General features: G+C 64.6%; 109 protein-coding genes, 1 tRNA gene, 2 pseudogenes and 1 riboswitch (2 of these 113 cut by a window edge). Of the genes and pseudogenes, 37 read left to right on the top strand and 75 right to left on the bottom strand.

Annotated features, from left to right (window positions below; genetic code table 11):
• Together istA and istB are read left to right on the top strand one after the other, a co-directional pair.
• Positions 1-1,372 (top strand): annotated as a pseudogene (gene istA / locus HT578_RS19670) (IS21 family transposase); it begins 119 nt to the left of the window's first position.
• Positions 1,369-2,134, top strand: a pseudogene (istB, locus tag HT578_RS19665) (IS21-like element ISSsp5 family helper ATPase IstB). Before istA ends, istB begins: the two co-directional pseudogenes overlap by 4 nt.
• Positions 2,135-2,177: 43 nt before the next feature.
• Here istB and HT578_RS19660 read toward each other — a convergent pair.
• The 7 genes from HT578_RS19660 to rutB all read right to left on the bottom strand — a co-directional run bounded on the left by HT578_RS19660 (position 2,178) and on the right by rutB (position 8,508).
• Complete coding sequence (locus tag HT578_RS19660) at positions 2,178-3,332, bottom strand: CmpA/NrtA family ABC transporter substrate-binding protein (protein ID WP_239026367.1); 1,155 nt, start codon at positions 3,330-3,332, stop codon at positions 2,178-2,180.
• A gap of 223 nt (positions 3,333-3,555) precedes the next feature.
• Positions 3,556-4,767: a CmpA/NrtA family ABC transporter substrate-binding protein gene (locus HT578_RS19655; RefSeq protein WP_213501150.1), complete on the bottom strand. Its 1,212-nt coding sequence runs from the start codon at positions 4,765-4,767 to the stop codon at positions 3,556-3,558.
• Positions 4,768-4,797: 30 nt separating this feature from the next.
• Complete coding sequence (locus HT578_RS19650) at positions 4,798-5,376, bottom strand: ANTAR domain-containing response regulator (RefSeq protein ID WP_039388009.1); 579 nt, start codon at positions 5,374-5,376, stop codon at positions 4,798-4,800.
• 80 nt (positions 5,377-5,456) lie between these two features.
• On the bottom strand, positions 5,457-6,527 hold the full coding sequence (rutA, locus tag HT578_RS19645) for a pyrimidine utilization protein A (protein WP_213501149.1): 1,071 nt from the start codon (positions 6,525-6,527) through the stop codon (positions 5,457-5,459).
• A gap of 6 nt (positions 6,528-6,533) precedes the next feature.
• The gene (gene rutD, locus HT578_RS19640) at positions 6,534-7,316 is read right to left on the bottom strand and encodes a pyrimidine utilization protein D (RefSeq protein WP_213501148.1); all 783 of its coding nucleotides are present in this window, start codon (positions 7,314-7,316) and stop codon (positions 6,534-6,536) included.
• Entirely contained in the window at positions 7,309-7,692 is a 384-nt protein-coding gene (gene rutC / locus HT578_RS19635) for a pyrimidine utilization protein C (protein WP_213501147.1), read from the bottom strand. The genes rutD and rutC overlap by 8 nt, the downstream gene beginning before the upstream one ends.
• Positions 7,693-7,734: 42 nt before the next feature.
• Positions 7,735-8,508 (bottom strand): pyrimidine utilization protein B, encoded by a 774-nt coding sequence (gene rutB, locus HT578_RS19630; protein WP_213501146.1) that lies wholly within the window; start codon positions 8,506-8,508, stop codon positions 7,735-7,737.
• 214 nt (positions 8,509-8,722) lie between these two features.
• On the opposite strand from rutB, the gene HT578_RS19625 reads away from it, so the two are divergent.
• Entirely contained in the window at positions 8,723-9,067 is a 345-nt protein-coding gene (locus tag HT578_RS19625; protein ID WP_039388016.1) for a glycine zipper 2TM domain-containing protein, read from the top strand.
• A gap of 150 nt (positions 9,068-9,217) precedes the next feature.
• Positions 9,218-9,844 (top strand): glutathione S-transferase family protein, encoded by a 627-nt coding sequence (locus HT578_RS19620; RefSeq protein WP_213501145.1) that lies wholly within the window; start codon positions 9,218-9,220, stop codon positions 9,842-9,844.
• Between the two features lie 9 nt (positions 9,845-9,853).
• Here HT578_RS19620 and HT578_RS19615 read toward each other — a convergent pair whose 3' ends face one another.
• On the bottom strand, positions 9,854-11,767 hold the full coding sequence (locus HT578_RS19615) for a CocE/NonD family hydrolase (protein ID WP_213501144.1): 1,914 nt from the start codon (positions 11,765-11,767) through the stop codon (positions 9,854-9,856).
• Between the two features lie 85 nt (positions 11,768-11,852).
• Positions 11,853-13,595, bottom strand: a complete 1,743-nt coding sequence (locus HT578_RS19610) for a mechanosensitive ion channel family protein (RefSeq protein WP_213501143.1) — start codon at positions 13,593-13,595, stop codon at positions 11,853-11,855.
• 186 nt (positions 13,596-13,781) lie between these two features.
• Between HT578_RS19610 and HT578_RS19605 the strand changes: the two genes are divergently transcribed.
• Together HT578_RS19605 and HT578_RS19600 are read left to right on the top strand one after the other, a co-directional pair.
• Positions 13,782-15,470, top strand: coding sequence for a M28 family metallopeptidase (locus HT578_RS19605; RefSeq protein ID WP_213501142.1), 1,689 nt, complete (start codon positions 13,782-13,784; stop codon positions 15,468-15,470).
• Between the two features lie 8 nt (positions 15,471-15,478).
• On the top strand, positions 15,479-16,045 hold the full coding sequence (locus tag HT578_RS19600; RefSeq protein WP_239026366.1) for a septal ring lytic transglycosylase RlpA family protein: 567 nt from the start codon (positions 15,479-15,481) through the stop codon (positions 16,043-16,045).
• A 97-nt stretch (positions 16,046-16,142) separates the two neighbouring features.
• On the opposite strand, the gene HT578_RS22615 is transcribed toward HT578_RS19600, so the two are convergent.
• Positions 16,143-16,349 carry an FmdB family zinc ribbon protein gene (locus HT578_RS22615; RefSeq protein ID WP_213501141.1) on the bottom strand — a complete coding sequence of 69 codons (207 nt, stop codon included), beginning with the start codon at positions 16,347-16,349 and terminating at the stop codon, positions 16,143-16,145.
• Positions 16,350-16,466: 117 nt separating this feature from the next.
• On the opposite strand from HT578_RS22615, the gene HT578_RS19590 reads away from it, so the two are divergent.
• Positions 16,467-16,622, top strand: coding sequence for a hypothetical protein (locus tag HT578_RS19590; protein WP_213501140.1), 156 nt, complete (start codon positions 16,467-16,469; stop codon positions 16,620-16,622).
• A gap of 354 nt (positions 16,623-16,976) precedes the next feature.
• The gene (locus HT578_RS19585) at positions 16,977-19,127 is read left to right on the top strand and encodes a M3 family metallopeptidase (protein ID WP_213501139.1); all 2,151 of its coding nucleotides are present in this window, start codon (positions 16,977-16,979) and stop codon (positions 19,125-19,127) included.
• 98 nt (positions 19,128-19,225) lie between these two features.
• Here HT578_RS19585 and HT578_RS19580 read toward each other — a convergent pair whose 3' ends face one another.
• From HT578_RS19580 to HT578_RS19565, 4 genes are read right to left on the bottom strand one after another with little or no spacing between them, the layout of a single operon-like run.
• The gene (locus HT578_RS19580; protein WP_213501138.1) at positions 19,226-20,008 is read right to left on the bottom strand and encodes an ABC transporter ATP-binding protein; all 783 of its coding nucleotides are present in this window, start codon (positions 20,006-20,008) and stop codon (positions 19,226-19,228) included.
• Entirely contained in the window at positions 20,005-20,976 is a 972-nt protein-coding gene (locus tag HT578_RS19575) for a FecCD family ABC transporter permease (RefSeq protein ID WP_039388023.1), read from the bottom strand. The genes HT578_RS19580 and HT578_RS19575 overlap by 4 nt, the downstream gene beginning before the upstream one ends.
• Complete coding sequence (locus tag HT578_RS19570; protein ID WP_213501137.1) at positions 20,973-21,944, bottom strand: ABC transporter substrate-binding protein; 972 nt, start codon at positions 21,942-21,944, stop codon at positions 20,973-20,975. Before HT578_RS19570 ends, HT578_RS19575 begins: the two co-directional genes overlap by 4 nt.
• Positions 21,941-23,821: a TonB-dependent receptor plug domain-containing protein gene (locus HT578_RS19565; RefSeq protein ID WP_213501136.1), complete on the bottom strand. Its 1,881-nt coding sequence runs from the start codon at positions 23,819-23,821 to the stop codon at positions 21,941-21,943. Before HT578_RS19565 ends, HT578_RS19570 begins: the two co-directional genes overlap by 4 nt.
• 110 nt (positions 23,822-23,931) lie before the next feature.
• Positions 23,932-24,133, bottom strand: a riboswitch (cobalamin riboswitch).
• Positions 24,134-24,396: 263 nt separating this feature from the next.
• Here HT578_RS19565 and HT578_RS19560 point away from each other — a divergent pair.
• The 10 genes from HT578_RS19560 (at position 24,397) to HT578_RS19515 (ending at position 36,969) form a co-directional block, all read left to right on the top strand.
• On the top strand, positions 24,397-25,548 hold the full coding sequence (locus HT578_RS19560; protein ID WP_213501135.1) for a cell wall hydrolase: 1,152 nt from the start codon (positions 24,397-24,399) through the stop codon (positions 25,546-25,548).
• A gap of 126 nt (positions 25,549-25,674) precedes the next feature.
• Complete coding sequence (locus HT578_RS19555; RefSeq protein ID WP_213501134.1) at positions 25,675-26,049, top strand: hypothetical protein; 375 nt, start codon at positions 25,675-25,677, stop codon at positions 26,047-26,049.
• Positions 26,050-26,505: 456 nt separating this feature from the next.
• Positions 26,506-27,468, top strand: a complete 963-nt coding sequence (gene mdh / locus HT578_RS19550) for a malate dehydrogenase (RefSeq protein ID WP_213501133.1) — start codon at positions 26,506-26,508, stop codon at positions 27,466-27,468.
• 114 nt (positions 27,469-27,582) lie between these two features.
• Complete coding sequence (gene sucD / locus HT578_RS19545; protein WP_039388029.1) at positions 27,583-28,473, top strand: succinate--CoA ligase subunit alpha; 891 nt, start codon at positions 27,583-27,585, stop codon at positions 28,471-28,473.
• A gap of 191 nt (positions 28,474-28,664) precedes the next feature.
• Positions 28,665-31,517 carry a 2-oxoglutarate dehydrogenase E1 component gene (locus tag HT578_RS19540; RefSeq protein ID WP_213501132.1) on the top strand — a complete coding sequence of 951 codons (2,853 nt, stop codon included), beginning with the start codon at positions 28,665-28,667 and terminating at the stop codon, positions 31,515-31,517.
• Between the two features lie 9 nt (positions 31,518-31,526).
• Positions 31,527-32,726, top strand: a complete 1,200-nt coding sequence (odhB, locus tag HT578_RS19535; RefSeq protein ID WP_213501131.1) for a 2-oxoglutarate dehydrogenase complex dihydrolipoyllysine-residue succinyltransferase — start codon at positions 31,527-31,529, stop codon at positions 32,724-32,726.
• A gap of 109 nt (positions 32,727-32,835) precedes the next feature.
• Complete coding sequence (lpdA, locus tag HT578_RS19530; protein ID WP_213501130.1) at positions 32,836-34,233, top strand: dihydrolipoyl dehydrogenase; 1,398 nt, start codon at positions 32,836-32,838, stop codon at positions 34,231-34,233.
• Positions 34,234-34,803: 570 nt separating this feature from the next.
• On the top strand, positions 34,804-35,232 hold the full coding sequence (locus HT578_RS19525) for a hypothetical protein (protein ID WP_213501129.1): 429 nt from the start codon (positions 34,804-34,806) through the stop codon (positions 35,230-35,232).
• 21 nt (positions 35,233-35,253) lie between these two features.
• On the top strand, positions 35,254-36,015 hold the full coding sequence (locus HT578_RS19520) for a TorF family putative porin (protein ID WP_213501128.1): 762 nt from the start codon (positions 35,254-35,256) through the stop codon (positions 36,013-36,015).
• Positions 36,016-36,039: 24 nt separating this feature from the next.
• Positions 36,040-36,969 carry an AEC family transporter gene (locus HT578_RS19515; RefSeq protein WP_213501127.1) on the top strand — a complete coding sequence of 310 codons (930 nt, stop codon included), beginning with the start codon at positions 36,040-36,042 and terminating at the stop codon, positions 36,967-36,969.
• A 46-nt stretch (positions 36,970-37,015) separates the two neighbouring features.
• Here HT578_RS19515 and HT578_RS19510 read toward each other — a convergent pair whose 3' ends face one another.
• Positions 37,016-38,692 carry a dipeptidyl-peptidase 3 family protein gene (locus HT578_RS19510; RefSeq protein WP_213501126.1) on the bottom strand — a complete coding sequence of 559 codons (1,677 nt, stop codon included), beginning with the start codon at positions 38,690-38,692 and terminating at the stop codon, positions 37,016-37,018.
• 164 nt (positions 38,693-38,856) lie between these two features.
• Here HT578_RS19510 and HT578_RS19505 point away from each other — a divergent pair, with 164 nt between their 5' ends.
• Complete coding sequence (locus HT578_RS19505; RefSeq protein ID WP_213501125.1) at positions 38,857-39,504, top strand: trimeric intracellular cation channel family protein; 648 nt, start codon at positions 38,857-38,859, stop codon at positions 39,502-39,504.
• A gap of 20 nt (positions 39,505-39,524) precedes the next feature.
• Here HT578_RS19505 and HT578_RS19500 read toward each other — a convergent pair whose 3' ends face one another.
• The 39 genes from HT578_RS19500 to rpsL all read right to left on the bottom strand — a co-directional run bounded on the left by HT578_RS19500 (position 39,525) and on the right by rpsL (position 67,882).
• Positions 39,525-40,112 (bottom strand): hypothetical protein, encoded by a 588-nt coding sequence (locus HT578_RS19500; protein ID WP_213501124.1) that lies wholly within the window; start codon positions 40,110-40,112, stop codon positions 39,525-39,527.
• A gap of 111 nt (positions 40,113-40,223) precedes the next feature.
• On the bottom strand, positions 40,224-40,745 hold the full coding sequence (locus tag HT578_RS19495) for a hypothetical protein (RefSeq protein ID WP_239026365.1): 522 nt from the start codon (positions 40,743-40,745) through the stop codon (positions 40,224-40,226).
• Positions 40,746-40,878: 133 nt separating this feature from the next.
• Entirely contained in the window at positions 40,879-43,017 is a 2,139-nt protein-coding gene (locus HT578_RS19490; protein WP_213501123.1) for a prolyl oligopeptidase family serine peptidase, read from the bottom strand.
• Between the two features lie 144 nt (positions 43,018-43,161).
• Positions 43,162-43,584, bottom strand: coding sequence for a 50S ribosomal protein L17 (rplQ, locus tag HT578_RS19485; protein WP_039388045.1), 423 nt, complete (start codon positions 43,582-43,584; stop codon positions 43,162-43,164).
• Positions 43,585-43,747: 163 nt separating this feature from the next.
• Positions 43,748-44,095 (bottom strand): VOC family protein, encoded by a 348-nt coding sequence (locus tag HT578_RS19480; protein WP_039388047.1) that lies wholly within the window; start codon positions 44,093-44,095, stop codon positions 43,748-43,750.
• Positions 44,096-44,385: 290 nt separating this feature from the next.
• Positions 44,386-45,300: a reverse transcriptase domain-containing protein gene (locus tag HT578_RS19475; RefSeq protein ID WP_213501122.1), complete on the bottom strand. Its 915-nt coding sequence runs from the start codon at positions 45,298-45,300 to the stop codon at positions 44,386-44,388.
• Complete coding sequence (locus HT578_RS19470) at positions 45,248-45,841, bottom strand: reverse transcriptase family protein (protein WP_213501121.1); 594 nt, start codon at positions 45,839-45,841, stop codon at positions 45,248-45,250. The genes HT578_RS19475 and HT578_RS19470 overlap by 53 nt, the downstream gene beginning before the upstream one ends.
• Positions 45,842-46,314: 473 nt before the next feature.
• Complete coding sequence (locus HT578_RS19465) at positions 46,315-47,382, bottom strand: DNA-directed RNA polymerase subunit alpha (protein WP_039388049.1); 1,068 nt, start codon at positions 47,380-47,382, stop codon at positions 46,315-46,317.
• 113 nt (positions 47,383-47,495) lie between these two features.
• A complete protein-coding gene (gene rpsK / locus HT578_RS19460) occupies positions 47,496-47,885 on the bottom strand; it encodes a 30S ribosomal protein S11 (protein ID WP_007011846.1) in 390 nt (129 codons plus the stop codon).
• 60 nt (positions 47,886-47,945) lie between these two features.
• A complete protein-coding gene (gene rpsM / locus HT578_RS19455; RefSeq protein ID WP_039388051.1) occupies positions 47,946-48,314 on the bottom strand; it encodes a 30S ribosomal protein S13 in 369 nt (122 codons plus the stop codon).
• 307 nt (positions 48,315-48,621) lie between these two features.
• Entirely contained in the window at positions 48,622-49,401 is a 780-nt protein-coding gene (locus HT578_RS19450; RefSeq protein ID WP_239026364.1) for an SRPBCC family protein, read from the bottom strand.
• Between the two features lie 24 nt (positions 49,402-49,425).
• The gene (locus HT578_RS19445) at positions 49,426-50,073 is read right to left on the bottom strand and encodes an adenylate kinase (protein WP_213501120.1); all 648 of its coding nucleotides are present in this window, start codon (positions 50,071-50,073) and stop codon (positions 49,426-49,428) included.
• A gap of 41 nt (positions 50,074-50,114) precedes the next feature.
• Positions 50,115-51,482: a preprotein translocase subunit SecY gene (gene secY, locus HT578_RS19440; protein WP_039388055.1), complete on the bottom strand. Its 1,368-nt coding sequence runs from the start codon at positions 51,480-51,482 to the stop codon at positions 50,115-50,117.
• 239 nt (positions 51,483-51,721) lie between these two features.
• Positions 51,722-52,201: a 50S ribosomal protein L15 gene (gene rplO / locus HT578_RS19435; protein ID WP_039388058.1), complete on the bottom strand. Its 480-nt coding sequence runs from the start codon at positions 52,199-52,201 to the stop codon at positions 51,722-51,724.
• A 97-nt stretch (positions 52,202-52,298) separates the two neighbouring features.
• The gene (locus tag HT578_RS19430) at positions 52,299-53,375 is read right to left on the bottom strand and encodes an ankyrin repeat domain-containing protein (protein ID WP_239026363.1); all 1,077 of its coding nucleotides are present in this window, start codon (positions 53,373-53,375) and stop codon (positions 52,299-52,301) included.
• A 323-nt stretch (positions 53,376-53,698) separates the two neighbouring features.
• Positions 53,699-53,875 (bottom strand): 50S ribosomal protein L30, encoded by a 177-nt coding sequence (gene rpmD / locus HT578_RS19425; protein WP_148627602.1) that lies wholly within the window; start codon positions 53,873-53,875, stop codon positions 53,699-53,701.
• Positions 53,876-53,881: 6 nt separating this feature from the next.
• Complete coding sequence (gene rpsE / locus HT578_RS19420; protein ID WP_039388061.1) at positions 53,882-54,610, bottom strand: 30S ribosomal protein S5; 729 nt, start codon at positions 54,608-54,610, stop codon at positions 53,882-53,884.
• A gap of 2 nt (positions 54,611-54,612) precedes the next feature.
• Positions 54,613-54,951: a 50S ribosomal protein L18 gene (rplR, locus tag HT578_RS19415; RefSeq protein WP_039388062.1), complete on the bottom strand. Its 339-nt coding sequence runs from the start codon at positions 54,949-54,951 to the stop codon at positions 54,613-54,615.
• On the bottom strand, positions 54,951-55,484 hold the full coding sequence (gene rplF / locus HT578_RS19410) for a 50S ribosomal protein L6 (protein WP_039388064.1): 534 nt from the start codon (positions 55,482-55,484) through the stop codon (positions 54,951-54,953). Before rplF ends, rplR begins: the two co-directional genes overlap by 1 nt.
• Complete coding sequence (rpsH, locus tag HT578_RS19405; RefSeq protein ID WP_039388066.1) at positions 55,484-55,879, bottom strand: 30S ribosomal protein S8; 396 nt, start codon at positions 55,877-55,879, stop codon at positions 55,484-55,486. Before rpsH ends, rplF begins: the two co-directional genes overlap by 1 nt.
• Positions 55,880-55,893: 14 nt before the next feature.
• Positions 55,894-56,199, bottom strand: a complete 306-nt coding sequence (gene rpsN / locus HT578_RS19400) for a 30S ribosomal protein S14 (RefSeq protein ID WP_039388068.1) — start codon at positions 56,197-56,199, stop codon at positions 55,894-55,896.
• Between the two features lie 29 nt (positions 56,200-56,228).
• Positions 56,229-56,813, bottom strand: coding sequence for a 50S ribosomal protein L5 (rplE, locus tag HT578_RS19395; RefSeq protein WP_039388070.1), 585 nt, complete (start codon positions 56,811-56,813; stop codon positions 56,229-56,231).
• Positions 56,806-57,120, bottom strand: a complete 315-nt coding sequence (rplX, locus tag HT578_RS19390; protein ID WP_039388072.1) for a 50S ribosomal protein L24 — start codon at positions 57,118-57,120, stop codon at positions 56,806-56,808. The genes rplE and rplX overlap by 8 nt, the downstream gene beginning before the upstream one ends.
• Positions 57,120-57,488, bottom strand: coding sequence for a 50S ribosomal protein L14 (gene rplN, locus HT578_RS19385; RefSeq protein WP_039388073.1), 369 nt, complete (start codon positions 57,486-57,488; stop codon positions 57,120-57,122). The genes rplX and rplN overlap by 1 nt, the downstream gene beginning before the upstream one ends.
• Before the next feature lie 88 nt (positions 57,489-57,576).
• Positions 57,577-57,864, bottom strand: coding sequence for a 30S ribosomal protein S17 (rpsQ, locus tag HT578_RS19380; protein WP_039388075.1), 288 nt, complete (start codon positions 57,862-57,864; stop codon positions 57,577-57,579).
• Positions 57,865-57,876: 12 nt separating this feature from the next.
• A complete protein-coding gene (rpmC, locus tag HT578_RS19375) occupies positions 57,877-58,080 on the bottom strand; it encodes a 50S ribosomal protein L29 (protein WP_039388078.1) in 204 nt (67 codons plus the stop codon).
• Positions 58,081-58,083: 3 nt separating this feature from the next.
• Positions 58,084-58,515 (bottom strand): 50S ribosomal protein L16, encoded by a 432-nt coding sequence (rplP, locus tag HT578_RS19370; RefSeq protein ID WP_039388080.1) that lies wholly within the window; start codon positions 58,513-58,515, stop codon positions 58,084-58,086.
• Between the two features lie 22 nt (positions 58,516-58,537).
• Positions 58,538-59,233 (bottom strand): 30S ribosomal protein S3, encoded by a 696-nt coding sequence (rpsC, locus tag HT578_RS19365; protein ID WP_039388082.1) that lies wholly within the window; start codon positions 59,231-59,233, stop codon positions 58,538-58,540.
• A gap of 3 nt (positions 59,234-59,236) precedes the next feature.
• The gene (rplV, locus tag HT578_RS19360) at positions 59,237-59,614 is read right to left on the bottom strand and encodes a 50S ribosomal protein L22 (protein ID WP_213501118.1); all 378 of its coding nucleotides are present in this window, start codon (positions 59,612-59,614) and stop codon (positions 59,237-59,239) included.
• Complete coding sequence (rpsS, locus tag HT578_RS19355; RefSeq protein WP_039388086.1) at positions 59,614-59,892, bottom strand: 30S ribosomal protein S19; 279 nt, start codon at positions 59,890-59,892, stop codon at positions 59,614-59,616. The genes rplV and rpsS overlap by 1 nt, the downstream gene beginning before the upstream one ends.
• Before the next feature lie 6 nt (positions 59,893-59,898).
• Positions 59,899-60,735, bottom strand: a complete 837-nt coding sequence (rplB, locus tag HT578_RS19350; protein WP_039388087.1) for a 50S ribosomal protein L2 — start codon at positions 60,733-60,735, stop codon at positions 59,899-59,901.
• Positions 60,736-60,739: 4 nt separating this feature from the next.
• A complete protein-coding gene (locus HT578_RS19345; protein ID WP_039388089.1) occupies positions 60,740-61,054 on the bottom strand; it encodes a 50S ribosomal protein L23 in 315 nt (104 codons plus the stop codon).
• Positions 61,047-61,673: a 50S ribosomal protein L4 gene (rplD, locus tag HT578_RS19340; protein WP_039388090.1), complete on the bottom strand. Its 627-nt coding sequence runs from the start codon at positions 61,671-61,673 to the stop codon at positions 61,047-61,049. The genes HT578_RS19345 and rplD overlap by 8 nt, the downstream gene beginning before the upstream one ends.
• Positions 61,674-61,676: 3 nt before the next feature.
• Positions 61,677-62,432 (bottom strand): 50S ribosomal protein L3, encoded by a 756-nt coding sequence (gene rplC, locus HT578_RS19335; protein ID WP_039388091.1) that lies wholly within the window; start codon positions 62,430-62,432, stop codon positions 61,677-61,679.
• Positions 62,433-62,790: 358 nt separating this feature from the next.
• The gene (gene rpsJ, locus HT578_RS19330) at positions 62,791-63,102 is read right to left on the bottom strand and encodes a 30S ribosomal protein S10 (protein ID WP_007011873.1); all 312 of its coding nucleotides are present in this window, start codon (positions 63,100-63,102) and stop codon (positions 62,791-62,793) included.
• Positions 63,103-63,438: 336 nt separating this feature from the next.
• Complete coding sequence (gene tuf, locus HT578_RS19325; RefSeq protein ID WP_039388092.1) at positions 63,439-64,629, bottom strand: elongation factor Tu; 1,191 nt, start codon at positions 64,627-64,629, stop codon at positions 63,439-63,441.
• Between the two features lie 94 nt (positions 64,630-64,723).
• A complete protein-coding gene (gene fusA, locus HT578_RS19320; protein ID WP_039388093.1) occupies positions 64,724-66,817 on the bottom strand; it encodes an elongation factor G in 2,094 nt (697 codons plus the stop codon).
• Between the two features lie 128 nt (positions 66,818-66,945).
• On the bottom strand, positions 66,946-67,416 hold the full coding sequence (gene rpsG / locus HT578_RS19315) for a 30S ribosomal protein S7 (RefSeq protein WP_039388094.1): 471 nt from the start codon (positions 67,414-67,416) through the stop codon (positions 66,946-66,948).
• A 94-nt stretch (positions 67,417-67,510) separates the two neighbouring features.
• Entirely contained in the window at positions 67,511-67,882 is a 372-nt protein-coding gene (rpsL, locus tag HT578_RS19310; RefSeq protein ID WP_007682177.1) for a 30S ribosomal protein S12, read from the bottom strand.
• Positions 67,883-68,587: 705 nt separating this feature from the next.
• Between rpsL and HT578_RS19305 the strand changes: the two genes are divergently transcribed.
• Genes HT578_RS19305 through HT578_RS19295 form a run of 3 tightly spaced genes read left to right on the top strand, consistent with a single transcriptional unit; the run spans position 68,588 to position 71,366 of the window.
• Complete coding sequence (locus tag HT578_RS19305; RefSeq protein ID WP_213501117.1) at positions 68,588-70,108, top strand: TadE/TadG family type IV pilus assembly protein; 1,521 nt, start codon at positions 68,588-68,590, stop codon at positions 70,106-70,108.
• A complete protein-coding gene (locus tag HT578_RS19300; protein WP_213501116.1) occupies positions 70,105-70,734 on the top strand; it encodes a TadE/TadG family type IV pilus assembly protein in 630 nt (209 codons plus the stop codon). The genes HT578_RS19305 and HT578_RS19300 overlap by 4 nt, the downstream gene beginning before the upstream one ends.
• Entirely contained in the window at positions 70,731-71,366 is a 636-nt protein-coding gene (locus HT578_RS19295; protein WP_213501115.1) for a TadE/TadG family type IV pilus assembly protein, read from the top strand. The genes HT578_RS19300 and HT578_RS19295 overlap by 4 nt, the downstream gene beginning before the upstream one ends.
• Before the next feature lie 88 nt (positions 71,367-71,454).
• Here the strand turns inward: HT578_RS19295 and putP are convergent, their stop codons facing one another.
• The gene (gene putP, locus HT578_RS19290; protein WP_039388098.1) at positions 71,455-72,942 is read right to left on the bottom strand and encodes a sodium/proline symporter PutP; all 1,488 of its coding nucleotides are present in this window, start codon (positions 72,940-72,942) and stop codon (positions 71,455-71,457) included.
• Between the two features lie 367 nt (positions 72,943-73,309).
• Between putP and katG the strand changes: the two genes are divergently transcribed.
• The 3 genes from katG (at position 73,310) to HT578_RS19275 (ending at position 80,468) form a co-directional block, all read left to right on the top strand.
• A complete protein-coding gene (gene katG / locus HT578_RS19285; protein ID WP_277884176.1) occupies positions 73,310-75,565 on the top strand; it encodes a catalase/peroxidase HPI in 2,256 nt (751 codons plus the stop codon).
• 274 nt (positions 75,566-75,839) lie between these two features.
• The gene (locus HT578_RS19280; protein WP_213501114.1) at positions 75,840-76,661 is read left to right on the top strand and encodes a hypothetical protein; all 822 of its coding nucleotides are present in this window, start codon (positions 75,840-75,842) and stop codon (positions 76,659-76,661) included.
• 402 nt (positions 76,662-77,063) lie between these two features.
• The gene (locus HT578_RS19275; protein WP_239026362.1) at positions 77,064-80,468 is read left to right on the top strand and encodes an autotransporter domain-containing protein; all 3,405 of its coding nucleotides are present in this window, start codon (positions 77,064-77,066) and stop codon (positions 80,466-80,468) included.
• Between the two features lie 149 nt (positions 80,469-80,617).
• Here the strand turns inward: HT578_RS19275 and HT578_RS19270 are convergent, their stop codons facing one another.
• Positions 80,618-81,334, bottom strand: a complete 717-nt coding sequence (locus HT578_RS19270; protein WP_239026361.1) for a Crp/Fnr family transcriptional regulator — start codon at positions 81,332-81,334, stop codon at positions 80,618-80,620.
• 337 nt (positions 81,335-81,671) lie between these two features.
• On the opposite strand from HT578_RS19270, the gene HT578_RS19265 reads away from it, so the two are divergent.
• From HT578_RS19265 to HT578_RS19255, 3 genes are all read left to right on the top strand, one after another.
• On the top strand, positions 81,672-82,238 hold the full coding sequence (locus HT578_RS19265; protein ID WP_213501112.1) for a biliverdin-producing heme oxygenase: 567 nt from the start codon (positions 81,672-81,674) through the stop codon (positions 82,236-82,238).
• Complete coding sequence (locus tag HT578_RS19260; RefSeq protein WP_213501111.1) at positions 82,231-84,798, top strand: HWE histidine kinase domain-containing protein; 2,568 nt, start codon at positions 82,231-82,233, stop codon at positions 84,796-84,798. Before HT578_RS19265 ends, HT578_RS19260 begins: the two co-directional genes overlap by 8 nt.
• Positions 84,799-84,881: 83 nt before the next feature.
• Positions 84,882-85,364, top strand: coding sequence for a hemerythrin domain-containing protein (locus HT578_RS19255; RefSeq protein WP_213501110.1), 483 nt, complete (start codon positions 84,882-84,884; stop codon positions 85,362-85,364).
• A gap of 282 nt (positions 85,365-85,646) precedes the next feature.
• On the opposite strand, the gene HT578_RS19250 is transcribed toward HT578_RS19255, so the two are convergent.
• Together HT578_RS19250 and HT578_RS19245 are read right to left on the bottom strand one after the other, a co-directional pair.
• Complete coding sequence (locus HT578_RS19250; RefSeq protein ID WP_213501109.1) at positions 85,647-86,066, bottom strand: response regulator; 420 nt, start codon at positions 86,064-86,066, stop codon at positions 85,647-85,649.
• Between the two features lie 63 nt (positions 86,067-86,129).
• Positions 86,130-86,765: a sigma-70 family RNA polymerase sigma factor gene (locus HT578_RS19245; RefSeq protein ID WP_052321915.1), complete on the bottom strand. Its 636-nt coding sequence runs from the start codon at positions 86,763-86,765 to the stop codon at positions 86,130-86,132.
• A 540-nt stretch (positions 86,766-87,305) separates the two neighbouring features.
• On the opposite strand from HT578_RS19245, the gene HT578_RS19240 reads away from it, so the two are divergent.
• The gene (locus HT578_RS19240) at positions 87,306-88,103 is read left to right on the top strand and encodes a response regulator (RefSeq protein ID WP_039388105.1); all 798 of its coding nucleotides are present in this window, start codon (positions 87,306-87,308) and stop codon (positions 88,101-88,103) included.
• Positions 88,104-88,183: 80 nt separating this feature from the next.
• On the opposite strand, the gene HT578_RS19235 is transcribed toward HT578_RS19240, so the two are convergent.
• Entirely contained in the window at positions 88,184-88,576 is a 393-nt protein-coding gene (locus HT578_RS19235; RefSeq protein ID WP_213501108.1) for a hypothetical protein, read from the bottom strand.
• Between the two features lie 199 nt (positions 88,577-88,775).
• Between HT578_RS19235 and HT578_RS19230 the strand changes: the two genes are divergently transcribed.
• The 3 genes from HT578_RS19230 to HT578_RS19220 are packed head-to-tail and all read left to right on the top strand — an operon-like array spanning position 88,776 to position 92,081.
• A complete protein-coding gene (locus tag HT578_RS19230; protein WP_024099411.1) occupies positions 88,776-90,410 on the top strand; it encodes a Mu transposase C-terminal domain-containing protein in 1,635 nt (544 codons plus the stop codon).
• 1 nt (position 90,411) lies between these two features.
• Entirely contained in the window at positions 90,412-91,293 is an 882-nt protein-coding gene (locus HT578_RS19225; RefSeq protein WP_024099410.1) for a TniB family NTP-binding protein, read from the top strand.
• Complete coding sequence (locus HT578_RS19220) at positions 91,290-92,081, top strand: TniQ family protein (RefSeq protein WP_008335465.1); 792 nt, start codon at positions 91,290-91,292, stop codon at positions 92,079-92,081. Before HT578_RS19225 ends, HT578_RS19220 begins: the two co-directional genes overlap by 4 nt.
• Positions 92,082-92,265: 184 nt before the next feature.
• On the opposite strand, the gene HT578_RS19215 is transcribed toward HT578_RS19220, so the two are convergent.
• Positions 92,266-93,921, bottom strand: a complete 1,656-nt coding sequence (locus HT578_RS19215; RefSeq protein WP_213501107.1) for a CHASE domain-containing protein — start codon at positions 93,919-93,921, stop codon at positions 92,266-92,268.
• Between the two features lie 380 nt (positions 93,922-94,301).
• On the opposite strand from HT578_RS19215, the gene HT578_RS19210 reads away from it, so the two are divergent.
• From HT578_RS19210 to HT578_RS19200, 3 genes are all read left to right on the top strand, one after another.
• Complete coding sequence (locus HT578_RS19210) at positions 94,302-94,487, top strand: NepR family anti-sigma factor (RefSeq protein WP_039388108.1); 186 nt, start codon at positions 94,302-94,304, stop codon at positions 94,485-94,487.
• Entirely contained in the window at positions 94,480-95,010 is a 531-nt protein-coding gene (locus HT578_RS19205) for a sigma-70 family RNA polymerase sigma factor (RefSeq protein ID WP_213501106.1), read from the top strand. Before HT578_RS19210 ends, HT578_RS19205 begins: the two co-directional genes overlap by 8 nt.
• Positions 95,011-95,123: 113 nt before the next feature.
• The gene (locus tag HT578_RS19200) at positions 95,124-96,680 is read left to right on the top strand and encodes a DUF1570 domain-containing protein (RefSeq protein WP_213501105.1); all 1,557 of its coding nucleotides are present in this window, start codon (positions 95,124-95,126) and stop codon (positions 96,678-96,680) included.
• Positions 96,681-96,697: 17 nt separating this feature from the next.
• Here the strand turns inward: HT578_RS19200 and HT578_RS19195 are convergent, their stop codons facing one another.
• From HT578_RS19195 to HT578_RS19185, 3 genes are all read right to left on the bottom strand, one after another.
• Positions 96,698-97,546, bottom strand: coding sequence for a hypothetical protein (locus HT578_RS19195; protein WP_213501104.1), 849 nt, complete (start codon positions 97,544-97,546; stop codon positions 96,698-96,700).
• A 317-nt stretch (positions 97,547-97,863) separates the two neighbouring features.
• Positions 97,864-98,466, bottom strand: a complete 603-nt coding sequence (locus HT578_RS19190; protein ID WP_213501103.1) for a superoxide dismutase — start codon at positions 98,464-98,466, stop codon at positions 97,864-97,866.
• A 295-nt stretch (positions 98,467-98,761) separates the two neighbouring features.
• Positions 98,762-99,031, bottom strand: coding sequence for a GlsB/YeaQ/YmgE family stress response membrane protein (locus HT578_RS19185; RefSeq protein ID WP_039388112.1), 270 nt, complete (start codon positions 99,029-99,031; stop codon positions 98,762-98,764).
• Positions 99,032-99,282: 251 nt separating this feature from the next.
• Here HT578_RS19185 and HT578_RS19180 point away from each other — a divergent pair, with 251 nt between their 5' ends.
• Together HT578_RS19180 and fahA are read left to right on the top strand one after the other, a co-directional pair.
• Positions 99,283-99,729, top strand: a complete 447-nt coding sequence (locus tag HT578_RS19180; RefSeq protein ID WP_213501102.1) for an RrF2 family transcriptional regulator — start codon at positions 99,283-99,285, stop codon at positions 99,727-99,729.
• A 77-nt stretch (positions 99,730-99,806) separates the two neighbouring features.
• Positions 99,807-101,132 (top strand): fumarylacetoacetase, encoded by a 1,326-nt coding sequence (gene fahA, locus HT578_RS19175; RefSeq protein WP_213501101.1) that lies wholly within the window; start codon positions 99,807-99,809, stop codon positions 101,130-101,132.
• A gap of 160 nt (positions 101,133-101,292) precedes the next feature.
• Here the strand turns inward: fahA and HT578_RS19170 are convergent, their stop codons facing one another.
• The 12 genes from HT578_RS19170 to ftsZ all read right to left on the bottom strand — a co-directional run.
• Entirely contained in the window at positions 101,293-101,493 is a 201-nt protein-coding gene (locus HT578_RS19170; protein WP_199904325.1) for a hypothetical protein, read from the bottom strand.
• A 74-nt stretch (positions 101,494-101,567) separates the two neighbouring features.
• A complete protein-coding gene (locus HT578_RS19165; RefSeq protein WP_213501100.1) occupies positions 101,568-102,563 on the bottom strand; it encodes a bile acid:sodium symporter family protein in 996 nt (331 codons plus the stop codon).
• Between the two features lie 102 nt (positions 102,564-102,665).
• Positions 102,666-103,589: an NAD-dependent epimerase/dehydratase family protein gene (locus tag HT578_RS19160; protein ID WP_039388114.1), complete on the bottom strand. Its 924-nt coding sequence runs from the start codon at positions 103,587-103,589 to the stop codon at positions 102,666-102,668.
• Positions 103,590-103,629: 40 nt separating this feature from the next.
• Positions 103,630-104,808, bottom strand: a complete 1,179-nt coding sequence (proB, locus tag HT578_RS19155; RefSeq protein ID WP_039388115.1) for a glutamate 5-kinase — start codon at positions 104,806-104,808, stop codon at positions 103,630-103,632.
• A gap of 390 nt (positions 104,809-105,198) precedes the next feature.
• Positions 105,199-106,254 carry a GTPase ObgE gene (gene obgE / locus HT578_RS19150; protein ID WP_213501099.1) on the bottom strand — a complete coding sequence of 352 codons (1,056 nt, stop codon included), beginning with the start codon at positions 106,252-106,254 and terminating at the stop codon, positions 105,199-105,201.
• A gap of 137 nt (positions 106,255-106,391) precedes the next feature.
• A tRNA-Ala gene (locus tag HT578_RS19145) sits at positions 106,392-106,467 on the bottom strand.
• A gap of 146 nt (positions 106,468-106,613) precedes the next feature.
• Positions 106,614-107,312, bottom strand: coding sequence for a hypothetical protein (locus tag HT578_RS19140; RefSeq protein ID WP_039388116.1), 699 nt, complete (start codon positions 107,310-107,312; stop codon positions 106,614-106,616).
• Between the two features lie 188 nt (positions 107,313-107,500).
• A complete protein-coding gene (locus HT578_RS19135) occupies positions 107,501-108,238 on the bottom strand; it encodes a Bax inhibitor-1/YccA family protein (RefSeq protein ID WP_039388118.1) in 738 nt (245 codons plus the stop codon).
• A 144-nt stretch (positions 108,239-108,382) separates the two neighbouring features.
• Positions 108,383-109,195 (bottom strand): pyrroline-5-carboxylate reductase, encoded by an 813-nt coding sequence (gene proC, locus HT578_RS19130; RefSeq protein WP_213501098.1) that lies wholly within the window; start codon positions 109,193-109,195, stop codon positions 108,383-108,385.
• 153 nt (positions 109,196-109,348) lie between these two features.
• On the bottom strand, positions 109,349-109,855 hold the full coding sequence (locus tag HT578_RS19125; protein ID WP_039388121.1) for a type III secretion system chaperone family protein: 507 nt from the start codon (positions 109,853-109,855) through the stop codon (positions 109,349-109,351).
• Between the two features lie 210 nt (positions 109,856-110,065).
• A complete protein-coding gene (locus HT578_RS19120) occupies positions 110,066-111,991 on the bottom strand; it encodes a tetratricopeptide repeat protein (RefSeq protein ID WP_239026360.1) in 1,926 nt (641 codons plus the stop codon).
• Positions 111,992-112,273: 282 nt separating this feature from the next.
• On the bottom strand, positions 112,274-112,511 hold the final stretch of the coding sequence (ftsZ, locus tag HT578_RS19115) for a cell division protein FtsZ (RefSeq protein WP_213501097.1). Its footprint extends 1,328 nt past the window's final position; the window shows 238 of its 1,566 coding nt (coding positions 1,329-1,566); the start codon falls outside the window, past its right edge; it ends in the stop codon at positions 112,274-112,276.

Genomic DNA, 112,511 nt, shown 5'->3' with positions numbered 1-112,511 from the left:
ACCGGGTTACCGGCGTCAATCTGTCCCGCAGCGTCCGAAGCTGGACGGGTTTGTGGCGATCATTGATGGATGGCTTGAAGGGGACCGCTGCGTCCCGCGCAAACAGCGCCATACGGCGAAGCGGGTATTCGACCGCTTGCGCGCCGAGCATGGTTTCACCGGCGGCTATACGATCATCAAGGATTACATCCGCGAGCGTGAGCAACGCAGCCGGGAGATGTTCGTGCCGCTGGCCCACCCGGCGGGGGATGCGCAGGCCGATTTCGGGGAAGCGCTGGTGGAGATCGGCGGGGTGCAGCAGAAGGCCTACTTCTTCGCACTCGATCTGCCGCACAGTGATGCCTGCTATGTGCGGGCCTATCCGGCGGCGGTGGCGGAGGCACGGGTGGACGGACACGTTCATGCCTTCGCGTTCTTCGGCGCGGTGCCGCGCTCGATCGTCTATGACAACGATCGCTGCCTTGTGGCGAAGATCCTGCCAGACGGCACGCGTAAGCGTGCCACGCTGTTCAGCGCTTTCCTGTCGCATTACGTGATCCGCGACCGCTATGCCCGCCCGGGCAAGGGGAACGAGAAAGGCAATGTGGAAGGGCTGGTTGGTTACTGCCGCCGCAATTTCATGGTGCCGATCCCGAAGTTCCCGACCTGGGAGGCCTTCAACCTATGGCTGGAGGAGCAATGCCGCAAGCGCCAGCAGGACAAGGTGCGCGGACAGAGCGAGACGATCGGTGAGCGCTTGCAACGCGATCTGGCAGCCATGCAGCCTCTGCCCGCTACACCCTTCGAGGCCTGCGATCAGACGAGCGGGCGGGTCTCCTCGCAATCCACGGTGCGCTACAGGACCAACGATTATTCGGTTCCGGTGGCACGGGGCCATCAGGAGGTCTGGATCAGGGCCTATGTCGATGAGGTGGTGGTCGGCTGCCGCAGCGAAGTCATCGCCCGTCATCCTCGTTGTTATGCCCGCGAGGAGGTTATCTTCGACCCGCTCCACTATCTCCCGCTGATCGAGCAGAAGATCAACGCATTCGACCGAGCCGCGCCTTTGCAGGGCTGGGATTTGCCAAGCGTTCACGACACTGCAGCGGTTGATGGAAGGCCGCATGCACAAGCATGGCAGGCGTGAATATGTACAGGTGCTGCGCCTGTTGGAAACGTTCACCCTCGCCGATCTCCAGGCGGCGGTGGAACAGGCCATTGATCTTGGCGCCATCGGCTTCGATGCCGTCAAGCACCTCGCCCTGTGCCGGGTCGAACGCGTACCGCCGGGCTGGACACGGACGTCTATCCCTTCCTGCCACGCACAACGGTCGAGAAGACCTTTGCCAGAGCCTATCTGAGCCTGCTCTCCGACCAGCAGGAGGCCGCATGAGCGATCAGACCCCGGAGCTTCTTCTCGCTCACAATCTCAAGGCACTCAAGCTGCCTACGTGCCTGCGAGAGCACCACAAGCTCGCCCGGCAATGTGCCGCTGAAGGCGTCGATCATATCCGCTTCCTCGCCCGCCTTGTCGAGATGGAGATGATCGACGGGAGCGTCGTATGGTCGAGCGGCGCATCAGGCCGCGCGCTTCCCCGCCGTCAAAAGCCTCGACAGCTTCGACTTCACCGTCATCCCGAGGCTCAACAAGATGCAGGTGCTCGAGATGGCGCGCTGCGAGTGGATCGAGCGGCGTGAGAACGCCATCGCTCTGGGGCCATCGGGCACCGGAAAGACGCACGTAGCGTTGGGGCTCGGACTGGCAGCATGCCAGAAAGGGCTGTCGGTGGGCTTCACCACTGCGGCGGCGCTGGTCAGCGAAATGATGGAGGCGCGCGACGAGCGGCGTCTCCTGCGCTTCCAGAAGCAGATGGTCGGATACAAACTGCTCATCATCGACGAACTGGGCTTCGTACCGCTCTCCAAGACCGGCGCCGAACTGCTGTTCGAGCTGATCTCCCAGCGTTACGAACGCGGCTCCACCTTGATCACCAGCAACCTGCCCTTCGACGAATGGACCGAAACCTTCGGATCCGAGCGTCTCACAGGCGCGCTCCTCGATCGCCTGACCCATCACGTCAGCATCCTCGAGATGAACGGCGAAAGCTATCGCCTCGCTCACAGCCGGGCCCGCAAGGCCAAAATCAGACCCTGAAAAGCAAGCCAATGCCGGGGGGAGTGGCCCTCGGGCTACGCCCTCACGCCACTCCCCCCGGCGTGTAACACGATGGCCTGGTTTTACGCCGCCCCATGGCCGACTTTTGCTCCGCCGTTGACAAGCCGGGCGCGTCACGCGTGTCGTCCGCTTCATACGTGAACTTGCCGGTCATCGAAGCCGCGATCACCGCCTCGTCAGCGCCCACGTAGTTGGGCTGCGAAAGGATCTTCACCGCCTCCTTGCGGTTCGCGCCGCCATCGGCGTCGAGCCAGGCTTGCGCCCGGATGATCGCGCGCAGCATGGCCGCCGTCGTGCCCGGGTACTTCTCCGCGAAGTCCTTGCGGATCGAGAAGACCTTCTCCGGGTTGTTGTGCCAGATCTGGTCGTCGGTCACGATCGGCACGCCGATCTTCTTCTGCACCGCAGCCTGGTTCCAGGGCTCGCCCACGCAGTAGCCCTCGATGGTGCCGGCCTCGAGCGTTGCGGGCATCTGCGGGGGCGGCGTCACCGAAAGCTGGACATCGGCCGAGGTGGTCCCCTTGATGTCGCCCGGCGTGTAGAAGCCGGGGTTGAGACCACCGGCCGCAAGCCAGTAACGCAGCTCGTAGTTGTGGGTCGAGACCGGGAAGACCATGCCCATGTTGAAGGGCTTGCCCTGCTGCTTGAAGCTGGTGACGACCGGCTTCAGAACCGAGGCCGAGATCGGGTGGACAGGCTTTCCGTCGGCGCTGCGCTGCAGATCGCCCTTCACCATGTCCCAGACCTTGTTCGAGACGGTGATCGCGTTGCCGTTGAGATCGAGGCTGAGCGGCGCGATCAGGTCGGCCTTGGTCCCGTAACCAATGGTCGCGGCGAGCGGCTGCCCGGCCAGCATATGCGCTCCGTCGAGCTGGCCGCCGATCACGCCGTCGAGCAGGACCTTCCAGTTGGCCTGCGGCTCCAAGGTGACGTTGAGCCCTTCCTCGGCGAAGAAGCCCTTTTCCTTGGCGATCGCGAGCGGTGCCATGTCGGTGAGCTTGATGAAGCCGAGCTTGAGCACGGGCTTTTCCACCGCGCCGCCTGCCGATGCGGCCGTGACCCCCGGTTGCGCGCCCGTCTCGTCCTTGCTGCCGCCGCATCCGGCCAGGGCCACGCTGGCGAGAAGTGCTCCAACCACCATGCGGCGCGAAAAACCGGACTGCCCAAACTTCGTCATCGAACCAACCCCCAATTCCAAAACCCAAACGCAAAAAACCGCCACGACGAAAGTCCCATGAGGACCACGACGAGGCGGCTACGGTGCCACGAATTTAAGAAAGTTCAGACCAGCTATACTAAGCACCCATCCTTGGGAGCCCACCGGACTGTTCGCTTAATTTAGTAAGCGATTCGCACGGCAAGCGGCAAGCTCTTTTTGCACTGCACATCAAAATTGCCTGTCACGGGAGCTGCGCCAGGTACTCTTCGATACGCTGTGGATCAAACACCTTCCCGTCAAAAAAAGCGTTGGACTCCAGAACCATGTTGCCCTGCTGAGTCCCCACGACCGTGGGTGTGACGATGCTGCCTTCGACCTTTGAACTGGCCCCCGGAAGCGGCTCGTTCGTGCCCAACAGTGCGGCGCGATAGATGTCGGGACGGAACACGCGCGCCGCCTTGTCGGCGCTCGCGCGATCGAACGTCAGCCCGTCCCAACGCACCATCTGCGAATAGAGCCACTCGGCTTGGCTGACCCAGGGGAAGTTTGCCGCTTCCCGGTACTGGAACATGAAATCGGGGTAGTGGATCATCGTGCCACCGCGCGCGATCAGGATCTGGTCGGCAATGGCGCGTCGGATCAGCTCAGGCGAACCGTCGAGGTACTCCGGCCGTGCCAGGATCGCCGCGTTGTGCTCCCAGTTGATCGGGTCCACGAAGTGCGCGGCAGCCCGGCACAAGGCGCGGATAAGCCGTAGCACCGCCTCCCGTTTTTCCTCCAGCACCGGTTCACGCAGAGCCAGCACCTTCTCCACTCCGCGCCGCCAGATCTGCGAGGTGGACAGGACGATCTCGCCCACGCCCTTTTCCACCGCGACGCTGTTCCAGGGTTCGCCCACGCAAATCCCGTCGACCTCGCCCAGTTCGAGCGCCTCGGCGCAGAACGGCGGGGCCACGGTGGAAATGTCGACGTCCTTGTCCGGATGGATCCCGCAGGAGGCGAGCCAGTAGCGCAGCATGTAGTTGTGGCTGGAATAGCGATGGACCACGCCGAAGGTCAGCGGCTTGCCCGCCGCCGCGCGCTCCAGCGCGACCTCGCGCAGCGCCGCGCCCACCTTGACCGGATCGCCCAGCCCCGTCTCCCCGCCGCGCACGCGCTGCGCGAGCTTGGGGGCCAGCGTGATCGCATTCCCGTTGAGGCCCAGCACGAAGGGCGCGGCCAGCGGCTGTGCCGGACGCCCGCGCCCCAGCGTGGCCGCAATGGCCAGCGGGGCGATCATGTGCGCGGCATCGCTGTGCCCGTAGAGCAGCCTGTCGAGCACGGTCGCCCAGCTCAGGTCCTTGACCAGGCTGAGCGAAATCCCCTCGTCCTCGGCAAAGCCATGCTCACGCGCCAGGATCGGCAGGCAGGCATCCACCAGCGGCAGGAAGCCGATTGTCAGTTGCGTATTCACCTCAAGACACCTCTTGTCGGTCCCCGCCGATCATGTCCCGCTCATCAGTTCGTGAGCGGTGACGACGGCTTCGGCAATGTTAACGATGCGCTTGCCCTGGTCCATCGCGGCCTTGCGCAGTTCGGCATAGGCCTTGGGTTCGGGCAGGCCCTTGCTCTGCATCAGGATGCGCTTGGCCTTATCGACAAGCTCGCGTTCGGCCAGCTTGCCGCGCGCTTCGGCAAGATCGCTCTGCAGCCGGGCAAACGCGTTGAAGCGCGTGATCGCAAGATCGAGAATGGGCCGGATGCGTCCCGCGGCAAGACCATCGACCACATAGGACGAGACCCCGGCCTCGACCGAGGCGACGATGGCCTCGTCGTCCGCCTCATCCACGAACATCGCGATGGGGCGGGCCAGTGCGCGGCTCACCGCGAAATACTCCTCGAGCATGTCGCGCGAGGGATTTCCAAGGTTCATCAGCACGATATCGGGATCGATCTCAGCCATGCGCGCGAGCATGCCGCGCCGCTCGGTAATCACGACAAGGTCGCAATCGGCAAGCTCGGACAGGCCTTCTTCAATGATGGAGGCGCGCGCCGCGCTCTCATCGACAATCGCGATACGCATGCCACTTTATTGCACTGCACCATGGGCAAGATGCAATGGCTAATTCGGCCGGTTCCGAACCTTTAATCCGCTCCTCGCCCCTACCCCGCGATTCCCACGCGGCTTCTCATAAGCGGTTGAATCCGCGTCCCGAAGTCATCGACACCCGCCAGGAAGTCATCGAAGGTGAGGAGCACCCCGCCCGTTCCGGGCACCTCGCTCATCTCGTCGAGCATGCGCGCCACGCTTTCGTAGCTGCCCACCAGGGTGCCCATGTTGATGTTCACCGCCCCCTCGGGCGCGGCGAGCTGGCGCACGTTGGTATCGGTGTTGACCGTATCCTTCGCGCCCTGGTCCGCGAGCCACGAGATCGCGTCGATATCGACCCCGTCATTATAGAGCTTCCACTTTGCCATGGCCTCCTCGTCGGTCTCGGCCGCGATCACCATGACGAGGACGAACATCGAGACGTCCCGGCCGGTCTCGGCCGTGAACCTGGCAAGGCGCTCGTTGTTGAAGGCAAAGGCCCTGGGCGTGTTCACACCCTTCCCAAGGCAGAAAGCGTAGTCCGCCCATTTCGCCGAAAAGGCGAGGCCGGCATCGGAAGAGCCCGCACAGATGATCTTCATGTCCGCACCCGGCTGCGGGCGCACCAGACAATCGTCCATGGTGTAATAGTCGCCCTTGAAATCGCTACGCCCGGTGTTCCACAGGTCGCGTAGGACGTGGGCGTATTCGTCGAGCACATCGTAGCGGTTACGAAAGTGTTCATCTCCCGGCCACAGGCCCATCTGCGTGTACTCGGGCGGCTGCCAGCCAGTGACGAGGTTCATCCCGAAACGGCCATGGCTGATCGAATCGATCGTGACGCCCATGCGCGCGGCGAAGGCGGGCGGCAGGATCAGCGTGGGCGCCGTCGCGTAGAGCTTGATCTTCTCGGTCACCGAGGCAAGCCCGGCCATGAGCGTGAAGCTCTCCAGCCCATACTCCCAGAACTCGGTCTTGCCGCCAAAGCCGCGCAGCTTGATCATCGAAAGCAGGAAGTCGAGCCCGTGCGCCTCGGCCTTGAGCGCGATCTCCTTGTTGAGATCGAAGGTCGGCTTGTACTGCGGCGCCGTCTCGGAAATCAGCCAGCCGTTGTTGTTGATGGGAATGAAGACACCGACCTGCATGAGGCGCTAACTCCTGAGATAATCGAGCACGTAGCGGTTGAAGAGCGCGGCGTCGGTCACGTTGCAGGCGTGGCCGCCCCAGGCGAAGCTGTCGACCTTGGCGTGCGGTACGAAGCCGGCAAGATCGAGCGCGGTGACGTAGGGCACCAGGAAATCGTCGCGCGTGGCAATGACCAGCAGGCTGGAAAGCGCGGCCAAACCCGCCGGATCGGGGCTATAGGCCTGCACCGCCTCGATCCGCTGGACCATGGCGTCGACACCCGGAAAGCTTGCCGCATGGTGGGCGACCTCCGCACTAAGCTGGGCGTCATGGGAGGCGATCCAGTCCGGCGGATAGAGGAACAGCGGCTGCGCCTCCAGAAACGCCTCCACGCCCGCGCCGTGCAGCAAGGCAAGACGCGCGGCAAAGCAGCGCCGGGTGTGGGGCGACAAGGTCCGCCAGCCGTTGACGACCACCATCCGCTCGATCCGGTTCGTGCGGATGGCGGTCTCGATCCCGATCGCCCCACCCAGCGCGTGGCCGATGAAATGCGCCCTGGGGATATTCAGCGCGTCCATGAGGGCGATCACATCGTCCGCCATGTCTTCGACACTGAGCGATGCAAGCGGCGTGCGGTCGCTGCGCCCCGTGCCGCGGTGGTCGTAGGTGATGACCCGGTGATCCTGCGCCAGCGCGGCGATATTGGGAGCCCAGTAGGAGCCGCTGCCACCAAGACCGCTCGAGAGGATGAGCGGCGCTGCCTCCGAGCTGCCATGCTCCTCGAACCAGATGCCGCCCGTTTCAGGCAAGGTGCGCGACCGAGGCGATCTCGACAAGGAGGTCGGGCTTCACCAGGTCGGCCCGGATGCAGTAGCGCGCCGGCTTGTCGCCCGGAAAGTACTCGGCATAGACCGCGTTGAAGGCGGCGTAATCATCAAGATCCTTGAGGAAGATGTGGTTCATGGCGATGTCCGCCATGGTGCCCCCGGCCGCCTCTACCGTCACCTTGATGACGTCCAGGATGTGCCGGGTCTGCGCCGCGGCATCGCCGATGTGGAGCACCGTGCCCCCTTCCCCCAGCGCCAGCACGCCCGAGACATAGACCATGTTCCCCGCTTTCGCGCCCGCCGAATAGGGGGCGATGGGGGTCGGGAACTGCGGCGGATTGATCGGCTCGAACGGCATCTGTCTTTTTCCCTCTCTGGTCTGTCTGGCAGGTTCTTCGCGTCAGTCTGCAGGCGGCAACTGCCCCACGGCGGTGCGGAAATCGGCGAGCGAGCTTACCCAGCCGAAGAACTTCTCGATGTTGTAGAGGCTGGCCTCGCGGATGAAGTCGGGGCCCAGGTGATGGACTGCATCCTCCAGCACCACGCCGAAGTATTCGAGATGGAAGCCGTCGCGCAGGGTCGATTCCACGCAGACATTGGTGGCGATCCCGGTGAAGATGAGCGTGCGGATGCCGCGCGCGCGCAGGATCGTGTCGAGCTGTGAATTGAAGAAGGCCGAATAGCGCGGCTTGTGGACGCGGATATCGCCCTCTTTCGGCGTCAGCGCCTCGACAAGCTCATAGTCCCAGCCGCCGCGCGCGAGGAACTTACCGGCAAGTTCAGGCCGCGCGCGCATGGTCTTCAAGGCATTCGACTTGTGGTAGTTGGGCGATTGCGGCGTGCCCGCTTCCACATAGTCCGCGTCCCAGCCGTTCTGCAGGAAGATGACCGGCATACCGGCGCTGCGCGCTACGTCGAGCACCTGCGCAATATGACCGATCACACCGGCGGCAGGACCTACATCAAAGCCCGCCTCGTCGACATAGCCCCCTTTCGAGGCGTAGGCGTTCTGCATGTCGATGACGATGACCGCGCTTGTCGAAGCATTGATGCGCAGGGCTTCGGGACGGGCAGGCAGCACGACCGAGGGGCCGGAACGCTGCGGGGCGGGATCTACGATCGGTTCGGTCACCCAAGTCAGTATTGAGCAAAGCCGCCTTGCGATCAAGCACATAGATAGCTGTCCAAAGATGTACGCAAGAACAGGGTGGCGGGGTGGCCTGCTCACCGCTTCATCGGCTCCTTTGAGCGCTCCCCAAAATTCAACGCGGGAACAAAATCTGACTTGGCGCCTTGTTCCGGCACACCCCCAACGTTCCCCCGAAGGTCGCACGAGGGCCACGCCGACAAGGCCAAGCGCCCCCTTCGCATAACAAAGGACTTGTCTCGTGAAATACGCCCCCATCCTCGCCCTCGCGACGCTCTCGATGGCGCTCGGCGCCTGTGCCTCGGACCGCTACGGCCGCGGCGGCTATGGCTACAACGATCGTTACGGCTCCTCGCGCGGCTATCGCCTGGGTGACAGCGACCGCATCTACCGCGCGCGCGACGGGCACTACTATTGCAAGCGCAAGGACGGCACCGAAGGCGCCATCATCGGCGGTCTGGCCGGCGGCGTCCTGGGCAACCTCATCGCGCCTGATGGCTCCAAGACTCTCGGTACGCTGCTGGGCGCGGGCGGCGGCGCGCTGGCCGGCCGCGAGATCAGCCGCGACGACATCCAGTGCCGCTGATCCGCACACACTGGCGATGACATCGGTTCGCTGATGACACGATCAGGGCCGCTCCGGTACGATGCCGGGGCGGCCTTGCTGTAGGGGGCGCCCGTCCATTCCCAAGCGTGGGCGCCACGACACGAAATGCACAAACCGGGAGAGGCCTTGATGATCACCGTCCACCACCTCAACAACTCGCGCTCGCAGCGGGTGATCTGGATGCTGGAGGAACTGGGCCTCCCTTATGAGATCCGCCGCTACGAGCGCAACGCCAGGACGATGCTCGCACCGCCCGAACTGCGCCGCGTGCATCCGCTGGGAAAGTCGCCGGTGATCGAGCACGAGGGCCGCACGCTGATCGAGAGCGCGGCGATCTGCGAATACCTGGTCGACCTTGCCGGAGGGCGCATGGGCGCGCCCACAGGGTTGGAGGACAAGCTGCGCTACCGCCAGTTCCTCCACTACGCCGAAGCCTCGATGATGGTCCCGCTTCTCCTCAAGCTCATCATCGGGCGGATCCCGATCATGGGGAAGATGGCGGCAAAGAAGATCCAGCCGATGATCACGCTGCATCTCGACTTCGTGGAGAGCGAACTGGTCGCACGCCCCTGGTTCGCGGGCGAAGAGCTGACCGCGGCGGACGTGATGATGAGCTTTCCATTGGAAGCCGCCCGCGTGCTGGCGGGCCTTGATGCGCAGAGCCATCCGCACATCAGCCAGTGGCTCGACACTCTTCACGCCCGCCCGGCCTACCAGCGCGCGCTGGAGGCCGGGGGAACGTACGACTACGCCTGAGCGAGAACCTCAGTCCTCCTGGACGACCGGAAGCCAGACCGCGCTCGCGGCTTCGCCGCCGCGCTGCACGGTTTCGGTCGCCTTCCTGTAGTCCTGCGGCTGCGCCTTCATGATCGAAGGCGCCCAGCCTTGCGGGTTGCGGTCATAGAGCGGGAACAGGCTCGACTGGACCTGCACCATGATGCGGTGTCCGGGCAGGAAGACATGGTCGACGTTGGGAAGCGACCATTTGAAGTTGTAGCTCTTGCCCGGCTCCAGTGGCGCAGGGGTCGCAAAACCGTGGACGTAGCGCCCGCGGAAGATCTCGATCCCCATCGGCAACTGGTAGCCCGCCATCTGCGGCTTCTCCGAATATTCCTCGGGGTAGACGTCGATCAGCTTGACCACGAAGTCGCTGTCCTCGCCGCTGGTGAAGGCATGCAGGTCCACCTTGGGCGCGCCCTTGATGTGGACGGGCTGCGCGAGGGCTTGGGTCGAATAGCTCAGCACGTCGGTGCGGCTTTCGGCAAAACGCTGGTCCTGCACCAGCCAGGTGCGCCATTCCTCCCCGCTCATGTGGATCGGGCGCGGGAGCATGGGGACGGGCTTGGCCGGATCGGAGACGTAGCTGTCCTCGCCTGCTTCCGGCTTGCTCCACGAAAGACCGAAGTCCTTGGCAAGATAGAGCGGGGTATAGGCCCCGCCCGGCCATTCCTGCGCGACCTCCCAGCGGTTGGTGCCCGTCGCATAGGTCAGCACCGGCGGGGTGTCGCAGGCGGGCGCATCGGTCTTGAGATGGCAATCAAGAAAGGGCTTCATCCAGCGCGTGCGGAACTGGAGGCCGGTATCGCCCTCCCAGTCCAGCGCGCCAAGTGAACGCGCCTCATAGTTCACCTGCGAATGGCGCCAGGGGCCGATCACCAGGCTCACCATGTCGTTGTTGGTGTCCTTGGGCTCCAGCGCCTTGTAGACGGCGGGCGCGCCATAACTGTCCTCCTGGTCCCACTGCCCGACGACCAGCATCGTGGGGACACTCAGCGGGCGCGCGGCGAGCAGCTTGTCGACCGCCTGCCCCTGCCACCAGGCATCGTAGGAAGGATGCTCCAGGACCTTGCGGATCGCGGGGATATCCAGCAGCCCGTAAGCCTTGGCGTAGTCGTAGGCCGAGCCGGCCTTCAGATAGGCCGCGTAGTCCTCGCCCGAGCCGCGCGGCACCGAGCCACCACCCTTGGCGACCGTCTGCGAGAGGTCGTAGTCATAGCCGAAGGTGCGGAAAGCGCCGTTGTGGAACCAGTCATCGCCCATCCAGCCATCGACCATCGGGCTTTGCGGCACCGAGGCCTTGAGCGCGGGGTGCGGATCGATCAGCGCCATGAGCGAGGTAAAGCCCAGGTACGAGGACCCGATGATCCCGACCTTGCCGTTGCTTTCCTTCACGTTCTTCACCAGCCAGTCGATCGTGTCGTAGGCATCGGTCGCGTGGTCGACCTTGGTGGGATTGAGCGGTCCGCGCAGGGGCCGGTTCATCACATAGTCGCCCTGCGAACCATCCAGCCCGCGCACGTCCTGGTAGACGCGGATGTAGCCATCGTTGACGAACTCCTTGTCCATGACGGGCAGGATTTCCTCGATCTTCTGGCTGCGGTTGCGGCTCGTCGCGCGCCCTGCGTTGTAGGGTGTGCGGCTGAGCAGAATGGGCCCGTCGCTCGTCCCCTTGCGGTAGACGATGACGGTAAAGAGCTTCGTCCCATCGCGCATCGGCACCATGACTTCGCGCCGGACATAGTCGGCCTGCGGACGCACCCAGTCGTATGCGTCCACCTGGTCGTTGGCCATGGTGTCGAGCGTGCCCCGGGCAGGCGCCGCCGAGGTTGCGAGGGTGGGCAGGACAAGGGCGAGGGAAGCCGCGCCAAGGGCGGCGGTGCGAAGCGTGCGAACGATCATGGAGCAGGCGATGGACCGTGGCGCGCCCGCGGTCAAGCGCGCCCCCACGCTCTACGCTGGGGCGCCGCCTTCAGGCCTCGTCCACTTAGTCCTCGCCGTCGTCGTCTTCGCTGTCCTGCACCTGCGAGGGGGGTGGTCCCTTGGGCACGGCCTGCGCCCCCTCGCGGTGGGTGTCGGCAAGGCTGGTGTCGGGCTTCGCGCGGGCCAGCCCCTCTTCGCCCCCCTCGCGCACAAGGTGCAGCGTGCGGGTCGGGAAGGCGATACCGATCCCCTCCTTCTCCAGCCGCGCAAAGATCATCAAGAGGAGGTCCTGCTGGATCACCAGGCTTTCGTCATAGTCCGCGGCCTCGATGTAGGCGAAGACCTCGATGTCGAGCGAACTGGCGCCGAAGGCCACGAAGCGGGCGCGGTGGCCTGGCTTGGCGATGCGCTCGTGCTCCTCCAGCACGCCTTCCACGATCTCGACAGCTTCGAGCAGCTTGGCTGAACCGATCCCGTATTCCACCCCTACGGTGGGGTTGAACAGGAAGCGATCGCGCTTGGCGTAGTTCTCGATGTTCTGCGAGGACAGATCGCCGTTGGGAATGGTAACGACCGTGCGCGCCAGCGTGCGGATGCGGGTGGAGCGGATGCCGATGTCCTCGACCGTGCCCAGGATATCGCCGATCTTGCAGAAATCGCCGATCTGCACCGGCTTGTCGGCGATGAGCGAGACCGAGCCGACGAAGTTCTCGACCGTCTTCTGCGCACCCAACGCAAGAGCGATCCCGCCGATACCGAGCGCCGCGATACCCGTCGTCACGTCGATCCCGAACGTATCGAGGATGGCGACAAGGACCCCGAAGAGGAGCAAAATCTTGGCCGCACGGCGCAGCAGCGAGGCGACCGAGACGACCTGACGCTGCCCCCGCGCCTCCATGCGGGTGATGACCGTGCGCGAAATCGTGTCGATCAGGCGCACCAGCAGCCAGGTCAGCGCGGCGGCGGCAAAGAGCCCGATGTACTTGAGCATGAACTGGCGCGCGATGATCGAGACCGGCAGGCTGTCGGCCCAGATCTGGAACACGACCGTGGCCAGGAACAGGCTGAACGGCGGCATCGCCGCGCGCGCAAAGGCTACCCCCGCCTCGGCGGTAGGCCCCCGCACGAGCCGCTCGGCAATCGCCACAAGCGCCATCGAGATCAGCTGGAAGCCGACGAACACGGCTGCAGCGAGCCCGATCAGCACCCCCCAATCGGTCACGCTGGCCCCGGCCACGGTCAGCTCGCCACTTTCCTCGGGTGACGTCGTTTCCGGGTTCAGCCGTCCCACGATGTCGCCCGTCTGGCGCGAGACCTGCCAGATCATTGCGCCCTCGTTCGATTGCGAGCGGGTGAGCATGATCGGCGTCTTGCCCTCATCGCCCAGGTTCCCGACATATTCCTGCTCGGCCGGCAGGTCATCGTCGAGCACGCCCTCGGGCTTGTCGGAGAGCGCCGCGAAGGTGTTGAGCGAGCCCCCCTTGTCGAGCAGCGCCTGCAACTGGCGCGCCCGTTCGGCGCCATGCTCGGCATCCTCGAAGAAGCGGTCGACCCGCGCATCGTCTCCGGCCGCCAGCGCCTCGATCAGGCCCTGCACCATCGAACGCGGCGTGGTCCGCCCATAGGGATCGGACACGGGCTCCTGCGCGGCCGGAGCCTGCCCGTCTGCGTTGGCGTTCTCGTCCGGTGCATCGGGTGTCACCGCATCGGCAGCTTGCGCCACGGGCGAGCTTTCCTGCGCGGCCAGCGGCAAGGCGGGGAGCGCAAGCAGGAGGATAGGCATCAACGAACGCAGGAAACGGGACATCACGACCGAAAGGGCTCCAGGTTGCAGGCCGTAGGTGTGCGCGGCCCATCGCGCTCCTAAACGGATGAGGAGAAAGCCGGTTGCCGCAGCCCACCGCGACACGTCCTCCAGTCGCCGTGCGCATCTGTGCACACTGCGTTTCGCTGCGCGCTTGTGTCCTGTTTCGCGCGGCTTACTATGCCTGTCATGCACACCCGGTCCCTTCTGTCGCTGGCCCTGGCGCTGGCCGCGAGCCCCCTTCTCTCCACGCCCACGCAGGCAAATTCGCCTACGCCGCCTGCCATCTCGGTCGATGCGGCGCGGATCGCGCGCGATGTGACGACCCTGACGCAAGACGTCTTTGAAGGGCGCGCACCGGGAACGCGCGGCGATGACCGCACCATCGGCTACCTGATCGCGCGCATGCAGGACCTCGGCCTTGAACCGGCCGGGCCGGACGGCAGCTGGGTCCAGCCCGTCCCCCTCCTCCACACAGCGCTCGGCAAGGCACGCACGCTTTCCTTCGCCACACCGAAAGGCGAACTTGCCGTCGATCAGACCAAGGACATCTACGTCTCGACCCTGCGCAGCGAGGACAGCGCGGTCCTCGCCAAGGCACCGGTCGTCTTCGTAGGCTACGGCGTTGATGCGCCCGAGCGCGAATGGGACGACTTCAAAGGCATGGACCTTGCGGGCAAGGTCCTCGTCTTCCTCGTCAACGACCCCGACTTCAACGCTACCCCGGACATGGATCCCTATGGCAAGTTCGGCGGGCGCACGATGACCTACTACGGGCGCTGGCGCTACAAGTTCGAGGAAGCGGAACGTCAGGGCGCGGTCGGCGCGCTGGTGATCCACGAGACCGAAGGGGCGGGCTACGGCTGGAACGTCGTCGAGAGCCCGGGCGGCGAAAACTTCGACGTGGTCAAGCCCGCAGGCGAAGTGACCCCGCTCCAGCTCCAAGGCTGGATGTCGGGCGCGACCGCGCAGGACCTCTTCACCCGCGCTGGGCTCGATCTGGCGGCCCTCCAGGCACAGGCGCGCTCGAAGGACTTTCGCCCCGTGCCGCTGGAAGGCGTGACTTTCTCCGCCGACGTTCCCGTCACCCACGAGGAAATCACCAGCCACAACGTGCTAGGCAAGATCCCGGGCACCAGCCGCCCCGACGAGGCCGTGATCTATGGCGCGCACTGGGACGCCTACGGCAAGGGCCAGCCGGACGAACTGGGCCGCATCTACCGTGCAGGCGCCAACGACGATGCGCTGGGCGTCGCCGCGCTGCTCGACATCGCGCGCGTCATGAAGGCGCGTCCCGCGCCTGCGCGCTCGGTCGTCTTCGCCGCCTGGACCGCCGAGGAGCGCGGCCTCCTGGGCTCGGAATACTACGCGGCCAACCCCGTCCTCCCGCTCGAGAAGACCGTGGCCAACCTTGCCATCGACATTCTCCAGACCGCGGGCCCTGCGAAGGACGTGATCCTCGTTGGCGAAGGGCAGAACACGCTGGAAGACGACATGGCGCGCGTAGCCGCCACCCAAGGACGCACCGTCACGCCCGAGGGCCTGCCCGAACGCGGGCTGTTCTACCGCGCCGACCACTTCTCCTTCGCCAAACGCGGCGTACCAGTGATGCTGCTCATGGGCATCGCCGGAGCCGCGGACCTGGAAACTGGCGGACGTGAGGCAGGCCAGGCCTGGATCGATACCTACACGGGTGACTGCTACCACCAGGCCTGCGATGCCATCGGTTCGGACTGGGATCTCGCGGGCGCGGTGCAGGACATCGACCTGATTGGCCAGATCGGGTGGGAGCTGGCGAGCACGCCGCGCTGGCCGCAATGGAAGGCCGGCTCTGAATTCAAGGCCCGGCGCGAGGAAAGCGCGGCCGAACGCAACTGAGCCTCCTCGTGCGCGCCCTTCCCCTCACCACCGCACTCGCCTGCCTCGCCCTGAGCGCCTGCGGGGGCGGTACGAAATACCGCCCGGTCAGCGACACACCCGTGCGTATCGGCCCCAGCTACCAGGTGCGCGGGGAACGCTACACGCCGCGTGCCCAGCCCGACTACGACATGCTCGGCTATGCCGCCTGGTACGGCAGCGAGAGCGGCAGCCAGACCGCCAACGGGGAGAAGTTTCACCCGGCCTGGATCACCGCCGCGCACCGCGACCTGCCGCTGCCGACCTACGTCGAGGTCACCGCGCTCGACACCGGGCGGCGCATCCTCGTGCGGGTCAACGATCGGGGGCCGTTTGCTGCGAGCTCGCGCATCATCGACCTCTCGCGCGGGGCGGCCGAGGAACTGGGCATTCGCGCCAAGGGCGTCGCCGCCGTACGGGTTCGCCGCGTCGAGCCCGAGGCGAAGGACCGCGAGCGTCTGCGCGAAGGCAAGCCTGCCCGCAAGCTGCCCCCTCTCGACACGCGCGCACTCGGCAATCTGCAACGCCAGTTCGAACGGGGCGTCGGCGCGCTCTGACTTTCCTGCGACACGCAAAGCCATGTCGCAAAGACGACACGAGCGTGTCGTACTGCAGCCCAAGGCCGGTCCGCGCGCGGCGGGAGGGAGGCGGCGCCTAGAAGTTGCTCAGATGCCCTTCCCGCTTCGCCGCGGCTCGACCTGCAGCCGCGAGCGCTTTGGACTTTCCCGGTGGGGAAACGCGCGAAACCAGTCGGTTGAGACCCCCGCCATCGCAGCGCGGACACGCCGCGGCATCGCCCGAACGCACCAGCAGTTCGAACTCGGCAGAGCAGGACGGGCAGCGAAAATCGTAGATCGGCATGGGCCCTCGCAGGATTGGCGTTTCAGGTCTGCGCGCCCAGAAGCGAAAAATATGCCAGCCGCCGGGAACCCATCCCGCCCCACCCACGTTCTCCTCTCTGGATAGAGGAGAAAAACAATGAACATCGGAGCCGAAATGCCGTTCCGCCGCTCGAACTTCAGCCGGAAGACCGGATCGCTCATCCTGGATCGTGAACGCGAAGACCGCGCGCGTAAGGACACCGAGACGTCCGACTTGCGCATCTGGAGCCAGGGGCGCTTCCGCAAGCTCTGACAGCCGGGCCTCAAGGCCTACTCTCCCCCCTTCCATCGAACATGTCCCGACGACGCCGGGGTGCTCGCCCGCCCTGGCGGTTGTCGTGCGTCGGCCTCAGGCCACACCTTGCCCGCACGCACGCAAGATCATGTCTCCACATGGCACCACCGAACACACAAATGAGGTCGGAGCAACGATCTGTGCAACCGGGTCATCCTGCCTCAGATCGGACTTGCAAAGGCCCCGCCGCCACGCTTGATTGCCGCCCATGACATAGTCTTCAGGCCGGGCAACCCGGCGCAGAAAAGAACGCCGGCACGCCTCCCCCATAATCCCCGTCGCATGCCTGAAGACCCTTCGGAGAATGACCTGATGAAGAAACGGCTCCTTGCAGCCGCAGCGCCCGCTGTCCTCGCCACTCTTGCCCTTTCGGGAACAGCTGCCATGACGATCTCCACCGCACATGCCGCGAGCGATACCGCCTACGACGGGATCTTCGCCCAGCCGAGCACGCTGCCCTTCCAGGCCCCGGACTTCACGAAGATCCGCGATACCGACTGGCAGCCCGCAATCGAGGCGGGCATTGCCCAGAAGCGCGCCGAGATGAAGGCCATTGCCGACAATCCCGAAGCGCCGACCTTCGAGAACACGCTGGTCGCCATGCAGCGCGCGGGCGTCCTCTACGACCGCGTCTACAATGTCTTCGGCCAGCTCACTTCGGCGGCCACCAACGACACACTCGACGCCATCGACACCGCGGTCTCGCCGCAGATCTCCTCCATGCAGGACGACATCTACCTCGACCCCAAGCTCTTCGCCCGGGTCAAGGCGGTCCACGACAGCGCCGCGGGCAAGGCCCTGACTGGCGAGGACGCGATGCTGCTCAAGACCGAGTACGCCAAGTTCGTCCACCGCGGCGCACTCCTCTCGGCCGCGAAGAAGGCCGAACTCAAGGCGATGAACACGCAGATCTCCAAGCTGGAGACCGAGTTCGCGCAGCAGCTGACCCAGGCCAACAACGCCCACGCCGTCGTCTTCGACAGCGCCGAAGAGCTCGCCGGACTTACCGAGGGGCAGATTGCCTCGGCCGCCAAGCGCGCCAAGGAGGAAGGCAAGCCCGGCAAGTACGTGCTGCCGCTGATCAACTTCACCCAGCAACCCGTGCTCGCGAGCCTCACCAACCGCGACAGCCGCCGCCGCGTCTTCGAGGAGAGCATCAACCGCGCCTCCTCGGGCGATGAATTCGACACCACCGGCATCGTGACGAAGCTGGCCACGCTGCGCGCGAAGAAGGCCGAGCTGCTGGGCCAGCCTAACTTCGGCACCTTCCAGATGTACGACCGCATGATCAACACGCCGGAAAAGGCGATGACGTTCATGTCGGGCTTCACGCCTGCGCTGCGCACGACGCAGGACCGCGAAGCCGCGCTTCTGCTCGATGCCGCCAAGGCCGATGGCGTGACCACGCTGCAGCCCTGGGACTGGACCTACTACGCCGAGAAGGTGCGCAAGGCGAAGTACGACCTCGATGAAAGCGCGATCAAGCCTTACTTCGAGGTCTACAACGTGTTGGAGAACGGCGTGTTCTACGCCGCGAGCCAGACCTATGGCCTCAGCTTCAAGCGCCGCACCGACATTCCCGTCTACCACGAGACGATGCGCGTCTACGAAGTGACCGACAAGGACGGCAGCGCGCTCGGCCTGTTTTACTTCGACCCGTTCTCGCGCCCCTCCAAGCGCGGTGGTGCGTGGATGAACAACTTCGTCGAGCAGTCCGACCTCCTCGGCAACACGCCGGTCATCGCCAACACGCTCAACATCGATCCGCCCGCCGAGGGTGAGCCGGCGCTGGCAAGCTGGGACAACGTGACCACGATGTTCCACGAATTCGGCCACGCGCTCCACGGCTTCTTCGCAAGCCAGACCTACCCGGCGCTCTCGGGCACCAACACCGCCCGCGACTTCGTGGAGTTCCCGAGCCAGTTCAACGAGAACTTCGCGACCGTCCCCGAAGTGCTGGCCCATTACGCCAAGCATTACGAGACCGGCGCCCCGCTTCCCGAAGGCACGATCGACAAGATCAACGCGGCATCCAAGTTCAACCAGTCGGTGGGCTTTGGCGAGACTCTGGAAGCGGCCATGCTCGACATCAAGTGGCACACGCTGAGCCCGCAAGAGGCTGCGCAGGACCCGATGGCGTTTGAAAAGCAGGCGCTCTACTCGATGGGCCTTCGCAGCGATCTCATCCCGCCCCGCTACCGCACGCCGTACTTCCGCCATATCTGGGACAACGGCTATGCCTCGGGCTACTACTCGTACATCTGGACCGAGCTGCTTGCCCACGACGGCTGGGACTGGGTCGCCAAGCATGGTGGCATGACCCGCGCCAACGGCGATCACATCCGCGCGAGCTTCCTGGGTCAGGGCCATTCGAAGGACCTCGACGTGCTCTACCGCGACTTCACCGGCCACGATCCCCAGATCGGACCGATGCTCGAGGCGCGCGGCCTGTCGGAGAAGTAGGACTTCAGATCCGCTACGAAATGAAAAAGGGGCAGGAGGCGCCACGCCTCCTGCCCCTTTTTCGTGTGCTCGCAGCCGCGTTCCCACGGCCGGATCATCTAGTCGAGGATGCGCATCCCCCGCTCGCTCGCCAGCGAGGGCGAGGCGATCGAAAGCGCGCGCTCGCCCGGATCGCCCAGCCACTGGGCACGGCACTTCCAGACGCGGCTGACAATCTCGCGGGTCAGCGCGGTTTCGGGCGGTCCCTCGGCGACGACCTCGCCCTTGTCGAGCACGACCACGCAATCGGCATGGTTCATCGCGGTGGCAAGATCGTGAAGGACCAGCACCACGCCGCGCCCCTGCTGCGCCTGCTGCCGGAAACGGCGCATCAGCGCGGCCGCGTGGCCCAGGTCCAGACTGGCGAGTGGTTCATCGGCCAGAAGCCAGCCGGGCTGCGTCGCCAGCACGCGGGCCATGAGCGCCCGTGCCCGCTCACCACCGGACAAGCGCGAAACCGGGCGGTGCCGCAGCTCTTCCAGGTCCATCGCCGAAATGGCATCCTCGATGGCCTTTGCGTTTTCCCCGGCCGGCGCATCGCTCCAGGGCAGACGGCCCAGCGAGACGAGCACCTCCACCGCCACGTCCCAGGCCACATCGGGGGCCTGGGGCAGATAGCCCAGCCACTGCGCCCGCTCGCGCGGGGATTTGAAACGCATGGGCTGCTCACCCAGAATGACCCGGCCCGAACTGGCCTCCTGCAGGTCCGCAAGACAGGACAGCAGCGTCGACTTGCCCGCCCCATTGGGGCCACAGATCGCGGTGACCATGCCGCGACGGCACTGGATCGAAACGTTGCGCAAGCGCTCGCCCACGCACAGGTTTTCCGTCGCCAGGCTCACCAGCTCAGCCCCTTGCGCATGCGCAGCAGCAGGACAAGGAAAAAGGGCGTTCCCAGAAGGCTGAGCGCGATGCCCAGACGCAGCTCTCCGCTGGCGAGCGGGAGGATACGGCACAGACAATCGGCGACCAACAGCAGCAGAGCCCCGGCAATCGCGCTCGGCACCAGCAGCGAACTCGGCCGCCGGTCGGTCAAGGGGCGCACGAGGTGCGGCACCATGAGCCCGACGAAGCCGATGATCCCGGCGACCGCCACCCCTGAACCGATGATGAGGCCAACCCCGGCAATGATCTGCAACTGCAGGATCAGCGGATCGACACCGAGCGAACGGGCCGCCACCTCGCCCAGCGTGAGGGCATCAAGGCTGCGCCGCGCGGCGTAGATCGCCGCGGCACCGGCCAGGGTACAGGGCACCGCAATCCAGACCTCGCGCCAGGACCGGTCGGCCAGCGCCCCCATCATCCAGGTGACGATCTCGGTCATCGCGAAGGGCGAAGGCGAAAGACTGATGGCCAGGCTCATCAGGGCCCCGGCAAGGCTGGAGACCATGAGGCCCGCCAGCGTGAACAGGGCCACCCCGCCGCCGCGCCCGGCAATGAGGGCGAGCAGCAGCATCGCGCCCGAAGCTCCCAGCAGAGCAAAGACCGGGAGCAACCAGGGCGAGGCCGCGTAGCCGGTCCAGAAACTGAGCACCGCGCCCAGCGCCGCGCCCGGCGCAATGCCGAAAAGCCCGGGATCGGCGAGCGGGTTGCGCAGGTACGCCTGCATCGCCGCCCCTGTCAGGCCAAGCCCCGCGCCCAGCGTCACGGCCAGGACCGCGCGCGGCAGACGCAGGTGCATCAGGATGAGCGAGGCGTTGTGCGTCTCGGGCGAAAGTGGGTTGATCCACACGCGCCCGGCAAGAAGCGAGAGCGGCACAACAAGGGCAAGCCCGAGGAGCAACAACAGGTTGAGGCGAAACTGGGTCATGTGTCCTTCTGCACAAAGCCCCTTGCGTGCCCCGCGTCCTCTGCGCCTTCGCGCGTGTCCCCGTGACGGCCAAGCCAGGCGCGGCGCGCGCGGCCCAGCCGGTCGAGCAGGCGGGGCACGGTCGGTCCGCCACACCAGATCAGCGAGCGCGAGAGCGGGATGCGCAGCGTGTTCTTCATATCGGCCAGAACCGGATGATGGAGCATGCGGTCCTCCTCGGCCAGCGGATTGCCGACCGCGAATATAACGCGCGGCGGATCGGCAAGCACCTGTTCAAGAGGCAGAAACTCAGCCTGCCCAAGCCCGCGTGCACCCGCGCTGTTGACGAAGCCGGAATGTTCAAGAAGGTCCACCACCAGGGTGTCGTTGCCTGCGACCAGCCCCGCCGATTCCCAGACCAGCGAGGGAACCGGGGTCCAGTCCGCCGGCGCGGCGTTGCGCCTGAGCGCGTCGTCAATCCGCGCGACAAGCCGTTCGCCTGCCGCCTTGTCCCCGCTCAACTCGGCCAGCATGCGCACCTGCTCACGTGCGCCCTCCACGTCCGAGACGATGGGTTCAAGGACAACGCGGATGCCCAGATCGCGCAAGGCGTTGGCGGTCGGCGGGGCGAGGAAGCTCCCTGCCACAACGACATCGGGTGCGAGCGCGGCAACCTCTTCGACCGAGCCCGAGACCCCGCGGTAGCGCGCGGCAGCCTCCAGCCCCATCGAGGTGCTGGAGGGATCGTGGCTGTAACCGGAAATCGCGAGCAGCTGGCCGGGCGCGGTGACCTCGGCCAGGATGGCATCGGTGCAGGGGTTGAGCGAGACGATGCTCGGCCGCTTCCCCCCCGAGGACGCCCCTTCCCCCTGCTCCTGCGGACGCGCGGGCGCGCCGCTGCACGCGCTCAGCAGCAGCGAGCCAAGGAGCGCCCAGCCTGCGCGCGCCGCAGCGGCACGCCAGGAAGCAGGAGGAATGGTACAGGTCACATCTTCACGCGCACACCCGCATAGGCCGAGCGGCCCGGCGTGCCGTAGGTGCGCACCACTTCGTAGTGCTCGTCAAAGAGGTTCTCCATGCGCGCGAAGACCTCGACGTTCTGCGTGACCGCGAAGGACCCGCGCAGGTTCACGACCGTGTTGCCTTCGACCCACTGGGCGTTGTCCAAATCATCCCAGCGCCCGCCTCCAACACGCAGTTCAGCGCCAAGGCGAAGCCCGCCGAACTCGTTCACGTCCCAGCGCTTATCGAGACTTACGGTCATGTTGTTCTTCGCACGCCGCGCAAGGCGATACCCCGTGGTCCCGTTCTTTGCATCAAGATAGGTGTACGCAAGGTTCAGGTCGAAACCTTGCCAGTCATGGACCTGCATGGCCACTTCCAAACCCTTCGCTCGCGCGCGGGAGATATTGAAATAGGCCCCTTCCCAGGTATAGAAATCAATTGTCCTGTATTCGATCTGGTTCTTGGCCTTGCGATCAAAGTAGTTCACGGACAGCACACCGTGGCCTTCCGCGAAGGGCTGTTCGATACCCACGTCCCAGCTCTTCGACGTTTCCGGGTCGAGCTGCTGAGAACCGATATTAGTGAATAGCTGGTAGAGCGACGGCGCCTTGAAGCCCTCGCCATAGCTGGCCCGGATCACAGGCCCTTCGTCACCCGCAAAGGCATAGACGCCATTCGCGGCAAAAGTCGTGCGGTCCCCGAACTGCGAATTGTCATCGTAGCGCAGGCCACCATTGAGCGTGAGGCCGGTGACCGGGCGCAGCGTCAGATTGGCAAAAAGGCTGTCGATGCTCATCGAGTCGTTCGAAGCTGAGACTACCCCGCTATAAGTAAACGCGCCATTGAAGTTCTGCTTCTCCGTCTCCGCACCGACCAGAACGCTGACAAACGTAATCGGTGTAAATTCGAGCTGCCCCTCGAAGCGCTCTGTTTTGCCGTTGGTCTCGTTCGTGCCATTTTCCCTTGCGTCCGAGATGCGGCGCGTGTCGACCACGCCATAACCCACGCGCGCGTGCAGGCGGTCATCGAGCCCGGCGTAGCGGATGTTGGCATAGCCCGTCAGATCGCGCTTGAACCCGACATTGAGCGCGTCGGCTCCGGTATTGTCGTAGTCGTAGTTGGCGCGGGTCCAGAAGGTGCCGCCGTCGATGGAGAGGCCCTCGGTCAGTTCCACCTGCGCGCGGGCATTCAGGCTCTTGCTTTCAAAGCCGTCCTTCTCGGTGGCGCCGCGATCCTCGTTGAAGGCGGAATAGCCATCGCCCTTGAGCCAGTTGCCGCCCACCGTCAGGCCGACCGGGCCGACCAGGCCCGCTGCCGAGGCCGAGACCTGGCGGCGATCACGCCAGCCATATTCAGCGCTCGCGCGGCCGTGCCACTCTTCCTCGGGACGCTGGGTGACAAGGTTGATGACACCGCCGATGGCCCGGCTGCCGTAGAGCACGCCCGAGGACCCGCGCACCACCTCGACCCGGTCGAACTGGGCGATGGTGAGCGCACCGAAGTCAAAACCGCCGCCCACGTCGCCCGGATCGTTGACGCGCACGCCGTCGATCAGGACCAGGCTCTGCGCGTTGTCGGCGCCGCGGATGAACACGCTGGAAGGCTGGCCGAAGCCGCCCGAATTGGTGACCTGCAGGCCCGGCAGGCGCGACAGCACTTCGCTGGCGGTGGTCGCCTGGGTGCGCTCGATGTCCTCGCGCGTCACCACGCTGACCGACTGGCCGACCTGGCTGAGCGGGACCTCGGTGCGCGTCGCGGCGACCACGATCGTCTCGTCGAGCGGTCCGGCCTCGGCGGCCTGCGCACAGACAGGTGCGAGGACCACGCCCAATGCGGCGCCCACGAAATAACGGCTCTTCATGTCATACCCCTTCCGGAACCCCCTGAACGTGTGGCCGTTCATGGCGGAAGGATCGCGCCGGTCCCGAAGTGGCGCCCCATACCGCTGCCCTCCGGTCCCCTCGCCCGGTTTGCAAACGACGACCCCGGGCAGGTCTCCTGGCTTTCCGGATCGATGCATCCCCGTCCGGCCTTCCCGATTGCTCAGTGGCGCGAATGGAGGGGATGCTCCCCGGTCACAGTTGCGGGGGCAGCGCCGGAGTTGCAACCGGCTTCCCTCTTAGGCCTGCCCCCGCGTCAACGCGGGCAGGCAACCCGTGGCGTGCGCGCGGCCTTTAGGTGCGCCATGGGGAAATTGCAACTCAAAGACCTCTCGCCCTGCAATCCTTGCGCGGAACCATCTTGGCAGCTTGCAGAGGCTTTCTTAAAGCCTTTCCCCTAATCTGACGAACCTCGATCCATGTACCGAGGTGGGACGCGCCTCACAGGCGTGACCGCGACCCACGATGCGTATTGTATAGAGAGTGCCGCCAACGCTCGCCCCCCTGCCCGATATGGGGAGGGGGCAGGCGAACCAAGGATCCGGAACGAAACCCCATGTCGCGCGTGCCTGCCCTGCCCGATTTACGCGATGGCCGCCCTGCCGACTTCCAGGGGCGCTTTGCCCGCAAGCGCCGGGCCCGCCGGTTCACCACCCGCACCGCCGCACCGCGCCGCGCCTATACCAGGCGGATCGGAACCGTACTCTCGTTGGCCGCCCTGACCGCCTTTGCCATGCCCGGCACCTGGGAGCGCTTCCGCATCGCCAACGCCGCCACCCAGCACCACACGCCCGATCCGATGCCGTTCGAGCAGGCGGGGGCCAGCTTCCCGGGCTCGGCGTTCTACTATCTCGAAGCGGACAAGGCCGTCCAGGGTGATGGCCTGGCGGGCACGATTGTCGGGCACGCCATCGGCCAGAACCCTACGGCACAGCCCCTCCACGTCCTCGACCTGCCCTTCACCAGTTCGCCGACCGACCGCTCCCGCGCGCTGCAATGCCTGACCAGCGCGATCTACTACGAAGCCGCGAGCGAGCCCGACGCCGGACAGCGCGCCGTCGCCCAGGTCGTCCTCAACCGCCTCGCGCACCCCAGTTATCCCGACACCGTGTGCGGCGTTGTCTACGAAGGCTCCGAGCTCGCCACGGGCTGCCAGTTCTCCTTCACCTGCGATGGCTCCCTGTCCCGTCGTCCGGCGACCTACTTCTGGAACCGCGCCGAAACGGTGGCGAGGGGCGCGCTGTCGGGCGATGTCTATGCCCCCGCCGGTCTCGCGACCCATTACCATACGCTTCAAGTGGCGCCGTACTGGGCCTCCAGCCTCCAGCCCCTGACGACCATTGGCGCCCACCGGTTCTACAGCTTCAAGGGCGCCGCCGGCCGTGCGGCCACGTTCCGCTACTTCTATACGGGTATGGAACCGGCAAGCGAACGCCGCAGAACCGCGGCCGATGCCCTGACGCCCACCACCGAAACCCAAAGCGATCCGACCGTGATCCAGCAAGCCTACGAGGACCTCGCGAGGGCGCTCATCCCGCCACCTGCGGTCGGCACATCGGGGAGCGCCCCCCTGTCCGCGACGGCTTTCCCGTCTGAGCCGGCGGCCGATGGACTTCCCGCAGGCGCCCGCGTGCGCCCCGAATATCGCAACTCGGGGCGCTGGATCGAACACGACCGCAGCACTCCGAGGCCTCCCGAGGCGCCGTAAACCATTTGGAAACCATAGCCCCACACAAAGACTTAGCGCCTTGAGTGATAGGGATTCTCTAACGGACCCGCTCTTACGGAGCAGAGGAACCGGACTCTGGAGAAACGGAAAGGCCTCGACCACAAAATGGCAATACGCTTCGCAGCTGCGAAAGGACGAGCCATCCCCTTCCTCGAACGCATGCAGTGCGTCTCGGCCCCGCTCGACAGCACCAACGACAACGCCGACCGCAAATGCCGCTCAGGCTCGATCGACGTCTCGATCGTCTCGCGCGAGTTCGACCGGACTCCCGCGCCCGCGAACGACGAGACCCTTCTGGCCGAAGCGCTTCAGCACTTCGCCCGGCACGGCCTGTCCGCGGCCGAGCATGCCCGCCACAACGCCCAGGCCGCGCGCCTCGTGGGCGATACGCGCTCGTGCACCTGGTGGATCTCGATCTGCCGCCAGCTCGACCGCCGCATGGCCGAACAGTTTGAAAGCCACCTCGCCACCGGCTTCTGAAGCCTTCCGGCAAACCGCCCTTCCGAAGCCCCTTTGCCCTACGGCCGAGGGGCTTTTTCGTGCCCCCGCCCCGGAGACGCAAAGCAACAGACCGACGCCACGGGGCGACTCGGACCATCCATCTTGCGAGCATCGCACAAGCCCTGCACACTTGCGCAACGAACTTGGCCTAATCCGGACCGCCGGGGCCATCCGGCCAGGCCTACGCCGCCCGCCCGGCATACGGAAACCCGCCGAAATACGTTCCCAAAACCGCAGCAACACGCCTTAATGCAATTGCGAACTATTATCATAAAAACCTCCGAATTCGGCGGTTCTTGCGCCCTTTCCCGGTTGCAATGTCCCCCCGAGAGGACTAGGGCCGCGATTGCAAGTACCCGGTGCCTGCCTTTCGCGGGATGAAGCAGGCTCCCTTTTCGTCCGTCAATCCCGCCTTGGGAAGGACAAGCACGCATCATGGCACGTAAGAAGATTGCCCTCATCGGCGCCGGCAACATCGGCGGCACCCTCGCGCACCTCGCGGCGCAGAAGGAACTGGGCGACGTCGTCCTGTTCGACATCGCCGAAGGCATTCCGCAGGGCAAGGCACTCGACCTGTCGCAGTGCGGTCCGGTTGAGGGCTTCGACGCCCAGATCACCGGCACCAACGACTACGCCGACATCGCAGGCGCCGACGTCATCATCGTCACCGCCGGCGTGCCCCGCAAGCCGGGCATGAGCCGCGACGACCTGCTCGGCATCAACCTCAAGGTCATGAAGGCCGTGGGCGAAGGCATCAAGGAGCACGCTCCCGAAGCATTCGTGATCTGCATCACCAACCCGCTCGACGCGATGGTCTGGGCGCTGCGCGAATTCTCAGGGCTCCCGCACAACAAGGTCGTCGGCATGGCCGGCGTTCTCGACTCGGCCCGCTTCTCGACCTTCCTCGCCTGGGAGTTCGGTGTCTCGGTCCGCGACGTCACCTCGTTCGTGCTCGGCGGCCACGGCGACACGATGGTCCCGGTTGTCGACTACTCGACCGTCAAGGGCATCCCCGTTCCCGACCTCATCAAGATGGGCAAGACCACCCAGGAGCGCATCGACGCCATCGTCAAGCGCACCGCGGGCGGCGGCGGCGAGGTTGTCTCGCTGCTGAAGACCGGCTCGGCCTTCTACGCTCCGGCCGCCTCGGCGATCTCGATGGCCGAGAGCTACCTGCTCGACCAGAAGCGCGTCCTGCCCTGCGCCGCCTTCCTCGAAGGCCAGTACGGCGTTGACGGCATGTACGTCGGCGTTCCCGTCAAGATCGGCGCCGAAGGCGTCGAGGAAGTCATCGAGATCGCTCTCGACGACACCGCCAAGGCAGGCCTGCAGGTCTCGATCGACGCGGTCAAGGAACTGGTCGCGGCCTGCAAGGGCATCGACGAAACGCTCGCCTGAGCAAATACACTTGTGTGTTGCGGACCGGAGCCTCTGGTCCGCGACATACATTACTCCTAGTACACCGGACCCCGGCCTTTGAGGCCGCTCCAGCCCAGGAACAGGAATAACCCTATGTCCATTCTCGTCGACAAGAATACCAAGGTCATCACGCAGGGTATGACCGGCAAGACCGGCAGCTTCCATACCCAGGCCGCGCTTGACTATGGCACCCAGATGGTTGCCGGCGTGACCCCCGGCAAGGGCGGTACCGATCACCTGGGCCTGCCCCAGTTCGATACCGTGGCCGAGGCCAAGGCCGTCACCGGCGCCAACGCCTCGTGCGTCTATGTTCCGCCCTCGGGCTGCGCGGACGCCATCCTCGAAGCCATCGATGCCGAGATCGAACTGATCGTCGCCATCACCGAGGGTGTTCCCGTGCTCGACATGGTTCGCGTGAAGCGCGCCCTTTCGGGTTCGAAGTCGCGCCTCATCGGCCCCAACTGCCCTGGCCTGCTCACCCCCGGTGAGTGCAAGATCGGCATCATGCCCGCCAACATCTTCTCGAAGGGTTCGGTCGGCGTGGTCTCGCGCTCGGGCACGCTGACCTACGAAGCCGTGTTCCAGACCACCAACGCGGGCCTTGGCCAGACCACGGCCGTCGGCATCGGCGGTGACCCGGTCAACGGCACCAACTTCATCGACGTCCTCGAGCTCTTCCTCGCCGACGACGAGACCAAGTCGATCATCATGATCGGCGAAATCGGCGGCTCGGCCGAAGAGGAAGCTGCACAGTTCCTCAAGGACGAAGCCAAGCGTGGCCGCAAGAAGCCGATGGCCGGCTTCATCGCGGGCCGTACGGCGCCTCCGGGCCGCCGCATGGGCCACGCAGGCGCGATTGTCTCGGGCGGCCAGGGCGGCGCCGAAGACAAGATCGCGGCGATGGAAGAAGCCGGCATCCGCGTGGCCGCCAGCCCCTCGCTTCTGGGCGAGACGCTGGTCGAAGCCATCAAGGAAGTGGCCTGATCCTATTTCCGGTGGAGGCGGCCTCTCGGTTTTTCCGGGGTGCCGCCTCCACACGGCAACAAACACAAGGCGTCCAAACGCCGACAGAACTGTAATCCCACTGCCGCGCCTTCCTCTCCGGCCCCCGACAGTGTCCCAAAACTATTCCTCCATGCGCCGCAGAGACGATACTGGCGTGAAAAGGTGATTCCATGGGCGACGAAAGTTTCGAGTTCACCCCCGATACGGGCCTTGACGGCCCCCAGCAGGGACCCAGCTGGCAGCGCAAGAACTGGCCCCTCGTCGGCGCCGAGTTCGAAGACGACCTGACCCAGGGCCTCGATCCTTCCGCTCTGCGCATGGCTGTCGAGAAGGCCGCCGGCAAGGGCGGCGCGAAGGTCGACCAGAAGAGCATCGACCAGGCGGCTGCGGACTCGATCCGCGCCATGATGCTCATCCGCACCTACCGCGTGCGTGGCCACATGGCCGCCAACCTCGACCCCCTCGGCCTTGCCAAGCGCGAGCTGCCCAAGGACCTCACGCCCGAGTACCACGGCTTTGAAGGCGCCGCGCTGGACCGTCCGGTCTTCGTGGGCGGCAACCTCGGCCTTGAATGGACGACCGTGCGCGAGCTGGTGCAGATCCTGCGCGCCAACTACTGCGGCAACGTCGGCCTCGAGTACATGCACATCGCCGACGTCGAGGAGCGCCGCTTCCTCCAGGACCGTTTCGAAGGTCCCGACAAGGAAATCGAGTTCACCCCCGAAGGCAAGAAGGCAATCCTTCAGGCCGTCGTGCGCGGCGAACAGTACGAGAAGTTCCTCGGCAAGAAGTACGTCGGCACGAAGCGCTTCGGCCTTGATGGCGGCGAATCGATGATCCCGGCGCTCGAAGCCGTGATCAAGTACGGCGGCCAGCTCGGCGTCAAGGAAATCGTCTACGGCATGGCCCACCGCGGCCGCCTGAACGTCCTCGCCAACGTCATGGCCAAGCCCTACAAGGTCATCTTCCACGAATTCTCGGGCGGCACCGCCAACCCCGAGGACGTGGGCGGCTCGGGCGACGTGAAGTACCACCTGGGTACCTCGGCCGACCGTGACTTCGACGGCATCAAGGTTCACATGAGCCTCATGCCCAACCCCTCGCACCTCGAGACCGTGAACCCGGTCGTCCTGGGCAAGGTGCGCAGCTACCAGGTCAGCCACGACGACATCGGCGACGATGTGGGTCCGGGCGCCAAGCACAAGACCGTCCTTCCCGTGCTTATCCACGGCGACGCCGCCTTTGCCGGCCAGGGCGTCGTGTGGGAGTGCTTCGGCCTCTCGGGCGTCAAGGGCTACAACACCGGTGGCTGCATCCACTTCGTCATCAACAACCAGATCGGCTTCACGACGAGCCCCGCCTTCGCGCGCAACTCGCCGTACCCCTCGGATGTCGCCAAGGGCGTCCAGGCCCCGATCCTGCACGTCAACGGCGATGATCCGGCGGCCGTGACCTTCGCCTGCAAGCTGGCGATCGACTACCGCCAGACCTTCGGCCGCGACATCGTGATCGACATGTGGTGCTACCGCCGCTTCGGCCACAACGAAGGCGACGAGCCCGGCTTCACGCAGCCCCTGATGTACGCCCAGATCAAGAAGCACCCCGGTGTGGCCAAGATCTACTCGGACCGCCTGAAGGCCGAAGGCGTCATCGACGATGCCTTCCTCGCCGAGACCGAAGCTGCGTTCAACGCGCATCTCGAGGACGAGTTCGAAGCGGCCAAGACCTACAAGTCGAACCACGCCGACTGGTTCTCGGGCCGCTGGTCGGGCTTCCACAAGCCTGCCGATGCGGAAACCGCGCGCCGCAACGTGCAGACCGGCATCGACACCAAGCTGTTCGACAGCCTGGGCCGTACGCTGACCACCGTTCCTGAGGACCTCACCGTCCACAAGACGCTGAGCCGCGTGCTCAAGGCCAAGGAAGAGATGTTCGCAGCTGGCGAAGGTTTCGACTGGGCCACCGCCGAGGCGCTCGCCTTCGGCAGCCTCGTGACCGAGGGGTACGGCGTGCGCCTGTCCGGCCAGGACTGCGAACGCGGCACCTTCTCGCAGCGCCACGCCGTCTGGGTCGACCAGAAGGACGAGCGCAAGTACACCCCGATCAAGACGCTGCCCCACGGCACCTTCGAGGTCCTGAACTCGACGCTTTCGGAATATGGCGTGCTCGGCTTCGAGTACGGCTACGCCAGCGCCGACCCCAAGACCCTGGTCCTGTGGGAAGCCCAGTTCGGTGACTTCGCCAACGGCGCGCAGATCATCATCGACCAGTACGTCGCCTCCTCGGAATCGAAGTGGCTGCGCGCGAACGGTCTCGTGATGCTGCTGCCCCACGGCTACGAAGGCCAGGGCCCCGAGCACTCCTCGGCCCGCCTCGAGCGTTACCTCCAGCTGTGCGCGAACGACAACATCCAGGTGTGCAACATCACCACCCCGGCCAACTACTTCCACGTGCTGCGCCGGCAGATGCACCGTCCGTTCCGCAAGCCGCTGATCATCATGACGCCCAAGTCGCTGCTGCGTCACGCCGCAGCCAAGTCGAAGGCCGAGGACTTCACCGGCGACGGCCACTTCTACCGTATCCTTTCCGACCCCAAGGCGCCGGAAGACAAGGCTACCAAGAAGGTCATCCTGTGCTCGGGCAAGGTCTACTACGACCTCGTCGAAGCGCGCGATGAAAACGAGATCGACGACACCCAGATCATCCGCCTCGAGCAGCTCTACCCGTTCCCGGGCGAGCCGCTGGCCCTGCGCCTCTCGCGCATGACCAACCTCGAGGAAATCTGCTGGTGCCAGGAAGAGCCCAAGAACAACGGCGCCTGGTTCTTCGTCGAAAGCGAGATCGAGGCCGCTGCCAAGGAAGCCGGCGTCTCGAACCCGCGTCCGCGTTACGCTGGTCGCAACGCTTCGGCTTCGCCTGCAACGGGTCTTGCCAAGCGCCACGTGGCCGAGCAGTCGGCCCTGGTCGCCGACGCGCTCCACCTCTCCGTCCGTTCCGAACTCCGTCGCAAGCAGAAGGCTTGAGAGTAAATCATGTCCACCGAAATCAAGGTCCCCACTCTCGGCGAATCCGTCACCGAGGCCACCATTGGCGAATGGCTCAAGCAGCCCGGTGAAGCGGTTGCCGCCGACGAGCCCATCTGCAGCCTGGAAACCGACAAGGTCGCAATCGACGTCATGGCGCCGCACGACGGCGTCATGGGCGAGCAGCTTGCCGCCGAGGGTGACACCGTCACCGTCGACGCGCTGATCGCCACGATCGAGTCCGGCTCGGGCGGCGCGGCCGCTCCGGCCCCCGCACCGGCTGCTTCGGCCCCGGCTCCCGCACCGGCCGCCAGCGAAGGTTCGACGACCGATGCCGCCGTGCTCTCGCCGGCCGTGCGCCGCGCGGTGCTCGAATACGGCATCGATCCGGCCACCATCAAGGGCACCGGCAAGGACGGCCGCATCACCAAGGACGATGTGATCGCCGCCGCCAAGAACAAGCCCGCCGACGCGCCCGCTTCGGCCGGTTCGGTCGCCGCGGCTCCGGCTCGCCAGGAAGAGCGCGTGAAGATGACGCGCCTTCGCCAGACGATCGCCAAGCGCCTCAAGAGCGCGCAGGAGGACGCAGCCCTCCTCACCACCTTCAATGACGTCGACATGTCGGCCGTCATGGAATCGCGCAACAAGTACAAGGACATCTTCGCCAAGAAGCACGGCATCAAGCTCGGCTTCATGTCCTACTTCGCGAAGGCTTCGGTGCTCGCGCTCAAGGACATCCCGGCGGTCAACGCGCAGATCGACGGCAACGAGATCGTCTACCACGACTACGTCGACATCTCGATCGCGGTCTCGGCCCCGAACGGCCTCGTCGTCCCCGTCGTGAAGGACTGCGACAAGCTGTCGTTCGCGGGCATCGAGAAGGCGATTGCCGACTACGGCAAGAAGGCCAAGGAAGGCACGCTGACCATGGAAGACATGAAGGGCGGTACCTTCACGATCTCCAACGGCGGCGTGTTCGGTGGCCTCATGTCGACCCCGATCATCAACCCGCCGCAGTCGGCGGTGCTCGGCCTTCACCGCATCGAGGACCGTCCGGTCGTGCGCAACGGCCAGATCGTGATCCGCCCGATGATGTACATCGCGCTGTCCTACGACCACCGCATCATTGACGGTCGCGAGGCGGTTACCGCGCTCAAGACCATCAAGGAAGCGATCGAGGACCCCACGCGCCTCCTCATCGACCTCTGATCGCGTCGCCCCCGCGCCGCCTAGTCGCGGGGGCCCCGCTCTTTTCTCTCCCGACCAACGGGATCCCCGCTATACACGGGGATGACGAACGAAGGATTGGAGCCAGGTTATGGCTGAATACGATTACGACCTGCTTGTCATCGGTGCGGGCCCGGGCGGCTACGTCGCGGCAATCCGCGGCGCGCAGCTGGGTCTCAAGACCGCGTGCGCCGAAGGCCGCGAGACGCTGGGCGGCACCTGCCTCAACGTGGGCTGCATCCCCTCCAAGGCGCTTCTGCACGCCTCGGAATACTTCGACGCGGCTGCCAACGGCGCGATGGCCAGCATGGGCATCAAGGTCACGCCCGAGCTTGACCTCGATACGATGCAGGGCCAGCGCAAGGACGCGGTCAAGGGCCTGACCGGCGGCATCGAGTTCCTCTTCAAGAAGAACAAGGTCGACTGGCTCAAGGGCTATGCGCAGTTCAAGGACGCGCACACCGTCGAAGTGAACGGCGAGACCAAGACCGCCAAGAACATCGTCATCGCCACCGGTTCGTCGGTCACGCCGCTTCCCGGCGTTGAAGTCGACAACGCGGGCGGCGTGGTCGTCGACAGCACCGGCGCGCTTGAACTGGGCAAGGTCCCGGGCAAGATGGTCGTCATCGGCGGCGGCGTGATCGGTCTGGAACTCGGTTCGGTCTGGCGTCGTCTCGGCGCCGAAGTCACCGTGGTCGAATACCTCGACCAGCTCCTGCCCGGCATGGACGGGGACGTGCGCAAGGAAGCCGGCAAGATCTTCAAGAAGCAGGGCATGACCCTCAAGCTGAAGACCAAGGTCACCGGCGTCGAGGTCAAGGACGGCGCGGCCAAGGTCACCGTCGAACCGGCCGCTGGCGGCGATGCCGAAGTGCTCGACGCCGACGTCGTGCTCGTCGCAATCGGCCGCAAGCCCAACACCGATGGCCTCGGCCTCGACAAGATCGGCCTGGAACTGAACCAGCGCGGCCAGATCGAGACCGACCACGACTTCGGCACCAAGGTCGAAGGCGTGTGGGCGATCGGCGACGTGATCCCGGGTCCGATGCTCGCGCACAAGGCCGAGGACGAGGGCATTGCCGTTGCGGAGAACATTGCCGGCCTTACCGGCATAGTGAACCACGACGTCATCCCGAGCGTCGTCTACACCCAGCCCGAAATCGCGGGCGTGGGCCTCACCGAGGAAGCCGCCAAGGAAAAGGGCAAGGTCAAGACCTCCAAGTTCCCGATGATGGCCAACTCGCGCGCCAAGACCAACCACGAGCCCGACGGCTTCGTGAAGGTCATCGCGGACGCGGAAACCGACCGCGTGCTCGGCGTGTGGTGCATTGCCTCGGTCGCGGGCACCATGATCGCGCAGGTTGCGCAGGCCATGGAATTCGGCGCCACGTCGGAAGACATCGCCTACACCTGCCACGCACATCCGACCCACTCGGAAGCGATCAAGGAAGCCGCGATGGGCATCCAGGGCAAGCCGATCCACACCTGATCGAGCGTCCCTACGAAACAGCTGAAAAGGGCGGTGCCGCTGGCGCCGCCCTTTTTTCATGTCTGGTGCCCGCACCATCCCTGCCCAAACGGGGCTTCACGTGCGCAACGCAGCCAGCCTTGTGAAACAAGGCCAATCATTCTTTCGATCCAGAAACATTGCGGAATTGCCCACACGATACGCAAAGGGTGCTCAAACAAAAGGCACACATGCCCATGTATTGAGCGCGCTATTGCTTTTGGGAGAGAGTACGATGTCGATGGCTTCACTGCAGCCGATCCCCAGGCCCCTCGCCGCGTCCCCGAACAGGACCTGCCCGGCCGCGCCATCCATCAACCGGTAGCGCCTCACCCCCCGCGGCCTCTGGCGTGTACGCAGCGCCAGGGGCCGCAGCCCCGGTGTCCGGTCGTCCGCATTCCCGGACGCCGGGGCCCTCCCTTTCTCTCACTGTGCGAAGGAAGCCGGTCGCCCGCGTTGACCGGGACGCCGCCGTGCGGCCTAGGCCGGGCCTCTCCCGGGCAGTCGCCCACCTCTCGCCAGTCACGTGCACCGCACCAAGCAAGGATCCTTATGAGCCTTCTCGCCATCACCCTCGCCGCCGCCGCAGCCATGGCTCCCGTCCACACGGTCGAGCATGAGCAGAACGGCAAGGCCTACACGGTCTCCTATGTCGCCCACGTCGAATCCTCGGCCCGCCAGATCGGCGTTGCACCCGCAGGCCGCCGCGGGATGAAGCGCTGCGAGGTCTCGGGCCTCGTCACCATCGAACGCCGCATCACCGACTCCGCCTCGGGCAAGGCGATCAGCGCCATGCTGCCGGGCACCCGCGAAGTCTCGCACACCCGCGCCGGACGCTGCGTCGCACGCGACACCATGCACGCCGATCTTGTCGCGAAGACCTCTGCCGACATCAACGAGCAACTCGCGCTCACCGCGCAGGAAGACCGGCCTCACGTGGCGGCCACGATCAGCGCCGCGAGGTCCTTGGCCGCGCGCTGATAGCACGTTATGCGAAGCGGCATGGTGCGTACATTTTCTGCCGCAGTTCTCGCGGCTTCGCTTTTCTCCCTGACCACTTTCGCCGCTCCCGGCCAGGCCCATGCGCAAGCAATGCGCACGGCCAGCGCGGCGCTCGAGGCGCGCACCGACATGCGCAGCCGTGGCATCAGCGACAGCGAGGGCGAACTCGCCCTCCAGGTCGACGGTTCGCTCCCCATCACCTCGCACATCGTGGTTGACGCCAACGCCACCACGCTGCGCGGCGCGCGCCGTCACGGCGGAAGTGAGCTGGGCATCGAGATCGCCCCCAAGTACGTCACCTCCAGCAATGGCTGGGATTTCTCGGCCGGTGCGCGCGGGCACGTCTTCATCGATGCGGGCGAGCTTGACTACGTCGAGATCGAAGGCTCGGTCTCGCGCACGCTGGGCCCCGCCTGGCTGACGCTCGGCGCCAGCTACGCCCCCTCGCAGGACGCCATCGGCGGCGACAACCTTTACCTGTCCGCCGACATCGGCGCGGGCATTCCGGGCAGCCCCCTCGCCCTCTACGCCGGGATCGGCCAGACCATCGGATCCACCAACGATGCCGAGCGCGCCGTACGCCTGCGCCCCGATGGCGACTACACCAACTGGTATCTCGCGGTGGAACGCTCGCGCCTCAACTTCGCGATCGGCATGGAACTGAGCGGAACCAGCATCAATCAGGACGCCGCGCGCGACACGCGCTACTGGGATCGGCACACCGGCACGCGTCTCGCGGGCTACATGCGCGTCTCCTTCTGATCCGCCACGCGCAAGACTGCTCCCATGCTCACACCCCTGCTGACCGTCCTCCCGGTCTTCGGCCTGATCTTCGCCGGTTGGCTGGCGCGCCATCTGAAGGCGCTGGGCCCCCAGGCAACACGCGAGCTCAACCGCTTCGTCGTCTGGCTGGCGCTGCCCGCGCTCCTCTTCGAGATCGTCGCCAAGGCCCAGCCTGCGCAGCTATGGCACCCCGGCTTCATGGCCGCGCTGGCGCTGGGCACTCTGGGCACCTTCGTCTTCACGATCCTTGCGCGCCTGCGCCACGGCCTCGCCGATGCGGCCATCGACGGCCTCAATTCGAGCTACGCGAACAACGGCTACATGGGCTTTCCCATCATCGCCGTCGTGCTGGGGAGCGAGGCACGTTCGCTGACATTGCTTTCGGTCCTGATGACCGTGTGCGTGGTTTTCGCCATCGGCATCGTGCTGATCGAAGCCGCGACCCAGAAGGCGGCGACTCCGGGCAAGCTCGCCATCAAGGTCGCGCGCCGGGTGCTTGCCAATCCGCTTGTCGCCGCACCGCTTGCCGCCAGCGTGTTCCCGATCACGGGGCTGGCCGTGCCCGATCCGCTCGACAGTTTCCTCACGATGCTGGGCGCGGCCGCCTCGCCCTGCGCGCTGGTTGCCCTCGGATTGTTCCTCGCGGCGGAGCGAAGCCCTGCGCCCGCGCCCAGGGGCCGGATCGCGGGGCTGATCGCGGTCAAACTGATCGCACAGCCCGTGGCTGTCTGGTTTCTGGCGGCCCGGGTCTTCCAGATCGACCCGATGGCTATCCACGCCGCCGTCATCCTCTCGGCCCTGCCGACCGGCACCGGCCCGTTCATGCTGGCCGAATTCTATGGCCGCGAGGCCGATGTGACCGCGCGCACCGTGCTTCTCTCCACGATCCTCTCGCTCGGCACGATCACCGGCTATTTGTGGTGGGCGCTCTGAGCGCAAGGACTGCGCCCGGCGACCTGGGTTCGCCGGGCGCGCGTCGTCAGACTTCGCTGGGATAGATCGGGAGAATGTCGACGGGCACATCGCCCATCGCGGCAATCGCCTCCTCCGCATGGCCATCAAGCCTGGCCCAGGTGCCCATGAAGGCTTTGGTGCCCTCATAATCGCCCCTCGCCTGCAGCATCAGGATGTCGTGCAAAAGATCGCGAAGGCCCGCTTCCATGCGCGCATCGTCGATCACGAAGCGCCCGGCGCCGTCATCAAAACGAAACGCCCCCTTGGCCTGGAGGTAGCCGTACTGGAGCGCAGCGCCCTTCCCGTGCGCTTCCACCGCGCCGAAGCGTACCGAGCGGAAGATGCCGGTGAAGTAGGTGGCGAACAGCTGGTCGCGCTCGCCCGCCGGGATCTCGTCCTTGTCCATCATGAACAGGATGTTCCAGACACCCGCGACATCGGCCTTGGCCTCTTCCAGCGCCGAGGCCTGCTCCTTGAGGCGCGCGTTGACGGTCGTCTCCTCGCCATCGACAGTGATCGTCCCTGGCCCGAGGCTGTGCGAGAGTTCGTGGAACAGCGTCTCGTACTGCATGTACTTGCGCGCGACGAACGCGGCCTGGTCGGGTTCGAGCACGATCGGGGCCATGGGCTTCAGGATGCGGTCGAACTTGGCGCCAAGGACGTTGGAGAGGATCACCTTCTTGGCCCCCTTGGCCTCGCGCACGCGCTCGTCGTTGGGGAGGTTGAAGGCGATGGTGGGCGCACCCGGCACGTTGTCGCCCCCGCCGTGAACCTGTTCGGAGACGACGATGGGGCTGGCAAAGCCGCGCTGGAAGTTCTTGACCTCGTCCGGGATCGGCAGGTTCGCCTCCATGTCGCGCAGGTACTTCTTGTACTTGGCGAGCGCGGCCGATTCTTCCGGGTTCTTCAGCGTCACGAAGCTCTCGAACGCGGTCTTCGTGCCCATCAGGCGGTCGGTGTAGACCTCGTAAGGGCCGATGGCGACTTCGATCGGCGTGTCCTCCAGGTCCATCCAGGCCAGTTCGCTCTCATAGTAATCGTCCGAGAGGAAGGCCTTGGCGCGCAGCGACAGGAAGCGCTTGAGGCTGGGATTGCGGGTGATGGCCGCGGCCTCCTCCAGAAGCTGCGCGGCGGGCAGCAGCCATTGCGCATAGGCCTTTGAATAGGGAATGGCGACCAGTGCCTCACCATCGCGGCGCACCACGGTATAAGGGCTGAGCAGCGCCTCCTTCGCATCCGGATGGGCTGTGACATAGGCTTCCAGTTCCTCACGGGTCAGGTCGGTGGGATAGAAACCCGCACCTTCGGGCATGGCCTCGCCGCCCCAGAAGGGATGGAGTTCGGACATCTCGTCCCAAGGTCCGAAATTGCGGTCGAACATCTCCAGCAGGAGGTCGCGGTCCGCACGGCGGTTGCGCGCGATGGCCATGCGGACCTTGGGATTGGCGTCGTAGCGCTGGCGCAGATAGACCTCGCTCAGAAGGTCCGAGGCCTTGATCAGCAGGTTCACGACCTTGCGCTCTTCGGCATTCAGAAAGGCGGTGTCGACATCCATCTCAACCGGCGCCAGTGCGGCCTTGGCCGCGCCCAGATTGTACGGTGCCTCGGCGGCGGAGGTCTGCGCGATGGCAACGCTGCTTGGCGCGAGGGCCGTGCCCGCCAGCAGCAGGGCAAGGGAGGAAAGTACGGTACGGGTGGACATGGGAGAAAATCCATATGTGACGGGGTCAGACCGGCAATGGGGGACGCCGGACGCAGGGCTTCAACCTAGTGTTTTCACGCGGGCAAACAAGTTTCCGCAGAACATGGCGCCGTGTTGTACCCGGCAGGGTAGGTCCCATGCCGAACGGGTGATAAGAGACACCCATGATCACGCCTCCCGAGACGCCGGTGCTGCCCGCCGCCGTAGACCTTTTCGCCATCGGCCTGTTCGCCCTCTCCGGCGCGCTCTCGGGCACACGGACCCAGCAAAGCTACGTCACGGTGGCCTTCTTTGCGCTGATCGCGGGGGTTGGCGGGGGAACGGTGCGCGACCTCCTGATCGATGCGCCGGTGTTCTGGGTCCATGACCGGCTCGTGGCGCCGGTGTGCCTCGCCGTGGCAACGCTTGCCTGGTTCACGCCGGCGCGCTGGTACAACGCCCGGATCCTCGTCTGGGCGGACGCGCTGGGCATGGCCGTCTATTCCGTCCTGGGAACGATCAAGGCTATGGGTTGGGGTGTGCCCCCTGTCCCCTCGTTCCTGATGGGCGTGATGACAGGGTGTGCGGGCGGCATCATCCGCGACGTTATCGCAGGCCAACCCTCGATCCTGATGCGCCCGGAGCTTTACGTCACGGCTTCGGCTCTGGCTTCGGCCTGTGCGGCGCTTCTCATCGCGCTCGACATTTCGCCGATCACCGCCTGGATCTGCGGCGCGCTGGCCGGGTTCATCCTGCGCGGAGCCGCGATCCACTGGTCCATCGGCCTGCCCACGCACGGCGGCGAGGACGACAGCCCGCCCCGGCAAACCTGAGCCCCGGGGCGCAGCGCACCTTAGATCATCGCGCGGCCATCGACCGCGACCGAGCGCACGCGCCCTTCATCGTCGATGCTGCAGGCAAACCCTCGGCCATCCGCGAGCCGCCCTTCGACCGCGACGCGGCCGTTCATCCGGTCCACCTTGTCGACACTGCGCACGCTGTAACGCGAACCGCCCTCGACCTCGTCGGTGCAGGTATCCACCGCCATGCCGAAGCCCGAAGCCCCGACCTCGTCGCCAAAGCGGTCGTCCTCATAGGGCGCCGCATAGCCGGGATCGCCCGCCACCGGGCCACCGGGATAGGCCGGGCGGGCATCGCCGCGGTCATAGTCACGGCCGTAATCGTCATCCTCATAAGCGTCCCGAGGCTGGACTACGGGCTCGGGACGATTGGATTTGCTTGCCGCGCTGGCAATGGCGACAAGGCCGCCACCGATCAGAAGTCCAGCAAGCAGGCCGCCTCCGCCCCCGCCACGATGGTGGTGGTGGCGCGGCGGGCCCGGATAGCGGCCCCAGCCATGCGCCATGGCGGGCGAAACGGTCATCACCGTGGCCGCCAGGGCAGCCAGCGAGGCACTGGTACGCGAACGCAGGATCTTCATAACTCGAGTTCCCAATCGGCGCGCACGATCCGCGCCGTCCCAATCAGCAGTTTTCCCGATGCGCCAAGGCGCCTTTCCCGGCGCTGAACCGCACAGGCGGGCAGCGCATCCTCAGCGCAGGCCGCGGATGCCCGAAAAGTCGAGGTCGCGCAGACCTCCACGATAATTCACCTTGCAGGTGAACTTGCCGCTATCAACCCGGCTGCGACGATCCCAACGCCCGCTGCGGCGGTCTTCGACCACGATCCGGCCCTTGATCTTGTAGCCATAGTCCTTGCGGTCGACGTCGCGAATATCGGTCACTCGGGCGCGCCCGCTGTAACGATGTGCCGTGCGGGTCGCCGCCGCAACGCAGCGATCAACCGCATCGCGCGAACTCACGCCGCGAAAACCACGACCGTAGCGACGATCACGCCCGCGCGGGTGGCCGTAGGCATAACCGTCCCGGTCGTTGCTGGCCGACGCGGCCAGGGCGGCGATACCGCCGACGACCAGCGCGCCGGCAATTACCGTGCCCGCATCGACACCGCCATCGCGCGCCATGGCCGGGGTGGCCGTGGAGGCCGCCATTGCGCCGACCGCCACGGTCCCGACCAGTCCCTTGCCAAGAGCGGATTTCTTCAGGGTGGGCATGAGGCGTTCCTCCTTGTTTCTGCATGCCAGGCCCAATGCCCGGCGACAGATGCGGTGTAGCAAGGAGGCGCTGATGCCCGTCTGAACCCGGACATCAGCCATTGTTCATGTTATACGCTCATTACCTGAACGATCAGAACTCCGGAACCTCCAGTCCTGTCCACTCCGCCATGAACGAGAGGATATCCGCCGATTCCTCGATAACCTTGTCCGTCGGCTTGCCCGAGCCATGGCCGGCCCGCGTCTCGATACGGATGAGATGCGGCTTGTCGCCCAGGTCCGCATGCTGGATGGCCGCCGCATACTTGAACGAGTGGCCCGGGACCACGCGGTCATCGGTATCCGCCGTCGTCACCAGCACGGCCGGGTAGTCCTGCCCGTCTGCGATGTTGTGGTAGGGCGAATAGCGCCGGATGATCCGGAAGTCGGCCTCCTTGTCGGGATAGCCAAAGTCATCGACCCAGTAGCGCCCCGCCGTGAAGCGATCGAAGCGCAGCATGTCCATGACCCCGACCTGCGGCACAGCCGCCGCGAAAAGGTCCGGGCGCTGGTTCGTCACCGCGCCAACCAGGAGGCCGCCGTTGGAACCACCGTTGATTGCCAGCCCGTCTTCGCTCGTGATCCCCTGCGCCTTCAGGTACTCGCCCGCCGCAATGAAATCATCAAAGACGTTCTGCTTGTTCTCGCGCCGTCCGGCGTCGTGCCAGGCACGGCCATACTCGCCGCCCCCGCGCAGGTTCGCCAGGACATAGGCGCCGCCAGCCTGGATCCAGGCCATGCGCGAGGCCGAGAAGCCCGGCGTGAGCGCAATATCGAAACCGCCATAGCCATAGAGCAGCGTCGGCACCGGCTTGCCGGCTGCGACCACGTCCTTGCGGCGCACGATGAACATCGGAACCTTCGTGCCGTCCTTCGAGGCGTAGAAACGCTGCTCGATGGCGAAGTCTTCGGGATCGAAGTCCATCTCCGGCTCGGCAAACGGCGTGGTCTCACCCGTCTCGATGTTCATGCGGAAGATCGAAGGCGGGCGGTTGAAGCTGGTGAAGGAGTAGAAGGTCTCCGGGTCGCCCGGCTTGCCGTGGAAGCCCGAGGCCGTCCCGATCCCGCTCAGCGAGAACTCCTGCGCGCTCTTGCCATCCAGACCGACGATGACCGCATGGCTAGCCGCATCACGCATGTAATTGAGGACGAGGCGATTGCCCACGATACCCGCGCGCTCGAGGATGTCCTCGGCTTGGGGCACGACCTCGTGCATCTTCGGCGTCTTGCTTCCCAGATCGATCTGGACGAGCCGCTTTCGCGGTGCGTCCTTGTTGGTGACGAACCAGAGCTTGTCGCCCATGCCCTCGACGAGCTCCCAGGCATCGTCAAAGCCGCCGACAACCACCCGCGGCGTCCAGTCCTTGCTGGTCAGATCAATCGCGTGGATCTCGAAGCGCGCATCGGTGCCAATGCTGCTGGTGACGATCGCCCAGTGCCCATCCTGCGTGGCTGTGACCGAGTGATTGTATTCGGGATGCTCGGGCGTGCGGTAGACCACCACGTCCTGCGACTGGGGGGTTCCCAGTTCATGGTAATAGACCGTGTGGTCGTAATTGGCGCTCTGGAAGGCCTCGCCCTCACCCGGCGCGGGATAGCGCGAATAGAGGAAGCCCTTCTCCCCCACCCAGGCCAGGTCCGAGAACTTGACCCAGCGGATCTCGTCTTCGAGGACTTTGCCGGTCGCGACATCCAGAACGTGAAGGATACGCCAGTCGCTGCCGCCATCCTGCACGCTATAGAGGAGGTACGAACCTTCCTTCGACGGCGTCCATCCCGACAGCGCCGTGGCCCCGTCGCTCGCCCAGGTGTTGGGATCGATCAGCAGGCGCGGCTCGCCATCCAGCCCATCGCGCACGAACAGCTGCGACTGGTTGAGAAGCCCTGAATTGCGCGTGTAGAAATACCGCTTCCCCGCCTTGTCCGGGAGCCCGAAGCGCTCGAAATCGAGAAGGCCGCGCACCTTCTCCTCAAACCAGCCCCGCTGCGGCAATTGCTTCAGATAACTGTCGGTGAAGGCGCTCTGACGGGCCACCCAGTCGGCAACTTCCTTGTCCTCGCGCACATCGTTTTCAAGCCAGCGGTAGGGGTCCGCAATCTTTTCCCCGAACAGCGTCTCGACAACGTCGCCGCGCCGGGTGTCGGGATAGTTCGTGTCGGTCAGTTCATTCGCGAAAGCAGGCGAGGCCGCGAGGACCGACAGGGCTGTCGTCCAACGAAGGATATTGCGCATGAAAAAGAAGAACTCCCGGGAAGATACGTCGCGCCCAAAAGAAAAGGCGGCCGCGAGAGTGCATCTCGCGGCCGCCTCCGTCAATTTCGAAAAATCGGACGTATCCTTGCTTTTCAACAGGACCAGGAGGCCCTGCCCCAAGCCTTACGCTTCGGCGTAGTCTTCGGCCTCGTTCATGACCGGGCCCGAATCCTGGCCCTTGGCCTCGGTGTCACGGTCGACGAGTTCGATGATCGCGATCGGAGCGGCGTCCGAAGCGCGGTAGCCCGCCTTGATGATGCGGGTGTAGCCGCCAGGACGATCCGAGTAACGCTCGGCCAGAACCTCGAACAGCTTCTTTTCCTGGGCATCGTCCATGATCTTGGCGTGCGCGAGGCGACGGTTGGACAGGCCACCGTGCTTGGCAAGCGTGATCAGCTTCTCGATGTAGGGACGCAGTTCCTTCGCCTTGGGCGTGGTGGTCTGGATCTGCTCGTGCTTGATCAGGGCTGCGGCCATGTTGCGCAGAAGGGCAGCGCGGTGGCCGGACTTGCGCTGCAGCTTACGGCCGGAATACTTGTGACGCATGGGTCATCTTCCTGTTCGTCAGGCAGCCGGTTAGGTACTGCCCGCCGGGCGATGTGGACAAGGCCACCGCCCAAAACCTTCTCACGGGTACCCGCGAAGAACGGCCCTAATGCGGATTTTCAGGCAAGAGTCAAGGATTCGCGTAAATCCGGACTGCAACGACCTACTCGCCCTCCCCCTCCGACACCATTGCAGCGAGCTCATGCCCGTGCGGATCCCGGAAATGGAAACGGCGGCCGCCCGGGAAGGCGAAGACGGGAAGCGTGATCACTCCGCCCGCGGCCTGAACCCGCGCCAGAGTCTCCTCCAGGTCCTCGACCTCGATCACGGGGAGCATCTGGGCCGTCCACTGCGCCGCATCGCCGTTGAGGCCCATGTCGACATCGCCCGTCATCGTCGACGCATAGTCCGGACCGAAGTCGGTAAAGGACCACCCGAAGGTCGCCTCGTAGAATTCCTTCTGACCCGGCACATTACGGACCGGCAGCTCGACGTAGTTCAGGCGGGCCATGGCTCTCTCCACTTGTTCTTTTTATGTTCTAGATGAAAAATGGAAAGGGGCAAAGAGAGAAAGAGGCACCCAAGGGATTTGCCATCCCTTCCCCCTGTAGATTGTCCAACACAACTTGAGCGGCCGAGGCACGCCCTCAACGAGAGGCCGGAACTCCCTTGCAATGCGGGGCGCCACCGCATCCGGCACGCCTTGCGCCCGACAGTCCGGGAGCTCGAGGGCGATGCCCCTCGAAATTCTCCCTTTCAAACTTCCAATCGAGTAGGGGGGCGCCTCACGGCGCCCCCCTCTCACACCACCGGACGTACGTACTGCGTATCACGGCGGTTTCCGGTACGGTTTAAGGCGGCATGTTGGAGAGCGAGGCTTGAGAGACCTGCCTGATCGAACCATGCGTTGGGCATGCCGTGGGCGGCCTGAGGGCTGCCCGACAGGCGCCACCAGCCCTTTCCCGAGAGCGCGAAGATCCAAGCCTGCCATTCTGGGACGCCGTTTTCCCTTAAGAAAGTGGCGATCGTCATGGTGCGCTTGCACTGTTTGAGCCGGACGCAGCGAAGCTTGCGCCGGAGCCAGCTGTCGATCTCGCGCAAAACCGTCTGAGCCCGGGCGTGTCGGTAGTAGGTGACCCACCCTGTAGTGAAGGCATTGGTCTGTGCGATCATCGCCGCGAGGCTGATGCCTCGGTTGCGGCGCGTAATCGCCCTGAGCCGCTCCTTCAGCCGCGTGAGACTTTTGTTCGCTATGCTCAAAAAGCCTCCCGCTGTCAGACGGTGGCCGAGGAAGGTACGTTCCCGGACGTGTGCAACCGCGCTCTTGGCCTGATTGACGCGGAGTCGGAGCTTGCCTTCCAGCAAGGCGGTAACCGAAGCCATGACGCGCTCCCCCGCTGCCTGTGACCGTACATAGATGTTACAGTCGTCGGCGTAGCGGCAGAACCGGTGGCCCCGGCGTTCGAGCTCCTTGTCGAGGTCATCCAGAATGAGGTTAGCGATCAGCGGCGAGAGAGGCCGCCTTGCGGGGTCCCCTCCTGCCGTTCGACGTGCACACCACCCGACAGCATCCCGGCCTGTAGAAACCGGCGGATGATGACGAGCAGGCGGGTCGGCGATGTGCCGGGCCAGACGGGCCATGACGATGTCGTGGTTCACCCGATCAAAGAATTTCTCCGTGTCGAGGTCTACGACGATCGCATAGCCGTCCCGCACATAGTCCGGGCCTGACGCAGCGCATCGTGTGCGCCGCGTCCGGGCGGAACCCAAAACTCGATGCCGAGAATGTCGGATCAAGGACGGGATCCGGGACTTGCAGTATCGCCTGTTGTACCAGCCGGTCGACAGCCGTCGGAATGCCCAGCTGGCGCACCTTTCCCGCCGGGTTTGGGAATTTCAACTCCGCGCACGTGCTTGGACGGTAAGTACCGTCGAGTAACGAGGCGATCAGCCTCTCACGGTTTCCTGCAATCCAGTCACGCAGGTCGGGGACGGTCATCCCGTCCACGCCCGGCGCCCCCTTGTTCGCTTTCACCCGCTTGTAGGCTTGGTTCAGGTTGGCCGAGCTGGCCACCTCCTCCATCACGTAACGCGTCAAGGCGAGGGGCTCGGCCCATGCCGTGGGTGATTGCCGCTCCTCGATCGTCCCAGCGCCAGTTCCGCCTTTGCCGGTGACGTCGTGGCCAAGCGATGCCTTCAGGGCTTCATCGAAGAAGTCCTGCTGCTTCCCGCTACCTTGCTGCCGCTCCACACCCATCGAATGTGCCCAGTCTTGCTCCTTGGGTACCGAATTTGGTCCTTCGCCGGCTTGCGCCCGCTACTATGACCGCTGCTGACTTCTCCGGGCCCATCCAGCAACATCACTGCCGCTGTTCTCCGGATCGTCCGGAGAGGCCAGGAGATCTCCCGGGGTAAGACGTTGATCCTTCACTCGGTCGCTGCCGGATTTACCAATGCGCGCGTCTGTCTGGCTATCGGACATCCCCATCCATTGCTGGGTTATCCCGCCGCACCGGCCTTCTATCCGATTCCTGTTCGTCAGCTCCGAGCTTTGCCTCCGGCTTCCTCCCCACCCCGCCTCGCGGCGACGCAGTTGCCTTCAGCTAGCAGTTCCCACCAGCAGGCCTGCAAAGGACTTACACCTCCTGCATCAACGCCGTGCCCGGCACACAAGAAAAAGGCCCCGCAGTTTCCTGCAGGGCCTCTTCAATTCGGTTTCGGGAGAGCCGATCAGCCGAGCAGTTCCTGCTCCAGCTTCTTGGCCATCTCTTCGATGTTCTCGGGCGGCCAGCCCGGGATGTCCATGCCGAGGCGCAGACCCATCGAGGAGAGCACTTCCTTGATCTCGTTGAGCGACTTGCGGCCGAAGTTCGGCGTGCGCAGCATCTCGGCTTCAGTCTTCTGGACCAGGTCGCCGATGTAGATGATGTTGTCGTTCTTGAGGCAGTTGGCCGAGCGGACCGACAGCTCGAGCTCGTCGACCTTCTTGAGAAGGTAACGGTTGAGCTGGTTGGTGTCGCTCTCTTCCTGGCTCTGCGTACCGCCGGCGGCCATGCCGACCATGGCGGGCTGACCCACGGGAGCAATGTCCTCGAAGTGAACGAACAGCGCCAGCTGGTCCTGCAGGATGCGGGCCGAGTAGGCCACGGCATCTTCGGGAGCCACGGTGCCGTCGGTCTCGACGGTCAGGCTGAGCTTGTCGTAGTCGAGCTCCTGGCCAACGCGGGCGTTCTCGACCTTGTAGCTCACCTGGCGAACCGGCGAGTAGAGCGAGTCGACCGGGATAAGACCGATCGGTGCGTCAACCGGACGGTTACCGACAGCAGGTACGTAGCCCTTGCCGGTGTCCGCGGTGAGTTCCATGTTCAGGACCGCACCCTCGTCGAGCGTGCAGATCACGAGGTCCTTGTTCATGACCTCGATGTCGCCCGAAACGGCGATATCGCCCGCCTTCACCTGCGCCGGGCCAGTGGCCGAGAGCTGGAGACGCTTGGGGCCTTCGCCCTGCATCTTGAGGGCGATCTGCTTCACGTTCAGGACGATGTCGGTGACGTCTTCACGCACACCGGCCAGCGAGGAGAACTCGTGCAGCACGTTCTCGATCTTGATCGAGGTAATTGCAGCGCCCTGCAGCGAAGACAGAAGAACGCGCCGCAGCGCGTTACCGAGCGTAAGACCAAAACCGCGCTCGAGAGGTTCGGCAACGAACGTTGCCTTCAGCTTGGGGTCGGGTCCCGGCTTGATCTCAAGGCTGTTCGGCTTCTTGAGTTCCTGCCAGTTCTTGATGTTGACAGTCATGGACTTCCCCTGGGATTACGATGGCGGTTGCGCCCAGGAGCCCATTGAAAATGAACCCATGAAACGCTCCTGAAAACGGGCGACGACCGGTTCGCCGCCCGCAAAAAGGTCGATCAGACGCGGCGGCGCTTCGAAGGACGAACGCCGTTGTGCGGGATCGGGGTCACGTCGCGGATCGACGTGATGGTGAAGCCGACAGCCTGGAGGGCGCGAAGCGCGCTCTCGCGGCCCGAACCCGGGCCCTTGACTTCGACTTCGAGGGTGCGGACGCCGTGCTCGGCGGCCTTCTTGCCGGCATCGTCCGCGGCCACCTGAGCGGCGTACGGGGTCGACTTGCGGCTGCCCTTGAAGCCCATCATGCCGGCCGAGGACCAGCTGATTGCATTGCCCTGGGCGTCGGTGATGGTCACCATGGTGTTGTTGAAGCTGGCGTTGACGTGGGCAATGCCGCTCGTGATGTTCTTGCGCTCGCGCCGCTTAATGCGCTGGGGTTCGCGTGCCATGTTCGTGTATCCTGTCGAATAGTCGCTGCGGGAAACCGAAAACCTTTAAGGTTCCCGTGCTTACTTCTTCTTGCCGGCGATCGGCTTGGCCTTGCCCTTGCGGGTGCGCGCATTGGTGTGCGTGCGCTGGCCACGGACCGGAAGACCCTTGCGGTGACGCAGGCCACGGTAGCAGGCGAGATCCATCAGACGCTTGATGTTCATCGCGGTTTCGCGACGAAGGTCACCTTCCACGAGGTGATCGGCATCGATGGTTTCGCGGATCTGGAGCACTTCGGCGTCCGAAAGATCCTGAATGCGGCGGGTGTGATCAATGCCGAGCTTGTCGGCGATCTCGACGGCCTTGGTGCGACCAATACCGTGGATGTAGGTGAGCGCGATGATCACGCGCTTGTTGGTGGGGATGTTTACCCCGGCAATACGAGCCACTTAAATCTCCTGCTCCACAGGGGTGCGTCGCCGCTCCCCTATCTCAACGCTGAAACGAACCACCCGATCCACAAACGCGAAACGACCGGCAGGCGACTTACTCAAAGCCAGACCAACCGGACGGAGCGATTCTGTCGAGTGAAGGGGGCGCTTAAAACGATTCGCACAGCCTGTCAATGCAGCCGACGCGAATTGCGGGCCTAGCGCCAAGTTATGCGCGGCCCGATCAAGCGATGGGTGGATTATACCTCGGAAGGCCCCTCGCGTCAAAGCGCACCTCGCGCAAAGGATTGTTCTTCTTGCACGCTCAACGCTCGATAACCTCACCTGCGGGGGGCTCGGGCGCCAGCGGCTCGATGCCATCCGGAGCCTCATCGACCTTGACCTCATCCTTGGCATCCGCCTCGGGTGCGGGATCGAGCCCGAGGTCGCCACCAGGAAAGGCCTTCGCAAAGGCGCCACCGAGTTCCGAGGCAAGGCGCTCGAGCTGGGCGCCGAGCATGGCATCGACCGAACCGGCCATCGCTTCGGCGGGCTGACGCATATAGCCGCCCACCACGTACTCGAGAAGCAGGACCGTATTCTCGCCCTCCCCATCCCGGGGCTTGAGCTGGATCGTGAGCGTCCCGTTCACCGCTTCGGACTGCAGCGGCCCAAGCGCGCCTGTCATGCGCAGCACGCGCGGACGTTCGATATAGACCACCCGCATGTGCTCGACACTGCCCTTGGGCGCGGCGCGCGGCGATGTGTCATTGGGCAGCAATTCGCAGAAGCAGCCACCCGCCTTGGGATCGATCGAGAGATTGGCGGCATCCCCGGACCACGTGTGCGCCGAATCCCACCACCCGGCCGGATCCAGGACCGTGTCCCAGGTCTTGTCCACGCGGGAAGGGATCTCGACCATGTGGCGCACGACGAAGCCGCGCTCATTGGCCTCTGCAACCTTGGCCTCGGCCAGATGAGGTGCGCACAGGCCCATCAAGGCCGTGGCGAGGACGACCGTGTAACGATGGAAACGCGAGATATTCATGCAGCCCATAGTCTTGGCGACAAAGACGAACGAAGGCCAGAAAAAAAGCCGGGACATTCGCCCCGGCTTCCTTTTCGATACCTACTTGGCGAGGACACCTTCGATGGAGGCGGTCACATCGTCCATCTCGGCCATCCCGTCGACCTTCGCGACAATCCCCCGCTCCTCATAGATCGGAAGGATCGGCGCCGTCTTGGCGCGGTACTCGGCCAGGCGCGTACGCACGGTCTCGGCGTTGTCATCCGGACGGCGCTTGAATTCGGTGCCGCCGCACTTGTCGCACGTGCCCGGAACCTTGGGCTGCTCGAAGCTGTCGTGATAGCCCTTGCCACACGCCGCACAGGTAAAACGCCCCGTGATGCGCTCGACCAGCGCTTCCTCGTCGACGCCCAGTTCGATCACATGGTCGAGCTGGCGGCCGCGCTCGGCGAGAATCCCGTCGAGCGTTTCAGCCTGGGCCGCGGTACGCGGATACCCGTCGAAAATGGCGCCGGTGTCCGGGCCCATCGCATCGAGCTCGTCACCGATCAGCGCCGACACGATCGCATCCGAGACGAGTTCGCCCCGCTCCATGATCGCCTTGGCTTCAAGCCCCGTCGGCGTGCCCGCCTTGACCGCGGCGCGCAGCATGTCGCCGGTCGAAAGCTGGCGCATGCCATGGCGCTCAACCAGGCGCTGTGCCTGCGTTCCCTTGCCCGCCCCCGGCGGCCCAAGAAGAATGATATTCACGCGTAACCCCCTCAGTTCTACGTTTTGGCGAACGCCTGCGCTTAGCGCAGGCGACCTTTCAGCTTCGCCTTCTTTATGAGATCGCCGTACTGGTGAGCCAGCAGGTGCGATTGGATCTGCGTGATGGTGTCCACGGTCACGTTGACAACGATCAGCAGGCTGGTGCCGCCCATGAACAGCAGCGGAAGACCGGTCTGGGCCAGGAACCACTCGGGGATGCAGCACACCGCCGTGAGGTAGGCCGCACCGATCACCGTCACGCGGGTCAGCACGTAGTCCAGATAGTTCGCCGTGTTCTTGCCCGGACGAATGCCGGGAATGAAGCCACCGTTCTTCTTGAGGTTCTCCGCCGTTTCTTCCGGATTGAACACAACCGCGGTGTAAAAGAAGCTGAAGAAGATGATGCCGGCGGCATAGAACAGCATGTAGAGCGGCTTGCCGTGTCCCAGGTACTGGTTCAGCGACACCACGATCTTGCCCATCGTCGAGTCCGGCTGAAGCGAGTTGCCCGCGAACTGGGTGATGGTGAGCGGCAGCAGCAGCAGCGAGCTCGCGAAGATCGGCGGGATCACGCCCGCGGTGTTGATCTTGAGCGGCAGGTGGCTGCGATCCGCCTGCATCATGCCGCGCTGGGTCGCACGCTTGGGATACTGGATCAGCAGACGGCGCTGGGCGCGCTCGAAGAAGCAGATCAGCAGGATCATTGCGACGATGAGCGCGATCAGGAACATGATGAGCAGCGAACCGGTGTCCCCGGCCGAATAGGCCTGACCCAGGTTCGAGGCAAACGTCGGCATCTGCGCAACGATACCGGCCATGATGATCAGCGACACGCCGTTGCCGATACCGCGCGAGGTGATCTGCTCACCCAGCCACAGCAGGAACATGGTGCCACCAACCAGGCTGATGACCGCGCCAACGCGGAACAGGATGCCCGGATCAACGACCGCAGGAAGACCGCTCGAGGCGCCATAGGCTTCCAGGCTCACAGCCAGGAAGTAGCCCTGGATGGCGCAGAGGCCAACCGTGCCATAGCGGGTGTACTGGTTCAGCTTCTTGCGACCAGCCTCACCTTCCTTCTTCAGCGCCATGAGCGCGGGATGAAGCGAAGCGGCCAGCTGCACCACGATCGAGGCCGTGATGTAGGGCATGACGCCAAGCGCAATCAGGCTCATGCGCGAAAGCGAGCCGCCCGAGAAGGTGTTGAACAGGTCAAGGATGCCGCCCTGCGTCTGGCTGTAAAGCTCGCTCAGGATGCGGGCATCGACGCCCGGCAGCGGCACAAAGCTCAGAAAGCGGAAAACGATAAGCGCACCGATCGTGAACCAGATGCGCTTCTTCAGCTCGGTAGCCTTAGAGAAATTGCTCAGGCTCAGCGAGCTGGCGATATTGTCGGCACGGGAAGCCATGAGTTGTAGAAGCCTCGAATAGCGTGTTCGGATTCGGCCTTAGCTGCTGAGAGCACCCTTGTCGAACCCGCGTTCCAGTCCGTCCATATAGACATTCGTAGGAGGGCGGAAACCCTCCGTGCCACCAACGGCACGCGAAACCCACATGATTCGCGCCAGTACCGCCGTGGCGAAACGCACAAGAGGGCGAAACGCGCCGCGCTCCGCCCTCCTGTATTGCGTTACCGCACTGTGGCGAATCAGGCCGCAGCGGCTTCCTTGGCAGGCAGGATCACCTTGCCACCAGCCTTTTCAACGGCTTCCACGGCGCCCTTCGAGGCACCAGCAACGTTGAATTCGACCTTGGCGGTGAGCTCACCCTTGCCCAGGAGACGCACGCCATCCTTGCCACCACGGGCCAGGCCAGCGCCCTTGAGCGCGGCGTGATCGACGGTGCCCGAGATGTCGAGCTTGCCGGCGTCGATCGCCTTCTGGACCATGCCGAGGTTCACTTCCGCGTAGTCCTTGGTGAACTTCGCGTTGGTGAAGCCGCGCTTCGGAAGGCGCATGTGAAGCGGCATCTGGCCGCCTTCGAAACCCTTGACGGCAACACCCGAACGGCTCTTCTGGCCCTTCTGACCACGTGCCGAGGTCTTGCCCTTGCCCGAACCGATACCACGGCCGACACGCATGCGGCGGTGACGGGCACCGGCGTTGTCACGGAGATCGTTGAGATTCATAGTATGCACTCGCTTTCGCTTTTCATCGCGCTGGATGGGAAGCGGGCCCCATAGGCGAAAGGGGACCACCTGTCACCCCCTATTCGCGCAGTGCCGACTATTTGCCGAGGCCGAAAACGAGCTTGGCATCGCCAGGTACGGTGGTCGCGAACGCATCACGCGCCGGGGTCCAGCGCACCACCTTCATCGCCACTTCGCACAGTTCGGCGTCGAATTCGGGCGAGTTCGACGCAGGCACGAGTTCGCAACTCGTCGAGTTGCCACCCTCGTCAATCGTGAACTGCAACTCGTAGCGTGAGAAGCTGCGCTGACGCAGGATCGGGTCGTAGCGGTGCTTGATCTGGAAGAACGCGCGGTTGAAATCGGCCAGGCTGGCATCGTCATAGCGCGGGTTCTGACGCAAGTTGGCGAACTCCTCCTCACTGACATACGAACGCAAGCGCCCGATCATGTCCGTCCAGCGCATGAGGCGCGCGACCTGGAGCGGCGACTGGCGATCAATCGCGGTCTGGCAGCTCGCCCCCGTCGGGCTTGCCCCCGCCTCGATGAGAACGTCCGCCGTCCGCCAGCGCTGATAGGCAATGGCCCAGGCCAACGGCGTCAGGCCGAACATGTCGGGCTTGTCGATGTCCTGCGGCCGCGCCGCGACAAGCCGGCGCAACTGGTCGACGGCGTTGTGACGCGCCGCATAGCCCATCGTGTCGACCGCCTCGCCCGACTGGAGATCGGCAAAACCGTAAGGCTGCGAAATCGGCTCTTCCGGCCGGATCTCGGGCTCAGGGCCCACATCCGAGACAGGCCGACAGATGTCACGATAGGGATAGTGCGGGTCGGCCATCAGAGCCGCGTTGTACTGCCTCCCGAAGGCCGTTGCCGGGACATCTGCCCCCCTGCCCTCCGCGGCGGCAAGATCCGGCACGAACGCCAGTGCCCGGATGGACCAGGCCGCCGGGCTCCCCAGGAGCCGGCACTGCGCGTTGTAAAGGTCGAGTGACACGCCGACCGGCGTCGTCGCAGCGGCAAGCCGAAAATCGCCGCGCGCGATCGCACTCGCCGCCTCCGCGACGGGATCGGGCTTCGCGCCCGAGGCGAGCGCCATGCGCAGAGCGATGTCCCCGGCTCGCATCGAGGCCAGCACCTTGGGATCTGCACGAAAATCGTTGCACACGGCCACGGCCTCACCCTCGGGAACAAGGGCTCCGTCCGAACCTGGCGCATCCGCGTTGCATGCGCTCAGACCAAGCGCCAGCGCACCTGCCAGCACACACCTATGTGAAGACACCGAACCGAGCAGGCCACGTAACATCGATGCAGGCATTACCATCTGGAAGACATCCCGGGAGGACGAGTGGAAGGCGAGAGCGCATAGCACAGGTGCCCCTGAATGGAAGGTGCATCGCGCCCTGCCCGTCAACGCCATGCGAAAAGGGCCCCGATGCCATGCACCGGAGCCCTTTCAATCTTCAGCTCGCTGCTCCCGGGGGAGCGGCGGCCAGGTCAGTCGACCACGGCCACCATGTGCGGAAGCTTGGCAATCGCGCCACGAACTTCGGGGGTGTCCTCGAGTTCGACAACGCGGTGCATCTTGCCGAGGCCCAGACCGATGAGGATCTTCTTCTGGCTCTCGGGGCGACGGATCGGCGAACCGATCTGCTTGATCTTGATCTTGGCCATTGTCGCTTACTCCACGATGGCTTCAGCTGCGGCCTCGGCCTCAGCTTCGCTCGCACCGCCACGACCCAGGAGGTCGGAGACCTTCTTGCCGCGACGCTGAGCAACCGCCTTCGGCGACGACTGGTCGGTCAGCGCGTCGAAGGTGGCACGGATCATGTTGTACGGGTTCGAAGTGCCGACCGACTTGGTCACGACGTCAGCGACGCCCAGGCTTTCGAACACGGCGCGCATCGGACCGCCGGCGATGATGCCGGTACCGGCCGGAGCCGTACGGACATTGACGCGGCCCGCACCGAAGTGGCCCTTGCCGTCATGATGAAGGGTACGACCCTCCTTCAGAGCGACGCGGATCATCTTCTTCTTGGCCGAAGCGGTTGCCTTGGTGATTGCCTCGGGAACCTCGCGAGCCTTGGCATGGCCAAAGCCAACGCGGCCCTTGCCGTCACCCACGACGACGAGTGCTGCGAAACCGAAGCGCTTACCGCCCTTGACGGTCTTCGAGACGCGGTTGATGTGAACCAGCTTCTCGATCAGCTCTTCGCCCTGCTCCTCGTCATCGCGACGGCCACGACGGTCGTCACGACGGCCACGGCCACCGCGTTCGCCACGGCCACGGCCGCCACGACCACGACCGCCATCACGGCCTTCGCGCTGCTCCTGGGGAGCCCCGCCCTGCGGGTTGTCAGCCGCGATGGGCTGCTCACTGCTGGTGGTGTTGGTGTTTTCGTCAGCCATGCTCAGAACTCCAGCCCGCCTTCGCGGGCGGCATCGGCCAGCGCCTTGACGCGACCATGATAGAGGAAGCCGCCGCGATCGAACACGACCGAAGTGATGCCCGCCTTCTTGGCGGCCTCGGCGAGTTCCTTGCCCACGCGGATGGCGGCATCGGTGTCAGCGCCCTTGCCGCCAAGCGTGTTGGCAGCAGCGACCGTACGGCCCTGCGCATCGTCGATGATCTGGGCGTAGATGTGACGTCCGGTGCGGTGCACCGAAAGACGCGGACGGCCCGAAGCCGACGCGCGAAGGGCGGTGCGCACGCGCTGACGGCGGCGCTGGAAAAGGGAAAGCTTTGCCATTACTTCTTCTTCCCTTCCTTGCGGAAGATGAACTCGCCGCGGTACTTGATACCCTTGCCCTTGTAGGGCTCGGGCTTGCGCCAGCGACGGATCTCGGCCGCGATCTGGCCGACCTTCTGCTTGTCGATGCCCGAGATCTCGACGGTGGTGTTATCCGGCGCCTTGATCTCGATACCTTCGGGGATGTCGATGTCGACATCGTGCGAGTAGCCAAGCTGAAGCTTGAGCTTCTTGCCCTGGATCTGTGCGCGGTAGCCGACGCCCTTGAGTTCAAGGACCTTCGAGTAGCCTTCGGTCACGCCGCCAACAAGGTTGGCGACGAGCGTGCGCTGCATGCCCCAGTGGCTGCGAGCCTGCTTCGACATGTTGACGGGCTGGATTGCAACCGCGCCATCTTCCACCGAGCAGGTGACCTGGTCGGACACACCCATGGTGAGCGTGCCCTTGGGGCCCTTCACCGAGAGGACGTTGTCCTTGAGATCGGCAGTCACGCCAGCGGGGATCGCCACGGCCTTCTTACCAATACGGCTCATCAGAACACCTCCGCCAGCACTTCGCCACCGACGTTGTCGGCACGTGCTTCGGCATCCGAGAGCACGCCCTTGGGCGTCGAGACGATGGTGATGCCAAGGCCATTGCGCACAACCGGGAGTTCCTTGGAACCCGAGTAGACGCGGCGGCCAGGCTTGGAGACGCGGGCGATGTGCTTGATAGCGGGCTCGCCTTCGAAGTACTTCAGCTCGATGCGAAGCTGCGGATGGGCACCGGTGGTGTCATCGCTGTAGCCACGGATGTAGCCCTCACGCTGGAGGACTTCGAGCACGCGCGCACGCAGCTTGCTGGCGGGGGAAAGGACGGAGTCCTTCTTCGCCTGCTGGCCGTTGCGGATGCGGGTGAGCATATCACCCAGGGGATCGGTCATAGCCATTGCTTATGTATCCCTTACCAGCTCGACTTGGTCACGCCGGGGATCATGCCCTTGTTGGCAAGATCACGCAGCTCAACGCGGCACAGGCCGAACTTGCGGTAGTAACCACGCGGACGACCGGTCGTGGCGCAGCGGTTGCGAACCCGGGTCGGGTTGCCGTTGCGCGGGATCTCGGCCAGCTTCAGACGGGCGATGAGGCGCTCGGTTTCGTCGAGCGAGGTGTCATCGGCAATCGCCTTGAGGCGTTCGTACTTACCTGCGTACTTCTTGACGAGCTTCTTACGACGCTCGTTCTTGTTCACGGAACTCAGTTTCGCCATGGACTTAAGCTCTCTTCCTCAGCGGCGGCTCACGCCGCCTCCTTCTCTTCCGCGGCTTCTTCAACCGGGAACGGGAAACCGAAAAGACGCAGCAGTTCGCGTGCTTCTTCGTCGGTCTTGGCGGTGGTGGTGACGATGATGTCCATGCCACGCACCTTCTCGATCTGATCGTAGCTGATCTCGGGGAAGATGATCTGCTCCTTCAGGCCCATCGCGTAGTTGCCGCGGCCGTCGAACGACTTGGCGTTCAGACCACGGAAGTCGCGAATGCGGGGCATCGCGATCGTGATGAGGCGATCGAGGAATTCGTACATGCGTTCGCGGCGCAGGGTAACCTTGCAGCCGATGGGCATGCCTTCACGCAGCTTGAACTGCGCAATCGACTTGCGAGCCTTGGTGATCACGGGCTTCTGGCCGGCAATCTTTTCCATTTCGGCCGCGGCGGTCTGGACCTTCTTCTTGTCCTGGCTCGCCTCGCCCACGCCCATGTTGAGCGTGATCTTCTCGATCGAAGGCACTTCCATCACGTTCTTGTAGCCGAACTTTTCGGTCATCGCCTTGACGATTTCCGCATCGTACTTCGAACGCATACGCGGGGTGTACTTATCAGCCATCGATGGTCTCCCCGGTCTTCACGGCCACACGGACCTTCTTGCCGTCCTTCTCTTCGAAGCGAACGCGGGTCGGCTTGCCGTCAACGGCAACCGCGACCTTGCTGATCGCCATCGGAGCGGGATTGCGCTCGATGCCGCCCTGCGGGTTCTGCTGGGTCGGCTTGCGGTGACGAGTGGCGACGTTCACGCCCTCGACCACGACCTTGCCGTCCTTGGGCATGACCTGGAGCACAGCGCCGGTACGGCCCTTGTCCTTGCCCGACAGAACGATGACCTGGTCACCCTTCTTGATCTTCGCGGCAGCCATTACAGCACCTCCGGAGCAAGCGAGATGATCTTCATGAAGCCCTTGCCGCGAAGCTCGCGAACCACGGGGCCGAAGATACGGGTGCCGATCGGCTCCTCGCTCTTGTTGATGAGCACGGCAGCGTTGCTGTCGAAGCGGATGACGCTGCCGTCGGGACGACGAACGTCCTTACGGGTGCGCACGATGACAGCACGGTGCACGTCGCCCTTCTTGACGCGCGCGCGCGGCTGCGCTTCCTTTACCGACACCACGATGATGTCGCCGACGCCTGCGAAACGACGCTTCGAGCCACCCAGTACCTTGATGCACTGGACGCGCTTCGCGCCGCTGTTGTCCGCGACGTCGAGATTGGATTGCATCTGGATCATTGATCCGGTTCCTTCTCAACGGCTTGCCGGAACCAGTCCGGCAGTTCCAAAAAAGCTCCCCCGGCGGTTAAGCCGGGGGCGTCTCAAATCAGTTGGCGGCCTCTACGTCGAGATTAGCCTCGATGGCAATACCCTTTCCGGCCTGCAACGTGTCGAGAACCTTCCAGGTCTTCGACTTTGAGATCGGTTTGGTTTCCTCGATGCGGACGCGATCACCAATGTGGTACGCGTTCTCTTCGTCATGGGCGGCATACTTCTTCGAGCGACGAATGATCTTGCCGTAAAGCGGGTGCTTCACGCGGCGCTCGACGAGTACGGTAACGGTCTTGTCGGTCTTGTCGGAAACGACGGTACCGATCAGAATACGCTTGGGCATCGTGTTTCCTCCTTACTTCGCCGCAGCCGAACGCTCAGCCTGGAGCGTCTTGATGCGGGCGATGTTGCGACGGACCTCCTTGATCCGGGCCGGTGCCTCGAGCTGGCTCGTGGCGGCCTGGAAACGAAGGTTGAACTGCTCGCGCTTCAGCGCGACCAGCTCTTCCGTGAGCTGGTCGTCGGTCTTGGCGCGGAAGTCTTCAGTCTTGGCAGCCATGAATTAACCCTCCAGGTGCGAGGTGTCGCCGAGACGGGCAACGACCTTGGTCTTGATGGGAAGCTTCATCGCAGCGCGGCTGAAAGCCTCAGCGGCGAGCGGGCCGGCAACGCCGTCCAGCTCGAACAGGATACGGCCCGGCTTCACACGCGCGGCCCAGTATTCCACCGAACCCTTGCCCTTACCCTGACGGACTTCAGCAGGCTTCTTCGAAACCGGCACGTCGGGGAAGACGCGGATCCAGAGGCGACCCTGGCGCTTGATGTGACGCGTGATCGCGCGGCGAGCCGCTTCGATCTGGCGGGCGGTGATGCGTTCCGGCTCGAGAGCCTTGAGGCCGTAGGAGCCAAAGTTCAGATCGGTGCCGCCCTTGGCATCACCCTTGATCTTGCCCTTGAAAGCCTTGCGGAACTTGGTCTTTTTCGGTTGCAGCATGGTGCTTACTCTATCCTAAGCCTCAGCGCGCCGGACGGACGCCGGAGGTCTGAGCCTCCATCATCAGCCGGTCCTGCGCCATCGGGTCGTGGCCCAGGATCTCACCCTTGAAGACCCAGACCTTGATGCCGATGATACCGTAAGCGGTCAGCGCTTCGGCTTCGGCATAGTCGATGTTGGCACGCAGCGTGTGGAGCGGCACGCGACCTTCGCGGTACTGCTCGACGCGCGCGATCTCCGCGCCGCCCAGACGGCCACCGCACATGATCTTGATGCCTTCGGCACCCAGACGCATGGCCGACTGCATCGCGCGCTTCATCGCACGACGGAAGGCAACGCGGCGGATCAGCTGGTCCGCAATGCCCTGAGCGATCAGCTTGGCGTCGACTTCCGGCTTGCGGATTTCAACGATGTTCAGCTTCACTTCGCTCGAGGTCATCACCGCAAGCTTCTTGCGAAGCTTCTCGATGTCCGCGCCCTTCTTGCCGATGATCACACCGGGACGAGCTGCGTAGATCGAGATGCGGCACAGCTTGGCCGGACGCTCGATGACCACCTTCGAGATCGCTGCCTGGGGCGCGTTCTCGAGGATGAACTTGCGGATCTTGAGGTCTTCCTCAAGCAGCTTGCCGTAGTCCCGGCCTTCCGCGAACCAGCGGCTGTCCCAGGTACGGTTGATCTGCAGACGCAGACCGATCGGATTGCTCTTATGACCCATGGATCAGGCCTCCTCGACTTCGCGAACGACGATCCGCAGACGTGAGAACGGCTTGAGGATCCGGGTGCTCTTGCCACGACCACGGGTGTGGAAGCGCTTCATGGTGATCGACTTGCCGACCGACGCCTCGGCGACGACGAGGGCGTCGACGTCGAGGTTGTGGTTGTTCTCCGCGTTGGCGATCGCCGAAGCGAGAACCTTGCGGGCGTCCACGGCCATGGCCTTCTTCGAAAAAGCGAGGATGTTCATCGCTTCCTCAGCCTTCTTGCCACGGATCAGGGCGGCGACGAGATTGAGCTTCTGCGCCGAACCACGGATGGTGGTACCGACCGACAGGGCTTCCTTTTCGCCGACGCGGCGGGGTGCTGCCTGCTTGCTCATTAGCGCTTGCCCTTCTTGTCGGCAGCGTGGCCGGGGAACGAACGCGTAGGCGCGAATTCACCGAACTTGTGGCCGACCATGTCCTCGTTGACCGAGACCGGGATGAACTTGTGCCCGTTGTAGACGTTGAACGTCAGACCAACGAACTGCGGAAGGATGGTGCTGCGACGCGACCAGGTCTTGATCGGACCAGCGCGGTTGCCGGCATCCTGCGCGACCTCAGCCTTCTTGAGAAGGTACAGGTCGACGAAGGGGCCTTTCCAGACGGAACGTGCCATCGTGTCTTACCTCTTCTTCTTGGCGTGGCGCGAACGGATGATCATCTTGTCCGTCTGCTTGTTGTTGCGAGTGCGGGCACCCTTGGTCGGCTTGCCCCACGGAGTAACCGGATGACGGCCACCCGAGGTGCGGCCTTCACCACCACCGTGCGGGTGGTCGACCGGGTTCTTGGCAACACCACGCGTCAGCGGGCGACGGCCCATCCAGCGCTTGCGGCCTGCCTTGGCGAGGGTCTGGTTCTGGTTGTCGGGGTTCGACACCGCACCGACCGTGCCCATACAGTCGCCACGCAGGTAGCGCTGCTCGCCCGAGTTGAGGCGCACGATGACCATGCCGCGGTCACGACCGACGACCTGGACGTAGGCACCGGCCGAACGGGCGATCTGACCACCCTTGCCCGGCTTCATCTCGACGTTGTGGCAGATCGTACCGACCGGCATCTGCGACAGGAGCATGGCGTTGCCCGGCTTCGTGTCGCACTTCTCGGCGGCGATGACCTTGTCGCCGGCAGCAAGGCGCTGCGGAGCGATGATGTAGGCCTGTTCGCCATCCGCGTAGTTGATGAGCGCGATGAAGGCGGTGCGGTTGGGATCGTATTCGATCCGCTCGACGGTGCCTTCAACGTCCCACTTGCGACGCTTGAAGTCGATGTAGCGGTACTTCTGCTTGTGACCACCGGCAATGCCACGCGACGTGACATGACCCTTGTTGTTGCGGCCACCGGTCTTGCGCTTGCCTTCGGTCAGAGCCTTGACAGGCTTGCCCTTCCACAGCGCCGACTTGTCGACGAGGACCAGGCCGCGGCGGGCGGGGCTGGTCGGGTTGTAATGCTTGAGTGCCATCGGATCAGCCCTGTACGCCTTCGGTGATGTCAATCGGCTGCTGACCTTCGGCCAGCGTGACAATCGCCTTCTTCACGTCGCTGCGGCGGTAATCCTTACCGCGCCAGCGCTTGGTCTTGCCCTTGGTCACCAGCGTGTTGACGCTCTTGACCTTGCGGTCGAACAGCGCCTCGACGGCAGCCTTGATCTCGGGCTTGGTCGCATCGCCGGCCACCTTGAAGACGACCGCGTTGTTCTCGGAGAGAAGCGTCGCCTTTTCGGTGATGTGCGGTGCAAGGATCACGTCGTAGTGACGGATTTCTGCAGCGGTCTTAGCCATTGAAGCGCGCCTCCAGCTTTTCGACAGCGGCGCGGGTGAGCACCAGCGTATCGTGCTTCAGGATGTCGTAGACGTTCGCGCCCTGGGCGGGGAGAACGTTCACGCCGATGAGGTTGCGAGCGGCCTTGGCGAAGTTGTCGTTGACGGCTTCACCGTCGATCACGAGCACCTTCTTGCCGAAGTTCGCCTTGGCGAGCTGACCGGCGAGGACCTTGGTCTTGGCGTCGGCAACGTCGAGCGTGTCGACGATGACGAGACCGGCCTTGGCCTTCGAGGAAAGCGCCATCTTGAGACCCAGCGCGCGCAGCTTCTTGTTCAGCGACTGGCCGAACTCGCGGCGACGGGCACCATGAGCCTTACCACCGCCGATGAAGACGGGAGCTGCACGGTCACCGTGACGAGCCGTGCCGCCGCCCTTCTGGCGACCCCACTTCTTGCCGGTGCGCGCAACGTCCGAACGTTCGCGGGTGGCGCGGGCGATGCCGCGGCGGTTTTCCATCTGCCAGGTAACGACACGGTGCAGGATGTCCGCGCGCGGCTCGAGGCCGAACACGTCATCCGACAGCTCGATGTCGCCGTTGCCGGCGGAACCGTCGATATTGAGGACCTGAACCTTCACGACTTAGCCCTCCTGGCCTTCGGTCGCTTCGACAGCCGCGGTGTCTTCCGCGGGGGTGTCAGCAGCCGAATCGTTGCTGTTGGCGGCCGTCTTGAGGCCGGCGGGGTACGGAGCCTCGGCGTGACGGGCGACCTTGACGGCGTCCGAAACGGTGAGCCAGGCATTCTTCGCGCCCGGGACCGAGCCCTTGACGAAGATCAGGCCACGCTCGTCGTCCACGCGGACGATCTCGAGGTTCTGCTGGGTGCGCTGACGGTCGCCCATGTGGCCGGCCATCTTCTTGTTCTTGAACACCTTGCCCGGATCCTGACGGTTACCCGTCGAACCGTGCGAACGGTGCGAGAGCGACACACCGTGGGTGGCGCGCAGACCGCCGAAGCCCCAACGCTTCATGGCGCCTGCAAAGCCCTTGCCCTGGGTGTGGCCGGCAACGTCGACGAGCTGGCCGGGCACGAAGTGCGAGGCAGCAATGGTCGAGCCGACTTCGAGCAGCGCGTCGTCAGCGACGCGGAACTCGGCAACGCGCATCTTGAGCGAGACTTCCGCCTTGGCGAAGTGCTCGCGCTGCGGCTTGGCAACGTTCTTCTGCTTGGCTTCGCCGGCACCGAGCTGAACCGCGACGTAGCCGTCACGATCGTTGGTGCGGACCGAAACCACCTGGCAATCTTCCAGCGCCAGAACGGTCACGGGCACATGCCGGCCGTCCTCCTGGAAAAGGCGGGTCATCCCGACTTTCTTGGCGATCACGCCAGTACGCATGATCTGTCTCCTCAACAGAGGCCTGCCCGGGCCCATCCCGAACAGGCGTGTCCAGCCCAATGATGTGATGCATGCCCCGTCCGGGCTGGAATGTTCCCTGCTCAAGGCCCGAATGGCCCGGCGGAAACGAGACGGGGGACGCATTCCCGGTTCAACCCCGAAGGATGGAACCGGAGGTATCCCTTGTGTCCTCTCGGCCCGAAGGCTCTGGAGGCTCTGTCTCTGCGCGTTTTGCCGCGCAAAGCCGATCTCGATGGATCGACAAGGTTATCTGAACCCGAAGGTCCGAATTTCGCCCGATCGTTTAGCGTCCGATCAGAAAGACGGACGGGGTCACCTGAGGCGACCCCGAGCTGGATCAGGCCAGCTTGATCTCGACGTTCACGCCGGCCGCGAGGTCCAGCTTCATCAGAGCGTCGACGGTGGCAGCGTTCGGCTGCACGATGTCAAGCAGACGCTTGTACGTGCGGACTTCGAACTGCTCACGCGACTTCTTGTCGATGTGCGGACCGCGGTTCACGGTGAACTTCTCGATCTTCGTCGGCAGCGGAATGGGGCCCCGAATGAGCGCGCCGGTGCGGCGGGCCGTGTCAGCGATTTCGCCAGTCGCCTGGTCGAGCACGCGGTGGTCAAACGCCTTGAGGCGAATGCGGATGTTCTGAGCTTCCATGTACCTGCTACCGATGAGAAAGAGCCAAAGGGCGCGAAGCCCTGTTAAATTCGAGCCGCGCAACTACACGCTGATGCGCGGTCTAGCAAGCCCTGATTTGCGATTTTCTGCGCCCTGCCCGCCCCATATCCAACAAGGCCATGGCGACGCACGATTCTATCACATGCAAGCCCGGTCGCGAAGCGATCGAGCCAGGAGAAACCGGGCCGTCGGACCGACCACCCGCGAACTCCCAGGAGCGGCCCGCGACTCGCCGAGCCGGCCCCATAAACGCGAAGGCCCAGCCCTGCTTGCGCAGGACCGGGCCAATCACGTTAGTCGTCAAAGACCTGCGGATTAGGCAGTGATCTTGGCAACAACGCCCGAGCCGACGGTGCGGCCGCCTTCGCGGATTGCGAAGCGCAGACCTTCGTCCATGGCGATCGGCGCGATCAGCTTGACCGAGATGGTCACGTTGTCGCCCGGCATCACCATTTCGGTGCCCTCGGGAAGGATCACTTCGCCGGTGACGTCGGTGGTGCGGAAGTAGAACTGCGGACGGTAGTTCGCGAAGAACGGGGTGTGACGGCCACCTTCGTCCTTCGAAAGCACGTAGACCTCAGCCGAGAACTCGGTGTGCGGGGTCACGGTGCCCGGCTTGGCGAGAACCTGGCCACGCTCCACGTCGTCGCGCTTCAGGCCACGGATCAGGGCGCCGATGTTGTCGCCAGCTTCGCCCTGGTCGAGCAGCTTGCGGAACATTTCCACGCCGGTGACGGTGGTCTTCTGGGTGTCGCGGATACCGACGATTTCGACTTCTTCGCCAACCTTGATGATGCCGGTTTCGACGCGGCCGGTGACAACCGTACCACGGCCCGAGATCGAGAACACGTCTTCGACGGGCATCAGGAACGACTGGTCGGTCGGACGCGGCGGCTGCGGGATGTAGTCGTCAACAGCCTGCATCAGCTCGAGGATCTGGTTCTTGCCGATTTCGTCGTCGCGGCCTTCGAGAGCGGCCAGAGCCGAACCCTTGACGATGGGAATATCGTCGCCCGGGAAGTCGTACGAGGAGAGAAGCTCACGGACTTCCATTTCGACGAGCTCGAGGAGCTCTTCGTCGTCGACCTGGTCAACCTTGTTGAGGAACACGACGAGAGCCGGGACGCCAACCTGACGGGCGAGCAGGATGTGCTCACGGGTCTGGGGCATCGGGCCGTCAGCAGCGTTCACCACGAGGATGGCGCCGTCCATCTGAGCCGCACCGGTGATCATGTTCTTGACGTAGTCAGCGTGACCCGGGCAGTCGACGTGCGCGTAGTGACGGTTGGCGGTCTCGTACTCGACGTGTGCGGTCGAGATGGTGATGCCGCGCTCGCGCTCTTCGGGAGCCTTGTCGATGTTGGCGAAGTCGACGGCTTCACCGAAGCCGGCTTCTGCCAGAACCTTGGTGATCGCCGCGGTGAGGGTGGTCTTGCCATGGTCGACGTGACCGATGGTGCCGATGTTGCAGTGCGGCTTGTTCCGCTCGAATTTTGCCTTGGCCATCTTACAAACCTTCTTTCACAATGAACTTGAATCTGGGGAATTCGAGGCGGCTCCCACAGAATCGCAGGCGCCGCCCCTAGAACCATTCTTGCCCTTAAGCAAGCTTCTCCTTCACTTCCGCCGCGACGTTGGCCGGAACCTCGTCGTAGTGGCTGAAGATCATCGAGTACTGAGCGCGTCCCTGGGTGAACGAACGCAGCTGGTTCACGTAGCCGAACATGTTGGCGAGCGGCACGTTGGCCTCGACAACCTGGGCATTACCACGGCTGTCGGTGCCCTGGATCTGACCGCGGCGGCTGTTCATGTCGCCGATAACGTCGCCCATGAACTCTTCCGGGGTCACAACCTCGACCTTCATGATCGGCTCGAGGATCTTGATGCCCGACTTCTGCGCGGCTTCGCGCATGCAGCCACGGCCGGCGATTTCGAAGGCCAAGGCCGACGAGTCGACGTCGTGGTACTTACCGTCGATGAGCTCGATGTCGAAGTCGACGATCGGGAAGCCGATGAGAGCGCCGGTCTCGGCGGTCTCGCGCATGCCCTTCTCGACCGACGGGATGTATTCGCGCGGAATGTTACCGCCCTTCACCGAGTCGACGAAGTTGATGCCGGCACCGCGCTCACCCGGGGTGAGCTTGACCTTCACTTCTGCGAACTGGCCCGAACCACCCGACTGCTTCTTGTGGGTGTAGACCAGCTCGACGGGCTTGCCGAGGTATTCGCGGTACGCCACCTGCGGCGCGCCAACGTTGGCCTCGACCTTGAACTCACGGCGCATACGATCGACGATGATGTCGAGGTGAAGCTCGCCCATGCCCTTGATGATGGTCTGGCCCGATTCGTGATCCGACGAAACGCGGAACGAAGGATCCTCGGCAGCCAGGCGCGAAAGGGCGATGCCCATCTTTTCCTGGTCGGCCTTGGTCTTGGGCTCCACCGACAGTTCGATGACCGGCTCGGGGAATTCCATGCGCTCGAGGATGATCGGAGCCTTCTCGGCGCACAGCGTGTCACCGGTGGTGGTCTCCTTCAGACCCGCGACAGCCACGATGTCACCGGCATAGGCCATGTCGATGTCTTCACGGTTGTTCGAGTGCATGAGCAGCATGCGGCCGACCTTTTCCTTCTTGTCCTTCACCGAGTTCAGGTACGAACCCTTCGAAAGGATGCCGGAATAGATGCGGCAGAAGGTCAGCGAGCCGACGAACGGGTCGTTCATGATCTTGAACGCGAGCGCCGCGAAGGGAGCCTCGTCGCTCGAGGGGCGGCTTTCTTCCACGTCGCTGTCGGGCAGCACGCCCTTGATCGCGGGAACGTCCACCGGGCTCGGCATGTAGTCGACAACGGCGTCGAGCAGGGGCTGCACGCCCTTGTTCTTGAACGCCGAGCCGCACAGCACGGGCACGAAGGCGCGCTCGAGCGTACCCTTGCGGATCAGCTTCTTGAGCGTGTCGACGTCGGGCTCGTTACCTTCGAGGTAAGCTTCCATGATGTCGTCGTCCTGCTCGACGGCGGTTTCAAGAAGCTTCTCGCGGTACTCGGCGGCCTTGTCGGCCAGGTCAGCCGGGATCTCGCCGTAAGTGAACGAGGCGCCGAGGCCGTCGTTTTCCCAGACGATCGAGCGCATCTTGACGAGGTCAACAACGCCCGAAAGGTCAGCTTCCGCGCCGATCGGCAGCGTCAGAACCAGCGGGGTCGCGCCGAGGCGGTCGATGATCGACTGGACGCAGTAGTAGAAGTCTGCGCCGGTGCGGTCGAGCTTGTTGACGAAGCACATGCGCGGAACGCCGTACTTGTCGGCCTGACGCCACACGGTTTCCGACTGCGGCTCAACGCCGGCAACGCCGTCGAACACGGCGACCGCGCCGTCGAGGACGCGCAGCGAACGCTCGACTTCAATGGTGAAGTCGACGTGGCCCGGGGTGTCGATGATGTTGATGCGGTGCTCTTCACCCTGACCGTCTTCCGCCTTCCACATGGTGGTGGTGGCAGCCGAGGTAATGGTGATGCCGCGTTCCTGCTCCTGCTCCATCCAGTCCATGGTGGCGGCGCCGTCGTGCACTTCGCCGATCTTGTAGGACTTGCCGGTGTAGTAGAGGATACGCTCGGTCGTGGTGGTCTTGCCGGCGTCGATGTGCGCCATGATACCGATATTGCGGTAGCGTTCGATCGGATGGCTACGTGCCATGGTGCAGGTTCCTTAGCAGGAGGGTTTGGAGGCGAATGCGGGCCCAAATAAACCCGTGCCTCCTGAATTGAAAGTGTGACGCGCCCATGACGCCGCCGAAACGGTGCCAAGGCGCGCCACGAAGCGTCTTACCAGCGGTAGTGCGAGAAGGCGCGGTTCGCGTCCGCCATGCGGTGCGTGTCTTCGCGCTTCTTCACGGCGTTGCCGCGGTTGTTCGCCGCATCCATGAGCTCACCCGAGAGGCGTGCCGACATGGTGGTTTCGGGACGGCCGCGGGCGGCCGAGATGAGCCAGCGGATGGCCAGGGCCTGGGCGCGCTCGGGGCGCACTTCGACGGGGACCTGGTAGGTCGCACCACCGACGCGGCGGCTACGGACCTCGATCTGCGGCTTCACGTTGTTCAGGGCATCGTGGAACAGCTGGACCGGATCGGCCTTGGCTCGGGTTTCCATGGTGTCGAGCGCGCCATAGACGATACGCTCGGCAGCCGACTTCTTGCCGTCGTACATGAGGTTGTTCATGAACTTCGACAGGACCAGATCACCAAACTTCGGATCCGGCAGGATTTCCCGCTTCTCGGGACGACGACGACGTGACATCGTTTTGAATTCCTTGTTCTTGCGGTCGGGCGCCGAAGCGCATCACCGACCGTGAAATGTCATGGAGCGATGCGCGAGACGCACCGCTGCCGGATCACTTGGGACGCTTGGCGCCGTACTTCGAGCGCGACTGCTTGCGGTCCTTGACGCCCTGCGTGTCGAGCACGCCGCGCAGGATGTGGTAACGCACACCGGGAAGGTCGCGCACACGGCCGCCGCGGATGAGCACAACCGAGTGCTCCTGCAGGTTGTGGCCTTCGCCCGGGATGTACGAAATGACTTCACGGCTGTTGGTGAGGCGCACCTTGGCGACCTTGCGAAGTGCCGAGTTCGGCTTCTTCGGGGTCGTGGTGTACACGCGGGTGCAGACGCCACGCTTCTGCGGGTTCTGCTCCATGGCCGGGACCTTGGACTTGGCCTTCTGCGGCTCGCGACCCTTGCGGATCAGCTGGTTGATAGTGGGCATCTATACTCTTCTTTCAAATGGGAGTGCGATGGATCCGGCCCGTTCCGTGGCGCAAACCCGGCCACGGGACGGACCCTTCGCACCCCGGGTCTAAGGGCCGATGCAAGGCTGGAAAGGAAGAGTGCAAGTGCGTCGCGCGGAATATCGGCCAACTGCACGCCAGCCCCTGAACCGAGGCACCTGCGCGCTACGCCGCATCCAGCGCGAGCCGAAAAACACTCCACCCGGCCCAGTTGGCACCGGATTACTCTGCCCGTGGGCCTAGCGATGTCTTTCCGGACCGAATCGGACCGGGAGGCAATCCGGAAGGACTGCGGCTTCCACCATCAAGAGGCTGGAAACCCATCGAAAACCACACACGAGCAGTGTTCAGCTCTATGCTGTTCCCCCGAACGATGTCCGGAGGAGATGGGCGCCCTTACGCAAAAGCGGCAGATCGGTCAAGGTCAGCATTCGCCAGCAGGCGTCCGAAACATGGTTGATCAGGAAGCGCAACACGGCCGCCGAGCCCGTCCCCGCCGCGAGCGAAGCCGTCCGGACCATCATGGCGCCAGCGTCACGGCAGATCCTTTGGCAGCAACAGGCAATACGCTCCGGATCACGCCTGTGTTCATCACCAATTATTGGGCTTAATCTGTAATTTATCGAATTCTTTACAAATGGAGAATTAACCACGCGGCACTAGTGAAGCCGGAGTCCCGAAGCATGGCAATGCCGCCGTTCCTCAAACGCCTGATCGTCGAGCGCGACGGCAATACCATTCTGATCGTGGCCGCCGCGCTTCTGCCCCTGATTGCGATCATCGGAGGCGGGCTCGACATGAGCGTGGCCTATCTGGTTCGTGGCAAACTGCAGAATGCATGCGATGCCGGTGTGCTTGCGGGGCGCCAGATCATGGAAGGCTCGCGCTGGAACCGGACCGCCGAAGACGAAGCCGACCGCTTCTTCGATTTCAACTTCGAAGAGGGCTTGCTGGGTACGCGCGCGGTCGCCTTCGAGGCGAACCCGAACCCGGATGACAGCAACGAGATCCTCGGGACAGCGCAGGCAACCGTGCCGATGTCGCTCATGCGCATCTTCGGCTACACCCAGACCGAAGTCACGGTCGAGTGCAACGCCAAGCGCGACATGGGCCACAACGACGTGATGCTCGTGCTCGACGTCACCGGGTCGATGAACGATGCGCCAAGCTCCGGCGGCTCGACCAAGATCCGGCGCCTGCGCTCGGGCGCGATGGGCCTCTACCGCGCGCTTGACGAGGACAACGGCTCGGTCACTCGCTTCGGCATCATGCCCTATTCGCACACCGTGAACGTCGGTCGCTCGCTGATGAACAAGGACATCCTCAAGGTCCAGCCTTACGTCCACGTAGGCCGTGTCTGCAGCGGATATGGCTGGAACCAGAGTTGCTACAATCGACTGGAAACCAAGTGGGTCGACATTAACGAATCCTCCTGGAACATCGGCAACGGCGGCGGCAATACCGGCGGCAATACGCAGAACTTCCGGACCAGCGGCGACGGCTGCATCGAGGAACGCCCATCAATCGGCAACAGCCTCGATCCCTTCGAGATCGAGACGAGTGTCTCGCGCGAGGACGTCGACACCCGCGCGGGCAACGCGGGCAACGAGCCCGAACTCCAGTTCGGACGCTACGATCCCGCCGTGCAGGAACTGGAGGACCAGAGTGGCTGCCCGTCCGAGGCGTCAACCTTGCGCGAATACAGCTCTGAGAGCAGCTTCCAGACCGCTGTCAACAACGCCACCGCGCGGGTCACGGGCGGCACGTACCACGACATCGGCATGCTCTGGGGCCTCCGTTTCATCTCGCGCACCGGCTTCTTCTCAGCCGACAACCCGCTCGAGCGTGACGATGTCCCCGTGCGCCAGCACATCGTCTTCATGACCGACGGGCGGCTCGACACTGACGCGGGTAATGGCGGTCACAACCTCTACAGTGCATACGGCCTGCAATATTACCAGAGGCGCGTTCAGGGCTCCGGCGCCATTCGCGACCGACATATTTCCCGCTTCGATTCGGCCTGCACGCTGGCCAAGTCGATGGGCGTCACGATCTGGGTCATCGCGCTCGACGTGACCGATACTGACGACATCGAATCGTGCGCCACCAGTTCCTCGCAGTTCTATACGAGTGACGGCTCCGACCTTGAACAGATCTTCGAGGACATCGGCCGCGGCATCGGCAACCTGAGGTTGACGCGATGAGACTGCCTCCCCTCCTGCGCCGCCTGAGGCGGAACCGGAGCGGCGTCACCGCCGTCGAGTTCGGACTTCTCATCGGCCCGCTCATGGTGCTCCTGACCGGCGCCTTTGATCTTGGCTACCAGTCCTACGTGCTCTCGGTCCTGCAGGGCACTCTGTCGGACGCGGCGCGGCGCGCCTCGGTCGAAGAGCCCGAGTTCATGACCGAGGGAGACACGACCGAGGAGCGCGTGGCCGCACAGATCCGCGCGCAACTCGCCAGCATTGCTCCCAATGCCAATCCGCAGATCACGATTCGCAACTACTACGAGTTCAGCGGCATCGGGAATGCCGAGAAGCTGATGACCGACGTCAACCGCAACGGCCGCTTCGATTACTACGACGGCGACTGCTGGCTCGACAGCAACGGGAACGGCGAATATGACCTCGATGCCGGGCGCAGCGGCATCGGCGGCGCAAACGACATTGCCTTCTACGAGGCCACGATCGAGGTTGACCGCCTGCTCCCCGTCCATCTTTTCACAGGTGGCAACGCCGCGGTTTCCCTCACCGCGAAGAGCGCCTTTCGCAACCAGCCCTACAGCGCCCAGGCCGTACCGCCGGTCCTGTGCGGGGAGCGGCGGCGATGAAGCCCCTGCCCTCCCGCCTGCAGGAACTCAAAGCCGATGAGAGCGGCGTTGCGATCATCGAATTCGCCCTCATCGCGCCGCTCTTCCTGATGGTTCTGTGTACCGGCCTCGAACTCGCCAACTACGCCCGCGCACAGCTGCGCGTGAGCGAGATCGCGATGAGCGTGGCCGACAACGCCGGGCGCGTCATGGGTGGGATCGACGAGGCCAACGTCCAGGAGGTCTTCGCCGGGGCCGCCTCCATCGGCGAAAGCATCGATTTCGAGCCCAATGGCCGCATCGTCCTCTCCTCGCTGGAGACCAATGGCCGCACCGGACGCAATGCCGGCCAGATGATCCGCTGGCAGCGCTGCTGGGGGGATGGCGACTTCGAGCCCGCCTATGGCACCCAGGGCACGGGCCGCACCAACGATGCGCTGGCGCAGGGCATGGGCCGCAACGGGCACCGCATTGCCGCGTCCTCGAACACCGCGATCATGTTCGTGGAAGCCAGCTACACCTACCAGCCGCTGATCGTCGCGGCCTTGTTCGATACCGGCACGATCCGGTACGAAAGCGCCTTCAACGTGCGCGGGCGGCAGAACCAGGAACTGAGCAACGCGCAAGGCCTGCCCGTCGCCAGCTGCGACTGACGCACCCCTCGAAACTTCGCACAAAAAGGGGGCGCCCCGATGCCGGGACGCCCCCTTTTGTCTGTTCAGGCTCCTATCGAACGGGCGATCATGCCATGGCCGCGGCCGCTTCCTTGCTGGACGTCATCTTGCTGACGGCAAAGATGGCCAGCGTGGAGGCGATGACGCCCGGAATGATCTCGTAGACGCCGGGTCCGCCCAGGAAGCTCGCGTTCCACTCCATCGCGATCCAGAAGATCACGACCAGCGCGCCCACGATGAGGCCCGAAACCGCGCCCGCCCCCGACATGCCGCGCCAGGTCAGCGCGAGCAGGATCATCGGCCCGAATGCCGCGCCGAAGCCGGCCCAGGCGTTCGAGACAAGCTGGAGCACCTCGCTCTCGGGGTCACCCGCGATGGCGATGGCCGCCAACGAGACGATCAGCACGGCCACGCGCCCCACGTTCACGATCTCGCGCTCCGAGGCGTCCTTGCGCAGGAACAGGCGGTAGAAGTCTTCCGCCAGCGAGCTGGACGAGACCAGCAGCTGCGAGGAAATCGTGCTCATGATCGCGGCGAGGAGCGCGGCCAGCAGGAAGCCGGTGATGAGCGGGTGGAAGAGCAGATGCGCAAGCGCGATGAAGATCGTTTCGGGGTCATCGAGCGGAATGCCGTTGCGCTGCATGTAGGCACGGCCCGCAAGGCCCACGCCCAACGCGCCGATCAGCGAGACCAGCATCCAGCCCATGCCGATGTTGCGTGCAACCTTGACGTCCTCGACACTGCGCACGGCCATGAAGCGCACGATGATATGCGGCTGCCCGAAATAGCCCAGCCCCCAGGTCACCGCGGAGAGCCAGCCGATGAAGGTCAGGCCATGGGTGAGGCTGAGGAAGTTGGGGTCGATCTCGGTCAGCGTCACTTCCATCTGGGCAAAACCATCGCCCTGCCCGCCCCAGAGCACCACGACCGGCATCAGGATCAGCGCGACGACCATGATGCAGCCCTGGCAGAAGTCGGTGAGCGAGACGGCCAGAAAGCCGCCGATCATCGTGTAGGCCAGCACCACGCCTGCGGTCATCCAGATCCCGAACATGTAGTCGCTCATGCCGACATCGCCGAAGAGACCTGCAAAGCTGGTGACGAAGAGCTTGCCGCCACCGACAAGGCCGGCCGCGGTATAGACGGTGAAGAACACGACGATGATGACCGCCGACACCACGCGCAGCAGCGTCGCCTTGTCGGGGAAGCGGTTGGCGAGGAATTCGGGAATGGTCAGTGCGTTGCCGTAGGAGACCGTCTGCTCGCGCAGGCGCGGGGCCACCACCACCCAGTTGACCAGTGCGCCCAGGAAAAGGCCAATGCCGATCCAGGCTTCGACCAGCCCCGAGGCATAGAGCGCGCCCGGCAGGCCCATGAGGAGCCAGCCCGACATGTCCGAGGCCCCGGCGGAGAGCGCCGCGACGGCCGGGTGCAGGTTACGCCCGCCCAGCAGATAGCCTTCAGAGTCCTCGGTGGACTTCTTCCAAGCATAGAGACCGATGCCAAGCATCAGGACAAAGTAGAGGGTTAACGATATCAAGGTTCCTGTCTGCATAGGCCGAGGACATAGCCACCCGAGTCGCAAAACCCAAGGCGTGCAGGGTAGAAAGCCCGAAATTGACAGGATCGCATCGTGTCAGATGACGATGCTTGCCGGATCAGCCCTACCCGCGACATATCCTTAGGTCGCTCATACAATGCGTTTCATCGCGGCCCATGCCAATTTTCTATTTTCCACTCGGAACTTGGTGCAGGCGCGAACGCGAACCAATCGCAATATTGCTGAAACTTTGCCAGTTTGATCGACGCAATCGATCACACTTATCTGGCCTCCCCGTTTGGGCTCGCCCGCGCACGGGCCTACCCTGCCTCCAGCGCGCTGAAACCAGCGCCGCGTTCGTCGCAACAGGTGGAGAGGCTCCATGCCCAAGAACACAAAGATGACCCTTCGCGCCGCCCTTCTGGGCAGTGCGCTCACCCTTCTCAGCCCCCACGCAGCTTTCGCCGCGGTCGAGAACGAAACCGTGATGGAAGAGGACACCTCGGTCCGCGCCAAGATCCACGGCATGACCAACGAGGACTGGTGGCCCCAGCGCCTCGACCTCGCCCAGCTGCGCCAGCACGAGGCGATGTCCAACCCCTACGGCGCCGACTTCGACTACGCCGCCGAGTTCGCCAGCCTCGACCTTGCCGCCGTCAAGGAGGACATCCGCAAGGTCCTCACGACCTCCCAGCCCTGGTGGCCCGCCGATTACGGACACTACGGCCCCTTCTTCATCCGCATGGCCTGGCACTCGGCCGGCACCTACCGCGTGGGCGATGGCCGGGGCGGTTCGGATGGCGGCGAACAGCGCTTCGATCCCCTGAACTCCTGGCCCGACAACGTCAGCCTCGACAAGGCCCGCCGCCTCGTCTGGCCGATCAAGCAGAAGTATGGCCGCAAGCTCTCCTGGGGCGACCTCATGGTGCTGTCGGGCACGGTGGCCCTGGAAGACATGGGCTTCAAGACGCTCGGCTTTGCCGGTGGCCGCGTCGATGCCTGGCAGCCCGACCTCGTCTACTGGGGCCCGGAAACCAAGATGATGGGCTCCGAGCGTTACACCAAGGACGGCAAGCTGCAGAAGTCGCTCGCGGCGACCACGATGGGCCTCATCTACGTCAACCCGGAAGGTCCGGGTGGCAACCACGACCCGGTTTCGGCCGCGCAGGCCATCCGCGTCGCCTTCGGCCAGATGGCGATGGACGACGAGGAAACGCTGGCTCTGATCGCGGGCGGGCATACCTTCGGCAAGGCGCACGGTGCGCACAAGCCCGAGGACTGCCTGGGTGACGAGCCCACCGCGGCGGGCGTCGAACAGCAGGGCCTTGGCTGGAAGAACTCCTGTGGCAAGGGCAACGCCGAGGACACGCTGACCTCCGGCCTTGAAGGCGCCTGGTCGGCCGCTCCCACCCGGTTCACCACCCAGTACATCGACAACCTCCTCAACTTCGAGTGGACGACGACCAAGAGCCCCGCTGGCGCCACGCAATGGATCCCGACCGATCCGGCCGCCGCCAGCCTCGTCCCCGACGCGCATGTCGAGGGCAAGTTCCACGCGCCGATCATGTTCACCACCGACATCGCGCTCAAGCGCGATCCGGGCTTCCGCGCGGTACTCGAACGCTGGCAGCAGGACCCGAGCCTGTTCGCCAAGGCCTTCGCGCGCGCCTGGTTCAAGCTGACCCACCGCGATCTGGGACCCGAGGCCCGCTACCTGGGCGCCGATGTGCCCGGTGAGACCTTCGTGTGGCAGGACCCACTGCCCGAACCCAGCTTCGCCCCGCTCAGCGCCGCGCAGGCGGACGCCCTCAAGTCGACGATCCTGTCCTCCGGGCTGACCGTGCCCCAGCTCGTGCGCACCGCCTGGGCCTCGGCCGCGACGTACCGGGGCACCGACATGCGCGGCGGCGCGAACGGCGCACGCCTGCGGCTCGATCCGCAGACCTCCTGGGCGGTCAACGATCCGACTGAACTGAAGATGGTGCTGGGCCAGTTGGACAAGATCCGCGCGAGCGCGGCCAAAGCCGGTACGCCGATCTCGATGGCCGACCTCATCGTTCTTGGCGGTGCGGCCGCGATCGAAAAGGCCGCGAGCGACGCCGGACACCCGGTCAAGGTGCCCTTCACGCCCGGCCGTGTCGATGCCACGCAGGACATGACCGACGCGGCCTCCTTCGCCTATCTGGAGCCCAAGGCCGATGCCTTCCGCAACTACTACAGCGAAGGTGCCAACTACGCGCCGGCCGACGCCATGGTCGACAAGGCCGACATGCTGGGCCTGACCGTTCCCGAAATGACCGTTCTTCTCGGCGGCATGCGCGCGCTGGGCGCGAATGCAGGCGGGTCGACGGCAGGGATCTTCACCAGCCGCCCCGGCCAGCTCACCAACGACTTCTTCGTCAACCTGCTGACGATGGACACCGTCTGGTCGAAGTCGGCCTCCCCCGGCCTCTACGAGGGCAAGGACCGCGCAAGCGGAGAGGCGAAGTGGACGGCCACCCCGGTCGACCTGATCTACGGTTCCAACTCGGAGCTGCGCGCCGTCTCAGAAGTCTATGCTTCGGCTGACGCACAGGACCTGTTCGTGTCCGACTTCGTCGCGGCCTGGACCAAGGTGATGAACGCGGACCGCTACTGAATGCGTTGGGGCGGCGGGCAAATACGCCCGCCGCCCCTCCCTCTTGCACCAAGCAGATGCGCCACCCGCCCACTCAGCCATCGGCCTGCATAGAAAAAAGTGCCCCACAATGGCGCACACGATGCAAACGAATGCCCCCTCACAAATGCGGGAACACGCTCCTGTGCACACGTCGGGCAACGACACGTCACACTTCACGAACACCTTGAACAGTAGGGCCCTCGCAACTACGACGCCCCACCTTGTTCTTCCAGGCTGTTCGGAAACCTTTTCAATGCGCTATCTTGCCCGCCCGCTTCTCCTTGCCGGTCTTGCCAGCCCCCTGCTGCTGGCAACTGCGCCGGCGTCCGCACAGTTCGGAGACGTATTCGGTGCGATCAAGAACCAGGTCGAGCAGGAAGTCGAGCGGCAGATGCGCGGCACCGGCAGTGCTACCTCGGACTTGCAGGACGGTACCGCAGGCGGCCAGAGCCTGCAGATCAACGAAGGCTTCGCCTTCACCCCCGGCAGCCAGACCATCGCCGCGACAGACTTTGCCAGCGCACCGCTCGGCACGATGCCCGATGCCTGGAAGACCAACGGATCCGGCGCAGTCGTTTCCGTCGGTGGCATCGACGGCAACTGGCTCAAGCTCCAGCCCTTCGCCACCTACAAGCTGAACGGCGGCAAGGCCCTGCCCGAAAGCTTCACGGTCGAGTTCGACGTGCTCACAGCGGCGGACACCGCGCGCGATGCTTCGGGTTTCTATTTCGGCTTCGCGCGGGACAACAGCGTTGCCGACTACATCATGGACGCCCACAACCACGGCGCCATTGCGGCGGTCCACGTCAACTACATGGGCAGCAGCAACGTTTCCAGCAGCGCAACCGACTACTACCACGCCGAGCACCTCGACCTGCGCCACTACGCCAACCGCGTCATGCATGTCTCCATCGCGGTCGAGGGCGAGATGCTGCAGGTCTACCTCGACGACCAGAAGATCGCCGACACCCGCGCCTTCACGGGCAAGCTTCCCCGCTATTTCTTCATCAGCGCCCCCACCCGCACGCGCAACAACGCCCAGTTGCTCTTCGGCAGCTTCCGCGCCGCGCAATAGCGGGCCTCCATTGCGAGGGCGGAAAGTGACAAGTTGTGTCAGATAAAACACCGATCACAATTGCGGGAACCGGCCCTACAGACATTCAACAAGTCATTGATTTATATGGAGCCCACCAGACCAGCATGACCAAATTGCAACACCCTTCGGTAAATACTTAGATATTACGCATAATCCCTATTGCGATCCGCCCCGGTCTGCCGAACGTTGCAGCCGTCCAGCGCGCCGCCACGACGCGAAGGGCGCACGATACATCTCCATCACAAGGCACCGGCCCCCGAAGGCCGGGCCGTAATCCGCCGGTCGCGCCGTAGCGGGTCAGGAATGCACACTCGCGAAGGCAGCCGGCACAGCAGAACCGGGGCTTTTATGAGGATTGCACAAGTTTCGTCTCGCAAGGTGATGCGCCGCAGCCTGCTTCTGGGCTCGGCGGCGGGGCTCGCGCTCCTGTCGGTCGAGGCTGGCGCGCAGGAGCGGCCGGGGCAGGCCTGGAACACCGCGCACGGCGCGGGCAGCGATGCCACCACCGTCTTCGAGGCCGCCTACCGCCAGATCCAGGCGCCCGACGTCGTGAACGCGCCGCACATCGTGGTCGCGGACCCCGGTAACAGCACCACCAGCCTCGACCCCGAGGACGTGAACGGCGTTGGCCAGATGATCATCGACCAGCAGAACGGCTTCATCGGCCTGTGCACCGGAACGCTGATCAACCCGCGCACGGTGATCTTCGCCGCGCACTGCGTGAACGATCGCGATCCCACCACCTACGGCTCCACCACTGGCGGCGTGCCGATCGGCTTCGGCTTCGCGCAAGACAACTACAACGGCCTTCTCGACTGGTACTTCGGGGGCAACCAGTCCAACCCGGACCTGGCCTTCTACAACGCGGACTGGGTGAACTATCACCCCGCCTCGCTCGAGCCCGCCGCGCTCTCGTTTCTCTACGGCGACGTCGCGATGGCCTCGCTCGACACGCCCGCCGCCGACGTACCGACCTGGGCGCTGATGTTCTCGCCGCTGCCCACGCCCGATGAGATCACCGACGAGAATGGCACCGGCTACCACGTCAAGATCACCGGCTATGGCCGCAATGGCTCGGGCTCGACGGGCGACACCGGCGGCATCGACTACCGCCGCCGCGCCGCCGAGAACATGCTCGGCGCGCTCGCCAGCTTCGACCAGCGCGACCTGTTCCTGTTCGGCAGCACCTCGGGGCTCCCGCAGAACCTCTACATGCTCGACTTCGATGACCCGCTGCGCGGAACGCCGGAGGCGAACCCCTACGACTTCAACTTGTGGAAGGACGCGGCCACCCCCAACGAGGGCACGACCGCAGGCGGCGATTCGGGCGGTCCGCTGATCCTGGATGAGACCTACGACATCGACGTCGTCATCGGCGTCCTTTCGGGTGGCAGCCGCTTCTTCGGGCCCCAGCCTTTCAGCACCTACGGCACGATGAGCTTCTACCAGCCGCTCTATCTCTACTGGGACTGGATCGCGGCCAACAACCCCTACCGCTATGCCAGCGCTGTCGAGGGTGACGGAGCCTGGGAAGATCCCGAGCACTGGGTGACCATCACCGATCCCAACTACATGGTGCTCGACGCCGACGGCAACCTCGTCAACGGCGTGCCCGATGCCCCTGGCGCCGGATCAGCCGGCAGCCCGGACTCGTTCGGCCACGCCTGCTTCCAGCTGGGCGGCGACGACATCTGCGAGGACATGGCGACCGGCGATATCTACATCGACGGCGAACTTGTCGATGCGAGCACGCCGGTCACCACCGATGCCGGTGCGACCGTCGCCGTCGGGGACCTGCTCGCCCGCGCCGACGACGCGGCCCAGGCCACGGTTACCCCGTTTGTCCTCGACGCGCCCACGATCGCCAACGGCCTTCCCGGTGCGAGCGGTTTCGTGCCTGACAACGACGCGGGCGATCCCGCGAACGGCGTGCGTCCGACCTACTACGACGTGACACTGAGCGCGGACGGTACGACCACGCTCTCGAGCGCGGTCACCATCGACCGCTTTTCCATGGACGGTGCGGGCGCGGCCCTCGACATCACCGAGGACGGCTCGCTCACCTCGCTCATGTCGATCAACCAGTACCAGGGCATGGTGCGCGTCGACGGCGAACTCGCCACCAACGGCGACTACATGCTGATGACCGGCGGCCTGCAGGGTTCGGGCATGATCACCACGCCCTACTTCACCAACGTGGCCGGCGTGATCGCGCCGGGCGGCGTGGGCGAGATCGGCACGCTGACCTTCAATGGCAACGTGATCCTCTCCTCGGGCAGCACCTACCTCGTCGACCTCGGGCCTTCGGGCACATCCGACCTGATCGCGGTCAACCCGACGATGCTGGACCCGGCCGACGTTCCGCTCGACGGCATGGCCGACATCGGCGGTCTGGTCATGTTCAATCCCACCGGCATGGTGCGCGACGGCGACGAATACACCATCCTGACGGCCACGGGCGGCATCGAGGGCGAGTTCGACAACTGGAACGCGATCAGCGCCATCCTGACGCCCGAGCTCAGCTACACCGACACCGAGGTCCTGGTCACCATCGAGGCCGGGCTCTACGCCGATGTGATCGATCCCTCCTCGAACGTGCAGTCCGCCTACGCGCAGCTGCTCGACCAGAACCGCGCGTACTACGGCAACCTTGCCGGGGTCTACGGGCCGCTCGACATGATGGGGATCGCGGGCATTCAGGGCACGCTCGAGGAACTGGCCCCGCGTGAGCAGCCGCTTCTCCAATCGATGGCGACCGCCGCACTCGACACCAATTCGCGCTTCCTGCGCGAACGTATCGCGACGGTGACCGCGGGCAATTCGGGGGGCACCCTCTCCTACTACGGCAGCCCCAGCGGCGCCCTGTCGGCGTTCGACACCAGCAACACCGCCGGCACGGCCCCGTCCATGGCGGGTGCAGGCGGCGCGCCGGGCTCGGTCATCGAGGGCGCCCTGCCCGACACGATGAGCGCCTTCGTGGCCGGTGGCTACATCGACGGCAAGAGCGATGGCGCCCCGACCGCACGCCCTTATGCCGGAGACAAGTTCGACGGCTACTATCTTGCTGGCGGCCTTGAAATTTCGGACGGGGGCACCGGCTTCATCGGCATGGCGCTCTCCTACACCCGCATGGAAGGCGACCCGGGCTATCCCACGCGCGATGTCACGGGCGACATGTTCCAGGTCAATCTCTACGGCGGCACGCGCTCGGCGAGTGGCTTTGGTATCGATGCCCAACTGAGCGGCGGCTTCTGGGACTTCAAGACGCAGCGCGACGTGATGATCGGCACCAGCGAATGGTCGCTGCGCGCCGACGATTCGCCTCTCGTGCTGAGCGGCGAGGCCGGCATCAGCCAGATGATCGGCATGGGCGGTGCGTTGAGCTTCACCCCGCGCGTCGCCTTCCGCTACGCCTCGGTCGACTTCACCCGCACCAAGGAAGTGGGAGGAGGCCCCGCCCTGCAGTACGATATGGACAACTACGAGAGCGCCCAGGCCCGTGCCGGCGCGCGTCTCGCCGCCAACGGGGCGATCAAGCCCTATATCTCGGCGACGTATGTCCACGACTTCCAGGACAAGCCGGGCTACTTCGGCGCCAACTTCGTGGGTGGCCGGGGCCCCGACGCCTTCTTCGCCCTGCCCGGCGACGACCAGGACTGGGGCGAGATTGGCGTGGGCATCACCACAGGTGGCCAGATCGCGGTTTCGCTCCATGCCGAAACGACCGTGTGGCGCAACGACCTGAGCTACCAGTCCTACCGCGGCACGGTCAGCGTCCGCTTCTGAGAATACGCCGGTTCCGTTCGCGCGGCTTACCGAGTGCCGCGCGAACGGGCCTCATGACACGAAACACGAAAGGGCGCGCAGGGACATATCCGTCCGTGCGCGCCCTTTCGTGTCCTCGGGCTCGCCGCGAGCCGCCAAACCCTACCCGATCAGTAAAGCCCGCCCAGAACCCGCTCGAAATGCGCATCGACATGGTCGTTGCAGGCGCAGGCCCGGTTGGCGAGGCCGTCGCGGTCCAGCACCTCGATGCCGCCGCGCCGCGTGCGCAGCAGGCCATCGCGCTTGAAGCGCTGGAGCACGCGGCTGGCGTAGCTGCGCCCGACCCCCATCATCGAGGCGAGTTGTTCCTGCGTCATCGTCACGCTGGGGCGGCCCATGCGCGCCACGGCCGCGACCAGCCACTTGGCCGCCCGCTGCTCGATGGTGTGGACCGCGTTGCAGGCGATCGACTGGAAGACCTGCGCCATGACGCAATCACTGTAGCGGTTCATCAGGTGCGCGACCGCCGGGTTGTCGCGCTTCAGCCGGTCGAGATCGCGCAGGGCGATACGCTGGAAGACCCCGCCATGCAGCACATTGGAACGCGCGAAGGCGGGCAGGTTGCCGTGGCTGACCACGCCGCCCAGAGCCCCTTCCCGGCCGATCAGGATGGTCTCGACGGCCACGCCTTCGTCCATTTCGACAAAGTACGAACAGATCGCCGAGCCGGTCGGGAAATAGCAGTAGTCGATATTGCTGCCCGGCTCGTAGAGCACCGCGCCGGATTCGAAGCGAACCTCCTCTACCGCCGAGGACAGCGCGTCGCGATCGCGCGCTTCCAGCCGCTCGAGAAGGGCGTTGTCGTTGTTCAGGGCCATAGCGTCCATAAGGTTTTCCCGACGCCTGCGCGCCGCCAGTCACATGTGTTGATCCCTGTCTAACGAGCCGCTCCGGCGCATGTTCCTGACACAAACTGTCACTTTCACGTTCTGTGCACTAATGCACAGACAGGCATCTCACTCACTGCTATTGCGTGCCTCAGGAACATTTCTCGAACCTTGACGTTTGATTTCACGAGCGCGGCGCGCAGAACGCGGCGTCCGGTCGCGGTGCGTGGATCGCTCCCCCACTCACTTAGCGCTCCTTGCAAATGGTGGCGGTTCAACTATTCGATCGTGCAATGGATTTCCCGACGTTCATGACAAAGGCCCGAAAGACTTCTTCATGCTGAGCCAGCTGCGCGCAGTGACACGAGCCTCGCACGACCGGCTCGATGCGGCCTTCGGCGCCCTTGACCTGGGCGCTGCGGACGATTGCGCGCGCTTTCTTGCGGCCCACGCCGTGGCCCTGAAGGGCCTCGATGCGCCGTTCCGCCGTTTCGTCGAGGAAGAGCTCGACATGCCCTGCCCGGACTTTCCCGCCATGCTCGCCGCCGACCTTGCCGAACGCGGCCTGTCCATGTCGGCCCTTCCGGCCCCCGAACCCGATGCCTGCGTTCACGCCCCTTGCGGCGGCGCAGGCGTGGCCTATGTGATCGCCGGCTCGCGTCTGGGCAACGCGGTGATCCGCGCCGAAGGCTACCATGGCCGCGAGACGGGACTGCCTTCGCGCTACATGGAAGACGATACCGGCCACGCCGTCTGGAAGGCCCTCAACACCTGGGCGCGCGCGCGCAGCTTCGGCCCGTCCGAAGAGCGTGCGGTCGAAGCCGCCGCCCTTGCCACATTCGCTCACTTCGAGACCGCCTTCGCCGTCGGGTCGAACATGGAGACACCTCGCGCCGATGGCTGAAGACCAACACCAAGTCGACCTCTCCACCTGCGACCTGGAACCGATCCACATCATTGGACGGATCCAGAGTTTCGGCTGGCTGATCTCGTTCTCGAGCGACTGGATCATCAACCATGCCTCGCGCAACTGCGATGCCCTGTTCGGGCAGAGCGCGCAGGACCTGATCGGCCTCAACGCCGCGCAGTTCCTTTCGCCCAGCGCGATGCACGACATCCGCTCGCGCCTGCAGATCCTGGGCTCCTCGAACACGGTCGAACGCATCTTCGAGGTCGACCTCCTGAACGACGGGCGCCTCTTCGACCTTGCCGTGCACACCTCGGGCCGCTCCTTCGTGGTCGAGATCGAGGAGCACGAAAGCGGGCGTCGCCGCGACTTCGTTTCCTACGTGCGTCCGATGATCGAGCGCATGCGCCAGACCGAATCGATCGAGAAGCTGTGCGCAAGCGCGGCGCGCCACTTGCGCGGCCTCACCGGCTTCGACCGGGTCATGGTCTACCGCTTCTCCGAGGAAGGTGCCGGCGAAGTCATCGCCGAGAGCCTCAACGGCCTTGTCGACAGTTTCAAGGGCCTGCACTTTCCCGCATCGGACATCCCCAAGCAGGCACGCAAGCTTTACACCCGCAACCTGCTGCGCATCATCACCGACATCGACGATCCCACCGTGCCGGTCATTCCCGCCACGGGACCGACAGGCGATCCGCTCGACCTTTCGATGTCGGGCCTGCGCGCGGTCTCCCCGATCCACATCGAGTACCTGCGCAACATGGGGGTCAAGGCCTCGATGTCGGTCTCGATCATGCGCCGGGGCAAGCTGTGGGGCCTGATGGCCTGCCATCACTACAGCCCGCTGCGCCTGTCCTACTCGGTGCGCACGGCAGCGGAGCTGTTCGGCGAGTTCTTCGCCTACCTTCTCGAGCAGAAGGAAACCGACGCGGCCTTCGAACGCCGCGGCGATTCGATGAAGCTGCATGACGAGATCATGAGCCGGGTCGCCGGTGGCGGCTCGCTGCTCGACGCCTTTGGCGACTTCAGCGAGTCGATCGGACGGGTGATCGGCTTTGACGGTGCCATCGGCTGGGTCGACGGCGAATTCATGGCCGACGGCCTCACCCCGACCCGCGCCCAGTTCGGCCAGCTCGCCCGCTTCCTCAACACCGCGGGCGCCAGCACCGTGTGGGCGACCGACAACATCACCTCCATCTTCGAGCCCGCGCGCGAATGGGCCGACAAGGCCGCGGGCGTCATGGCCCTTCCCGTCAGCCGCTCCCCGCGCGACTACATCGTCCTGTTCCGCAAGGAGCAGCTGCGCGAGGTGCACTGGGCGGGCAATCCGGAGAAGTCGGTCGAGCTCGGCCCGAATGGCGCGCGCCTCACCCCGCGCAAGAGCTTCGACCTCTGGAAGGAAGAGCGCCGCGGCTATTCACGCCCCTGGACCGAGGAAGAGACGGCTGCGGCGGAATCGCTGCGCATCACGCTCCTGGAAGTCGTCCTGCGCATGTCGGACGCCGCCCACGCCCAGCGCGAGCAGGCGAGCCAGCAGCAGGATATGCTGATCGCGGAACTCAACCACCGCGTGCGCAACATCCTCAACCTCATCCGAGGCCTGGTCTCGCAGAGCAAGGACGGCGCCAGCACCATCGACGAGTTCGCCGAGATCGTGGGCAGCCGCATCCATGCCCTCGCCCGCGCGCACGACCAGGTGACCGAGAAGGACTGGCGCCCGTCCTCCTTCTACGACCTCATCCGCACCGAAACGGCCGCCTACGCCAGCCACAGCACGGACCGCGTCGTGATCGAGGGGCCCGATGCCCTGATCGCCCCCAGCGCCTTCACCACCCTCGCGTTGGTCATTCACGAGCTGATGACCAACTCGTGCAAGTACGGGGCGCTTTCGGACAGCCAGGGCACGGTCCATGTCACCATCGCCCGCAGCGACGATGGTGCTCTGGAGATCGACTGGCGCGAGGAGGACGGTCCGCCGGTTACCCCGCCCACCCGGCGCGGCTTCGGCTCGACCATCATCGAGCGCACGATCCCGCACGAACTGGGCGGCAGCGCCTCGGTGATCTACCCCGAGGCCGGAATGCAGGCCTTCTTCCTCATTCCCAATGAGCATGTCGCAACGTTCGAAACACCCGGTGCGGACCCGCGCCAGGGCGTGGTCGAGGTGCCGGAGGGAACCGACCTTCGCGCGCAACTGCCCGAAGGCGCCGCGCTTATCGTCGAGGACAATGTCATCATCGCGATGGAAGCCGAGGACCACATGCGCGCCTGTGGCTTTGCCGATTGCCGCGTGGCGGGGTCGGTGGCGGCCGCGATGGATATCCTTGAGCACACCGAGATCGCCTTTGCCATGCTCGACATCAACCTGGGCAAGGACACCAGCGCGCCGATCGCCGAAGCGCTGCGCGAAAGGGGCATCGCCTTCATCTTCGCCAGTGGCTATGGCGAGCGTACGCTGCCCGAAGGCAACTTCACCGGCGTCCCCGTGGTAACCAAGCCCTATGGCGAGCGTGACCTGCGCTCGGCCATTGCACGCGCCAGCGCCGAACACCGCTAAAAAGGCGTATTTCCGGGAAACAAAAGCGTCTCCTGCCCGTTGTTATCGGCAAAACCGACAACCACAGGATTTGGAGACGCCCCATGGCAGACGCACGGATCTTCGCCGATCTCAAGGCCGACCACGACCGTCACCGCGACATGCTGGCCAAGCTCGGCGAAACGCACGGTGACAGCGAGGAGCGCCGCACGCTCTTCGCCGCGCTCAGCAAGGAACTGCAGGCTCACGCCGCCGCTGAAGAGGAATCGCTTTACGCGGCCATGCTCGCCGACCCCAAGCTGCGCGACGAAGCGCGCCACTCGGTCGCCGAACACAAGGAGATCGACGATTTCCTCGCCGAGCTGGCCGACACCGACATGAGCAGCAACGCCTGGCTGATGACCTTCAAGGACATGCGCCATCGCTACCTGCACCATATCGAGGAGGAGGAGGAGGACATGTTCCCCGCCGCCGCCGAAGGCCTCAGCGCCGAGACCGAAGCCAAGATCGCCAAGGTCTTCGAGAAGCGCAAGCCCAAGGAACTGGAACTCGCCGAGGACCAGGGTCCGGGCGACGAGCGCGAGTAAGCCACACGGACACCGGGCGAGCGCACACTCCCACCGCACTCGCCCCGTACCATCGGGAGAGAGAGCGAACCGTCATCCCCCCGCCGGGATCGCTCCTGAGAGGAGGCCTCTTTCGTCATGCGGAAGAGGCCTTTTTCATGGCTGGGGCACTGCAGTCCCCTATCCTGCCCCGCTCTCTGGCAATGCCAGACGCAGCAAGCTCCCCTCCACGCCCAACGCACGAAAAAGGGCGCCGTCCCTCTCGGAACAGCGCCCTTTCTCAAAAACTGGATTATCCCGCGCCTAACGCGAAGCCATCGAAAGCTTGTCGAGCCCGGCCGGACGCGACGTCTCCGGACACCCATCCAGGACGTAGCGGATGGCCGCGAGGATCGCTTCCGGTCCGAATGGCTTCTGGACCACCCCCACTGCACGCGACGCCGGATTGCCGATCTGCGCCGGGTTGGCCGTGACGTAGATGACATGCGCCCCGAACTTGTCGCACAAGTCGCGCGCCACTTCCGGCCCGGTCAGCCCGTCGCGCAGATTGAGATCGACAAGGGCGATGTCCGGCCGCACCTGGTTCTGTGCCAGCGCATCCAGCGCAGACCGCTCGCTGACGGTTCCGACCACGGCGTGGCCGCCATCCATGAGGATATCTTCAAGCTGCAGGGCGAGCAGAAATTCGTCTTCGACGATCAGGATATTGGCCGCGTGGGGCATGGTACGATCAGGGTCCGGCTGGGGGGAGCCCCCTCAAAGAGGGCACACCGAATGAGTGGGAGATCAGGCCGCGATGCGGCGCAGCTCCTCGACGTTGGAAACCTTGCCCAACTCGGCGAAGAAGGCGTCGATGGCCTCGCCGGTGAGCACGAATTCGTGGCGCGAGTCCGGCAGCTGGCCCGACTCGATGATCTTGGAAAGCATGGCGCGCGCGCGGCAGATCCGGCTTTTCACCGTTCCCAGCGCAATGTCGCAGATGCTCGCGATTTCCTCGTAGGAAAGATTGCCCGCAGCCACCAGGATCAGCGCTTCACGGTAGTTGGCCGGGATCGCCTCCAGAGCACGCAGGACATCGGCCAGTTCGATGGCGCTCTCCTGGGTTGCATCGGTGCGCAGGATGCGTTCGGCGGCCAGTTCGTCGTACTCGCCATGGAAGCGCGCGCGGCGCGCTTCGGAATAGAAGTGGTTGCGCAGGATCGTGAAGGTCCAGGCCTTGAAGTTGGTGCCTGCCGCATAGCGTTCACGTGCGGCCCAGGCCCGCAGCATGGCTTCCTGCGCCAAATCGTCGGCGCGGTCGCGGTTGCCACAAAGGCCCCGCGCAAAGGCACGCAGGTGCGGTGCGACGTCGGCAAGCGCGCGCTTGAACTCCCCGTCCGTAAGCGCCGTGGTTTCGCCGGCTTCGCTCAGCTGTGCGGTCATCTGGATTACCCTCCGTTGAATTCCGTTGTGAGGCCAACGTGATGCGCGCGCGAAAAGTTCCGGAATGCACACATAGGAGAGCCTCACGGCGACGAAATGCCCTTTGCGTGCGATGAATGGAGTTTGCACCGCGCAACTGCGGTACGCCTTCAAAAAATCGTACGAGCTTGGGAACATATGCCGCGCCCAAACTTTGAGGCCTCCGATCACGGTCGTGATCGGAGGCCTCTTGGGATCAGGTTGACGCCGGATCGCGGGGGGGGTGGGGGTGGTTTCCGGCGGCAACACAGGCGTAACGCCGCTTCCGGAAATTGGTTCCCGGAATTGGTCGCACGGAGGAAAAATTTTGATGTTGCTCTCAGGCCGGCTCCGCGCCAGACCTTGATCAAGGTCCGCGCGCCAAAACTGGCTCGGGAAAGGCCCCGGACACCCACTCCGGTACAGCCCCTGCCCGATCGCGCCGCACCCGACGACGCCCCCCTGTTCGGGGAGCAAGGACGGGTACACTGACAATACAGATTGCAAGGACGAGGAATACGGATGTCCGTCTCAGATCAGATCGCACTGCAGCTTCCCTACCTACGCCGCTATGCACGTGCGCTCACCGGCTCCCAGCAGTCGGGCGATACCTACGTGCGCGCAACGCTCGAGGCGGCGCTGGCCGATACCGAGTTGCGCAACGCCATCGCGCAAAGCCGCGCGGCCCTTTATGGTGCCTTCACGCGGATCTGGACGACCGGCCACGTCGAAGGTGAACTGGGCGCAGACCTTGCCGAGAACCGTCACGAGCAGGCCGCCCAGGCGCGCCTCTCGACGATTGCCCCGACCCACCGCCAGGCCCTGCTCCTCAACACGGTGGAGGAATTCAGCCGCGAGGACACCGCCGCGATCCTCGACGTCACGCCCGAGGCCGTCGACGCCCTGATCGCTCAGGCCATCGCCGAGATCGAAGGTGAGAGCGCGACCCGCGTCCTCATCATCGAGGATGAGCCCCTGATCTCGATGCAGCTCGAAAGCCTGGTCTCGGACGTGGGGCACACGGTTGTGGGCACGGCGGCCACGCGCACGCAGGCGCTTGAAATGTTCGAGCGCGAACCCGCCGGGCTCGTCCTCGCCGACATTCAGCTGGCCGACGGCAGCTCGGGGATCGACGCGGTGGAAGACCTGCTCAAGTTCGGTGACGTGCCGGTGATCTTCATCACCGCCTACCCCGAACGCCTGCTCACCGGCGAACGCCCGGAGCCCACCTACCTGGTGACCAAACCCTTCAAGGAGGCGACGGTGCGCGCCGCGATCAGCCAGGCGCTGTTCTTCGGTTCGAGCAAGCCCCTGGGCTGAGTTTCCCGCTTCCACGTTCCTGCAAAAAGGGGCCGTCCCAGAAGGACGGCCCCTTTTTTCATGTCCGCAGACGGACTGCCTCAGGCCGCGAGCGACAGCTCCGCCTCGACCAGCGCCTGCGCATAGGCGGCGACGAGTGCGAGCGCAGGCGTGCGCGCCGTCGCGGTCGCCTCCGGGTCACCGCGCCCATCGAGCCGTACGCTCGCGCAGGCGAGCTCGCCACGGCCCGCCTGCGAGATCATCGACGCGCAGCGCGCCGGCAACAGCGCCAACGCCGCATCGGCATACGCGTCCACGGAGAGAAACCGCGCGGCGCGCGCCTCCGCCGTCGCATCCAGGCCCTGGTGCCCGCGCAGGAACTGCATCATCGCCACAAGGCACGCGCCCTGCTGCGAGGTCTCGGCATCGCTGCAGACAAGCGCGATCTCGTCCGCCTGCGCAAGCCAACGGCTGGCCCTGGTGGTGCAACCCATCTTTCGTTTTCCTTCTGGTCCTGTTTTCGGCTCTGGTTGCGGCTGCGACCCGCTGTCGCGTAGCCCTTAATTGTGAGATGAGAAATCCAACGAAATCAACGGCCTTGCTTTGCCCTTAAATATGATATTTTGCCTTTAAATCCGATATTTTTGCCCTTAAACCTGAGACAGGGTTCGCAGCTTCGTGTGGCAAATATTGATGGATGATGATCGCGAAGACTTCGTTGCCGCTGGTGCTGAGGAGGCGCGCAGGGCGGCCGTTCTGCGTCCGCTTGTTCAGGCATATCTCAAAGGAACTGGCAGTCTGGAAAGTGGCATCAATGACGCCGTTTGGGAGCTTGGTGTCAGCAGGGCGACTGTCTGGCGCTGGATAAAGCGTCTGGCCGAAGAGGGTGGGCGCACCAGCGCGCTGGCTTCTCGGAAACGGGGCCGCCCGACTGGTACAACCTTGATATCCGGCAAGGTGGAAGCGGTGATCGAAGAACATCTTCGCCGTTATTTCTTACGGCGGGAACGCCCAAGCCTGTCGCGCATCGTGACAGAAATCCGAAGCGCGTGCTGGCAGCAGGGCTTGCAACCGCCGACACGTCGGACGGTTCAGCGCAGGCTGGATGCAATGGATGCCCGTGAAATTGCCAAGGCACGCGAAGGCGCAAAGGCGGCCCGCCAGAAATTTGCGCCGGTCGTAGGCGACAACAAGGCAAACCGGCCACTGGAGGTCGTGCAAATCGACCATACGCCTGCGGACATCATTCTCGTCGACAGTTTTGAACGCAAACCAATTGGGCGGCCTTGGGTCACGCTGGCGATCGACGTCGCAACGCGGATGGTGACCGGATATTACACCTCTCTCGAGGCACCTTCGCGTCTGTCGGTGGCGCTTTGCCTGACACAGGCTGTGGCCCCCAAGGCGGAACTTCTGGCGGAATTGGTGCGCAATGTTCCTTGGCCCGCGCAGGGTAAACCGCATAGCATCCACGTCGATAACGGGCGCGATTTCCGGTCGCATGCCTTTCGGTCGGCATGTGCAGAATGGGGGATCGATCTGGTCTATCGGCCGCCAGGCAGTCCTCATTTCGGAGGGCACATCGAACGATTGATCGGCACGATGATGGGGGCCGTGCACCTGTTGCCTGGAACAACGCAATCCTCGGTCGTGGCCAAGGGCGACTATGACGCCGAGGGCATGGCCACGATGACCTTAAGCGACTTCGATCGCTGGTTTGCTCTGGAAATCTGCCGCTACAACAACAGCATTCATTCAAGTCTTGGCTGCACGCCCGTTGCCAAATGGGAGGCGCTCTCAGAGCAAATGATGGGCGATATCCCCTTCGAGATTGAAGCCTTTCGGGTGAGCTTTCTGCCAAGTGAACTGCGCAAGGTCAGGCGTGACGGCATCCATCTGTTCCAGATACGGTACTGGTCCGATGCGCTTGCAGGCCACATCGGGCGCGGGGATGGAAAGGTGGTCGTCCGCTACGACCCTCGCGACCTCTCGGTGATCTGGGTCGAACTGGATAATGACCGATACGTCGAAGCTCGGTACCGAAACCTGGAAATTCCGCCTGTGTCGCTCTGGGAATATCGCGAAGCCATGAGGAATGCCCGTGCCCTTGGCAAGTCCGGGTCCAATGAGCTGGTCCTGGCTGAGCTGATCCGACAGCAACGCCAAATCGAGTCTGAAAGCCGGAGCCTGACGAGGGCCGAACGCCGATCCCGTGAAAGAAAAGGGACATTGGAGGGCGCCAACTCGGCCGTCTCAACAACCGAAGGGCTGCGCGCGATCGATACGGGTGATACATCGCGCCCATTGTTCAAGGTGGAGAGATGGTGAATTGAGGGCAGGAAAAACAGAGGAAGACGGTCGGATCACCCTCATTCAATCGGATATCTGGATTGGCTTTCCGCGGGCCGAACAAGTTCTGGACCGTTTGCAGTGTATGATCGAAGCGCCAAGGCAAACCCGTATGCCTGGCCTTCTTGTGCATGGCGCGTCCGGGATCGGAAAGACGATGATCGCCCGCAATCTTTCGCGCAGATATGCACCGGAATATGACCCAGCATCGGGAATTACGCGAACGCCGCTGTTACTGTTACAAGCACCACCAGCTCCCGACGAACGACGGTTCTATCTGCACATCCTGGCGACCGTCGGGGCACCGGCCACGGCACTGAGCGCGCGCGCTCAAAATGTGGCCTCCCTCGAAGTCCGTGTCGTCGCGCTCTTGCGCGACCTTGGCCTGCGGATGATCATGATCGACGAAGTCCACAACCTCTTGGCCGGGACCCACCGCGAACAGCGCCGCTTTCTCAATGTTCTGCGGTATCTCAGCAATGAACTCGAAGTGTCGCTGGTCTGCCTGGGGGTCAGCGAGGCCGTCGATGCCATCCGTGGTGATATCCAGCTTGCCAGGCGGCTGGACGAACATCACCTTCCAAACTGGCGCGACGACGCCGAGTTCTCGGACATGATCCAGACACTCATCGCGGCAATGCCCCTCGAGAAGAAATCCAATCTGAAGGTCAAGTCACTAAAGCAGATACTTGCGCTGACCGGCGGGGTGACCTCGCGCATCTTCGCCCTGATCAAGGATCTTTCCATCGACGCCATTGTCACAGGTGATGAATGCATCACCGATGACGCAATCGCAAAATGGACGCCGGTTTGGTCGCGCCATGCGAACCCCCATCGGCGGCTCGAGAAGTCCGGGGTGTGAAGCCGCACCCGCTGCCCAAGACTGTCGCGCCGCTGCCCGACGAGTTGTTGTCAGGTTGGTTGTCTAGGCTGGCGGCGGCCAACTACTGTGATGATGCGGAACTACTGGCTCATCTCAGAATCGATACCGCGCATGGCACCGCCTTGAACTTCAACGTCGACGCGGCTGCGGCGGCGAAGATTGCCAACGCCGCACGGATTGACCCAGATGTTGTGCGATCTTTGACCTTCCCAGCAATGACGACACGAGAAGCCTCGCTGACGGCCCAGATACCATTCCAGCATTGCCTGCAATGTTCCAGAGAGGGCCTTTCGCTCAAGCATTGGAGGCGAGCCTGGGCATTCGACTGCCAGGTTTGTGGGACGAGACTTGTGCCGACGCTCGGCAAGGCCAGTGGCGAACAGATGCCCGAAAAGCTGATAAATCGTGCGCGCAACGGCGCCGCGCGGCTTGAATACGCCGCGCGATTACGCAGCTCCAAGCAATTTCGGCGCGCAATGCGCGCGGTCACCTTTGCCATATCATTAAAGGCCTTCCGCGGAGATCCGTTATACGCTCTTCAGGGCCACAGGCTGGAAGTAAGGCTGTTTGGCCTTGCTGCAATTGATGCAGCCCAATCCCGTCCACTGGTCAAAGCGGCCATCTCAAGCTCCGGCATCGACGACTATGCAAGGGTTGCTCTATTGCGCGCCTTCGATAAGGAGCCACGTCTGCTTGCCGCGGTTGTTTACATCGCCCGGCAGCGCGCGAAAAGCATAGGCGCGATGGCAGTGGAATCTCATAATTAAGGGCAAAAAATATCCCCGAACGCGTCGTGTCTCAGATTTAAGGGCAACGCGACACCCGCTTTTGCGCTGCAGCATTACCAAGCCCCGAAAGCAATCCTCGGGAAAACACCTAGAGATAGACTATATATCTGAAAACGATGGAGAAGCGGTGCGCAGCCGAATTTTTCCGCCACACCGCCTCCGACTAATGGCTGCGCAGAACGAAGTCGCGCGAGACACGCACCGGTACCTTGAGTTCGCACTCGACGCCGCCGGGCTTGAACTCGAGATTGACCTGGGACTTCAACTCGTGCGCCACGATCTTCTCGATGAGATCGCGCCCGAACCCGCGCTTGACCGGCTCGGTCACCGGCGGGCCGCCCTCCTCGCGCCAACGGATCGTGGCCAGGTCATGGCTGATGAGAGCCCAGTCGACGTGAACCCGCCCTTCGCCGACACTGAGCGCACCGTATTTGGCCGCATTGGTCGCCAGCTCATGGATGGCGAGGCCCAGCGACATCGCATCGTTGGGCGCAAGCTTGATGTCGGGGCCCGACATCTCGACATGGCTCTCGCTCCCTTCCATGTAAGGCGCCAGCTCGGAGGCCACGACATCGCCCAGAGCCGCGAAGCCCCAGTCCGATTGCGAGAGCAGGTCATGCGTGGCCGACAGCGCCCGGATGCGCGCGGTCAGGCTGTCGGTGAAGTCGTCGATATCTTTCGAGCGGCGCCGGGTCAGGGCGGCAATGGACAGGACATTGGCCAGCGTGTTCTTCACCCGGTGGTTGAGTTCACGTGTCAGCGAATCCCGGATTGAGGCCTGGCTGCGCAGCCATTCGAGCACCCGCCGATCTTCGGCCGCGCGCTTGGTGATGAGCCGCCCGATCGCCATGACCATGAGCGAGGCGATCGCACCGAAGAACAGCGTGATGCGCGAAAGCGGCGAAAGCAGACCGCCCTTCTTGTCGCGCACCTGCAGCACCCAGTGGTGCCCTGCGACATCGAGGCGCCGGGTCAGCATGGGTCCGTCGGTCCCTTCGACGCGGTGTTCGGCGAGCAGATTGCCCGGATCCACCTTCTCGTCGTAGATCGCCATCTCGAGGCGCGAGCTGGAGAACAACTCACTTGCCGAATCGAGAAACTCGCTGGCTTCGAACGGCGAATAGATGAAGCCCTTGACCCGCTTGCCCCCCCAGGTGTCGACGAGAACGGGCATGTAGATCAGGAACCCGGCCGAATCATCGCCGCGGCTGTTCTGGACCAGACGAACCTTGCCCGAGGCAATCGGCCGCCCCAGTTCCATCGCCTTTTCCATCGCGGCACGGCGCACGTCTTCGGAGTACATATCGAAGCCGATCGCGCGCAGGTTCGCGGCGCTTGCAGGGCGCAGATAGACAATGGGCGCCACCAGTTCATCGTCCGGCTCCGGGCGCGGATGGACGAGGAAATCGACCCGCCCCGCCTCGGCCTCAGCCACTTCAAAGGCCGGCAGGTTTGTGCGCTCCACCAGGGGGGCCCAGCCGATCCCGAGCGACCCGTAGAGATCGCCTTCGTGCTGCATGTCCCCGACGAACTCGGCGAACTGCTCCTGACTTACCTCCTTCTGCGTCGCAAAAAGCGCACTGCCTGCGCGCAGCAAGGCAATCGTCTCGGTGGCACGGCGCTGCAGCGCGGACGAGACCTCGGTCATGCTGCTTTCCAGCGCAAGGCGGCGCGTTTCGCGGTCCGCACGCTCGATCGCCATGACCGAGACGGCCGTCGTCACGCTTGCAATGATGAAAAGGAGGAACGGCCAGCCACGCGGATACTTGTGGAACCATGCCTGCTTTTCGACCCTGTCCAGCAGAGGCTGGTCAACCACCGTACATACCCCCGAGATCCGCACCGGCCGATCCTCGGCCGCTCCATGCGGTGTGAATTCGTCCGTGCCATGGCATGCCGCCCGCCTCCAGCCTACCCATTAATTTCTTCTAATTCGGCGGCACTTTGCGAGACACTCGTCATTCGGGAACCATGCAGCTCCCCAATGGTTCCGTGAGTAAGAGCAATTTGCGCAACACCGCGCAGCTTCATCCGCCCGAAGGCCTTCCCGTCAAGGCCGCCCGGGCGCCGCGAATGACACGAACGATCCGGGCGCGCCTTGCCCGGCACGCTGGGGGAAAATTGCGCGGCGCGCTGTCCGTGCAAGGCTTGACCGGTGCGCCCGCGGGCCGCAAGGAGCTTTGAAGCAAGGAGTCAGCTTTGGACCACCCCAAATCGAATGGCCAACCCGGCAAGACACCGGGTCTCCCGCCGGAGGTTCGCCGTGACGGCGAGCCCGGCTGGGCCGGTGGATTGAGGAAGCTGTACAACTCCGTGGTGGATGAACCGCTGCCGGACAGCTTCCAGGACCTCCTGAAGAAGCTGGACGACGGCGACGATGCCTGAGTCCATCACACCGACCTCGGGCGACGAGGCATTCCGCCGCGAACTCATGGGGGTGCTGCCGCACCTCCGCGCCTTTGCACGTGGCCTGTGCGGCCGTCACGACTTCGCCGATGACCTGGTCCAGGAGACCGCGGTCAAGGCCTGGACGGCGCGCGAACGCTACCAGGTCGGCACCAACATGCGCGCCTGGACCTTCGCGATCCTGCGCAACCACTACCTGTCCGAACTGCGCAAGTCCAAGCGCCAGACCGACGTCGAGGACGCCGACATGGAGCGCATGCTGGTGATGGAAGCCGACCAGGAAGGGCCGGTGCATCTGGGCGACATGGAAGCGGCCCTCCAGAAGCTGGCGCCCGAACGGCGCGAGGCCGTCCTGCTGGTGGGTGCTTCGGGGTTCAGCTACGAGGAGGCGGCCGATATCGCGGGCTGTCCGATCGGCACCATGAAGAGCCGCGTGGCCCGTGCCCGGACCGACCTCACGCGTATGCTGGCCGATGAACCGGAGAAGATCGGGGCGCGCTGAAGGCGCCCCCACTCCCCTGGAACGAGCCATGTATTACAAGGCGTTAACTGGGTAAGACACTTGCCAAGCAAGGATCCAGAGGCTTTAGTACCTCCCTTCAACCGGGGGGACTGATGAAACAACTGGCACTGGCGGCCTGCGTGGCCGCCACTTTTCTTCCAGCCACGGCCATGGCGGCAGACTGGTACAAGGCGGCAAGCCCGCACTTCGTGGTCTATGCCAAGGACAGCGCCAAGGACCTGGAGACCTTCACCTCCCGGCTGGAGCGCTTCCACGAGGCCATGGCGCTGGTGACCGACGACACCGCCCCTGCGCCCAGCCCGTCCAATCGGGTGACCATCTTTGTGGTCAGTGGCAGCCACGAGGTACGCCGCCTCCACGGGGGCGGCGACAAGTACGTCAACGGCTTCTACGTTCCGCGTGCGGGCAAGTCCTTGGCGATCGTGCCGAATCTCCAGTCAACGTCCGGCACGCCGGATGTGGCCATGATCACGCTGCTTCACGAATACGCGCACCACTTCCTGCTCTCCGGGCAGAGCCTGACCATGCCACGCTGGATGAGCGAAGGCGCGGCCGAGTTCTTCGCCTCCAGCACCTTCAAGCGCGACGGCGGCATCCTGATGGGTCGCGCCGCGCAGCACCGCGGCTACGAACTGTTCAACGCCAAGAGCGTGCCCGTCGAGGACCTGCTCGATCCCGAACTCTACGAGGCGCACCGCGGCAAGGGCTACGATGCCTTCTATGGCCGCAGCTGGTTGCTCTACCACTACCTGACCTTCACACCGTCCCGAAAGGGACAGATGCGCGCCTATCTCACCAGGATCGCGCAAGGTACCGGAGAGCGCGCGGCAGCCGAGGAGGTTTTCGGCGATTTCGAGACGCTCGAGGACGAACTCGACGATTATCTCGACCAGCGGCGCATCTCAGCCCTCAATCTGAGTCCGGAAAACCTCCCCGCCGTAGCCGTGACGATCACGCGCCTGCGTGAGGGTGAGGCCGAGATCCTGCCACTCACCATCGAGAGCCGACGTGGTGTCGACAGCGAGGCAGCGGCCGAAATCGTTCCCGAAGCCCGTGAGATCGCGGCCCGATATCCCGATGATCCAGCCGTCCTCTCCGAACTGGCTGAAGCCGAGTACGACACGGGCCACTACGATGCCGCCATCGCGGCGGCCGACCGGGCGCTGGCCGCCGACCCACGCACTGTCAACGCCTACCTCCAGAAGGGCTATGCCCTCTTCGCCAAGGCACGCGACGCCGAGGATGCGGACGCCGAAGCCTTCAAGGCGGCGCGCGCACCGTTCCTGGCGTTGAACAAGATCGAGAATGACCACCCGCTGCCTCTGGTCTACTACTACCGCAGCTTTGCCGAAGCCGGAGTGAAGCCGCCCGAACTCGCGGTGCAGGGGCTTGAACGCGCAAGCGAACTGGCCCCCTTCGATCTCAGCCTGCAGATGAATGTTGCCACGACCCTGATCGGCCTGGGCAAGGGGAACCGGGCTCTGCGCCATCTCCAGCCGGTTGCCTACAACCCCCACGGAGGCAGCCAGGCCAGGGCGGCACACGCGTTGCTGGCCCGGCTGGAAGCCGAGCCGGACTGGACGGGTGAGGACCTTGGACAGGTGCTGTCGCTGGCCTACCGCTCGGGCGACGTGGACACGGCCCAGTAGCGCACGACAGGCACCTGTCAGAACCGCCGGGCGAGCGTGAGGCGCGGGGCGAAAAAGCCGCGCGTGTAGCCCGCATTCGCCCGGTTCGAGCGGCGCCGGTAGTAGAGGACACCGATCTGGAGGGCGTCAATCCCGTGGCCGACCCATTCCTCCAGGTCCGCCCCTGCCCCGATCTGCAGATTGCGATCGCGCCGCGCGCGGTCCATTCCCGACCACGGCTTGTCATGGAGCCGCAGGTCGTAGGCGGCCTGAACGAAGGGCCGAATCCCGGGGCCAAACGGTCCGACCAGGACGCTGGCCTGCGCGCGCGGGGTCCAACGGTTGCGTTCGGCACGGCTTGACCACAGGCGACTGGCGCTCGCGGCGAGCCGCAGTTCGATATCGGGCTCGGAAGCCTTGAGCTGGGTGGCATAGACCGCCCCTGCCCCCACCGTCACATCGCGGCGTACTTCGCCTTCGAAGAAACCGGAGGGGTCTGTCGGGCAGCTGCCATCCTCGGCCCGGCACACGCTCCACACCTTGTCATGGAACACGTCGAGCCGGAGGCGAAGCGTGTCACCACGGGGCCCAGCCTCTTCTCCGCCCAGCACGATCGGTCCGTTCCCAAGAACGGAATGGAGCCGCAACCGCGACTGCGGTCCGCGTTTCAGATAATCGGGGCGGTAGTTGCTTTCGACTTCCGCGCTGATCTGGCCCACCAGCGGCACGTCCCGGCGCGTGATGCGCAGGCGCAGCGCGTAGCTGCTCTGGTTCTGATCGCCGCTGCGCTCTTCGCCGCCAACTTCACGTCCCGGCGTCGGGGCTGCGGTGAAGGCCATCGTCCCCTGCCACAGGTCCGCCTGCGCCGCACGGGCAGATGTCGTCACGCTCGCCAACAGAAAAAAGGCAGAAACGAGAAAACCGCGCATGGCACTCCTGGCACGAGGATGGCCCTGTCCGCAGGCCGCGACGAGGCTACCCCTGCGAACCGCGACGGTGTGCGCGAAATCGCCCTTTCCCTCAGCAGTCTTGCCCCGTTTCCACGCCTTTTGCCGTCGAAAATTCCGCAGGACCGGCCTGCCCACGAAAAACCTGCCCACGAAAAAGGGGGCGCTCCCCTTGCCGGGAGCGCCCCCTTTTCAATGCGGTCCGGCCCGCGCCTGCCGGTACGGGCAGCGCGGTTTCCGGATTGTTCCGCGCTGCCTCAGGCCGGGTAGGTCCAGGGCGTGCCGCGGTCGAAGTTGTCGCTGGCGAACTTCCAGTTGATGAGGTTCTCCAGAACCGCCTTCACGTAGGTCGGACGCTTGTTCATCTGGTCGATGTAGTAGGCGTGCTCCCACACGTCGATGGTGAGGAGCGGGTTCACGTCCTCGGTGATCGCGGTGGCCGCGTCATGGGTCGAGATGACCTTGAGCTTGCCCGCGTCGACGACGAGCCAAGCCCAACCGCTGGCGAAGTGGCCGACCGCTTCGTTGGTCAGCGCTTCGAGGAGCGCGTCCATCGAGCCGAAGTCGTTGGTGATCGCGGCCGCGAGGCTTTCGCTGGGCGCGGTCTTCTCACCCGACAGGCTCATCCAGTAGAAGCCGTGGTTGTAGGTCTGCGCCGCGTTGTTGAACAGGCCACCCGACGCCGACTTCGTGATTTCCTCAACCGACTTGCCGGCGTTCTCGGTGCCTTCGATGGCCGCGTTCAGCTTGTCGACGTAGGTCTTGTGGTGCGCGCCGTGGTGGATTTCGAGGGTCTTGCTCGAGATGTGCGGTTCGAGGGCGTCGTGCGCGTAGGGCAGCGGCATCAGCGAAATGGTCATGGCTAGTCTTTCCTGTTCTCTCGAGTTTTCGAACGCGTGGCCCCGAAGTCGAAGCCTTCGTGTGCGAAGCCCGGCCGCGTTCCGCCAGGCCTTACGCAAAACACAGCGCCTATGTCTGTGTTGCAGCGCCACAATTCAAGCGTGGAAATGTGGCATTTTAAACATTTTGAACATCTGGCGCGGCGAAGGCGCGCCTGCAGGAAGTCCGGACGGCGAAAAGGGACAGAAGCCGCAAGCGGCTGCCGTCCCCTTTGGCCGGAAGGGCCCTTGGTTGAAGGGCCCGTCCCTGTCCGGATTAACGCACCGAACCGCGGCGGAAGAGGTTGACGATCGCCAGGAGGACAACCGCGCCGAGGAACGACGAGATGAGGCTCATGAGATCGAACGAACCGCTGGTGATGGGCGCACCGCCAATGAGCGGGGTGATGATGAAGCCGGCGATGAGCGCGCCGACGATGCCCACGACCACGTTCAGGAAGATCCCCTGCTGCGCGTCGGTGCGCATGAGGATCGAAGCCAGCCAGCCCAGGATACCGCCGACGAGCAGGATAAGAAGAAGTGTCATAGGTCCGTCTCCGAAAAGTCTGTGTCTGTTGCATCCTAAACGGAGAGCGCCCGCCAAAAGTTCCGGTCGTGGCCATTTGCGCGATCTGGTTTTATTTTTGCGGATTGGGGGAAACCTGCGGCTTCGACCTGCGTTTTCGCGCGTCGGGGCGGCACCTGCTCCCTCTTCGCCTTGCCCGACTTGACGCTGCAAGCCATTGCGCCCCAAGGAGGACTCTCACTTTCCTCCTGCTTCGCGGAGTCGCGTTCCCCATGCTTGCGCAGAAGACCCGGTACGCTATCCGCGCCATGCAGCATCTGGCCGACCGGCATGGACAGGGCCCGATCCAGCTCACCGAAATCGCCGAGAGGCAGAACATCCCGGCCAAGTTCCTGACCGTCATCCTCTCCGAGTTGTCGCGTGCCGGGCTCATCGATTCGCAGCGCGGCAAGGATGGCGGGTACTGGCTGGCCCTTGCTCCGCAGGAGATCAGCTACGGCGACCTGGTCCGGCTCGTGCGAGGATCGGTCGCGCTGGTGCCCTGTGCCAGTCGCAACGCCCACGAGACATGCAAGAACTGCGTGCCCGAAGCCGAATGCCGCACGCGCGCGCTCATGCTGCAGGTTCGCGACGCCACGGCCGAACTCCTCGATGGGATCCGCCTCTCCGACCCCATCGAACTGGCCCCGCCCGCCTCACACGAGGCCGAGCCGTCCTGAGCCCGCGCGCGATCACGGTTTTGCATTTCCCCCTCCCGCGTTAGGCTACCTGGCAAAAGACGAGGCGAGAGGACCCCATGCCCACCCCCATAGCCACCATCGACGAGACCCACGCCCCCGACCTTGGTTCGTGGGTGGAAGGTGCCGACATGCACCCCGATTTCCCGATCCAGAACCTTCCCCTCGGGGTCTTTTCAGTGGACGGGCAGGTGCCGCGCGGGGGCATTGCCATTGGCGCGATGATCCTCGACCTGGCCGCGCTTGCGCACAGCGGCCTCCTGGAAGGCGAGGCGCTGGCCGCCGCCAAGGCCGCCTCGGGTCCGACGCTCAATCCCCTCCTGGCGCTGGGGACAGGCCCGCGCCGGGCGCTGCGCCGTGCGGTCAGCGCGCTGCTGGCCAAGGGCTCCCCGAAACAGCCTGACGTGACGCCCCTCCTTGTCCCTGCACACCGCGCCAGGATGCACCTTCCGGCCCGCGTCGGCGACTATTCGGACTTCTACGTCGGCATTCATCACGCGGCCGAAGTCGGCGCGCTGTTCCGGCCCGAGCAGCCCCTGCTGCCCAACTACAAGCACATTCCCATCGGCTATCACGGCCGCGCCTCGACGATCCGGCCCAGCGGCTCCCCCGTGATCCGCCCCAATGGCCAGACGCGAGGGGCCGACGGGGATCTCCCCCGCCTTGGCCCGACCCAGCGTCTCGACTTCGAACTGGAACTGGGCCTCTGGATCGGTCCGGGCAACACGCAAGGCCAGCCCATCCCCCTCGGCCAGGCCTGGGAGCACATGGGCGGCCTGACATTGCTCAACGACTGGTCCGCGCGCGATATCCAGGCCTGGGAGTACCAGCCCCTCGGCCCGTTCCTCTCCAAGAGCTTCCACACCACCGTCTCGCCCTGGATCGTGACCACAGAAGCGCTGGCCCCCTTCCGGATCGCCCAACCTCCTCGCGCCGAGGCAGACCCCAGCGTTCTGCCCTATCTTCAGGATGCCAAGGATCAGGACAAGGGCGCGCTTGCGCTCGATCTCGAAGTCACGCTCTCCAGCGCCGCGATGCGCGCACGCGGCGAAGAGCCGCAGGTGCTCAGCCACACCCAGGCGTGCGCGATGTACTGGACGCTGGGCCAGATGGTCGCGCACCACACCGTGAACGGTTGCGCGCTCGAAAGCGGCGATCTGCTGGGGACTGGTACGCTCTCCGGCCCCGAGCCCGGCAGCAAGGGCTCGCTCCTGGAGATCACCCGCGGCGGTGCGCAGCCGCTGCAACTGCCGCGCGAGGAGACGCGCACGTTCCTGGAGGATGGCGACGAAGTCGTCCTGAAAGGCCGCTTCATGGCCGAAGGACGCCGGAGCATCGGCTTTGGCGAGTGCCGCGGGGTTATCGCGTCTGCGCCGCAAATCTAGTTCGAAAGCGGCTTCCCAAGGGGCCGCCGCCCCTTGACCCACCTGCAATGCGCCCCCTCATCTCTCTCGCCCGGCATTGCCCCGGCAGAGATGACCTGAACTGTTCGGGGAACCCGAGGGCAATGGCCCTCGGATCAATCCTCGCTAAGTGCCGTGCTGTTCAACCCTTGGGCGTGACCCAGACCTCGACCGGGGTAATGAACTTGCCCGGCGCGGGCTTGCCGACGTGAACGCGGTCGGCGGTGACCTGCTCGCCGTTCTCGAGGTGGAAGGTCACCCAGGGCTTGGGCATGCGCTCGAACTTCATCTTCTGGATGGCGAGGCCGGTGGTCGAATTCATGACGGTTGCGATGATACTCATGGCGCGCCGTTAGGCATGGGCGCCGCGCCTCGTCCAGATACTCCTGAAGGTTATCGACCGACCTTTACGCTCTCTCAGGCCGAGGCTGCCTCGCCCTTGGCTTCCAGCTCGGCCGACTCGGCGGCATAGCGCCGCGCGAGCACCGCGCAGACCATCAGCTGGATCTGGTGGAAGAACATGACGGGCAGAATCACCACGCCCACCTGCGCCGCCGGGAACAGCACACCTGCCAGTGGCACACCGCTCGCCAGGCTTTTCTTGGAGCCGCAGAACAGCATGACGATGCGATCCTCGCGCGCAAAGCCCATCGCCCGGCCCAACAGGTTCGTGGCCGTCATCACCACCGCCAGGAGAGCGAGCGCAATGACGACGATGAGCGCAAGTTCGCCCAGCGTGACCGTCTGCCACAGGCCATCAAGCACGGCAGCACCAAAGGCGGTGTAGACGACCAGCAGGATCGAACCACGGTCGACGTAGCCCACCATCTTCTTGTGGCGGGTCACGAAGCCCCCGATTACCGGCCGCAGCAGATGGCCCGCCACGAACGGCAAGAGCAGCTGCGAGGCGATGGCAATGACAGGATCGGCCGAAATGCCCTGGCTCTGGCCGGTAATGAACAGCGCGGTGAGGAGCGGCGTCACGAAGATGCCGGCAAGGTTCGAGAACGAAGCCCCGCACACGGCCGCCGCCACGTTGCCTCCCGCAATCGCGGTAAAGGCAATCGAGGACTGCACTGTCGAGGGCAGCAGCGTGAGGAACAGCAAGCCCGTCCCCAGGTTCGCATCCAGCCCCGGAATGGCCCGCAGGCCCAGGCCCAGGATCGGGAAGAGGACGAAAGTGATCGCCATGGTGGCCAGATGCAGCTTCCACGCCTTGGCCCCCGCAATCACCGCCTCACGCGAGAGCTTGGCGCCGTGAAGGAAGAACAGGAGCGCGATCGCGACATCGGTCGCCCTGTCGGCAATCTGCGCCCAGATGCCCTGCGCGGGAAAGAAGCTGGCGAGCACCACCATGCTGACGAGCGCGAGCATGTAGGGATCGAGATTAAGGCGTTTGACGAGGCTCTGCATGGCCTTGCGCTTAGCCGCCGTCGCCCTTGGGGGCCAGTACCTGTTTATGACACTGCGCGCATAGAATTTTGAGTGCACCCTCCGGGAAGGGCGACCCGAACCCTAGAGCCACTTGTTGGCGCGGTACCACTCGGCTGTCGAACGAAGCCCCTCGCGGGTCTCGATCCGAGGCCGCCACAGTGCCTCGGGCGGCCGCGCACCGGGCGAAACGACCCAGTCGGGATGCGCGAAATAGGCCGCACGGTCCTTGGTCATCTTGGCCTTGGTGCCGCGCACGAAGTTGTCGAGGCTGGCGACCCGTTCGAGCGCTTTTTGCGACAGGCCAATCACCTTGGGACGGCGCCCCATGGCCTGGCCGATGGCCAGCGCCATCTCGGTGTGCTCCCAGCCCTCGGGCTTGCCGTCGTCGGGCTCGAAAGTCATGCGGTGGACCGCATCGCCGGGCAGGATCAGCGCGACCAGCAGGCGCGCGAGGTCCTCGACATGGATCATCGAGGCGCGCCCCTGCGCCGGAACCGGGACCAGGCCCCAACGCGCTGCCCGGAAGAGCTCCATCATTTCCTTGTCGCGCGGCCCGAAGATCGCCGGCGGGCGCACGATCGTCCAGTCGAGCGGGCTCGCCTTGAGGAGCTTTTCCGCACGCGCCTTCGAGGCGCCGTAAGCCGAAAGGCCCGGTTCGCGCGCCGAAAGCGAGGAGACGAAAATGAAACGCGGGATGCCCTTGGCCACCACCGTCTCGATGAGGTTGAGCGTACCTGCGACGTTGCCCGCCTCGAACCCCGCCGCATCGGGCGCGTTGGTCACGCCCGCCACGTGGATCGTCGCCTCGGCCCCGCGCGTCAATTCCGAGAGCGCGGCGGTGTCCGAGAGATCGCCCGGCACCCAGGTCACACCCTCGCGAGGCTCCTGTTCGCGCCGTGTGAGCGCGCGCACGCGATAGCCCTGGGCGAGCGCTTCTGTGAGAACACTGTGGCCAACAAAACCCGTCGCGCCGGTAAGCGCGACGATGGGGCTCTCGCTGTGCATGCGGTGTGTGGTCCTTCAGGCCTTGTCCCGTGCCTGAAAATCAGGCGACGGTCGGCACATACTTGATCGACATGAGGTCGCGATGAACGACGGAGGAACGCGGCGCGTAGCCCAGGACCGTCTGCTGTTCATTGGAGTGCAGGCGCCGAATCGCGTGGATCTCCTTGGCGTCGTACTCGGACAGGCCATTGGCGACAACGACCCCTTCCGAATTGACGATGGAGACCGGATCGCCCCGGCGGAAACGCCCGTCGACATCAATCACGCCCTTGGCAAGCAGGCTCGCGCCCTCGTGGATCAGCGCCTTCATCGCGCCGTCATCGATGATGATCTTGCCCTTGGTGCGCAGGCGTCCGCCCAGCCACACCTTGCGCGCGCCCGGCTTGCTCGCCCCGCGACGGCGGCGCGGCAGGAACAGCGTGCCCACGCCCGCCTCGTCGCGCGAGCCCATGACCCGCTCGACCGGACGTTCGTGGAAGCCGTTACCGATGACGACGCAGGCGCCCGCGATCGCGGCGATCTCGACAGCCTGGAGCTTGGAGACCATGCCGCCCGAGCCCATTCCCGAATTCGATTCGGTGGACGCCATCGCCTTGATCTCCGGCGTGATGCCCTTGACCACTTCGAGACGGGTCGCGCCCGGCTCCTTGGGGTGGCGATCATAGAGGCCGTCGATGTCCGACATCAGCAGGACCGAGCTGGCACCCGCAGCCTGCGCAACGCGCGCGGCCAGACGGTCGTTGTCGCCAAAGCGCAGCTCCTGCGTGGTGATCGAATCGTTCTCGTTGATGACGGGGACCACACCGGCATCGAGCAGGCGTTCGATGGTCGCGGTGATGTTGAGGTAACGGCGGCGATCTTCAAGATCCATCAGCGTGACCAGCATCTGCGCGGCGGTCAGGCCGTGGTTGCCCAGGAGCTGGGCCCACATGCCCGAGAGCGCGATCTGGCCGACGGCGGCCGAAGCCTGCGCATCTGCAAGCGAGCCGCGCCCACCCTTGTCGAAACCGAGCGTACGCGCGCCCAGAGCCACCGAGCCGGAGGACACGACAATGACATTCTGCCCGCGCCGACGCGCTTCGGAAATTTCACCGACGAGGCCGTTGAGCCAGACCGTACGGACCCCGTCGTCGTCGACAAGAAGGGACGAACCCACCTTGATGACGAGACAGGGATTGAGTTCAGGATCGGCGAGGTCGGAAAGTTTGGTAATAGGCATAAGCTCGGCTTCTAGAAGAATTGCGCAAGAGTGCAAAGGTGGACCCAACGAACCGGCGCAGCGTACCGGCGTTTCGGCACGTGGAAGCCGCACGAAAGTCCCCTTTTCGTGCTGTGAGCAATTTTCAACGCGGGCACATCTGGGATGTTCCCTCTCACATCCCTCTTTTCGCACCTGCACAAGATCCGCCCCGGCCGTTCTGACGCGGGTCCTGTGCGCGAATGGCGAATCACCTGCCGGGCTCCAAAGGCCGCAAATGCGGCCCTCTCCCGCTCAAACGAAGAGCGCGCAAGGGGCAACTCGCCTCCTGCGCGCTCTTCGCGTCATTCCATGATGGTGGCAGAGCCGGGGCCGACACCGGCTCGCGCTCCGCCTGGCTGAAGCGCCGAATCAGATCGGCGACCAGGGCGTCTCGTTCGCCTCTTCCTGCTCGCCTTCGGGACGCTCGGTCACCGTAGCGGCGGGCAGATGCTCGATCGCCGCATCGAGCAGCGCGGGAAGGCCCTGCCCGGTCACGCCCGAAATCGGGAAGACCTCGTGCGCACCAGCCTTGAGCAGTTCACGCGCGTATTCGGCGGCGAGTTCGTCATCGACCAGATCGACCTTGTTGAGCGCGACAAGGCGTGGCTTGTCCGACAGTTCGCCCGCGTAGGCTTCCAGTTCCTGCTCGACGACCTTCATCGCCTCGACCGGATCGTCGACCGAGATGTCGATGAGGTGGAGCAGCACGCGGCAACGCTCGATGTGCCCGAGGAACCGGTCGCCGATCCCCGCCCCATCCGAAGCGCCTGCGATCAGGCCCGGAATGTCGGCCAGCACGAACTCGCGGCCCTTGTGGTAGACCACGCCCAGCTGCGGACGCAGCGTGGTGAAGGCGTAGGCCCCGACCTTGGCCTTGGCGTTCGAGAGCTTGTTGATGAAGGTCGACTTGCCTGCGTTGGGCAGGCCGACGAGACCCACGTCTGCAAGCAGCTTGAGGCGCAGCCAGACCCACATCTCCTCGTAGGGGATGCCCGGCTGGTGCTGGCGCGGGGCGCGGTTGGTGCTGGTCTTGTAGCTGGCGTTGCCACGACCGCCCATGCCGCCTTCGATCAGGACCTCGCGCTGGCCCGCCTCGACGAGATCGAGCAGGACGGTTTCGCCGTCCTCGTCCGAGATCACCTGCGTGCCCACGGGCACCTTGATGACCAGGTCGTCGGCCGCCGCGCCATTGCGGTTCTTGCCCATGCCATGCCCGCCGCGCTTCGCCTTGAAGTGCTGCGTGTAGCGAAAGTCGATGAGGGTGTTGAGGCCGGCCACGGCCTCGAACACGACGTCACCGCCCTTGCCGCCGTTGCCGCCGTCGGGGCCGCCGTACTGGATGTACTTCTCGCGGCGGAACGAGACCGCTCCGGGGCCACCGGCGCCCGAGCGGATGTAGATCTTGGCCTGGTCGAGAAAATGCATGGGCTAGGGGTCCCAACGGTTCCAAAAAGGGGCACGTCGCGCGCCACGGTGCGCCCTATGCCCATAAACAAAAAACCCGGCCATGGCGACCGGGCGGCAATCCGGTTTGTACCGGATCGTGATCTGGCGTGTGCTACTGGTGGAGCCGAGGGGGATCGAACCCCTGACCTCGTCATTGCGAACGACGCGCTCTCCCATCTGAGCTACGGCCCCGTTCCAGTATCGCCCTGCCCCGAGCTTTGCCGTGGCAGGAGCGCCCCCTTAGCGAAGCTTGGGACGCTTGAAAAGCCCCCTTTTTGACAAAGGGGGCCGGGTGCAGCCGCCCGCCGGGCTATTCAGCCCGGCTAGTCACCGCCCTCTTACTGCTCGTAAGTTTCCTGAGCGCGGGCCGTCTGCTGTTCAAAGCTGGGACGCACGGTGACAAGGCCGCCACCATAGGCCGATTCCCAGGCCGCCAGATCGGCACGGTACTGCTCGAAGGCGTCGAAGAATTCCTTGAAGGGCTTTTCCATCTTCGCCAGCCCGATGAAGGACCAGGTCTCGAACTGGCTGGGATCGACCGTTTCCAGATCCTGCGTCACGCCCATCGCAGCCTCGCAGAAGCCGGTATCGACAGGGGGAAGCGAGAAATAGTTGTAGACCTGCGTCTGGTAGCTTTCGCGCGCCTTGATCGCATCGCGGCGGGTATGGCCCTGGCGGAAGCTGCGGTCGATCGCCGCGCTCGCCTTGTCGAGCGAGGCATCATAGAGCGTGAGGAAGCGCTTGTAGCCTTCAAGGATCGGCGCGTACTTGGGCTCGATGCAATTGAGCGCGGCCACATTGTAGGCCGAGCGCAGGTTCCACACCGCCTGCGGCGTGGAGATGCCGTAGTTCACGGTGTGACGTTCGCCCTGCTCGTTCACCGGCGGAATGTTCATGGTCAGCTGCGCACCGTTGGGCGGCGTGGGCTTGGGCGGAATGACCACGACCGGCGGCGGCGGCGGCGCGGTCACGACGTGCTCCTTGGGGCCACAGGCGGCCAGGGCTGCGAGCCCCATCAGGCTTGCGCCACTCAGCATCCGCCGAAGCCCGGAAAGCGTGCTCTTCACCTTCGTACCCACCCTCAAGAAAGAAGTTACCTCGTTGCCAACCATGTTACGCGCTCTGTCCAACAAAGAAAATGCCCGGCGCGAGGTTTCGCACCGGGCATCGCATTGTTTCCACGCTTTACCGCTTTTGCGCGGTAAAGGAGGCTCTTCCCGCGTCCTCAGTCGCGCTGACCAAGGAAGTTGAGGAGGAAGAGGAACATGTTGATGAAGTCGAGGTAGAGCGTCAGAGCGCCCATGATCACGGCCTTGCCCAGGAACTCGGTGCCCTGCAGGTACTGGTACTGCATCTTGAGCTTCTGCGTGTCGTAGGCGGTCAGGCCCGCGAAGATCAGCACGCCCAGGATCGAGATCGCCATGTGGAGCGCGCTCGACTGCACGAACAGGTTGATGAGCATCGCCACGAGAATGCCGACGAGGCCCATGATCAGGAAACGACCGAAGCCCGAAAGGTCCTTCTTGGTGGTGTAGCCGAACAGGCTCAGACCTGCGAATCCAGCAGCCGTCGCGAAGAAGGTCGTTGCGATCGATTCCCCGGTGTAGACGAGGAAGACCGACGAGAGCGAAAGACCCATGACCACGGCAAAGCCCCAGTAGAGGATCTGCAGCGTCGAGGTCTTCATCTTGTTGAGGCCGAAGTTCATCGCAAGGACGAAGCCGAAGGGGGCAAGCATGACCACCCAGCGCAGCGGCGTGGTCAGAACCGAGTAGGCCAGACCCGACGAAGCGAAGAGCATCGCCACGATGCCCGTCAGCAGCACGCCCGAGGCCATGTAATTGTAGATCGACAGCATGTACTTGCGCAGGCCCGCATCGTAGGTGGCGCGGCCAGCGGTGCGTCCATCAATCGGAGACGCACCGAAGCCCTGACGGGGCTGGGGGTCGTTCCAATTTGCCATGTTAAACTCCCTTGGGGGAAGCGCGCATGATGCCGCCTCCCGATACCTTGCCAATATCTGCCTTCACGGCGCCGTTTTCAAGGAAAACCGGCGCCGCTTTCGTGTAACGAAATGTGTCGTGGGCACAGAAGCGCCGTGCCGGGCTCAGTCCTTGGCCCGCGCTTCCTCAGCCATTTCAGCGCTGCGGTTGCGCGCAGCGGTCAGCGTGGCCAGCATCAGCGCGTTCACCGCGCCATCCTCGTCGAGCACGTTCATGCCCGCGCGCGTCGTGCCGCCCGGGCTCGCCACCTTGTCCGCAAGCTCGCCCGCCGACAGCGGGGATGCACTCGCCAGCGAAGCGGCGCCCTCGACCATCGCGGTCGCGAGACGCTGCGCCGTGCCGGGCTCCACGCCCAGTTCGGCCGCGCCCTTGGCGAGCGCATCGATGAAACGGTAGACATAGGCCGGACCGCTGCCCGCAAGCGCGGTGACGGCGTGGAACTGCTCTTCGTCCTCGAGCCATTCCGGCGTGCCCAGCGGCTCCATGAGCTTGGTGATCTTGGCCTTCTCATCCTCGTCGAGACCGCTCGAACCCAGCGCGATCGGCGACTTTCCAAGCGCGCAGGCAAGGTTGGGCATGATGCGAAGAACCGCGTGGGCGCGCGGGAACTGCGCGGCAAGGCTTGCCAGTTCGTTACCAGCGAGGATCGAGAAGACAGTCGTGCCTGGCCCGACCAGCGGCTCCATCGTGTCAAGGACAGTGGGCAGAACCTGCGGCTTCACGCCGATCATCACGGCGTCGAAATCGCGCCCCGTCGGGACCTCGTTCACCTGCTCGACACCTTCGGGCACGGGCTTGGGCGTACGGTTGTAGACCGTGAAGTTGGAGGCCGGAATGCCACCGGCGAGCCACCCGTCCAGCATGGCCCCGGCCATGTTGCCGCAGCCGTAGATGAGGATGGATTCAAAGTTCGCCATGGTGCGTTTCCCGTTGTCTGCTGTCAGTCGAAATCGGGCTTCGACTTAGGGACGGGAACCGGATGGGGCAAGGCCAGCGCCCCGCGCGGGTGGCCCGCCGGCAGGGCGGGAAGGAGCCCCCTGCCCTTCCCGTTTCCTCCGGAATGGACCGGATCAGGCTTCGCCGTGCGCCTCCACAAGCGCAGCGACAAGCGCCTCCTGCGGCGTCTTGTCGCCCCACAGGATGAACTGGAAGACCGGGTAGAAGCGGTCACATTCCTCAATCGCGGCCTCGACCACCATCTGCGCCTGGCCCGGCCCCAGGAGGCCGTCCTGCCCCAGCATCAGCCCGTGGCGGTAGAGCACGACCGATCCGTTCGACCACAGATCGAAGTGGCCAACCCACAGCTGCTCGTTGATCAGCGCCAGCGCCTCGTAGACGTAGGCGCGCTTCTCCTCGGGAATGCGCAGCTCAGGCAGGCACAGGAGCTGCAGGACATGGTCCTCACGCCGCCAGATCGCCTGGAACTGGTAGGTCGTCCAGGCGCCCTTCAGCTCGGCCGAGATCTCGTCCTCGCTGGCATGGGCGATAGGCCAGTCGCGCGCCTCGAAGAGCGACGCCAGCATCTCCACGGGAGCGGCGTCGTCGTCGTGTCCGATAGTGTCGCGCACAATTCTCATATTGGCTAAGCAGCCCCCTATCCGCGTGTTCGGATAGAGGGATGCTTTGCCTGCCCCTGTCAGCACAATGGAGCGGCCTCCATCACCGGGGCAAAACCCGACAAGTCTGTTTACAGGATGTGGATAAGCGCGCCGCGTGTCCGATCCCGGGACAGCTGTTCCCGCCCCGTTCCAAGGGCGGCGCTAGCGCGCTGTGCTCCCTTGGAAAATCTAGCCCCCGGCGTCAAGCGCGTCGACGACCTGGCCCGCCGGGCTGGTCCAGACCAGCGCCTGGCCGTTGCCCGCCTCGGCGAAATCATCGACGAAGCCGTCCGCCGCCTTGCGCGTGGCAAAGGGCCCGACGAGGATGCGATGGGTGCGCCCCATGTCGGTGACATGCGCTTCCTGCCCCTTGAAAAGCGCGGGGTTGCGACGCGTGTAGCGCCGCCAGTCGAAGGCAATTGCATCGGTGTCGCGCCCGACGCCGATCTGCACCCAGATCCGGCTTGGATGCGCCGGCTTCTTGGGCTTGGGCGGCGGGGGTGGCGGCGGCGGTGCCGGACGCGCTGGCGTCACCTTGCGAATGTCGACCGCGCCCGCAACAGGCGTATCGGGCGAACGCGGCTTGCCAAGGTCCGCGAAAGCTTCGCTCAGCGACATCTGCGCGACAGCCTCTTCGGCTGCCTCTGAAGGCCCTTCGCCGCTACGTGCGAGCGGCACTCCGGCCTGGTTTACCCGCGCCTGGCTTGCCCGAGCCAGATCGAATCCGGGCACGGTCGAGCGCGTGGGAATCGCACCGCCCGAGACAGGAGGTGCCGTCGTTGCGACAGCGGGTGTCGCAGCGGGCAGTGCGGCAGTGGCAGCGGCAGAGCCCGAGGCCGCCACGGCGCTCGCCGACGCTAGCGGCGTCGGGGTCGGCGCGGCGCGCGCAATCCGGTCACGCGCGGCAGCCGAGGCCGACGCCGAAACCGGCGGAAGTTCGCCATTGGCACCCAGCACAGGGCCTCCATCGCCCGGGACCACTTCAATGCCCGGCTTGGGCTCGGGCGGCGCCACACGTTCAGCCTCGGCTTCCGGCTCCAGCTCACGAACGGGACGACGCGCGCTTTCCCGCGGCACGGACTCGTCCACATTACGCTCGCCCAGACGCAGCGAGCGTCGTGAACGGCGTGCAGGGCGGCTCGCTGCCTGCGCCTCGGTCGAGCGTGCAGACTTCGCCGTACTGGCGACAGGCGCGCCCGAGCTCGTCGTAGCGGCAGGCACGCTGGGCTGAGCGGGTTCGTAGGCCGCGATCCGCGCGCTGTCGCGACCGATCTCCGATGCCCTGGGGAAGCGCCCCAGATTGGCGGCGGCCGCCTGCTGGGCGGCGGTCAGGCGCGGCATGTAACGAAGATAGGGCGCGACATCCTCGGCAAGCGGCGCAGGCAGGATGCGCTCGGCCAGTTGCACCGCCTCCTTGGTGTCGCCGGCAATCGCCAGCGTGAAGGCGCGCGTGCGCCAACCGGGCTTATCCTGCGCCCGCAGGAGCGGCATCAGCGTGCCTTCGGAACCCTCGAGATCACCGCCGATCGCCTGGCTGACCGCAAGCCGCCTGCGCACCAGGTTTTCCTCATCCGACGTAAGCGCGCCTCCCGAGAGAACGCGGCGATAGAGCGCCTGCGCGGCGAGCGTATCTCCCACCATGTCGTAGGCAAGGGCCTGATCGCTTGCCAGGGCTGCAACGGGGCGCCCGGCCTTGCGCGCATCCTCGAAATACGTGATCGCGCCGACCGGGTCACCTGCACGAAGCGTGGTGCGAGCCAGGCCTTCCGCGATCCGGCCATCGCGCGGAGCCACGTCCTGCGCCCGCTCGAAGAAGCCCTTGGCCGCATCGAAATCACCCAGTTCGCGCGCCGCGTTGCCCGCGTCCAGCAACGCCTCCAGATCGTTCTGGTCGCGCGCCAGACGGGTCAGCGCATCACCGAGCCGCGCCGTGTTGGGATCGGGAAGCGCCTGGACCACTTCGCTGGCCATGGCGGGTTGCACGGCCAGGCCGGACACCCCGGTCAGCAGGGCGCAACCCAGCGCATAGCGAAGCGCAGGAAACGTCGGACGGGAAGCGGGAATGGACGCGCGCAGGGCAGCGCGAAGTACGCTCGGGGCCTTGGGCCGGATCATCTGGGACCTTGCATCTCGTATCATGGGGTCCGCGCAGCCACGGCGACCTCGGACCATCTGTTATCTGGGATACACCATATCCTCACAGAGCCCGAAGGCCAAGCGCTCTGGCCGCAGCGCCCCCACGGCCCGCCCCATCCCGCCAAGCGGTATACCGCCCACCGGATGGACGAAGGGCCACAGATGCGCTGCTGCGCGCATCCATGGCCCTTCCTACTGTGAAGCCTGGCTAGAGGCAGCCCGGAGCAGTTCCCCTGCTTCGGGCGCCCTTATGGCTTGGCCTTACTGGTTGTTCTGGCGGTTGAGGAAACGCGGGATGCTGAGCGATCCGCTATCGTCCTCGCCCTCACCGCCCTCGCGCGAAGGCGCCGCAGGCTTGGGCCGCGAAAGGCTGGTCATGCGCTCGAACAGGGTGCTGCCACCGCCGCCAACAGGGCGCTGCGGGGCAGGCGCGGGCGCCGGGCTCGGTACGGGCGCCGCGGCCTTGTTCTCACCGCCGAACAGCTCGTCCTGGCGGGTC

Origin of the sequence: Novosphingobium decolorationis, assembly GCF_018417475.1 — a bacterium.
GTDB classification, from domain to species: Bacteria; Pseudomonadota; Alphaproteobacteria; order Sphingomonadales; family Sphingomonadaceae; genus Novosphingobium; species Novosphingobium decolorationis.
This window is presented reverse-complemented; position numbering and strand designations above follow the sequence as displayed.

What these genes read in the sequence shown, in the direction of transcription:
- HT578_RS19515 (WP_213501127.1), top strand. Translation starts at nt 36,040, where the DNA reads ATGCTCACACCCCTGCTGACCGTCCTCCCGGTCTTCGGCCTGATCTTC.
- rutA (WP_213501149.1), bottom strand. Translation starts at nt 6,527, where the DNA reads ATGCAGGTCGGTGTCTTCATTCCCATCAACAACAACGGCTGGCTGATT.
- HT578_RS19560 (WP_213501135.1), top strand. Translation starts at nt 24,397, where the DNA reads ATGTCGCGCGTGCCTGCCCTGCCCGATTTACGCGATGGCCGCCCTGCC.
- HT578_RS19230 (WP_024099411.1), top strand. Translation starts at nt 88,776, where the DNA reads ATGGATGATGATCGCGAAGACTTCGTTGCCGCTGGTGCTGAGGAGGCG.
- HT578_RS19650 (WP_039388009.1), bottom strand. Translation starts at nt 5,376, where the DNA reads ATGCGTATCGCGATTGTCGATGAGAGCGCGGCGCGCGCCTCCATCATT.
- secY (WP_039388055.1), bottom strand. Translation starts at nt 51,482, where the DNA reads ATGGCTTCCCGTGCCGACAATATCGCCAGCTCGCTGAGCCTGAGCAAT.
- rplR (WP_039388062.1), bottom strand. Translation starts at nt 54,951, where the DNA reads ATGGCAAAGCTTTCCCTTTTCCAGCGCCGCCGTCAGCGCGTGCGCACC.
- HT578_RS19450 (WP_239026364.1), bottom strand. Translation starts at nt 49,401, where the DNA reads ATGTCCCGGCTTTTTTTCTGGCCTTCGTTCGTCTTTGTCGCCAAGACT.
- proB (WP_039388115.1), bottom strand. Translation starts at nt 104,808, where the DNA reads ATGCCTATTACCAAACTTTCCGACCTCGCCGATCCTGAACTCAATCCC.
- HT578_RS19610 (WP_213501143.1), bottom strand. Translation starts at nt 13,595, where the DNA reads ATGTCCCGTTTCCTGCGTTCGTTGATGCCTATCCTCCTGCTTGCGCTC.
- HT578_RS19160 (WP_039388114.1), bottom strand. Translation starts at nt 103,589, where the DNA reads ATGCACAGCGAGAGCCCCATCGTCGCGCTTACCGGCGCGACGGGTTTT.
- HT578_RS19275 (WP_239026362.1), top strand. Translation starts at nt 77,064, where the DNA reads ATGCGCCGCAGCCTGCTTCTGGGCTCGGCGGCGGGGCTCGCGCTCCTG.
- HT578_RS19505 (WP_213501125.1), top strand. Translation starts at nt 38,857, where the DNA reads ATGATCACGCCTCCCGAGACGCCGGTGCTGCCCGCCGCCGTAGACCTT.
- HT578_RS19590 (WP_213501140.1), top strand. Translation starts at nt 16,467, where the DNA reads ATGAACATCGGAGCCGAAATGCCGTTCCGCCGCTCGAACTTCAGCCGG.
- rpmD (WP_148627602.1), bottom strand. Translation starts at nt 53,875, where the DNA reads ATGGCCAAGATCAAGATCAAGCAGATCGGTTCGCCGATCCGTCGCCCC.
- HT578_RS19280 (WP_213501114.1), top strand. Translation starts at nt 75,840, where the DNA reads ATGCGCTATCTTGCCCGCCCGCTTCTCCTTGCCGGTCTTGCCAGCCCC.
- HT578_RS19540 (WP_213501132.1), top strand. Translation starts at nt 28,665, where the DNA reads ATGGGCGACGAAAGTTTCGAGTTCACCCCCGATACGGGCCTTGACGGC.
- HT578_RS19465 (WP_039388049.1), bottom strand. Translation starts at nt 47,382, where the DNA reads ATGACTGTCAACATCAAGAACTGGCAGGAACTCAAGAAGCCGAACAGC.
- HT578_RS19240 (WP_039388105.1), top strand. Translation starts at nt 87,306, where the DNA reads ATGTCCGTCTCAGATCAGATCGCACTGCAGCTTCCCTACCTACGCCGC.
- HT578_RS19520 (WP_213501128.1), top strand. Translation starts at nt 35,254, where the DNA reads ATGGTGCGTACATTTTCTGCCGCAGTTCTCGCGGCTTCGCTTTTCTCC.
- HT578_RS19575 (WP_039388023.1), bottom strand. Translation starts at nt 20,976, where the DNA reads ATGACCCAGTTTCGCCTCAACCTGTTGTTGCTCCTCGGGCTTGCCCTT.
- rpsH (WP_039388066.1), bottom strand. Translation starts at nt 55,879, where the DNA reads ATGGCTATGACCGATCCCCTGGGTGATATGCTCACCCGCATCCGCAAC.
- tuf (WP_039388092.1), bottom strand. Translation starts at nt 64,629, where the DNA reads ATGGCCAAGGCAAAATTCGAGCGGAACAAGCCGCACTGCAACATCGGC.
- fusA (WP_039388093.1), bottom strand. Translation starts at nt 66,817, where the DNA reads ATGGCACGTAGCCATCCGATCGAACGCTACCGCAATATCGGTATCATG.
- HT578_RS19565 (WP_213501136.1), bottom strand. Translation starts at nt 23,821, where the DNA reads ATGAAGAGCCGTTATTTCGTGGGCGCCGCATTGGGCGTGGTCCTCGCA.
- rpsL (WP_007682177.1), bottom strand. Translation starts at nt 67,882, where the DNA reads ATGCCCACTATCAACCAGCTGATCCGCAAGGGTCGCGAGCCGCAGAAG.
- rutB (WP_213501146.1), bottom strand. Translation starts at nt 8,508, where the DNA reads ATGTGCTTGATCGCAAGGCGGCTTTGCTCAATACTGACTTGGGTGACC.
- putP (WP_039388098.1), bottom strand. Translation starts at nt 72,942, where the DNA reads ATGCAGACAGGAACCTTGATATCGTTAACCCTCTACTTTGTCCTGATG.
- HT578_RS19255 (WP_213501110.1), top strand. Translation starts at nt 84,882, where the DNA reads ATGGCAGACGCACGGATCTTCGCCGATCTCAAGGCCGACCACGACCGT.
- HT578_RS19260 (WP_213501111.1), top strand. Translation starts at nt 82,231, where the DNA reads ATGGCTGAAGACCAACACCAAGTCGACCTCTCCACCTGCGACCTGGAA.
- HT578_RS19480 (WP_039388047.1), bottom strand. Translation starts at nt 44,095, where the DNA reads ATGGCCCGCCTGAACTACGTCGAGCTGCCGGTCCGTAATGTGCCGGGT.
- HT578_RS19660 (WP_239026367.1), bottom strand. Translation starts at nt 3,332, where the DNA reads ATGACGAAGTTTGGGCAGTCCGGTTTTTCGCGCCGCATGGTGGTTGGA.
- HT578_RS19605 (WP_213501142.1), top strand. Translation starts at nt 13,782, where the DNA reads ATGCACACCCGGTCCCTTCTGTCGCTGGCCCTGGCGCTGGCCGCGAGC.
- rplP (WP_039388080.1), bottom strand. Translation starts at nt 58,515, where the DNA reads ATGCTGCAACCGAAAAAGACCAAGTTCCGCAAGGCTTTCAAGGGCAAG.
- rplE (WP_039388070.1), bottom strand. Translation starts at nt 56,813, where the DNA reads ATGGCTGATAAGTACACCCCGCGTATGCGTTCGAAGTACGATGCGGAA.
- HT578_RS19510 (WP_213501126.1), bottom strand. Translation starts at nt 38,692, where the DNA reads ATGTCCACCCGTACCGTACTTTCCTCCCTTGCCCTGCTGCTGGCGGGC.
- HT578_RS19120 (WP_239026360.1), bottom strand. Translation starts at nt 111,991, where the DNA reads ATGATCCGGCCCAAGGCCCCGAGCGTACTTCGCGCTGCCCTGCGCGCG.
- HT578_RS19250 (WP_213501109.1), bottom strand. Translation starts at nt 86,066, where the DNA reads ATGCCCCACGCGGCCAATATCCTGATCGTCGAAGACGAATTTCTGCTC.
- HT578_RS19345 (WP_039388089.1), bottom strand. Translation starts at nt 61,054, where the DNA reads ATGGCTAAGACCGCTGCAGAAATCCGTCACTACGACGTGATCCTTGCA.
- HT578_RS19525 (WP_213501129.1), top strand. Translation starts at nt 34,804, where the DNA reads ATGAGCCTTCTCGCCATCACCCTCGCCGCCGCCGCAGCCATGGCTCCC.
- HT578_RS19555 (WP_213501134.1), top strand. Translation starts at nt 25,675, where the DNA reads ATGGCAATACGCTTCGCAGCTGCGAAAGGACGAGCCATCCCCTTCCTC.
- HT578_RS19245 (WP_052321915.1), bottom strand. Translation starts at nt 86,765, where the DNA reads ATGACCGCACAGCTGAGCGAAGCCGGCGAAACCACGGCGCTTACGGAC.
- rpsC (WP_039388082.1), bottom strand. Translation starts at nt 59,233, where the DNA reads ATGGGTCATAAGAGCAATCCGATCGGTCTGCGTCTGCAGATCAACCGT.
- HT578_RS19180 (WP_213501102.1), top strand. Translation starts at nt 99,283, where the DNA reads ATGCTTGCGCAGAAGACCCGGTACGCTATCCGCGCCATGCAGCATCTG.
- HT578_RS19270 (WP_239026361.1), bottom strand. Translation starts at nt 81,334, where the DNA reads ATGGACGCTATGGCCCTGAACAACGACAACGCCCTTCTCGAGCGGCTG.
- HT578_RS19165 (WP_213501100.1), bottom strand. Translation starts at nt 102,563, where the DNA reads ATGCAGAGCCTCGTCAAACGCCTTAATCTCGATCCCTACATGCTCGCG.
- HT578_RS19620 (WP_213501145.1), top strand. Translation starts at nt 9,218, where the DNA reads ATGATCACCGTCCACCACCTCAACAACTCGCGCTCGCAGCGGGTGATC.
- sucD (WP_039388029.1), top strand. Translation starts at nt 27,583, where the DNA reads ATGTCCATTCTCGTCGACAAGAATACCAAGGTCATCACGCAGGGTATG.
- HT578_RS19200 (WP_213501105.1), top strand. Translation starts at nt 95,124, where the DNA reads ATGAAACAACTGGCACTGGCGGCCTGCGTGGCCGCCACTTTTCTTCCA.
- HT578_RS22615 (WP_213501141.1), bottom strand. Translation starts at nt 16,349, where the DNA reads ATGCCGATCTACGATTTTCGCTGCCCGTCCTGCTCTGCCGAGTTCGAA.
- HT578_RS19585 (WP_213501139.1), top strand. Translation starts at nt 16,977, where the DNA reads ATGAAGAAACGGCTCCTTGCAGCCGCAGCGCCCGCTGTCCTCGCCACT.
- rpsQ (WP_039388075.1), bottom strand. Translation starts at nt 57,864, where the DNA reads ATGCCCAAGCGTATTCTGATCGGTACCGTCGTTTCCGACAAGACCGAC.
- HT578_RS19125 (WP_039388121.1), bottom strand. Translation starts at nt 109,855, where the DNA reads ATGAGAATTGTGCGCGACACTATCGGACACGACGACGACGCCGCTCCC.
- rplB (WP_039388087.1), bottom strand. Translation starts at nt 60,735, where the DNA reads ATGGCACTCAAGCATTACAACCCGACCAGCCCCGCCCGCCGCGGCCTG.
- rpsN (WP_039388068.1), bottom strand. Translation starts at nt 56,199, where the DNA reads ATGGCGAAACTGAGTTCCGTGAACAAGAACGAGCGTCGTAAGAAGCTC.
- rplF (WP_039388064.1), bottom strand. Translation starts at nt 55,484, where the DNA reads ATGAGCCGTATTGGTAAGAAGGCCGTGGCGATCCCCGCTGGCGTGACT.
- rplN (WP_039388073.1), bottom strand. Translation starts at nt 57,488, where the DNA reads ATGATCCAGATGCAATCCAATCTCGACGTCGCGGACAACAGCGGCGCG.
- rpsS (WP_039388086.1), bottom strand. Translation starts at nt 59,892, where the DNA reads ATGGCACGTTCCGTCTGGAAAGGCCCCTTCGTCGACCTGTACCTTCTC.
- HT578_RS19495 (WP_239026365.1), bottom strand. Translation starts at nt 40,745, where the DNA reads ATGCCCACCCTGAAGAAATCCGCTCTTGGCAAGGGACTGGTCGGGACC.
- HT578_RS19190 (WP_213501103.1), bottom strand. Translation starts at nt 98,466, where the DNA reads ATGACCATTTCGCTGATGCCGCTGCCCTACGCGCACGACGCCCTCGAA.
- rpsG (WP_039388094.1), bottom strand. Translation starts at nt 67,416, where the DNA reads ATGTCACGTCGTCGTCGTCCCGAGAAGCGGGAAATCCTGCCGGATCCG.
- HT578_RS19185 (WP_039388112.1), bottom strand. Translation starts at nt 99,031, where the DNA reads ATGACACTTCTTCTTATCCTGCTCGTCGGCGGTATCCTGGGCTGGCTG.
- HT578_RS19265 (WP_213501112.1), top strand. Translation starts at nt 81,672, where the DNA reads ATGCTGAGCCAGCTGCGCGCAGTGACACGAGCCTCGCACGACCGGCTC.
- HT578_RS19615 (WP_213501144.1), bottom strand. Translation starts at nt 11,767, where the DNA reads ATGATCGTTCGCACGCTTCGCACCGCCGCCCTTGGCGCGGCTTCCCTC.
- HT578_RS19135 (WP_039388118.1), bottom strand. Translation starts at nt 108,238, where the DNA reads ATGGCAAATTGGAACGACCCCCAGCCCCGTCAGGGCTTCGGTGCGTCT.
- proC (WP_213501098.1), bottom strand. Translation starts at nt 109,195, where the DNA reads ATGGCGAACTTTGAATCCATCCTCATCTACGGCTGCGGCAACATGGCC.
- rplX (WP_039388072.1), bottom strand. Translation starts at nt 57,120, where the DNA reads ATGGCTGCCGCGAAGATCAAGAAGGGTGACCAGGTCATCGTTCTGTCG.
- rplQ (WP_039388045.1), bottom strand. Translation starts at nt 43,584, where the DNA reads ATGCGTCACAAGTATTCCGGCCGTAAGCTGCAGCGCAAGTCCGGCCAC.
- HT578_RS19205 (WP_213501106.1), top strand. Translation starts at nt 94,480, where the DNA reads ATGCCTGAGTCCATCACACCGACCTCGGGCGACGAGGCATTCCGCCGC.
- HT578_RS19170 (WP_199904325.1), bottom strand. Translation starts at nt 101,493, where the DNA reads ATGAGTATCATCGCAACCGTCATGAATTCGACCACCGGCCTCGCCATC.
- HT578_RS19140 (WP_039388116.1), bottom strand. Translation starts at nt 107,312, where the DNA reads ATGCTGAGTGGCGCAAGCCTGATGGGGCTCGCAGCCCTGGCCGCCTGT.
- obgE (WP_213501099.1), bottom strand. Translation starts at nt 106,254, where the DNA reads ATGCATTTTCTCGACCAGGCCAAGATCTACATCCGCTCGGGCGCCGGT.
- HT578_RS19490 (WP_213501123.1), bottom strand. Translation starts at nt 43,017, where the DNA reads ATGCGCAATATCCTTCGTTGGACGACAGCCCTGTCGGTCCTCGCGGCC.
- rplV (WP_213501118.1), bottom strand. Translation starts at nt 59,614, where the DNA reads ATGAGCAAGCAGGCAGCACCCCGCCGCGTCGGCGAAAAGGAAGCCCTG.
- HT578_RS19470 (WP_213501121.1), bottom strand. Translation starts at nt 45,841, where the DNA reads ATGGGTGTGGAGCGGCAGCAAGGTAGCGGGAAGCAGCAGGACTTCTTC.
- HT578_RS19300 (WP_213501116.1), top strand. Translation starts at nt 70,105, where the DNA reads ATGAGACTGCCTCCCCTCCTGCGCCGCCTGAGGCGGAACCGGAGCGGC.
- mdh (WP_213501133.1), top strand. Translation starts at nt 26,506, where the DNA reads ATGGCACGTAAGAAGATTGCCCTCATCGGCGCCGGCAACATCGGCGGC.
- rpsK (WP_007011846.1), bottom strand. Translation starts at nt 47,885, where the DNA reads ATGGCACGCGAACCCCAGCGCATTAAGCGGCGCGAGCGCAAGAACATC.
- lpdA (WP_213501130.1), top strand. Translation starts at nt 32,836, where the DNA reads ATGGCTGAATACGATTACGACCTGCTTGTCATCGGTGCGGGCCCGGGC.
- rpmC (WP_039388078.1), bottom strand. Translation starts at nt 58,080, where the DNA reads ATGGCTGCCAAGACTGAAGACTTCCGCGCCAAGACCGACGACCAGCTC.
- katG (WP_277884176.1), top strand. Translation starts at nt 73,310, where the DNA reads ATGCCCAAGAACACAAAGATGACCCTTCGCGCCGCCCTTCTGGGCAGT.
- HT578_RS19500 (WP_213501124.1), bottom strand. Translation starts at nt 40,112, where the DNA reads ATGAAGATCCTGCGTTCGCGTACCAGTGCCTCGCTGGCTGCCCTGGCG.
- HT578_RS19295 (WP_213501115.1), top strand. Translation starts at nt 70,731, where the DNA reads ATGAAGCCCCTGCCCTCCCGCCTGCAGGAACTCAAAGCCGATGAGAGC.
- odhB (WP_213501131.1), top strand. Translation starts at nt 31,527, where the DNA reads ATGTCCACCGAAATCAAGGTCCCCACTCTCGGCGAATCCGTCACCGAG.
- rpsE (WP_039388061.1), bottom strand. Translation starts at nt 54,610, where the DNA reads ATGGCTGACGAAAACACCAACACCACCAGCAGTGAGCAGCCCATCGCG.
- rutC (WP_213501147.1), bottom strand. Translation starts at nt 7,692, where the DNA reads ATGCCGTTCGAGCCGATCAATCCGCCGCAGTTCCCGACCCCCATCGCC.
- rplO (WP_039388058.1), bottom strand. Translation starts at nt 52,201, where the DNA reads ATGAATCTCAACGATCTCCGTGACAACGCCGGTGCCCGTCACCGCCGC.
- rplC (WP_039388091.1), bottom strand. Translation starts at nt 62,432, where the DNA reads ATGCGTACTGGCGTGATCGCCAAGAAAGTCGGGATGACCCGCCTTTTC.
- fahA (WP_213501101.1), top strand. Translation starts at nt 99,807, where the DNA reads ATGCCCACCCCCATAGCCACCATCGACGAGACCCACGCCCCCGACCTT.
- HT578_RS19235 (WP_213501108.1), bottom strand. Translation starts at nt 88,576, where the DNA reads ATGGGTTGCACCACCAGGGCCAGCCGTTGGCTTGCGCAGGCGGACGAG.
- rpsJ (WP_007011873.1), bottom strand. Translation starts at nt 63,102, where the DNA reads ATGGAAGCTCAGAACATCCGCATTCGCCTCAAGGCGTTTGACCACCGC.
- HT578_RS19305 (WP_213501117.1), top strand. Translation starts at nt 68,588, where the DNA reads ATGGCAATGCCGCCGTTCCTCAAACGCCTGATCGTCGAGCGCGACGGC.